The sequence below is a fragment of the Streptomyces sp. NPDC005648 genome (assembly GCF_040605395.1).
Lineage (GTDB): Bacteria > Actinomycetota > Actinomycetes > Streptomycetales > Streptomycetaceae > Streptomyces.
On record NZ_JBEXCS010000018.1, the window covers coordinates 1 to 113,419 of the forward strand.

Below are 113,419 nucleotides of genomic sequence, written 5' to 3' on the forward strand. Positions count from 1 at the left end.
GGTGCACGGCGACCCCCTGCCCGTGCCCGGCGGGCAGCGTCCGCCCCCACTCCCCCGCCGACCGTCGTCGGCGGGGGCGTCGGCGCCGGTCGAGGGGGGCTCTGACCGGCCGCTGCTGACCGAGGGGGGCTCAGGTCAGCAGGTCCAAGCAGTCGAACGACGTGCCCGCGCTGAGGAAGGCACTGCCGCCCGATCCGCTCACTGTCTCGATCTTCAGGACGTTGTACTGCGAGGGGTCCGTCCTCCACGCACTACTAGGGACGCTGAAAGTGAAGGTGTGGTTGTTTCCACGGTAGGACCCTGTGGTGAGGGAACGTGTCGTGGGCTGTGCGGGTGCGGTGGGAACGCCCGAGACCCAGTCGTTCACGGTGACCCGGGGCCGCCCGCCCGCGAACGCGTCGGTCACCCCGACCCGCAGGGTGTGCGCTGCCGCCGCCTGCGCCCTGGTCAGCCTGAAGTACACCAGGACGCCGTTGTTGACGTCCTTCCAGATGTACGCCGGGAACGACGCGGCCTCCCCGCCGCTGCCGATCGTGACGTTCCCGGTCCACCTGGCCGCGCGGCCGTCGGAGGGGTGCGCGTAGGTCATCAGCTTGGCGTTCTTGAACCCGCCAGGAGTGCCGTCCCAGTCGCCGAGCCGCCAGACGGTGGCCGCGGCGGAGGGGTCACCGGTCAGGGCGAGGGTGTGCAGGGACGTCGTGGCGCCCGCCGTGACCTTCACCGACTCGGTGTGGACGGCCAGTTCGTTCTTGAAGACGGTCAGCGTGTACGTCCCCGGGAGCATCCCCTTGCAGGAGAACGCGCCGGTTCCGGCCGCCGCCTTCGCCCAGTACTGGGCGTCCTTGTTGGCGAAGCCCACCGTGTACGGGTACTTGGCGTCCATGCCCTTCAGACCGACGCCCGCCACCTTGCCGCGGCCCGCCCTGCCGACCCATCCGGTGATGCCGAGACCGTCGGCCCAGGAGCTGTCGAGGTCCTCCTGGGACAGCGACGAGGGGGGCGCGGCGCCGTCCGTGAAGGCGATGATGTACGGGCCCTGCAAGCCGAAACGTTCCGGCTCGGTCTGGGCCTCGTTGTAGTGGAGGATCTCGTACAGGCCCGCGCCGCCCTCGTTGGAGTGCCGGAGGAGGGAGCGGTAGAAGGGGCCGCCGGACGCCTTCTCATGGTTGGAGCGCACCAGCCAGAGGCCGGCCGAGCCGGTCGTGAAGCCGATGTGGTCGTAGTCGATGGTCCGCTTGCCCGAGTAGTGCTTGGAGTGGGTCGTGCCGTCCGGGCTCTTCCAGACGTCACCCGCCTCGATGATCTTGTCCCGGGTCGAGTCCCAGGCGTCCGAGCCGGTGTTGGGGAACATCCCGGGCCTGATACGGACGATGTAACGGGTGGCGGTGAAGGAGGCGTCCGCCTTGTTCGTCCACAGATAGACGTTGTTCTGGCCGCTGCGGGCCGCGTACCACTGGGTGATCGGGCCGTGGACCACCTTGATCAGGATCACTGACCCCGAGTGCCGGACCGTGACCGTGGAGGCGCCGAGGCCCGACTCGACGTGCGAGTGCTTGCCGCCGTAGCCCTCGTACTCCTTGCCCTTGTAGACGAGTGAGGTGAGATCGCCGTTCGTCTTGGAGACCTTGAAGACGAGGGAGGCGCCGGTGTCGACCACGTAGTTCCTGCCGTCGTCCCGGTAGCCGAAGCCGGCGGCGGACGCGGTGGCGAGGAGGCCGGTGCCGCCCGCGACGGCGGCGCCGGTGGCGGCGACTCCGATCGCGGAGGCCCCGAGCACCCGTCGGCGCGTGAGGTGTCTCTTGTGCGTGCTCAAGGGCGGGATCCCGTCGTACTTGAATGTTCACTCAGCTGCCGCAGGGGAAGAGTGGGCCTTCCGCTTCCTGGTTGCCGCTGGTGGGGGATGGGTTGCCGCCCCGGCCGAGATTTTTCTACGAGTCGCCCTCGCCGGAGGTGCGCGCGGCGAAGTCGCCGCCCACCGCGCGCTGTTTGCCGTCCGCCGTGGCCGTGATCGTGTAGCGGTCGGCCCTGGCGTCCCGGCCGCCGCGCTGGTGGTTGTACTGCCCGGCGAAGACCCACTCACCCTTGGCGACGCTCCGGCCCGCCTTGAGCGTCCAGGTGTAGACCAGGAAGCCGTTCTGCTCGCCGACGGTGAGGTCGAAGTCCTGCTCCGGCAGTGAGCGCCAGGCGCCCGCGTCGCTGACCCCGCCGGTCTGGGCGATCCGCAGCTGCACGGTGAGGGCGGTGAGCGGGGCGCTGTTCTTCAGGGTGAGGTTGCTCTGCGCCCAGAAGTCGTTGCTGTGCGGGTCGACCGAGCCGTCGGACCACACCGGGCCGTCCGTCTCACCGTCCGCGGACGGCAGTACGGAGGCGGGGGGCCGGGTCGGGGACGGTGTGCCGGTCGGCCTGTGGGCCTCCGGCGCCCGGCTCGGGGTCGGGTCCGCCGACGGCCTGGGCCGGCTGGTCGCGTCCGGCGACGGTGTGGGCGTCGGCGAGACCGCGACGGTCTGCTGCTGGGGCGTGTCGTCCTTCTTGACCGCGGACGCCACCGCGTAACCGCCCACCGCGAGCATGCCGGCGACCGCGGCGGTGGCACCCACCACCCGTGCCCAGCCCCACACCACGGGCCGCCTGGAACGGTGGCCGGCGCGCCCCGGCTCGGGGTGCATGCCCCGCTCGATCCGCGCCAGGATGCGGGCCCGGTCCGGCTCGTGCGCCTCGGCCGCCTGGTGCAGCCGGGCGCGCAGCTCGTCGTGCACGTCCTGCTGCCTCATCGCGCCCTTCCTCCGGTCTCGCCGCCGCGCGCCATCGCCGCGTGCACCCTCTGTGGGACACCCTGGGAGCCGAGGATCTTCTGCAACTCGGCCATCCCCTTGGACGTCTGGGACTTAACCGTACCCACGGAAACACCCAGGGCGAGAGCGGTGTCCTTCTCGGAGAGGTCGAAGGCGTGCCGCAGCACGACACACGCCCGTTTCCGGAACGGCAGTCTGCGCAACGCCTCCTGGACATCCACGACGCCCGCTATGTCGGGGTTCTCCGTCTTCTCCTCGCGCTGCGACCAGAACAGCGAGATCCGCCGGCGTTCGCGTACGGCGCTGCGGATACGGGTGCGGGCGAGGTTGGCGACGACGCCACGGGCGTAGGCGACGGGGTGGTCGGCGGCGCGCACCCGGTCCCAGCGGTGCCACAGCGCGAGCAGCGCGTCCGCCGCCAGATCGTCGGCGGCGTCCGCCTCGCCGGTCAGCAGGTGGGCGAGACGGGACAGTTCCGTGTAGTGCTGTTCGAAGAAGGCATGGAACTCCGCGGAGGCTGCGTCGTCGACGACCGTGCCCACGGGCGACCTCTCTGTGAGCGTCATGTAGATGACATGTGATCATCCGGAGGTGACCCGGACGAGATCCGGAAGCGTAGCAGTGATCAATGTCTTGTTCTCGTACGGGTCTTCGAACATGGTGTGACGGGCCGGTCGATTCCGTCACACGAAGAAGACCTGAAACGCGCTCAACGCGGGAACGATCCAGCCGACATCCGCACCCGAACGATCAGGCACCTAGGAGCACCCGCATGTCCGACACCCAGAAGGTCGCCGACCGGCCAAGTGCCGTACCACCGGCGGCGGGCAGCGTCGACCGGTTCTTCAGGATCTCCGAGCGGGGATCCAGCTTCGGCCGGGAGATACGCGGCGGCTTCGCCACGTTCTTCACCATGGCCTACATCCTTGTCCTGAATCCCATCATCCTCGGCAGCGCGAAGGACAAGTTCGGGCACACCCTCGACACGGGTCAACTCGTCACCGCCACCGCCCTGGTGGCCTGTGTGATGACGATCATCATGGGCGTCGGCGGCAACCTCCCGCTCGCCATCGCCGCCGGCCTCGGCCTCAACGCCGTCGTCGCCTTCCAGCTCGCACCGCTGATGAGCTGGGACGACGCCATGGGTCTTGTCGTCCTGGAAGGCCTGCTGATCTGCGTCCTGGTCGTCACCGGGCTGCGGAAAGCGATCATGGACGCGATTCCGCAGCAGCTCAAGCAGGCGATCGGCGTCGGCATCGGCCTGTTCATCGCGTTCATCGGCTTCGTGGACGCCGGCTTCGTCAGCCGTATCCCGGACGCGGCCGACACCACCGTGCCGGTGCAGCTGGGCGCGGTCGGGCGGCTGACCGGATGGCCGGTGCTGGTGTTCTGTCTCGGCGTGCTGCTCACCATCGCGCTGATCGCGCGGAAGGTGAAGGGCGCGATCCTGGTCAGCATCGTCACCATGACGATCGTCGCGATCGTCATCGACTCGGTCGCCGACATCAAGAGCTGGGGCCTGACGACTCCCCGGGTGCCGGACAAGATCGTCGCCGCGCCGGACTTCGGGCTGATCGGTCACTTCAGCCTGTTCGGCGGCTTCGCCAAGGCCGGCGTCCTCACCGCCGTCCTGCTGGTGTTCACCCTGATCCTCTCGGACTTCTTCGACGCCATGGGCACGATCGTGGGCATCAGCGCCGAGGCCGGGCTGCTGGACGAACAGGGGCAGGTGCCCGGGATCGGGCGGGTGCTGTTCATCGACGGGGCGGCGGCGGTGGCCGGCGGTCTGGGGTCCGCCTCCTCCAACACCGCCTACATCGAGTCGGCGGCGGGCGTGGGAGAGGGGGCGCGCACCGGGTTCGCCAACCTGGTCACCGGTGGCCTCTTCGGGCTCGCGCTCTTCCTGACCCCGATCCTGACGATCGTCCCGCTCCAGGCCGCCGCGCCGGCCCTCATCGCGGTGGGCTTCCTGATGATGACCCATGTCAAGCACATCGACTGGGACAAGTACGAGATCGCGATCCCGGCGTTCCTGACCATCGCCGCGATGCCGTTCACCTACTCGATCACGGACGGCATCGGGGCGGGGTTCGTGGCCTACGTCGTCATCAAGGCGGTCCTCGGCAAGGCCAAGGAGGTGCACTGGCTGCTCTGGGGTGTCTCGGCGCTCTTCCTGGTGTACTTCGCGATCGATCCGGTGGAGCAGATCCTGGGCGTGAAGTAGCAGACGACCGGGCTCAGTTCCTGAGCGCCGCCTCCATCATGGCCCTGGCCACGGGGGCGGCCAGCCCGTTTCCACTGACCTCCGAACGCGCCGCGTCGGACTGTTCGACCACCACCGCCACCGCGACCTCCTTGCCGTCCGCCTTTCCGTAGGACGTGAACCAGGCGTATGGGGTCTGGCTGTTGTTCTCGCCGTGCTGGGCGGTGCCGGTCTTGCCGCCGACGGTCACCCCGGAGATCTTCGCGTTGGTGCCCGTGCCCTTCTCCACGACCGTCTGCATCGCCGACTGGAGCTGCCGCGCCGTGCCGGAGCTGATGACCTGCTTCGTGCTGGTGCTGTCGTCGTAGTTCTGGAGGACGTCGCCGCCGCTGTCGGTGGTCTGCGAGACCATATGCGGGGAGACCAGCTTGCCGCCGTTGGCTATGGCGGCGGAGACCATGGCCATCTGGAGCGGGGTGGCCGTGACATCGAACTGGCCGATGCCCGTCAGGGCCGTGGACGACTTGTTCATGTCGGACGGGTAGACGCTGGTGTAGGCGCGGACCGGCACATCCTGCTCGGTGTCGTCGAAGCCGAACTTCTCGGCCATCGCCTTCACCTTGTCCTGGCCCAGGTCGACGGCCATCTTCGCGAAGACGTTGTTGCAGGAGTACTCGAGCGCCGCGCGGATCGGGGCGTTCGCGCAGGGGGCGTTCGGGTTCTCGTTGGACAGCTCACGGGTGGTGCCCGGCAGGGTGTACGGGTCGGGGCTGTCGGTCCTGACGTCCACCGACGAGTACAGGCCGTCCTCCAGCGCGGCCGCCGCCACGACCAGCTTGAACGTCGACCCCGGCGGCAGCGGCTGGCGCAGCGCGCGGTTGGTGAGCGGTTTGTCCGGGTCGGCGTTGAGCTTCTTCCAGGCGGTCCCGGCGGTGTTGGCGTCCGTCAGCGACGTGGGGTCGTACGACGGTGTCGAGACGACCGCCAGGATCTTGCCGCTCGCCGGGTCGATCGCGACCGCCGCGCCCTTCTTGTCGCCGAGCGCGTCGTACGCCGCCTTCTGTACGTCCGGGTCGATCGTGGTGACCACGTTGCCCGGGTCGGCGCGCTGGTCGGTGACCGTGTCCATCACGGTCTTCAGCTTGCTGTCCGTGCCGTTGAGGAGGTCCTGGTAGATGCCCTCCAGCTGGGTGGGCGCGTACGCCTGCGAGGCGTAGCCCGTCACCGCCGCGTACAGCTTGCCGTCCTTGTACGTGCGCTTGTACTTGAGGTCGCCGCCGCTGGTGCGCGCCGAACCGGTGATCGACTCGCCGGCCACGATGATGTTCCCGAGCGGCTCCGCGTACGTCTCGATCGCGTTGCGCCGGTTGTCCTTGTCGTCCGCTAGGGCTTTGCCGTCGTAGAACTGCACCCATGTCGCCCTGATCAGCAGGGCGAGCACGAGCAGCAGCACGAAGACGGAGGTCCGCCTGATCGTCTTGTTCATCCCGTGAGAAAGACGATCAGGAACGGGCGATCGTTCCCTGGCGCCCGTTCTCTCATCGAGGTCTCAGGAACTCCGAGGCTCCTCCAGCGTCATCACGACCTCGTCGATCTCCTCACCCCGCGCGTTGGCGAACCCCCTCGCGTGGGCCGTCAGCCGGAAGCCGCACTTCTCCAGCACCCGCCGTGACGCGGCGTTGTCGGCGGCCGCGCGGGCGTACAGCGGGCGCTCCGGGACCTCGGCCAGCAGCGCCCGCAGGGCAGCCGTGGCGATGCCCCGGCCCCAGTACGCGCGGTCGATCCAGTACGTCACCTCGCGCTCGCCCGGATCGCCGTAGACCCCCGCGCTGCCCACCACGTCCCCGTCCGCCAGGACCGTGAGGATCACGTCCCGGGAGGCCCGGATCCGTTTCCAGTGGGCTTCGAAGGCGTCCCGGTCCGCCGGGTCCTTCGCCGTGAACGCGGCCATGCGCAGGGCCTCGGGATCGTTCATCTGACGGAAGAAGACCGGCAGATCACTGTCGTGCACTTCGCGCAGTACGACATCCATGGGGCCCGAGCCTAGGAGTCAGAGCCTTCTGGTCGCCAGCGTCAGGCGGTCCCGCGCGTCGAACAGGGCGTCCTTCACCATCTGTTCATGTGCGGGGGTCAGCCGCGCCACCGGCACCGAGCAGCTGATCGCGTCGCGGGCCGGCGTCCGGTACGGGATCGCCACGCCGAAGCAGCGCAGGCCGAGCGTGTTCTCCTCGCGGTCGACCGCGAAGCCCTGCTCCCGCACCTGGCGCAGCTCCTCGATCAGCCTCTCCCGGTCGGTGATCGTGTGCTCGGTCAGGGCGGGCAGCGTCTCGGGCAGCATCTTGCGGACCTGCTCGTCCGAGTACGTGCTCAGCAGCGCCTTGCCGAGGGAGGTCGAGTGGGCCGGGAGACGGCGGCCGACGCGGGTGAAGGGCCGCAGATAGTGCTGGGACTGGCGGGTGGCCAGATAGACCACGTTGGTGCCGTCGAGGCGGGCCAGGTGGATGGTCTCGGTGGTGTCGTCCGACAGCCGGTCCAGGGTGGGCCGTGCCGCCGCGACCACCTCGTCGCCGTCGATGTAGGAGGTGCCGACCAGCAGCGCCCGTACGCCGATGCCGTACCGCGTGCCCGTCGCGTCCGTCTCCACCCAGCCCAGCTCGACCAGTGTGCGCAGCAGCATGTAGAGGCTGGACTTGGGATACCCGACGGCCTCCTGGACCGATGCGAGGGAGTGCATACCGGGCCGGCCGGCGAAGTATTCGAGCAGTTCAACCGTCCGCACCGCGGACTTGACCTGTGCCCCGCCGCCTGTCTCGCCTGCCGACATCGCCCTTGACCCCTTCGTTGGACGAGAAACCGAAGTTATAGTCTCCAACAGCATATTCATCATCAGAGACAGCGTTCAGTATATCGAACGACCCTGGTGAATGACCCAGTCATACCTGGAGGGACCCGCGGTGGCAGCAGCACCAGTCTGGAGTGTCGACCCCCGAACCGGGAAGCAGCGTGAACAGGTTGCGGTGGAGGCCACAGCCCAGGAGGTGGACGCCGCCGTCCGCGCCGCGCACGCCGCGCGTGGCTCCCTCGCCGACCGCGCGGTCCGCGCGGCCTTCCTGCGCACCGCCGCCGAGCAGCTGGAGGCGGCCAAGGACGGGCTCGTCGAGACCGCCGACGCCGAGACCGCGCTCGGCCCGGTCCGCCTCACCGGCGAACTCGCCCGCACCTGCTACCAGCTGCGGGCCTTCGCGGACATCGTCGACGAGGGCGCCTTCCTCGACGTGATCATCAACCACCCCGACGACACCGCGACCCCGCCCATCCCGGACCTGCGCCGCTACAAGGTGCCCCTCGGCGTCGTCGCCGTCTACTCGGCCTCCAACTTCCCCTTCGCCTTCTCGGTCGCCGGCGGCGACACCGCGAGCGCGCTCGGCGCCGGCTGCCCGGTCGTCGTCAAGGCACACCCCGACCACCCGGCCCTGTCCGAGCTGGTCGCCAAGGTGCTGCGCAGGGCGGCCGTCGCCCACGGCGTCCCCGAGGGCGTCGTCGGCCTGGTGCACGGCTTCGAGGCGGGCGTCGAGCTGGTCAAGCACCCGCTGGTCGCCGCGGCCGGCTTCACCGGTTCGGTACGGGGCGGTCGTGCCCTCTTCGACGCCGCCGCCGCCCGTCCGACCCCGATCCCCTTCCACGGCGAGCTGGGCTCCCTGAACCCCGTCGTCGTCACCGAGGCGGCGGCCGCGGAGCGGGCGGAGGCCATCGGCACCGGTCTCGCCGGGTCCATGACGCTGGGTGTCGGCCAGTTCTGTGTGAAGCCGGGGCTGGTCCTCGCGCCGTCCGGCGCGGCCGGCGACCGCTTCCTGAAGTCCCTGACCGACGCCGTGAGCGACACCGACGCCGGCGTGCTGCTCGACCGCCGGATGCGGGACAACTTCATCGCCGGGGTCGCTGAGCGCGGCGAGCTGCCGGACGTGGAGACGCCGGTGACGCCCGGGGCGGGCGGTGAGCACACCGTCAGCGCCGGATTCCTCACCGTGGCGGCGGAGAAGCTGGCCGAGGAGGGGGCGTACGACCTGCTCCTGGAGGAGTGCTTCGGTCCGGTGACGGTCGTGGCGCGCTACGACGACGACACCCAGGTCCAGTCCGTGCTGTCCCGGCTGCCGGGCAACCTCACGGCGACGGTCCATCTCTCGGCGGAGGAGGCGGCCGGCGAGGGCCGCGGCGCGGAGCTGCTCGCCGAGCTCACGCCGCTGGCCGGCCGGGTGCTGGTGAACGGCTGGCCGACCGGGGTCGCGGTGGCGCCCGCCCAGCATCACGGGGGCCCGTACCCGGCGACGACCTCGACGTCGACCTCCGTCGGCGGCACGGCCATCGAGCGGTGGATGCGGCCGGTGGTGTACCAGGGTGCGCCCGAGGCGCTGCTGCCGCCGGAGCTGCGGGACGACAACCCCTTGGGGCTGCCCCGGCGGTTCGACGGGCGCCTCGAACGCTGAACGGCCCCGGGCCCGCGCCGAGCACCCACGACTGACACACTCACTGGATGGACGTGGAACTTCCCGAACTGCCCTTCCCGCTCCGCACCTATGGGCCCGAGGGCAACTGGTCGTACGAAGATGGTGTGCTCACGGGGTGGGCCGGACCCCGGCAGGATCGTTTCGTGCCGCCCACCGGGGAGGCGTTGGAGCCCGCATCCGACGCTCCCCGGCTGCTGGGGTCGCCCGAGGGGGACTTCCAGTTGATAGCGCGGGTCACCGTCGGGTTCGCCGGGGCCTTCGACGCGGGGGTGCTCTATCTGCATGTCGGTGAGCGGGCCTGGGCCAAGCTCTGCCTGGAGTACTCCCCGGATGTGCCCACCGTCTGCACGGTGGTCACCCGGGGACACTCCGACGACGCCAACTCCTTCACCGTGGACGGCAGTTCGGTCTGGCTCCGGATCAGCCGCACCGGCCGCGCCTTCGCCTTCCACGCCTCCCGGGACGGCAGGCGCTGGATCTTCGTCCGGCTGTTCACCCTGGGCGACGAGAAGGAGGCGGACGCGGCCCTGGTCGGGTTCATGACCCAGTCGCCGATGGGAGAGGGCTGTGTGGTCACCTACGACCACATCGAGTTCCGGCCCAACTGGCCCAAGGATCTGCGGGACGGCAGCTGATCCCGTGGGGCGCCGGGGGCTCGGCCCCCGGCGCTCACCGCAGCCGGGACGTGGCCGCGCCCGTCACCACGAGCAGCCCCGCGCTGATCACCAGCGCCGCCCGCATCCCCCCGGCGAACCCGCCGGAGACCAGCGCCCCGAAGACGGCGATGCCGAGGCCTCCGGCCACCTGCCGCGCGGCGTTCAGCATCCCCGCCGCCACCCCCGCCCGCTCCACCGGCACCGCGTCCATCATCGCCGCCGTCAGCGGCGGCACCGTCAGCGCGCACCCCAGCGCCAACGGCACCAGCAGCACCGCCACCAGCACGGACGACGTTCCGGTGCCGACGTACAGCAGGACCAGCAGTCCCGCCACGGCCACGCCCTGTCCCACCAGCATCGGCACCTTCGCGCCGTACCGCCCCGCGAGCTTGCCGGCGACGACGTTCGTCACCGCGATCAGCCCCGTCATCGGCAGGAAGGCCAGCCCGGCCCGCAGCGCCGACAGCCCCTGGACCTGCTGGAAGAAGAGCGAGAAGACGAACACCACGCTGTAGAAGGCCACGCTGACCGCGGCCCCCGCGGCGACCGCCACGGCCACCGTCCGGTCGCGGAACAACCCGAGCGGGACGACCGGATGGGGACTGCGGCCCTCGATCCGGACGAACACGACGGCCGCGACGACGGCGACGCCCGCCGCCGTCCATCCCGCCGTCCCGCCCTCGATCACCGCGAAGGTCAGGGCGGTCAGCGCCAGCACGGCCGTCACCTGCCCCGGCACATCCAGCGGCGCGGGCCGGCGGACCGAGCGGGGCGCCCGTACCAGCAGCGTCAGGATCACTGCCCCCACCGGCAGATTGACGAAGAAGATCCCCCGCCAGTCCCAGGCCGTCGTCAGCAGACCGCCCGCCACCGGGCCGAGCGCCACCGCCGCGGAGCCGCCGGCGGCCCAGGTGGCCACCGCCCGTGCCCGCCGCGCCGGTTGCGGGAACGCCTGCCGCACCAGTGACAGCGAGGCCGGCAGGACGACGGCCGCGGCCATCCCCTGCACCACCCGTGCGCCGATCAGCAGCGACAGGTCCGGTGCCAGTCCGCAGGCGACCGAGGCGAGGGTGAAGACCGTCGTGCCGAGGGCGAACGCCCGGCTCGCGCCCGCCCGGTCCGCGAAGGCGCCGGTGGAGAGCATCAGCGCGGCGAAGGGCAGGGTGTAGGCGTCCACCACCCACTGCAGACCTGCCATCCCCGCCCCCAGGGAGTGACCCATCGCGGGCAGGGCCACGTTCACCACGGACGCGTCGAGGCAGATCAGCGCGAAGCCGAGGAGCGCGGCGGTGAGGGTGAGCGCCGGGGAGGACCGGTCGGTCTCCAACTCACGCCCCCGGAGGGCGAGTTCGCCGCCCCTGGCCATCTGGTTCGTCGTCATGCGTCCATGCTGCGGAACCGTGCCGTCGTACAGTAGTGGCCTGAATGCCATACGTCCGGAGGTTCTGGCCATGCCGAGGAAGCGGACACCGCACCGTGTCGCCGTCGTCGCGCCGTCGCCCGTCTCGATGTTCAACCTCGCCATCCCCGAGCTGATGTTCGGCAAGGTCGAGGTGGACGGCCGGCCGGGCTACGAGGTGGTCATCTGCGCCGCCGAACCGGGACCGGTGCCCACGTCCGGCGGGCTCGACCTCTACGTCCGCCACGGCCTCGAGGCGATCGAGGGGGCCGACACGGTGGTGGTCGCCGGCACCGGGGAGCCGTATCTGCCGGACCCGCGGATCGTGGCCGCCGTCAAGGAGGCCGCCGCCGGCGGCAAGCGCATCTCCTCCCTGTGCACCGGCGCCTTCCAGCTCGCCGAGGCCGGACTGCTGGAGGGGCGCAGGGCGACGACGTACTGGGCGCACGCCGAGGAGATGCGGCGGCGCTACCCGCGGGTCGACCTCCAGGGAGACGTGCTCTACGTCCAGGACGGCCCGTACGTCACCGCGTCCGGCTACGCGGCAGGCATCGACCTCTGTCTGCACATCATCCGCACCGACTACGGCGCCGCCGTCGCCAACGAGGTCGCCCGCCGCGCCCTCGTCGCGCCCGTGCGGCCCGGCGGCCAGACCCAGTTCACCCACACCCCGCTGCCGCCCGAGCGGGGCCATGCCTGCGCCGACACCCGGGGCTGGGCCATGCGCAACCTCGACAAGCCCCTCACCCTCACCGACCTGGCCCGCCACGCGGGCGTCTCCGTGCGCACCCTCACCCGCCGCTTCCACGCCGAGAGCGGTGTCAGCCCGCTGCAGTGGCTGCTCCACCAGCGCGTCGAGCGGGCGAAGGAGCTGCTGGAGACCACCACCCTGCCCATGGACCAGGTGGCCCGCGCCTGCGGCCTCGGTACCGCCGACTCGCTGCGTGCCCATGTGGTCCGCCGGACGGGGCTGACGCCGAGCGCCTACCGGGCACAGTTCAGCCGTCTGGGAACCGAGGACGCCGTCGGCTCGTCCAACGCTGCATGATCAGTGACCGAGTACGGGGCGCCCGGGTGATCCGTACGGTGCTGCCCGTCGAGGCCGAGGCCGTCACCGCTCTGCACGCGCGGGCCCGGGCGACGTACTACCCGGACGGAGTACCGCAGGACGGCACCGACTGGCTCGCCGCCTGGCGGGCCGCCGTGCGGAGGCCGGACGGACAGGTGCTGTGCCTGGTGGAGGACGGCCGCATGGTCGCCATCGCCTCTTTCCGGACCCCGCCGGACGCCTCCGCTGAAACGGTCAAGCTGTATCAGTTCCACGTCGACCCCGGCGCCTGGCGTTCCGGCGTCGGTACGGCCCTGCACGCTGCCTGCGTCGAGCAGTGGCGGGCCGACGGCAGGCGCACGGCCGTCCTCGACGTGCACATCGACAACGAGCGCGCCCAGGCCTTCTACGCCCGCCAGGGCTGGGTCCCCGACCCGGACAGCCCGCCGGCCGAGGGCGACCACCACCTCTTCCTGCGCTACTCGGTCTCCGGGGAATGAGCGTCTCCGCGGAGGGAACCTCTCCGGGGAATGAACCCCGCTGCTTGAACGTTCATCCACTCGGCGGAGGCGGCCTCCGCACCCCTGCGAGCTGGAGAGAACATGAAGGTCGAGATCTGGTCGGACATCGCGTGCCCCTGGTGCTACGTCGGCAAGGCCCGCTTCGAGAAGGCCCTCGACGCCTTCCCGCACCGCGACCAGGTCGAGGTGGTGCACCGCTCCTTCGAGCTGGACCCGGGGCGTGCCAAGGACGACATCCAGCCGGTGATCCGGATGCTGACCAAGAAGTACGGCATGAGCGAGGCGCAGGCGCAGGCCGGCGAGGAGAACCTGGGCGCGCAGGCCGCCGCCGAGGGCCTCGACTACCGCACCCGCGACCGCGACCACGGCAACACCTTCGACATGCACCGGCTGCTGCACCACGCCAAGGAGCGGGGCCGCCAGAACGAGCTGATCCAGGTCCTCTACAAGGCCAACTTCGCCGAGGAGCGGTCCCTGTTCAGCGAGGGTGACGAACGGCTGGTCGAGCTCGCCGTCGCCGCCGGTCTGGACGCGGACGACGCCCGCCAGGTCCTCGCCGACCCGAACGCCTACGCCGACGACGTCCGCGCCGACGAGCGCGAGGCCGCCGAGCTCGGGGCGAACGGCGTCCCGTTCTTCGTGCTCGACCGCAAGTACGGCGTCTCCGGCGCCCAGCCCGCCGAGGTCTTCGCCCAGGCGCTGACCCAGGCCTGGGGCGAGCGTCCGCCGCTGAAGCTCCTCGACGAGGGCGACGCCGAGGCGTGCGGCCCCGACGGGTGCGCTGTGCCGCAGCGGTAGAACCGCAGATGGGAGCGGGTCCATCGCCGATCCATAAGCGCTGCTTGGGGAAACCACGCAGAAATCGGCGATGGACCACGACCCCTCCCGGGCCCACAGTGGACCCATGGAGACGACCTTCGAGAGCCTCGTCCGTGCCGAGTTCGCCCCGAAGAACACCTATCTGAACACCGCGAGCAGCGGGCTGCTGCCGGCCCGCTCCGTGACCGCCCTGCACGAAGCCGTGCGGCTCCGGGCCGAGGGTCTGCCGCTCGACCCCCTGTTCGCGGACGTGGAGGCCGCCCGCGCCTCCTTCGCGCGGCTGGCCGGCGTCCCGGTGACCCGGGTGGCGGCGGGCGCGTCCGTCTCCTCGCAGAGCGGGCTGGTCGCCGCGTCGCTGCCGGCCGGCGCCGAAGTCCTCACCGTCGAGGGCGACTTCAGCGCCGTCGTCAACCCCTTCCACACCCGCGGCGACCTCAAGGTGCGCGCCGTGCCGCTGGAGCGGCTGGCCGAGTCCGTCGGCCCCGGCACCGCGCTCGCCGCCGTCAGCGCCGCGCAGTCCGCGGACGGACGGATCGCCGACCTGACCGCGCTGCGGGAGGCGGCCTTGGCGCACGGTACACGCACCTACGTGGACTACTCACAGGCCTCCGGCTGGCTCCCCGTGCGGGCCGACCTGTTCGACTACACCGTCTCCACCACCTTCAAGTGGCTGCTCGGCCCGCACGGAGCGGCCTTCCTGGTGGTGCCCGAGGACTTCGGCGCGCTGACGCCGATCCTGGCCGGCTGGGTGTCCGGCGAGATCCCCTGGGACAGCTGCTACGGCCCCGTCCAGGAACTCGCCCACTCCGCCCGGCGGTTCGACGTCAGTCCCGCACTGTTCACCTACACCGGCACACGACACTCCCTCGCCCTCATGGAGGAACTCGGGGTGGACGCCGTGCGTGCTCACGACCTGGCGCTCGCCGAGCGCTTCCGCGCGGGACTCGCCGGACTGGGGCACCAGCCCCTGCCCGCAGCCGGCTCGCCGATCGTCTCCGTGCCCGGACTCGGGCACCGGCAGCCCGAGTTGGGCCGCGCCGGCATTCAGGTCTCCGACCGCGCGGGCAACCTGCGCGCCTCCTTCCACCTCTACAACACGGCCACCGACGTCGACCGACTGCTGGACGCGCTCTCCGCCTAGGGCCTGTTGGGAGAGTCCCGTCGTCCGCCCGGAGGGCGGGCGCCGCGGCGTCATGGGGGTGGTCCGTGTCCTTCCGCGGTACCGCTCCCGCCTCGGTCAGGCCGGCGGGGTGCCGCCGTCGGCTTCGGACACCGCCGCGCCGGTGTGCAGCTTGTGCGCCCGGGCCTTCTGCTCGATGCGCTCCGCCGGGGCACCGGCGGCGATGAGGTCGAGCAGTTCGGCGTGCTCCGCGACCGAGGAGATGGACCGGCCGGGGACGTAGAGGAACACCGAGCGACGGATGGTGTCCAGCCGGGCCCACTGGGCTTCCAGCAGCCCCCGCACATGGTGGTTCGGGCAGCGCTCGTAGATGGTGAAGTGGAAATCGCGGTTCAGCGCGGAGAACAGGATCGGGTCGAGGTCGTCGAGTGACGTCCGCATCCGGCCGTTGATCTTCCGGGCCCGGGCGAGATCGGTGCGCCGCATGCGGGGGGCGGCCAGCGCGGTGGCGTACCCCTCCAGCAGCGCGACCACATGGAGGGTCTGCACGAACTCCTGCTCGTCGAACGTGGCGACCCGGGCACCGACGTTGCGCTGGAAGTCGACGTATCCCTCGGCCTCCAGCCGCCGTACCGCTTCGCGGACGGGGACCGGGCTGACCCCCAGCTCGCGCGCCAGCTCGTCGAGAACGAGCCGGTAGCCGGGGCCGTAGACGCCAGTGGTGATGCGTTCCCGGATGGTGGTGTAGGCCAACTCGACCCGGGAGGCGGACTTCGGAGGCGGTGAGCCGGCGTCCGGCTGACGGGCGGTCATGGGGTAAATCATATATGAATTACACCGTGTGACGAGAGCCGGCCGGTCAGCTCATCGCCGCGCGGACCAGGTGGGTGTCGGTGAACTGCTCGAACCGGACCACTCGACCGTCCCGTACTGTCCAGTGGTGCACGAACCGGGCCCGCATCGCCTTTCCGGTCGCCCGGTAGGTGCCCGAGTAGGTGCCGAACGCGACCACGCTCTCGCCGCCGTCCACCAACTGCTCCGGCACCGCCTCGTAGCCCGCCCAGTCCACGCCCAGCCGCTCGAACACCGCCTCCCGCACGGCGGCGGGACCGTGGTAGGTGCCCGCGTACGGAAAGCCGGCCATCTCCGTCCACTCCACGTCCGGGGCGAAGGGAGCGACCATGCCGTCCAGATCGCCCCGCGCCGACGCGGCGTAGTGGTCTTCGATGATCTGCAGGGGAGTCATGTCGGTCACGTCGCCGTCCTCGTCCGGTGTGCGGGCACCTCGTGCTCCGAGTGTCGGGCCGCCCGCGTCCGTCGGCTTGTGCCACCGGCGCCGGTGCTTGTCGTCGGGTGAACTGCTTCAGGGGTGTTAATCCTAGGTGATATCGCATACGATCCTCTGAGCCGACTCCGGCCTCATGGGACGTGAGGTAGCCATGACTGTGCTGGTGAGAACCGCTGATGTCTCTGCCCGAGAGCGTGAGGAGGCCTGGCGCGCGGCCGTCGCCGAGGCTTTCGTCCCACTCGATTTCACCTTCTCCGATCCCGCCACCTTCTGCGGCGAGATCTCCGCCGACCTGCTGGGCAGCGTGGCGGTCTGCCGGGTGACCGCCGGCCCGCACCGCGCGCTGCGCACCGAGCAGCAGATCGCCCGGACCGAGACGCCGTACTACAAGCTGAGCATGCCGTTGCGCGGCTACGTGCTGATCTCCCAGGAGGGCCGACAGGCCTCGCTCCTCCCCGGTGACCTGGCGCTCTACGACACCAGCCGACCGTACGAGGTGTCCTTCGACGACAACTGCCGACTGCTCGTGCTGATGTTCCCGCACCGCGACCTCCGCCTGGGCTACGACGCGGTCAGCCGGCTCACCGCCCGCCAGGTGTCCGGCCGCACCGGGATCGGCGCACTGGTGGCCCCGCTGCTGGTGAATCTGGCCGAGCGGCTGGACGAGATCGGCGGGGCCCAGTCGGCGCGGCTGGCCGACAACGTCATCGACCTGCTCGGCACCCTCTACGCCGACCTGCTCACCGTCCTCGGGCATCGGCCGACCGACCCCCGGCGCACGCTCATGGCCAAGATGCACTGCTTCATCGAGGACCGGCTGGACGACCCGGACCTTGATCCGGAGACGGTCGCGGCGGCCTGTCACATCTCCGTCGGCTATCTGCACAAGCTGTTCCGGGCCGAGGGCACCTCGGTCTCCCGGGTGATCCGGGAGAGGCGGCTGGAGCAGTGCCGCCGCGACCTGGTCGCACCGGCCAGCCGCGACCAGGCGGTGAGTGCCATCGGCGCGCACTGGGGCTTCCTCGACGCGGCCCACTTCAGTCGGATCTTCAAGGCCGCGTACGGGGTGTCGCCCCGCGAATACCGGCTGAGCCGGGACCCGTTCGCGACCGCGGAGGTCACGGCGGCCGCCGCGGCCTTCGGGGGGTGAGCCCGGGGGCGACGGCGTCGTTCAGTCGGCCGTGTTCATCTCGGTGAGCAGCCGGTGCCGGGTCAGTTCAGGGCCGGACAGCTCGGCGGCCACCCGGCCGTGCCGGAACACCAGGACCCGGTGGCAGAGCGAGACCAGCTCGTCGAGATCGGTCGAGCACAGCAGCACCACGGCGTCCTGGCAGGCGCTCCGGATCAGCTCGTGCATCTCGGCCTTGGCGCCGACGTCGACGCCGCGGGTCGGGTCGTCGAGCAGCAGGGTGGACGGTGACGCCTCCAGCCACTTCGCCAGGACCACCTTCTGCTGGTTCCCGCCGGAGAGCAGCCCGGCGGCCTGTTCGACACCGGAGGTGCGGACCGCCAGCCGGGCGACCCGGTCGGCCGCCCGCCGGCGCAGCTCCGACCGGCGCACCACGGCGCCGTCGCGGGCCAGGGCGACCGAGCGCACCTGCGCGATGTTCTGCCAGATCGGCTTGTCCGGCATCAGCCCGAGCCGGCGGTCGCCCGAGACCACGGCCACGCCCCGGCGTACCGCCTGCCGCAGACCGTGCGGCGGAGCCCCGGCCACGGCCTGGCCCGGCAGTCGCAGCGTGGCGGCGGACGGTGAGCGGACCCCGGAGACGACTTCCAGCAGCGTCTGGTGGCCCGCCCCGGCGACCCCGGCCAGCCCCACGATCTCGCCGGCCCGGGCGGTGAGACCGACGCCGTCGAGCACGCCGGGCACCGTGACACCGTGCACCTCCAGGCTTGCGGCTGGATCCGGATCCGGAGCGGAGACGGATACCGCCGCCGGTGCTGGTCCCGGGCCGGGGTCCTGCCGGGCGGCAGCCTCCTCCGCGAGGAGCCGGTCGCCCAGCATGGCCCGGACGATGCCGTCGATGGTGAGGCCGGCCCGGTCGGCTCCGGCCAGCACCACCTCTCCGTCCCGCAGGACGGTGACCCGGTCGCTGAGGTGCATGACCTCTTCGAGGAGGTGCGAGACGAAGACGACCGCCACCTGCCGTCGGCGCAGTACGTCGAGTACGTCGAGCAGGCGCCGGCTGCCGTGGTCGTCGAGGGCGGAGGTCGGCTCGTCGAGGATGAGCACGCGCGGCTCGGTCAGCAGGGCCTTGGCGATCTCGACCAACTGCCGCTGTGCGAGGGTCAGTTCGCCGACGGGGGCGCGCAGCGGGACATCGAGACCGAGCTCGGCGAGGACCGGCCCGGCCTGGGCGGCCATCGCGCGCCGGTCGAACAGCACACCTCGGCGCAACCGCTCCCGCTTGGTGAACAGGTTCGCCAGGACGTCCAGGTCGGGGAACAGGTTCAGTTCCTGGGACACCACGGCGACACCGTGCCGGGCCGCGTCGGAGGTGTCGCGGAACCGCACCTCGTCACCGTCGAGCAGGATCCGGCCGCCGTCCGGCTCGACCGCTCCGGCGAGGATCTTCACCAGCGTGGACTTGCCGGCGCCGTTCTCACCGAGCAGCGCGTGCACGGTGCCCGGCGCCACCGCGAAGTCCGTGGGGCGCAGCGCCACCACCCCGCCGTACGACCGGTGCACGCCGGACGTTTCGAGCACGTTCATGTCGGCGGTCCTCCTGTGAGCTGCGATGTGAGCTGTGAGCTGTGCGTGAGGCCGTGCGGGGCCGGCGCACCGGACCCGCACGGGTGATGTCAGTCGGCCTTGCCCAGCGGGGCCAGCGGCGGGTTGGCCAGCTGCTTGTCGATCTCCTTCTTGAACCAGGCCCTGCGCGACGCAGGGCTCTTCTGACGGGCCAGGATGCTGTCGACGTTGGACTTGTCGACCAGCAGGTTGCCGGAGTTCCACCAGCCCTCGGGCACCGGCTTGCAGGTGCGCTTGGCCTGGATCAGCAGATGCATGGCGATGTAGCCCTTCATCCAGTGCTCCGGTGAGGACAGCGCGAAGATCTTGCCGTCCTTGACCGCCTGCACGGCCTCCGGCGGCAGGTCCGCGGAGCCGGCCAGGTAGCTGCGGCCGGTCTGCTTGCCGATCAGCGGCAGCGACACCCCGTCCTGGCCGCCCACCCCGATGAACGCGGTCGCGTCGGGGTGCGCCTGCACGATGCTCTTCCACGCGTTGAAGTTGTCGGTGGGCGAGGACTTGGAGTCCAGCGGCCCGACGATTTTCGCGTTCGGCAGTTTGGCCTTCAGCACCGACCGGAGCCCGTCGAGCCGCTGCACGAGCAACTGCAGCGACGGGATGTCGTTGCCCAGCACGATCTGGCCGTCGGCCTTCGGGTGCTGCGCCACGTACGCGTCCCCGAGCAGTTCGCCGAGCTTGGTGTTGCTGTTCGCGACGAACGTCTTGACCTTGGTCCCGGGCGGCGGCGCGGCGTCCACGGCGATGACGGGCACGTTGGCGTCCGTGGCCGAGTTGAGCGGCCGGACGAACAGGTCGGGTGTGACCGTCTCGTAGGCCACCCCGTCGGTCGCGGTACGCGCGACGGCCTGGAACAGCGACACCTCCTTGGGTCCGTCGATGCCGGTGGGCGCGGACAGCTGGAGCTTGACGTTGCCGTCGTCGTCGGCGGCCGCCTTGGCGCCCAGCGCCATCTCCTGGAACGGGTTCTGCGTGGTGTCGGCGTAGACGAAGGCCATGTTCAGCTTCTTGGTGGCGGTGCCGCAGCTGCCGCCCGCGGCACCGCTCTGGGACGACCCCGAGTCGCTGCTGCTACAGGCGCTCAGCACCAGCAGCGACGCCATGGACAGCGCGCCGGCGGCCACCGTGCGCCGGCGACGGGTGCCCGCGGCTCTGCTCAACGGTTTCATAGTGACTCCTTCGGAGGGTGGGCAGCGGGCGGAAGACTGCCGCTGGGCTCAGCTGGTGGCCGACTCGGTGGACCGGGGTTCGGCCGACCGGGGTTCGGCGGACCGGGGCTTGGCGGTCCGGCGGGCCGCGCGGCGGCGACGCACGAGGCTGTCGATGCCGACCGCGAGCAGGATCACCAGGCCGGTCGCGAAGGCACTCCAGTTGGCCGGCACGCTGAAGTAGGACAGGCCGGTCGCCACCACGTTGAGGAGGATGGCGCCGACCACCGCGCCGAGCACGGTCGCGCTGCCGCCGCGCAGCGGGGTACCGCCGATGACCGCCGCCGCGATCGCCTGCAACTCGAAGCCGCTGCCGATGTTCGGGTCGCCGGAGGTGAAGAACGCCAGGCCCAGCACCGCCGCGACGCCGACGAGCAGACCGACGAGAACGAGCACCTGCGTGCGGACCCGGGCGATCGAGATGCCGGAGAACTCGGCCGCCTCGGGGTTGGACCCGATGGCCAGCACCCGGTACCCGAACGGGGTGTGGTGCAGCGCCACGCCGACCACCACCGCGACCACCAGCAGCACCAGCACGCTGAACGGGATGCCGAGGACCTTGCCGCCGACGACGGAGAAGAACGAGTTGCCGATGGGGAGGTTGACCACCTGGTTGCCGTCCGTCAGACCGATCGCCAGGCCGCGGAAGACCGACAGGGTGGCCAGCGTGGCGACGATCGTGGGGATCCGCATGGTCGCCACGATCACCGCGTTGACGGCGCCGAGCACACCGCCCAGGGCGATCCCGACGGCCGCCGCGAGCCAGCTGTTGAAACCGGACTGGATGAGCATGGCGACCGAGATCAGGCACAGCCCGAACATCGAACCGACGGACAGGTCGATCTCGCGCATGGACACGAGGTAGGACATGCCGCCCGCGATCAGGCCGACGTACACGGAGGCCTGAAGGGTGTCGAGCAGCTGGTTGCTCTGGAGATACGTCGGGTGCAGCGCGCCGATGGCGAACACGAGCACGAGCGTCGCTCCGATGACGCTGATGGACGGCGCGCGGGCCAGCCGCTGCAGTGTGCGCAGAGGGGAGCCGCTCGGCCGCCGGCTCTGCTCCGGCAGTCGTCGCCCCGGCTCGACGCCGGGCTCCGCCGTACCGCGCTGGGCCATGTCGTCGGTGGTCACGTCCGTCCTCATCTCTCATCCGGCCGGGCAGCCCGAACCGGACGAAAATCCGATGCCAGGTACGACCTGATCCAGTGGCCGGGCCGCTGGGGACCATCAGCCGGGCTGGACCGGCCTCGGTGCTACGAGGCTGCGCCAGGCCGGCCCCCGCCGACTTGTCTGTGGGGCGCCAGGCCTTGTCGGCCAATGCACGAACCGCGGCACCGATCACCGTCCCCGCCACGGCGTACCTAGCGTGGGGCCGTCTCCCCGTGCCCCGCCGGGCCGTTCGCCCCACCAGGAGGACCCATGTCCGCAGTCCCCCCTCACCCGGGCCGCGCCGCTCGTTTCACCGACGCCGTCGCGCTGGTGACCGGCGCGGGTACCGGGATCGGCGCGGCCGTCTGCCGGCGCCTTGCCGCCGAGGGCGCCCGTGTCGTGCTCAGCGGACGGCGCGAAGGGCCGCTGCGGAAGGTCGCCGAGCAACTCGGGGACAGAGCCCTGGTGGTGGCGGGCGACGCGGCCGTCAAGGAGGACATGCGCCGGGTGATCGACTCCGCGCTGGAGGCGTACGGCCGGCTCGACGTGGTGGTGGCCTCCGCGGGCGGTCACCGGCCGGGAGCCGTCGCCGACACCGACGACGACGCGTGGCGTTACAGCATGAGCGCCAACCTGGACAGCGCCTTCGTCACCCTCCGCGAGACGCTGCCGCACCTGATGGCGAGCGGGGGCAACGCGGTGGTGCTGTCCTCGATCGCGGGCCTGTTCGCCGGCCCCGGCGTGGTCGGGTACGTGACGACGAAGCACGCCCTGATCGGACTGGTCCGGTCGATCGCCCGCGACTACGGCCGCCAGGGGGTACGGGTCAACGCGGTGTGCCCCGGCTGGGTGCGCACACCGATGGCCGACGAGCAGATGGACGACCTGGGCGCCCGGTACGGCATCGACCGCGAGGACGCCTATCGGCTGGTGACCAAGGACGTGCCGCTGCGCCGCCCGGCCGAACCCGAGGAGATCGCCGACCTGGTGGCGTTCCTGGCCTCGCGCGAGGCCTCTGTGATGACGGGCGCCGTGGTCGTGGCCGACGGCGGCGCCACCTGTGTGGACCTGCCCACGCTGGCCTTCGCGGACTGAGGAGCTCTCATGCTCAGGGGACGACCCGCCCTCGACCACGACCGCTGAAGAAGGTGCCTGATGACGCATCCACTGGGCAGCACCCCATCGAAGATCATCGCGGTCCATCTGAACTATCCCGGCCGCGCGAAGGAGCGCGGCCGGACACCGGACCATCCCTCCTACTTCCTCAAGCCGCCGTCCTCGCTGGCCGGCACCGGAGAGGCGGTCGTCCGCCCGGACGGCTGCGAACTCATGGGCTTCGAGGGCGAGATAGCCCTCGTCATCGGCACCCGGGCCGCCCGGGTACGCCCCGAGGACGGCTGGTCGTACGTCCGGTGGGTGACGGCGGCGAACGACGCGGGCGTGTACGACCTGCGGTACGCGGACCGCGGCTCCAACCTCCGCTCGAAAGGGGCGGACGGCTTCACCCCGATCGGGCCGCGTCTGCTGGACGCCGCCGAACTCGACCCCGCCGCCCTGCGGTTGCGGACCTGGGTCAACGGCGAGCTCGTGCAGGACGACACCACGGACACACTGCTGTTCCCCTTCGGGCACCTGATCGCGGACCTCTCCCGGCTGGTCACCCTGGAGCCGGGCGATGTGATCCTCACCGGCACCCCCGCGGGGGCGTCGGTCGTCTCGCCGGGTGATGTGGTGGAAGTCGAGGTCACCGGCGGAGAGTCGACGACCGGACGGCTGCGCACTCCGATCACCGACGGCCCCCCGCTCGCCCCCTGGGGGGCGATGCCCAGGGCCGACCGGGCCGAGCGGGAGGCGGCGTACGGGAGCGCGTACGTGCCCGGACCCGTGCTCGACGAAGACCTCGCGGCGGGATTGCGGTCGGTGGCGGTGGCAACGCTGAGCGCGCGGTTGCGGGGGCGCGGTCTGCCGCACATGTCGATCGACGGTGTGCGCCCGGCCGTACCCGGCACCCGCATGGCGGGGGTCGCGCACACGTTGCGCTATCTGCCGCTGCGTGAGGATCTGTTCGAGCGGTACGGCACCGGTATGAACGCCCAGAAGCGGGCGATCGAGGAGCTGCGCCCGGGGCATGTCCTGGTGATGGACGCCCGCAGGGACGCCTCCGCCGGAACTCTGGGCGACATTCTGGCCCTGCGTGCCCAGCGGCGGGGCGCGGCCGGGGTGGTGACCGACGGCGCCGTCCGGGACAGCGCCGCCGTCGCCGGCCTGGGCCTGCCGGTCTACGCCGCGGGCAGTCACCCCTCCGTCCTCGGCCGCCGGCATGTGCCCTGGGACACGGGTGTGCCGGTCGCCTGCGGCGGGGCTCTCGTCCAGCCCGGTGACCTGATCGTGGGCGACGACGACGGTGTGGTCGTCGTACCGCCGGAGCTGGCCGCCGAGTTGGTCGCGGACTGCCGGGAGCAGGAGCGGCAGGAGCGGTTCATCGCCGGGCAGGTCGCCGCGGGCGAGAGCGTCGACGGTCTGTATCCGCTGGGTCCGGCCTGGCGGCAGGCCTATGAGAACTGGTGCAAGGGAGAGGCGAAGTGAAGTTCCGCAGTGATCCGTCGCTCATCCGCGGCTCGATCGCCCCGGTCGTGACCCCGTTCACGGCGGACGGGGCCGTCGACCACGAGAGTCTGGCCGGTCTGATCCGCTTTCAGCTGGAGTCCGGTTCGCATGGTGTCTCGCTCGGCGGATCCACGGGTGAGCCGAGCGCGCAGAGCGTCGCGGAGCGGATCGCGGGGATGCGTACGGCGGTGGAGGTGATCGGGGACCGGGTACCGTTCCTGCCCGGCACGGGTTCGCACAAACTCGACGAGACCCTGGAACTCACCGCCGCCGCGCAGGAGTTGGGGGCGGACGCGGCGTTGGTGATCACGCCGTACTACGCGCGGCCCACACAGGAGGCGCTGTACCGGTGGTACGCGACCGTGGCCCGGGAGTTCCCGGACCTGCCGATCGTCGCCTACAACGTGCCCTCGCGCACGGCCGTGGACATCGCGCCGGAGACGGTCAGGCGACTGTTCACCGACTTCGAGAACTTCGTCGGGGTGAAGGAGACCACGAAGGACTTCGAGCATTTCTCGCGGGTGCTGCACGCCTGCGGACGCTCTCTTCTGGTGTGGTCCGGGATCGAGTTGCTGTGTCTGCCGCTGCTGGCGCTGGGCGGTGCGGGGTTCGTCTCGGCGGTGGCGAATCTGGCGCCGGGCGCGGTGGCGCGGATGTACGAACTGTGGGAGGCGGGAGACGCCGAGAGCATGGACGCGGCCCGTGATCTGCACTACCGGCTGCACCCGCTGGTGGACCTGCTGTTCGTGGAGACCAACCCGGCACCGGTCAAGTGGGTGTTGGCGCAGCAGGGCCGTATCGCCTCCCCGTATGTGCGCCCGCCGCTGATCGTCCAGACGGAGGCGGGACTGCCCCGTGTCCGCGGGCTGCTCGCCGAGGGCGGCGACCTCACCCAGCAGATCGGAGCCTGACCATGACCGTCGAGAACCTGCCCTCGGCCATCCCGCACTGGATCGGCGGCGAGCTGGCCGACGCGGCGGACGGCCGTACGTTCGACGTCGCCGACCCGGTGTCCAATACCGTATACGCGCAGGCCGCGCGTGGTTCGGCGGCCGACGTCGAGAGGGCCGTGACCGCCGCACGGGCCGCTTTCCCGGCCTGGTCGGGTATCTCGAACCGCGAGCGCGCGAGCGTGCTGTACCGGATCGCGGACGCGGTCGAGGCCCGCCACGACCGCCTGGCCGCCTTCGAGACCTACGACACCGGCCTGCCCATCACCCAGGCGAAGGGCCAGGCCCGCCGGGCGGCGGAGAACTTCCGCTACTTCGCGGACGTGATCGTCGCGCTCGGCGAGGAGGCCTTCCGGCAGGGCGAGGAGCAGTTCTCCTACGTCGTGCGCACTCCGGTCGGGGTCGCCGGGCTGATCACGCCGTGGAACACCCCGTTCATGCTGGAGAGCTGGAAGCTGGCCCCGGCCCTCGCCTCCGGCTGCACGCTGGTCCTCAAGCCCGCCGAGTGGACCCCGCTGTCCGCCTCCCTGTGGCCGGAGATCTTCGCGGAGGCAGGCGTGCCCGCGGGCGTGGTCAACATCGTCCACGGCATCGGCGAGGAGGCCGGCCAGGCCCTGGTCGACCACCCTGACGTACCGCTGATCTCCTTCACCGGGTCCACCGACACCGGCCGGCACATCATCCGCTCCTCCGCGCAGCACCTCAAGACGGTGTCGATGGAGCTGGGCGGCAAGTCCCCGGCCGTCGTCTTCGCCGACGCCGACCTGGAAGCCGCCCTGGACTCCGTCGTGTTCGGGGTGTTCTCCCTCAACGGCGAGCGCTGCACCGCCGGTTCACGGGTCCTGGTCGAACGCCCGCTGTACGAGGAGTTCACCCGCCGACTGGCCGAGCGGGCCGCGAACGTCCGTGTCGGGCTGCCCGCGGACCCGGCCACCGAGGTCGGCGCACTCGTCCACCCCGAGCACTACCGACGCGTCCTGAACTACGTCGAGACCGGGCGCAAGGAGGCACGTCTCGTCGCCGGCGGTACCCGCCCCGGCCACCTGAGCGAGGGCAACTACCTCCAGCCGACCGTCTTCGCCGACGTCGAACGCGACGCCCGCATCTTCCAGGAGGAGATCTTCGGCCCCGTCGTCGCCGTCGCCCCCTTCGACACCGAGGCCGAGGCGATCGAGCTGGCCAACGCCACCCAGTTCGGGCTGGCCGCCTACATCTGGACCTCCGACCTCAAACGCGGCCACCGCATCGCCCACGCCGTCGAGTCCGGCATGATCTGGCTCAACTCCCACAACGTCCGCGACCTGCGCACCCCCTTCGGCGGGGTCAAGGCGTCCGGCGTCGGCCGCGAGGGCGGCGCCCACTCCATCGACTTCTACACCGAGTCGAAGATCGTCCACGTCGCGCTCGGCGACGTCCACACGCCCCGCTTCGGAGCCGCTTCATGAGCACCGCGCACCCCGGCGCCCCCGATGTCATCCGCTCCGCCTACGCCCAGCTGGCCGTCACCGATCTCGGCGCGGCCCGCTGGTTCTGGGCCGACATGCTCGGCTTCCACGTCCAGTACGAGGACGAGAGCGCGGGCGTCCTGTGCCTGCGCGGAAGCGACGAACTCACCCACCACTCCCTGGTGTTGAGGCACGGCGCGCAGCCCGCCCTCGACCACATCGCGTACCGCGTCCGCACTCCGGAGGACGTCGACAAGGCGGAGAAGTTCTTCAGCGAGCTGGGGCGGCCGGTCAAGAGGCTGCGCAAGGGCGAGGGCACCCCGGGCGTCGGCGACGCGGTGCGGGTGATCGACCCGCTCGGCTTCCCCGTCGAGTTCTTCCACGACATCGCCCGCGCCGAACGCCTCATCCAGCGCTACGACCTGCGTCACGGCGCCGAGGTCGCCCGCCTGGACCACTTCAACATCTGCACCCCCGACATCCCCGCCGCCTACGCCCACTACACATCCCTCGGCTTCGGCTGCTCGGAGACCATCGAGGGCGACGAGCACGAGCTGTACGCGGCCTGGATGTACCGCAAACAGACCGTCCACGACGTCGCCTTCACCTGCGGCCCCGGACCCCGCCTGCACCACCTCGGCATCGCCACCCACGAGTCCCACCAGATCCTGCGCGCCGCGGACCTGTTCGGCGCGGTGCGCAAAGAGCACCACATCGAACGCGGACCGGGCCGGCACGGCGTCTCCAACGCCTTCTACCTCTATCTCCGCGACCCCGACGGCCACCGCGTCGAGATCTACACCTCCGACTACTACACCGGCGACCCCGACCACGAGACCTACCGCTGGAACGTCTACGACGACCGCCGCCGCGACTTCTGGGGCAACGCCGTCATCGAGTCCTGGTACAAGGAAGCCACCCCCGTCCTCGGCCTCGACGGCGCCCTCCAGCCCGTCACCGACGGCCTGCTCGACGAATCCGCCGTACAGGTCGGCGCCGACGGACTGGGCTGAACCGTCGTATGCCACCCATCACCACGCCCCCCGACGGCACGGCCGGCCGACGGCTCGACTTCTGGCGTGACGTGGTCAGCCGGAGCTTCGTCCCGCTGGAAGCGCTGCCGGGCGACTGCTCCGACTTCCGGGCCGAACTGCGCACCGCCAGGATCGGCGCGGTGCAGGTCTCGGTCGTGACGGCCGAGGCGCACCGGGTGGCCCGGACCCGGCGCCTCATCGGCTCGGACGCCCCCGACGTGGTCAAGGTCAGCCTGCTGCTCGCCGGGCACTGCGTGCTCACCCAGGCGGGCCGTCAGGCCGAGCTGACACCGGGGGAGCTGGCGGTCTACGACACCCGGTACCCGTACGCCCTCGACACCGACCGGCGCTCCCGCAACCTCGTGCTGATGTTCCCGCGGGCCATGCTGCGGCTGCCCGAGCGCGACCTGCGGCGCATGACGGCCACCACCGTGTCCTGCCGGGAGGGAGTGGGCACGCTGGTGCGTCCGTTCCTGAGCGGGCTGGCCCGGCAGGTGGACGAACTGGAGAGCGTCGGCACGTCCCGGCTGGCCGAGAACGTGGTGGACGTCGTCGGCACCCTCCTCGCGGAGCACGCCGGCGCCGTCCCGGACCCGGGCGACGAGGGTCCGGCGCTCCTCACGGACCGCATCCTCGCGTACATGGAACAGCACCTCGCCGACCCGACGTTGGACCCCGACCGGATCGCGGCCGCCCACCACATCTCACGCCGCTACCTGTACAAACTCCTGGCGGAACAGGGACAGACGGTCTCCGGACGACTCCGGGAGCGCCGGCTCGCCCGCTGCCACGGGGACCTCACCGACCCGGCGCTGGCCCATGTGCCCATCAGCGCCATCGGCGGCCGGTGGGGCTTCCCGGACCCGGCCCACTTCAGTCATGTGTTCAAGACGGCGTACGGCATCAGCCCGCGCGAGGCACGCGCGCTCCTGTCCGCGTAGCCGACACCGTCACCGCCCGCCCACGGCACCGCACCGTCCCGTGCACGGCATCGCAACTTCTCCGTGCACCGCGCCACAAGCGGAACCCGCCGCCGCGCCGCACGCTTCCCGCATGGAAGCCGCACGCGATACCTACGACCACATCGTGGTCGGTGCCGGATCCGCCGGCTGCGTCGTCGCACGCAGACTCGTGGACGCCGGCCGCGCAGTCCTGCTGATCGAGGCCGGCGGCCGCGACGTCAACCCGGCCATCCACGATCCCGGCCGCATGTGGGAGTTGTGGAACACCTCCGAGGACTACGCCTACGTCACCGAACCCCAGCAGCACGCCGACGGTACCCGGGTGTTCTGGCCGCGCGGCAGAGTGCTCGGCGGCTCCAGCGCCCTCAACGGCATGATCTACGTCCGCGGCCACCGCTCCGACTACGACGACTGGGCCAAGGTCCACGGGGCCACGGGCTGGTCGTACGACGAGGTCCTCCCGTACTTCAGGCGTTCGGAGGACTTCGAGGACGGGCCCTCCCGCTTCCACGGCACCGGCGGCCCACTGCCGGTCACCCGCAACCACGCGCCCAACCCGGTCTCCGTCGCCTTCGTGACGGCGTGCGAGCAGTACGGCATCCCGCGCAACGACGACTGCAACGCCGAGGACAGCCTCGGCGCGGGCCTGCTGCACCGCACCATCCGCGACGGCAGACGGGTCAGCGCCTGGACGGCCTTCGTCCGGCCGGTGCTCGACAGCCCGCTGCTGACGGTGCTGACCGGCTCCCCGGCCGCCCGAGTGCTCGTCGAGGACGGCCGGGCCCGTGGGGTGGAGGTGCTGTCGGCCGGCCGGGTCACCCCGATGCTCTGTAGCGGCGACGTGATCCTGTCCGGCGGCACCATCGGCTCGGCCCAGCTCCTCCTCCTCAGCGGGATCGGCCCGGCGGACGAACTGCGCGCCCTGGGCGTCGACGTGCTCGCCGACCTTCCCGGGGTGGGCGCCAACCTGCACGACCACGCGCTGACCCCGGTGGTGTGGGAGTCGTCCCGACCGGTGCCGCCGGGCACCGCCAACAAGCTGGAGGCGCAGTACTTCGCGAAGACCGACCCCGCGCTGCCCGCCCCCGACCTCCAGCCGCTGATGTCCCACACACCGCTGCCCGTGGCCGGTGAGGACGTGCCGGAGGAGGGGGGCGGCTACACCGTCCTCGCCGGCACCATCCGCCCGCTGAGCCGCGGCCGCCTCCGCCTGCGCTCCACCGACCCCACCGAGCCCCCCGTCCTCGACCCGCGCTACTACGCGGATCCGTACGACCTGAGGGCCATGGTCACCGCGGTCGAACAGGTCCGGGAGATCGGTGCCCAGCGGGCCCTGGACCGCTGGCGGGGGCGCGAGATCGGCCCCGGTCCCGGGGTCGTCACCCGGGCCGGGATCACGGCCTACATCAAGCGCAACCTGCTCACCTACCACCATCAGGTCGGCACCTGTCGCATGGGCACCGGCCCCGACGCGGTGGTCGACCCGCACCTGCGCGTGCACGGCATGCCGGGGCTGCGGGTCGCCGACGCCTCGGTCATGCCGGCCGTCACCTCCGGCAACACCCACGCACCCACCGTCATGATCGGTGAGCGGTGCGCCGCCTTCGTCCTGGGAGAACCGGCTTGAGCACCCTGAGCACCACCAGCCCCGCGCGCACCCTGTTCATCGCCGGCCAGTGGCGGCCCGCCGCCTCCGGCGCGGAGTTCGACACCCTCGACCCCGCGACGGGCGAGCCGCACGCGCGCTGTTCCGAGGCCGACGGCACCGACGCCGACGCGGCGGTGGCCGCGGCCCGCGCCGCCCTCCACGACCCGCGGTGGGCGGGCCTCACCCCCGCCGGGCGGGCCCGCATCCTCTGGCGGATCGGCGACCTGATCGAGGAACACGCCGAGGAACTCGCCGCCCTGGAGACCCGCGACCAGGGCCAGCCGATCGGTATCGCGAGGGCCGTCAGCGTCGCCGGCGCCGCCGAGCACTTCCGCTACTTCGCCGGATGGGTCACCAAGATCTCCGGCGAGACGGAGCCCGTCTCCGTCCCGGGCGTCTTCCACTACACGCGCCGCGAACCGGTCGGCGTCTGCGCCCTGATCACCCCGTGGAACTTCCCCCTCATGATCGCCTCGTGGAAGCTCGCCCCCGCCCTGGCCTGCGGCAACACCGTAGTCCTCAAGCCGGCCGAACAGACGCCCATGACCACGGTCCGGCTGGCGGAACTCTGCCAGGAGGCCGGCGTCCCCTCCGGAGTCGTCAACCTGCTCACCGGCGGCCCCTCCGCCGGCCGCGCCCTGATCGAGCACCCCGGCGTGGACAAGGTCTCCTTCACCGGCTCCACCGAGGTGGGCCGCGAGATCGTCCGGGCCGGCGCGGACAACTTCAAGCGGGTCTCCCTGGAACTCGGCGGAAAGACCCCCGTCCTGGTCCTGCCCGACGCCGACCTCGACGCGGCCGTCACCGGCGCCCTGCTGGGCGGCCTGCTCAACAGTGGCCAGGTGTGCGCCGCGTACTCCCGCTTCTACGTCCACCGCTCGATCGCCGACGCCTTCGCCGAACGCCTCGCGAAGGCCGTCGAGACCCTCCCCATCGGCGCGGGCAGCGATCCGGCCACCCAACTCGGCCCCCTGGTGACCGCGGAACACCGGAACACCGTCGACACCCTGGTACGCACCGGCATCAAAGAAGGAGCGACGCTCCTCACCGGCGGCGCCCCGGTCCCCGACCGCCCAGGCTTCTTCTACCGCCCGACGGTCTTCACCGACGTCCACGACGACATGCGGATCGCCCGTCAGGAGATCTTCGGCCCGGTCCTCGCGGTCCTCCCCTTCGACGACGAGGCAGACGCCGTCGCCCGCGCCAACGACAGCGAGTACGGCCTCGCCGCGTCCCTCTGGACCCGCGACGTCGCCCGCGCCCACCGCCTGGCCCACGCCATCCGCTCCGGCACCGTCTTCATCAACATGCCCAACCCCCTCGACGCCGCGGCCCCCTGGGGCGGCTTCCGCTCCAGCGGCTGGGGCCGAGAGATGGGCCGGGGCGCGATCGACCTCTACACAGAGGTCAAGAGCGTCTGGACATCCCTCGACTGAACCAGCACGCCGCCGCGAACGCCCGACGCCCACAGGCGCGGGCGGGTCCGGACGGACCCACACTCAACGGACGGGTTCGAAGTCCCGTGCCCCGATGAACTCCGGTCGCCGTACGGGCGCCGCGAACGGCTCGACCGCCTTGTTCTCCACGCTGTTGAACACGATGAAGACGTTGCTGCGCGGGAACGGCGTGATGTTGTCGCCGGAGCCGTGCATGCAGTTGCAGTCGAACCAGGTCGCCGAACCGGCCTTGCCCGTGAAGAGCTTGATGCCGTACTCGTCCGCCATCTTGGTCAGCGCCTCGTCCGACGGCGTGCCCGCGTCCTGCATCTGCAGCGACTTCTTGTAGTTGTCCTCGGGTGTGGCGCCGGCGCAGCCCAGGAACGTCCGGTGCGAGCCCGGCATGATCATGAGCCCGCCGTTGGTGTCGTGGTTCTCGGTCAGCGCGATCGAGACGGACACCGTGCGCATGTTCGGCAGTCCGTCCTCGGCGTGCCAGGTCTCGAAGTCCGAGTGCCAGTAGAAGCCGCTCGCGCCGAAACCGGGCTTGACGTTGATCCGCGACTGGTGGACGTACACGTCCGAGCCGAGGATCTGCCGGGCCCGCCCGACGACCCGCTCGTCGCGCACCAGGTTGGCGAACACCTCGCTGATCCGGTGCACTTCGAAGACGGAGCGGATCTCCTTGGACTTCGGCTCGATGATGGAGCGCTCGTCGGCCCGGATCGCCGGGTCGGTGGTGAGTCGCTCCAACTCCTGTGCGTAGACGGTCACTTCCTCGGGCGCGATGAGCTGGTCGACGGCCAGGAAGCCGTCGCGCTCGAACGACTGGAGGTCGGCGGCCGGGATCGGCCCCGGGGTGTCCGGGGCGCCCCAGACGACGGGGTCCTGGCGGGGGACGGACACCTCGGTGGCGCCGCGGCTGGGATAGAGATCAGTGATGGTGGTCATGTGATGTCACACCTCCTCGGGCTCGGGTTCGGTGAGCAGCGGGTACACACCGTTCTCGTCGTGGTCCTCCCGGCCGGTCACGGGCGGGTTGAACACACAGACGCAGTGGAAATCCTCCTTGACCTTGAGCGTGTGCCGCTCATGGCCGTCGAGGAGGTACATGGTGCCGGGCGTGATGCGGTACGTCCGCCCGGTCTCGCGGTCGGTCAGCTCCGCCTCGCCCTTGGTGCAGACGACGGCCTCGATGTGGTTGGCGTACCACATGTGCGTCTCCGTGCCCGCGTACAGGATCGTCTCGTGCACCGAGAACCCGACCCTCTCCCTGGCCAGGACGATGCGCTTGCTCTCCCAGGTGCCGGACGCGGACTTCACATGCCGGTCGGTGCCTTCGATCTCCTTGAACGAACGGACGATCACAGCGCTGCACTGCTCCTTTGTCTCAGTGGGTTCTCAGGGGGGGGCTGAGCGGGCGTTCTCAGTGGGTTTCGCGGACGGCCCGGGCGACGACGCTGAGGCCCTCGTCCAGCTCGTCGGCGGTGACGGTGAGCGCGGGGAGGAGTTTGACGACCTCGCTCTCCGGGCCCGACGTCTCGATGAGCAGCCCGAGTTCGAAGGCGCGGCGCGCGATCCGCCCCGCCCGCTCCTTGTCGTGGAACTCCATGCCCCACACCAGTCCGCGGCCGCGGTACTCCTTGACGTCGGCGCGGTTCTCCTCGGCGACGGCGGCGAATGCCCGCTCGACCTGCTCGCCGCGCGCCCGGGTCTGCTTCTCCATCACGGACCCGTCCGTCCAGTACGCCTCCAGCGCGGCGGTGGCCGTGACGAAGGCGGGGTTGTTCCCGCGGAAGGTGCCGTTGTGCTCACCCGGCTCCCAGATGTCCAGCTCGGGCTTGAACAGGCAGAGGGACATGGGGAGTCCGTAGCCGCTGATCGACTTGGACACGGTGACGATGTCCGGGGTGATGCCCGCCTCCTCGAAGGAGAAGAAGGCACCGGTCCGCCCGCATCCCATCTGGATGTCGTCGACGATCAGCAGCATGTCCTGCCGCTCGCACAACTCGGCGAGCGCGCGCAGCCATTCGGGCCGGGCGACGTTGATGCCGCCCTCGCCCTGCACGGTCTCCACGATCACGGCGGCCGGCTTGTTGAGCCCCGACCCCTGGTCCTCCAGGAGCCGCTCGAACCACAGGAAGTCGGGGACCGTGCCCTCGAAGTAGTTGTCGAACGGCATCGGCGTGCCGTGCACCAGCGGGATCCCGGCACCGGCCCGCTTGAAGGCGTTGCCGGTGACGGCGAGCGAGCCCAGCGACATGCCGTGGAAGGCGTTGGTGAACGACACGATGGCCTCGCGCCCCTTCACCTTCCGCGCGAGCTTGAGAGCCGACTCCACGGCGTTGGTCCCCGTCGGCCCCGGGAACATGACCTTGTACGGCAGATCCCGCGGCCGTAGCACCAGGTCCTGGAAGGTCTGCAGGAAGGCGCGCTTGGCGGTGGTCGACATGTCGAGCCCGTGCGTGACACCGTCACGCTCCAGGTAGTCGATCAACGCCCGTTTCAGGACGGGGTTGTTGTGGCCGTAGTTGAGCGAGCCGGCACCGGCGAAGAAGTCCAGGTACTCGTGGCCGTCCTCGTCGTACATGCGGCTGCCCTGCGCACGGTCGAAGACGGTGGGCCAGCCGCGGCAGTAGCTGCGCACCTCGGACTCGAGGGTCTCGAAGACGCTGAGGTCGGGCTGGGTGATGGTCACGACGAATCGCTCCTCGTTGCGTGGGGGAGTGCGTGGGGGTCGTCAGAGGGAGGGGGACTCAGGGGGAGGGGGACTCAGAGGGAGAGGGGGCCGATGCGGTACAGGACCTCGGGGTCGTGCGGTCCGTCCGGGAACAGGTCCGCGTCGAAGAGCACCTCGCGCTCCACGTCGGCGCCGTGCCGCTCGGCGAACGATGTGAACAGGCGCTCCGACGCGGTGTTGCCCGGCGTGATGGTGGTCTCCAGGGCGGTGATCCGATGCTCGGCCGAAGACCGGACGACCACATCGTCGAGCAGTGCGGCCGCCAGTCCGCGCCCCCGGTGGGCGTCGTCCACGGCGACCTGCCAGACCAGCAGGGTGCGCGGGCGCTCGGGCCGTACGTAACCGGTGACGAAACCGACGGCCTCCCCGCGCCCGTCCCGGGCCACGACCGAGGTGGTGGCGAAGTCACGACACCACAGCAGATAGCTGTACGACGAGTTCAGGTCGAGCACCTTCGAGTCCCGCGCGATCCGCCACAGCGCGGCGCCGTCCGTCACGGACGGGCGGTCGATGCGCAGTTCTGCTTTCGGTGCTGCTGGGTCTGCTTGTGCGGCAGTCATGCAAATTGAACTTACCGATGGAAATTCAAAAATGCATGGCCGGATGGGGTTACGTACGGGTCGGCCTTGTGTTATCGCGCGGGCGTGAGCAAAGGGGTGAAGGGGCGGCGAAAGGGCCCGTTTTGTGTGGGAATTACCGCGCAAAACGGGCTCGATGTGTAACGCGTCACAGCCGTGTAACCCTCACGAGATCTGCTCGAATTACCCCCGACGGCGTTCGCGAAATCTTTGCGTTTAGGTTCTGATGAAGCGGGCAGAAGACAACGGGAAGCTGCTTCGAATGGAAATTGATGAATTACGCCGTATTCAGGATCCGGTAACCCCGTCGATACGCTCGCGCAGGATATCCGCGTGGCCGTTGTGCCGGGCGTACTCCTCGATCATGTGAATCAGCACCCAGCGCAGACTCACATCGATCCCGGCCATGAATCCGTCACTGATCCGGCCGATGTAGTCCAGCGACCGCCCTGCGCACAGCTCCCGCCCCCGGGCGACCTCCCGCCGCCACACGTCCAGCGCCTCGTCGAGCCCGCGCGCCGGATCGAGGACGTACCCGTTGCCCTCCCCGTACACCGGTGGCACGTCCAGCCCCGCCACCACCCGCTGGAACCAGTTCCGCTCGACCTCGGCGAGATGCTGCACCAGGCCGAGCAGGGTCAGGGCCGACGGCTCCGCCGAGGCCAACCGCACCTGGGCGTCGTCCAGTTCCCTGCACTTCAGCTCCAGCGTGGCCCGATGGAAGTCGAGCCAGCTGTCGAGCATGGGCCGCTCCTCGCCGGTGAGGTGGGGGACGGTGCGGCCGTCGGGCAGGGTGTGGGGTGTGTTGGTGGTCATGCGGGGAGCATGGCACGCCCCTCCGACACCGACGCTGTCAGTGGCTCCGAACCTCCGCCAGCGCGGTGCCGAGCGCCGTCAGACACGCCTCCACCACGTCCACCCGCGCGTCGGCCCCGTAGTGGTTCACCCGGATCATCTCCTTGGCCAGCGCGCCCCCACCCGCCGCCAACGGCAGCCCGGGACCGGCCGCCAGCGCCCGCTCCACCACCTCCGACGCCACCACCCCCGCCGGCACCCGCAGGGTCGTGGCGACCGGCGCCGCCTCCCGCTCCTCGTACACGTACGGCTCAAGGCCTCCGCCCAGAGCCACCGCCCCCGCCCGAGCCGCCGCCGCGGCCGCCGCGTGCCGGGCCGTCACCGTGTCCAGTCCCACGGCCTCGATCCGCTCCAGGCATGCCTCCAGTGCCAGCATCTCCAGCTGCGCGGGCGCGTGCGGCAGCGTCTTCCGGCCGCCGTCGACCCACCGCTCCTTCCAGTCCAGAAGGGAGAGGTACGACCGCCTCGGCGCGCCCGGATTGGCTGCCATCCGCGCCCACGCCCGCTCGCTCACCGACACCGCCGACACACCCGCCGGCCCGCCCATCGCCTTCTGCGCCCCGATGACGCACAGGTCCACACCCCACGCGTCCGGCACCACCGGCTCGGCCCCGACGGAGGCGACGGCGTCCAGATGGAACAGCGCGCCGTGCCGCCGTACCACCTCCCCGATCTCCGCGACCGGATTGGTGTTCCCGGTCGCCGCCTCCGCGTGCACGAGGGAGACGAAGTCGATCGCCGGGTGCTCGTCGAAGGCCTCCTGGATCTGCTCGGCGCTCACCGCCGTGTGGAACGGCACCGCGAGGTCGACCACCGTCGCCCCGCAGTCGCGCAGCCAGTTCCCGAAGGTCTGCCCGTACGGCCCGGTGATGACGTTCAGCGCGACGGTGCCAGGACCGGCCGCTCCCCGGATCGCCCCCTCCAGCGGCAGCAGCGCCTCACCCTGCATGATCACGACGTCCTGCCGGGTGTCCAGCAAACGGGCGACCCGGTCCTCGATCTCGGCGAAGCGGGCGGCGCTCAGCGGGGCCAGGTCCAGGAACGGGTGTGTCACGGCGGTGCCTTCTTCTCGGTCATGGGGTAGAGGTGACGAGAGTAACCGGCACCCCACCCCCACCCCCGGCCGGCGACTTCGCCCCCCACAGGAGGTTCCCGTGCACACCGTCCCCGGCCGCCGCTCCGGCGCCCCACGCCGTGCCCTGGCCGTCCCCACCGCGATCACCGGCCTGCTGCTCGTGGCCCTCACCGCCTCCGGCTGTACCTCGACCGACAACGGCGGCAGCAAGACCGCCGCCGGCGGGGTCACCCTCGTCAAGGGCGGACAGCTCACCACCTGCACCCACCTTCCGTACCCGCCCTTCCAGTCGGAGATCGACGGCACGGTGCAGGGCTTCGACGTGTCGCTCATCGACCTCGTCGCCAAGGACCTCGGGGTGAAGCAGAAGATCCTCGACACCCCCTTCGAGAACTTCAAGACGGGCGCCTTCCTCAACTCCGGCGAGTGCGACCTGGCCGCGGCCGGTATGACCATCACCGCCGAACGCAAGAAGAACGTCGACTTCTCCGACCCGTACTTCGACGCCACCCAGGCGCTCCTGGTCGACAAGAACAGCGGCATCACCTCGCTGGCCGACGCGAAGGCCAAGAAGGTCAAGCTGGGCGCGCAGGCGCAGACCACCGGTGAGGACTACGCCAAGAAGCAGGGCTTCGACCCGGTGTCCTTCGAGTCCTCCGACGCCGTGCTCAACGGTCTGCGCACCGGACAGGTCAAGGCCGTGATCATCGACTATCCCGTGGTCCAGGGCTGGCTGAAGGACAAGGCCAACGCCGCCGCCTTCCAGCTCGCCGACAACATCAACACCGGTGAGCAGTACGGCTTCACGGTGAAGAAGGGCAACACCAAGCTCCTGGCCGCCATCAACAAGGCGATCAAGAACGCCAAGGCCGACGGCACCTACAAGAAGCTGTACGAGAAGTGGATCGGCCCCTACGACCAGTCCGCCGCGTCCCCCTCCGCCTCATGACCGCGCCGGCGGACACCCGGCTCCAGCCCCGCAAGAAGGGCCTGACGCGCAGTCAGAAGCGCAGTCTGTCGCGCGGTGTCCAGTACGTCGTCTTCGTCGCCGCCGTGATCGCCTTCGCGGTCGCGGCGGACTGGGGGCGGCTGAAGAACCAGTTCGCGCAGGGAAGCATCGCCCGGCAGATGTTCCCGGACGTCATCACGCTCGCCCTGAAGAACACCGTGCTGTACACCCTCTCCGGCTTCGTCGTCGGACTGGCCCTCGGCATGGTGATCGCGCTGATGCGGCTGTCGTCCGTCGGCCCCTACCGCTGGCTGGCCGGCGTCTACATCGAGATCTTCCGCGGACTGCCCGCCCTGCTGATCTTCATCTTCATCGGGGTCGCCGTCCCGCTGGCCTTCCCCGGCACGGAGATCGTCGGCGGCACCTACGGCAAGGTCGCCCTCGCCCTCGGTCTGGTCGCCGCCGCCTACATGGCGGAGACGATCCGCGCCGGCATCCAGGCGGTGCCCAAGGGGCAGATGGAGGCCGCCCGTTCGCTGGGCTTCTCGCCCGCCCGCGCCATGGTCTCCATCATCATCCCGCAGGCCTTCCGCATCATCCTCCCGCCGCTGACCAACGAGTTGGTCCTGCTGTTCAAGGACTCCTCCCTCGTCCTGTTCCTCGGCGTGACGCTGGAGGAGCGTGAACTGTCCAAGTACGGCCGCGACCTGGCCAGCCAGACCGCCAACTCCACGCCGATCCTCGTCGCCGGCCTGTGCTACCTGCTGGTGACCATCCCGCTCGGCTTCGTCGTACGCCGTATGGAGGCGAAGGCCCAGGAGGCCGTGAAATGAGCGAGCAGCCGCATGCCGTGCGTCCGGAGATCCAGGTGCGCGGTCTGCACAAGTCGTTCGGCGACAACGAGGTCCTGCGCGGCATCGACCTGGAGATCGGCCAGGGCGAGGTGGTGTGCGTCATCGGCCCCTCGGGCTCCGGCAAGTCGACGCTGCTGCGGTGCGTGAACCTCCTGGAGGAGCCGACCAAGGGCCAGATCTTCGTCGGCGGCACCGAACTCACCGATCCCGACGTCGACATCGACGCCGTACGCCGCCGTATCGGCATGGTCTTCCAGCAGTTCAACCTCTTCCCGCACCTCACGGTGACCGAGAACCTCACCCTGCCCCAGCGCCGGGTCCTCGGGCGGGACAAGGCGCAGGCCGCCCGGGTGGCCGCCGAGAACCTGGAGCGGGTCGGTCTGTCGGAGAAGGCGGACGCCTACCCCGCCTCCCTCTCCGGCGGCCAGCAGCAGCGCGTGGCGATCGCGCGGTCGTTGTCGATGGGGCCCGAGGTGATGCTCTTCGACGAGCCGACCTCCGCGCTCGACCCCGAACTGGTCGGAGACGTGCTGGCCGTCATGCGGATGCTCGCGCGCGAGGGCATGACCATGATGGTCGTCACCCATGAGATGACCTTCGCCCGCGAGGTCGCCGACCGGGTCGTCTTCATGGACGGCGGAGTCGTCGTCGAGGACGGCCACCCGGACCAGGTCATCAGCCGTCCCGCCCACGCCCGTACCCGCCACTTCCTCTCCCGGCTCCTCGACCCGGCGATGGCCGAGGTGGAGGAGGAGACCTCGGACCAGGTCGGCGACGGCGACTGAGCCCGGCACCCGGAAAAGGAGACATACATTCCGCTGTCGCCCACTCGACCCGAACCGGCATCATTCGGTGCATGACGACTCACGACGACCCGGCCGGCCCCGGAGCCGCCACCCCGCTCACGCCCCTCCCGGAGGACTGGGAGCGATGTCTGGCCGTGGCGGCCCACCCCGACGACATCGAGTACGGCACCGCCTCCGCCGTGGCCCGCTGGACCGCCCAGGGCAAGCGGGTCACGTATCTGCTGGTCACGCGGGGCGAGGCGGGCATCGACGGGGTGCACCCGGACACGGCCGGCCCGCTGCGCGAGACCGAGGAGCGGGCCGGGGCCCGTGAAGTGGGCGTGGACACGGTCGAGTTCCTCGACCACCGGGACGGAGTCGTCGAGTACGGGCCCGCGCTGCGCCGCGACATCGTGCGGTCCATCCGCCGCCACCGCCCGGAGGTTCTGGTGACCGGCGCGTACACCGTGACGATGGTCGCCGGGCTGGTCAACCAGGCCGACCACCGGGTCGTGGGCCTCGCCGCGCTGGACGCGGCGCGTGACGCGGGCAACCGGTGGATCTTCCCGGAACTCGCCGACGAGGGCCTCGAACCCTGGGGCGGGGTCCGCTTCGTCTGCGTCGCCGGCGCCGAGCGGCCCACCCATGGCGTGGACGTCACGGGCGAACCGCTCGAGCGGGGCATCGCCTCCCTGACCGCCCACGCCGAGTACACCAAGGGCCTCGGTGCGCAGGGCTTCGAGCCGCGCCCCTTCCTGACCTGGTCGGCACGCCGTGGCGGCCCCGCTCTCGGCGTCGAGGCCGCCGTCCTCTTCGACGTGCACATGCTGTCCTTCGAAGGCCCGCCGCCCTGGGAGCAGTGACCCGCACGGCGGCTGGTTAAGGTGCAGTCCATGAGCGATCGCACGGTGCTGCACGTGAAGGGCCGCGTCCTGGCCGGCCCCGAGGACGTCCGGGACGAGCTGTGGGTGGTCGACGGCCGGATCTCCTACGACCGTCCCGGCGGCGCCCGTGACGTCCGTACCGTCGAGGGCTGGGCCCTGCCCGGCCTCGTCGACGCCCACTGCCATGTCGGGCTCGGCCCGCACGGGCCGGTCGAGCGGGACGTGGCCGAGAAGCAGGCGCTGACCGACCGGGACGCGGGCACCCTCCTCATCCGCGACGCCGGTTCGCCCTCGGACACCCGCTGGGTCGACGACCGTGAGGACCTCCCGAAGATCATCCGGGCCGGCCGGCACATCGCCCGCACCCGCCGCTACATGCGCGGCTACGCCTGGGAGATCGAGCCGGAGGACCTGGTCGCGTATGTCGCCCAGGAGGCCCGGCGGGGCGACGGCTGGGTCAAGCTGGTCGGCGACTGGATCGACCGCGAGGTGGGCGACCTGACTCCCAGCTGGCCGCGCGAGGCGGTCGGGGCGGCCATCGCCGAGGCCCACCGCCTCGGCGCCCGCGTCACCGCGCACTGCTTCGCCGAGAACTCCCTGGAGGACCTGGTCGAGGCCGGCATCGACTGCGTCGAGCACGCGACCGGTCTGACCGACGACCTGATCCCGCTCTTCGCCGAGCGCGGAGTCGCGATCGTCCCGACCCTCGTCAACATCGCCACCTTCCCGCAGCTCGCGGCGGGCGGCCAGGAGAAGTTCCCCCGGTGGGCGGCCCATATGCGACGCCTCCACGAACGCCGCTACGACACCGTGCGGGGCGCCTACGACGCCGGTGTCCCGGTGTTCGTCGGTACCGACGCCGGCGGCCATCTCGCCCATGGACTGGTGGCCACGGAGGTCGCCGAACTGGTGACCGCGGGAATCCCGCCCGTGGTGGCCCTCTCGGCGACGACCTGGGCCGCACGCACATGGCTCGGGCGGCCGGGCCTGGAGGAGGGGGCGCCGGCCGACCTGATCGTGTACGCGGAGGATCCACGGGCGGACGTACGGGTGTTGGCGGCCCCGCGGCGGGTGGTGCTGAACGGGAGGGTGATCGGCTAGTTGACGCGCCGTGCGCCGTCCTGTGCGCCGTCCTGTGCGCGGTTCGTCAACCGCCGTATTCGGACAGAAGGCGGTCCGGCGGCGAAAGAGTGGAACGCCTGTGCCGACCGATTCGAAAACGTTCACGCGGAACGCACGATGGGGTGAACTGGCGCTGGAATCCCCTCCGTTCACTCGTCGTGCGTAATTCTTGGCGGGTCCCGAGCAAGTCTCCTTGACGGGTCCCCACCTTGAACGGCAAGAACTTCCGTATGCCCGCACGCCGTCTCGCCACCGTCGCGGCGGCCACGGCGCTCGCCGCGGGTCCCGCGGCCCTGGCCGGCGCGGGCGCCGCGCACGCGAGCGGTGAGCAGGGTCGCGCGAGCGCCGTCGTCCTGCGCACCGGGCTCGATGTGTCCCTGCTCAACAAGACCGTGAACGTCCCGCTCGCGGTCTCGCTCAACCAGGTCCAGGCGCCCCGGAGCGCCGAGAAGAGCGCGCTCACCGCCCGGCTGGACGGTGTGGACGGCGGAAAGCCCTTCAGCGTCCTGGACGCCGAGGTCGCCACTGCGAAGGCCACCGTCACCTCCACCGGGGCCGAGGGCTACACCCGCCTCGCCCACGCCAAGCTCCATGTCCCCGGCCTGCCCCTGCTGTCTCTGATCGAGATCGGCCAGGTCACCTCCAGGGCGACCTGCGCTGCGGGCAGAGCACCGGTCGCCGAGTCAGACCTCCTCGGCGCGGTCGACGTCCTCGGCAAGAAGGTCACCGTCACGGCCGGTGGCCCCACCGACGTCGAGGTCCCCGGCATCGGAGAGGTCCGTCTCGACCTCTCCAAGCGGTCGACCACGTCTCGCACGGCCGCCGCCACCGCGCTCGAACTCAGGGTCTCCGTCAACCCGTTGAAGCTCAACGTCGCCGAGGTCGAGGGCACCCTGACCCTGGCCGAGGCGACCTGCGAGGCACCGGCCTCGACACAGGGCGGCCCGAGCAGCGACCCGTCACGTGACTCCGGCGGCGTGAAGGCCCAGGGCGGGCCCGGCAAGGAGGCCGGCCTCGCCGAGACCGGCGCCAGTTCGCTCACGCCGTACCTGGCGGGCGGCGCGATCGCCCTGCTCGCGGCGGGCGGTGGAGCACTGACACTGACCCGCCGCAGCCAACCCTGAAACCACCCCCGACCGCCCCCACACCGGCACGACAACACCAGGGCCCGGCACACACGCGGCCCCGCGCGACCACCGCTCGGCGCATGCGCCGTCTCGCGTGGTTGCGGCTTCGTACCTCGCCGGGCCCCGGGGGCGTCACCGTCTCGCGGCTTCCGGGCTCCGCGCCTGGGCGGTCCGGCGGCGTGACGGCGCGTGTGGAGTCGTCGCCGGGCGCCTTCACGGCTCCGTGCCTTGGCGGTCCGTCGGCGGCACCTCCCGCGCTTCGGCGGTCTGTCGACGTCACGGCCCGGCGCGGTTCCCGCTCCGCGCCTCAGCGAGCCCCCGGCGTCACCGTCTCGCGGCTTCAGGGCTCCGTGCCTTGGCGGTTCGTTGGCGTCGTCGGTCCCCGCGGTCACAGCCCCGTGCCTCGGCGTCATGGCGCGTGTGGAGTCGTCGCCTGGCGCATTTGCCGTCTCGCGTGGTCACTGATCCGTGTCTCAGTGGTCGGTCAGTGTTATCGCCTGGTCGAGGGCCTGGAGGAAGGAGTTGACCGTGGGGCGGTCGCGTACCGCGAGGCGCAGCCAGTCCTGGCCGAGGCCCGGGAAGGTGTCGCCCCGGCGTACCGCGAAGCCCAGGTCCCGGAGATGGCGGCGGACGGCTGTCGCCCTCGGCAGGCGTACGAGGACGAAGGGGGCCTGGGCCGGTTCCACGATGCGGAGTCCGTCCGGGCCGAACTCGCCCAGGCCCGCGACCAGATGGGCCCGGTCGGCCGCGACGCGGTGGGCCGCGTGGGCCGCCTCCGCGAGGGCCTGGGAGCCGACACAGGCCTCGGCGGCGGCGAGCGCCGGGGTGGAGACCGGCCAGAGGGGCTGGGCGCGCTCCAGCTCGGCGATGGTCTCCGGGGAGGCCAGGACATAGCCGATGCGCAGACCGGCGAGTCCCCAGGTCTTGGTCAGACTGCGCAGGACGACCAGGCCGGGCACGTCCGTGCGGCCGGCCAGCGCCTCCCGCTCGCCCGGCACCGCGTCCATGAACGCCTCGTCCACCACCAACGTCCGCCCCGGCCGGGCGAGTCGGACGATGGACTCGGCCGGGTGGAGGACGGACGTCGGGTTCGTCGGGTTGCCGATCACGACGAGGTCGGCGTCCCCGGGAACGGCCGCCGGATCGAGACGGAAACCGTCCTCCTCGCGCAGCAGCACGCGGTCCACCGTGTGACCGGCGTCCCGCAGCGCCGCCTCCGGTTCCGTGAACTGCGGGTGCACCACGACCGGCTGACGGACCTTCAGGGCCCTGGCGAGCAACACGAAGGCCTCCGCCGCACCCGCCGTCAGCAGCACCCGTTCCGCCGGGAGACCGTGCCGGGCGGCCACCGCCGCCCGGGCGGCCCGGCCGTCGGGGTAGGCGGCGAGGCCCGTCAGCGACTCGGCGATGCGGGCCCGCAGCCAGGCCGGCGGTGTGTCCGCGCGGACGTTGACGGCCAGGTCGACCAGCTTCGCGCCGTCGTCACGCACCTCGGCGTCGCCGTGGTGCCGCAGGTCATGGGCGCTTCTGTCAGTGTGCATGGGCGTGTCCGCCGTGGTGGTGGTGCCCGTGGTGGTGATGGTGGCCGTCGTCGTCCGGGTGGAAGTGCGGCTGCTGCGGCAGACCGACCTTGTCCTCGAACCCGGGCAGCGCGATCCGGTACACACACGAGTCGCAGTTCATCCGCAGATCACCCTTCACGGCCTCCTCGTACCGCTCCATCACCAGATCGAGCAGCTCCGGCTCGGGGCCGATGACCTCGGCCGACCGTACCTCGACCTCCGGATGCGCGGCCGCCCAGCCCTCGGTCTGCTGCCTCACCCGGTCCGGCAGGATGCCGGTGAACAGGAAGTAGGGGAGTACGACGATCCGCCGGGCACCCAGCCGCACGCAACGGTCGAGCCCGCTCGGCACGTCCGGCGCCGCGAGCGAGACGAACGCCGTCTCCACACCGGCGTAACCGCGCCCCTCCCACAGCAGCCGCGCCGCCTTGTGCACCTCGGCGTTGGCGTCCGGGTCGGTCGAGCCGCGCCCGACCAGCAGCACGGTCACATCGGCCCGGTCCTCCGGCGTGCGCGGGCCACCACCGAGCGCCTCGTCCAGACGCCGCTCCAGGACGGCGAGCAGGGACGGGTGCGGGCCCAGCGGGCGGCCGTAGGTGTACGAGATCCCGGCGTGCCGTTCCTTCTCGCGGACGAGGGCCGCCGGGATGTCACCCTTGGCGTGCCCGGCGGACACCAGCATCAGCGGTACGGCGGCGAAGCGGCGTACGCCCCGCTCCACCAGCTCCGCGACCGCCTCGCCCAGCGGCGGCGGGGACAGTTCGATGAAGCCGCCCGCGACGGGCAGTTCGGGGTGGCGGCGACCGAGCTCCCGGACGAAGTCGCGGAACGCCTCGGCTCCGGCGTCGTCCCGGGTGCCATGACCGGCGATGAGCAGGGCGGGCGGCGGGGTGGTCACGAGGTCTCCTCAGACGGTGAAGTGGGGTGGTACAGCAGGGCGTTGAGCGCGGCGGAGGCGACCGCCGAACCGCCCTTCTCGGACACGTTGCTCACGGCGGGCAGACCGCTCCCGCGCAGCGCGGCCTTGGACTCGACCGCGCCGACGAAGCCGACGGGCAGGCCGATGACCAGCGCGGGGGAGGCGTCCAGGGTCAGCAACTCCTCAAGGGCGGTGGGCGCGTTGCCGATCACCCAGAGGGCGCCGGGCCCGACCTGCTCGTAGGCGAGACGTATCGCGTGCGCCGAACGGGTCAGCCCCGCCTCGGCCCTGGCGTCCCTGAGACGGCAGACGGTCCTGCGGCGGGTGATCCCGGCCGCGACCATCTCGACGTCCACGACGACGGGCGCCCCGGCGTGCAGCGCGGCGTGCGCCTTCGCCAACTCGCCCTCGTCCATGACGAGATCGTCGGCGTAGCCGAGGTCGGCGGCGGAGTGGATCACCCGCTCCACCACGGCCCGGGTCAGCGGCGGGAAGTGCGAGGTGTCCAGCCGGGCGCGCAGGCGCCGGTAGGACTCCGCTTCGATGGGGTGCACGACCCTGGCCACACCGGTCTCCTGCCCCGCGGCGGATCCGCTCATGACGCGGCCTCCTGCCAGCGGTAGCCGCGCGGCGTCACCATACGCCCCGCGATGTCGCGGGTCGCCGTGTTGCCCACGGTCACGACCGTCATCATGTCGACCGTCGCCGGATCGAGGCCGGCCAGTGTCGTCAGCCGGCTGGACTCGTCCGGCCGGGACGCGTTGCGTACGACTCCGACCGGTGTCGTCGGCTCCCGGTGCCCGGCGAGGATCGCCAGCGCCTTGGGAAGCTGCCAGTCCCGGCCCCGGGAACGGGGGTTGTAGAAGGTGACCACGAGATCCGCCTCGGCCGCGGCCCGCACCCGCCGCTCGATGACCTCCCACGGCGTGTGCAGATCGGAGAGGCTGATGGAGACATGGTCGTGGCCGAGCGGCGCGCCCAGGACGGCGCCCGCGGCGAGCGCCGCCGTCACCCCGGGTACGCCGATCACGTCGATGTCGTCCGAGGCCTCCGCGAGCGCGGGCGAGGCCATGGCGTAGACCCCGGCGTCCCCGCTGCCGATCAGTGCGACGGCCTGTCCGCGCCGCGCCTCGGCGACCGCGGTGCGGGCCCGCTCCTCCTCGGCGCCGAGACCCGACTCCAGGACGCGGGTGCCGGGGCGCAGCAGATCGCGGATCTGGTCGACGTACTGGTCGAGCCCCACGAGCACGGAGGCGCGCCGCAGTTCGGCGGCGGCGCGCGGGGTGAGCAGGTCGCGGGCGCCGGGTCCGAGCCCGACGACCGCGAGCCGGCCGCGCGCGGGACGCCGTACGACGGCGCAGGTCACCATCGCCGGCCGCCCGTCGGCACGCTCCGACTTCCGTTTGGGTACGAGGAGTTCACCGCCGCGGGCGAGGGCGGCGGCCTCGGCGACGGACGGGGTGCCGACCGCGGCGAGGGGCGCGTCGGAGGGGTGGGGCACCTCGACCGACGCCAGTTCCTCGGCGGGGTGGGTGACCAGTGGCACCCCCAGCCGCTCGGCCGCCCCCACGATCCCGGGCTCGTCGGACTTGGCGTCGACGGTGGCGAGTTCGGCGAGGGAGGCGGGGGAGAGGCCGGCGTCACGCAGGGCGGTCCCGACCAGGCCGAGGACCTCCTCGACGGGGGCGCCCCTGGACGCTCCCACGCCGACGACCAGGGACGGCGGCCGGAGCACGACCTCGTGCTCGGCGGGCTCCACGGCACGATCCGACACACGGATGGTGTACGTGCCTTCGGCGGTGACCGGCAGCGGGGGCAGCGGCCAGGCCAACTCGCCCTTCAGCGCGACCGGTTCGCCGTCCAGCAGCGCACGGGAGACCCCCGCGACATCCCCCTCCACGGGGAAGCCGAGCATGTCGAGACCCGGCACCCCCACCGCGTCCGTCGCCGTGGTCACCACCGGCCGCGCCCCCAGCAACTCCCCGACCTCTTCGGCGAGTTCATTGGCGCCGCCCCCGTGTCCGCCGACCAGCGACACGGCGAACCGCCCGCCCTCGTCGACGCACACCACACCCGGGTCGGTCCTCTTGTCCCCCAGCAGCGGCGCCACCAGCCGCACCACCGCCCCCGTGGCCAGGAAGCACACCAGCTGCTCGCACTCCGCGAACGCGGCCCGTACGGCGTCCCCCACAGGACCCTCGTACACCCGCGTACGGTCCGGCCACGCGGCCGCCAGCCGGTCGCGCGCCGCCGCCCCCGCCGAGGTGGCGGAAATCAGGCCGATCACTGAGCAACTCCTTCGTCAGAGGCGGGAGTCCGGACTCCCCACAACAGAAAGACGGGGTTGGTGGCCGCGAGCCGGCTCACATCCCCGGGCAGCGGCGCGAGCCGCGACGACTGCAGCAGCACCCCGTCGCAGCCGAACCCGGCACCCGTCAGCGCCGCGCGCACCGCCGGGACCCGGTCCAGCGCCGCCATGGCGACCACGACCGTCCGCCGGGCGCGATGCGCGCACGCGGTGACGATGCCGGGCAGCTCACGTCCGCCGCCGCCGACGAACACGGCGTCGGGGTCGTCGAGTTCGTCCAGTGCGGCGGGTGCCGAGCCGTGCACGACCTGGACGTCCACGCCGTGGGCGAGGGCGTTGGCACGGATCCGCTCGACGCCGTCGGCCGTCTTCTCCACGGCGGTGACGGCGGCTCCGAAGCGCGCGCACTCCACGGCCACGGATCCGGAGCCCGCCCCGATGTCCCACACCAGCTCACCGAGGCGCGGTCCTAGCCGGGCGAGCGCCAGGGCCCGCACCTCGGACTTGGTGATCATCGAGTCGCGATGGCTGAACTCGGCCTCGTCCAGGGCCCATCGGGCGGGGCCGGCCGACCCACCGGCGACCGTACGCACCCCACCGAGGGCGTGCCGCTCGTCGAGACACAGCACCACGCTGACGTCCGCTCCCCAGTCCCGTTCCGCGGCCTCGGCCGGCGTGACCCGCTCCACACGCTCGTCCTCGGAGTCGAGAGCGGAGGCGACGACGAGCACACGCGCGCCGGGTTCGTCAACCCGTGCGGCCGAGAGCTCCGTGAAGCCCGACGCGGCCCCGCCCTCCGTCCCCCGTGCGGCAAGGTTCCCCGTTCCCCGTGCGGCAAGGTCTTCCGTCCCCCGCGTGGCCAGGTCCGCCGCCCCCCGCGCGGTTCGCAGCAGTGCGGCTCCCAGTTCTGCCGGACCCGCCCCCGGGCCCGTCAGTACCGCCACCTTCGGGCGGGCCCGGCACACGTTCACCGCGGTCCGCAGTTCCCGGCCGTGGGCGCTGACGACCACCGCGTCGTCCCACGGCAGCCCGACCCGGGCGAACGCGGCGGCGACGGACGACACCCCCGCCCGCACCTCCAGCCGCTCCGCCCCGAACCGCTCCGCCAGCGCCCGGACGATCCCGAAGAACCCGGGGTCGCCGGAGGCCAGCACGACCACCCGGCCCTCCTTCTCCAGGTGCCGCTCGACGACGTCCAGCGCCGGGACGAGCGGGCCCAGGACGACCTGCTCGGCGTCCGCCGGTACCGGAGCCGCGGCCAGGTGCCGGCGCCCGCCGACGACCAGCCGCGCCTGCGCCAGGACGTCCCGTACGTCGGCCGGGAGCGGCGCCCCCGTCCCCGTACCGACGACCGTGATCAGGTGATCGCTCATGTGGTCGCCCCTCGCTCGCGCAGCGCCCTGCGGGCCTCGGGGTCGGCCTTGCGGAACCCGTGGAAGTGGCCGGGGTGGTAGAGGTGCGAGCGCGTGCCCTCGGCGTCCAGCGCCGGTCCGACCAGGAAGAGCGTGTGCTTCCAGAGCTTGTGCTCCTTGACCGTCTCCTCCAGCGTGCCGATCGTGCAGCGCACCAGCAGCTCCTCGGGCCAGGTCGCCTGGTAGGCGACGACGACCGGGGTGGAGGTCGGATAGCCGCCCTCCAGCAGCTCCCGGACCAGCTGTCCGCTGCGCGCCGCCGACAGGAAGATCGCCATGGTGGTGCCGTGCCGCGCGAACTCCCGCACCTCCTCCCCGGGCGGCATCGGCGTCTTGCCGCCACCGAGCCGCGTGAGGACGACGGACTGCGCGACCTCGGGAATCGTCAGCTCGCGCCGCGCGAGCGCGGCGACGGCGGAGAAGGCGGAGACGCCCGGGACGACCTCGGTCGGGATCCCGATCCGGGCACAGCGGTCGAGCTGCTCCTGGGTGCCGCCCCACAGGGCGGGGTCCCCGGAGTGGATCCGGGCCACCCTCAGCCCCTCCTCCCGCGCCCGCTCGTAGACGGCGACCACGTCCTCCAGCGACATCGTCGCCGAGTCGAGGATCTCCGCACCCTCGCGCGCGTGGTCGAGGACCTCCGCCTGCACCAGGCTCGCGGCCCAGATGACCACGTCGGCCTCGGCGATGGCCCGCGCGGCACGGAACGTCAGCAGATCGGCGGCGCCGGGGCCGGCACCGACGAAGGTCACCTTGCCGGTGGGGGCATCGGCCATGGAAATCGGTCCTCTCCTGTACAACTCGGGCAAAACGTCTTACGGTCGGGGCCTCAGAGGCCGCACGATGTGCGCGAACGGCCGTTGATCGGATAACAAGTCCCCATGGCGGTCTTCGTCGCGCTCGGCGCGTTCCTGATGACGCTGGCCGGCGGCTGGACGGCACAGCGCGTGACCGACCGTCGCCATCTCGTCCTGGGACTGGCCGGCGGACTGATGCTCGGTGTGGTCGGCCTGGATCTGCTGCCGGAGGCGCTGCAGGCGGCCGGCGACGAGGTCTTCGGCGTACCCGCGGCCCTGCTCCTCTTCGTGGCCGGTTTCCTCCTCGCTCATCTGGTCGAACGGCTGCTCGCCGCCCGTCAGGCCGCGCACGGCGGCGAGGAGACCGACGCCCATGGCCGGGCGCCCGAGGTGGGCATGACGGCGGCGGCCGCGATGGTCGGCCACAGCGCCATGGACGGTGTGGCGATCGGCGCGGCCTTCCAGGTCGGCGGCGGCATGGGCGCGGCGGTCGCGCTGGCCGTCGTGGCGCACGACTTCGCCGACGGCTTCAACACGTACACGATCACCAGCCTGTACGGAAACGCCCGCCGCAAAGCCCTGACCATGCTGTTCGCGGACGCGCTGGCCCCGGTGATCGGCGCCGCGTCGACGGCCTTCGTCACCATCCCGGAGGGCCTGCTCGGCGGCTATCTCGGCCTCTTCGGCGGTGTGCTCCTCTATCTGGCCGCCGCCGAGATCCTCCCCGAGGCCCACCACGAACACCCCGCCCGCTCGACCCTGTTGTGCACGGTCGCGGGCGTGCTGTTCATCTGGCTGGTCGTCGGCCTGGCCGGCTGATCCGCCGCCGCTCACAACTTCCCGCCCCGCCGGCCGTCCCGCCGCGCGGGCGCGATGAGCGTCGAGAGATACGGCAGCGGGCCGCCGTCGAGCTCGTCGGCCGGCCGAATGAACTCGCTCTCCAGCCCGAGCGCCGACCCCCACACCGCGTCACCGATCCGCCCGGTCTCCCGCAGCGCCTCGGCGACCTCGGCGGCCTGCCGTCCGAACTTGTAGGCGACGACGGTACCGGGCCCGTTGAGCGCGTCCTTGAGCACGGCGGCCCCCGCGGTGACGGGGACGAGGGTGAGCGGCTCGGTCCCCTCCGTCAGCACGGCACCCGAGCGCGCGGCGAGGTCCTGCATGGCCGTGATGCCCGGCACCGTCTCCACGACGGTCCCCGGCACCAGCTCGGCGATGGTCTGCGCGAGATAGGTGAACGTCGAGTACACGTTCGGATCACCGATGGTCGCGAAGGCGACGCTCCCGTGCTCGCCCAGCAGCCGGGCCACCCGCTCCCCGGCCGCGTCCCAGGCGGCCTCCCGCCGCCCCCGGTCACTGCGCTCGTTGAGCGCGAACACGACCCGGACGACCTTGTCCTCGGGCACGTAGTGCAGCACGGTCGCCTCGGCCCGCCCCGGCTCACCGCCGTCCTTTCCGTCGGACGCGGCCATCACCGGCACCACGACGACATCGGCGGCCCGCAGGGCGTTGACGCCCTTGACGGTCACCAGCTCCGGATCGCCGGGCCCGACGCCCACCCCGATCAGCCTGCTGCTGTTGCTCATGACGTCCGGCACCTCTCCACGAACCGACGGGCCGCACCGGGCTCGGACGCCCAGTGCGTGTGCAGATAACTCGCGTGCACACCCTGTTGTACGAAACCCTCGACCCGCCGGTCAGGGGCGCGCACGCCCCAGGCGGGAGCCGCCCCCGCCCCCGGCTCGACGACGGTCCGGTGAAACTCGTGCCCCCGCATCCGCGTCCCCGCGACGCCCAGCACACTGTCACTCACGGCGACGGCGTCCCGGTACCCGAGCGTGAGCCGCTCCGACATCCGCGCGCTCGCGTCCAGCACCCCGCACATGGGCCGCCCGTCCAACTCCCGGCACAGATACAGCAGTCCGGCACACTCGGCGGCGACGGGCGCCCCGCCGAGGGCGAGTTCACCGACGGCCTTGCGCAGAGCCTCGTTGGCGGACAGCTCGGCGGCGTACACCTCGGGAAACCCACCCCCGATGACCAACCCGCGTGTCCCGTCGGGCAGTTGCTCGTCCCTGAGCGGGTCGAAGGGCACGACCTCCGCACCGGCGGCGGTGAGCAGCTCGGCATGCTCGGCGTAGGAGAACGTGAATGCCTGCCCACCGGCAACGGCAATTTTCAGCCCGTCCGGCGTTTGAGGACGAGGCCCGGAGGGCCGATGGGGGTCTGGGGGCCGATGGGGGTCTGGGGGCGCAGCCCCCAGGGCCTCAGCCGCGTCCCACGCCGCACAGGACAACGCTCCCGCACTCCGCGCCAAGCCCATCAGCGCCTCGAGATCACACCCGGCGGCCACCTGCGCCGCCATCGCCCCCACGGCCTCCACGGCGGCGGCATGCCGCTCGGCGACCGGCACCAGCCCCAGGTGCCGGGACGGCGTGTCCACCTGCGGAGCCCGCCGCAGCACCCCCAGCACCGGCACCCCGGCCGCCTCCAACGCCTCCCGCAGCAGCTCCTCGTGCCGGTCCGACGCCACCTTGTTCAGGATCACGCCCCCGACCCGCACCCGCGGATCCCAGGACGCGAACCCGTGCACCAGCGCCGCCACCGACCGGGACTGCGACGAGGCGTCCACCACCAGCACCACCGGCGCCCGCAGCAGCTTCGCCACCTGCGCCGTGGACGCCAGTTCACCCTCGCCCGCGGCACCGTCGTACATCCCCATCACGCCCTCGACGACCGCGACATCGCAGCCCCGCGCGCCGTGCAGGAACAACGGAGCCACCAACTCCGGTCCGCACAGATACGCGTCGAGGTTCCGTCCCACCCGCCCGCTCGCGAGCGCGTGATACCCGGGATCGATGTAGTCCGGCCCCACCTTGTGCGGGGACACGGCAAGCCCCCGCGCGGCGAACGCGGCCATCAACCCCGTGGCGACGGTGGTCTTGCCGCTGCCCGAGGAGGGCGCGGCGATGACCAGCCGGGGGACGGAACCGGACGAGGACATCACCACTCGATGCCCCTCTGCCCCTTCTGCCCGGCGTCCATCGGATGCTTCACCTTGGACATGTCGGTCACCAGGTCCGCGAAGTCGACCAGCTTCTCGGGCGCGTTGCGTCCGGTGATCACGACATGCTGGGTGCCGGGCCGGTCACGCAGCACGGAGACGACCTCGTCGGTGTCCACCCACCCCCAGTGCATCGGGTAGGCGAACTCGTCGAGCACGTACAGCCTGTAGGTCTCGGCGGCCAGGTCACGCTTGACCTGCGCCCAGCCCTCCCGGGCCTTCTCCTCGTTGTCCAGCTGCTCGTCCCGCTGGACCCAGGACCACCCCTCGCCCATCTTGTGCCAGTCGACGCTCCCGCCCTCCCCGGATGCCCCGAGGACCCGCAGCGCGTTCTCCTCGCCGACCTTCCACTTCGCGGACTTGACGAACTGGAACACTCCGATCGGCCACCCCTGGTTCCAGGCCCGCAGGGCCAGCCCGAAGGCGGCGGTCGACTTGCCCTTCCCGATCCCGGTGTGCACGACGACCAGCGGACGGTTGCGCCGCTGACGAGTCGTCAGTCCATCGTCCGGTACGACACTCGGCTGCCCCTGCGGCATTACGCGGCCCTCCTCGAAGTCCCCTGCACATCCCTGACCAGTCCGGCGATCGAGTCCGCCCGCAGCTCGTCGAGCGTCACCGCCGTACCGGACAGCTCACCCGCGAGCTGTCCGGCGAGCCCCAGCCGCACCGGCCCCGACTCACAGTCCACGACCACCGACGCGACCCCCTCGGCGGCGAACAACCGGGCCGCCCGTCCCGCGAGCGCCACGGGCTCGGGCCCACCGGTGGCCCGTCCGTCGGTCACCACGACGACCAGCGCCCGCCGCGCGGGATCCCGCAACCGCTCGATCCGAAGCACCTCATGAGCCTTGAGCAGCCCGGCCGCCAGCGGAGTCCGCCCACCCGTGGGCAACGACTCCAGCCGGGCCGCCGCCGCGTCCACGGACGAGGTCGGCGGCAGCACCACCTCGCCGGCCGCCCCCCGGAACGTCACCAGCCCCACCTTGTCCCGCCGCTGATACGCGTCCAGCAGCAGCGACAGCACGGCACCCTTCACCGCGCTCATCCGCTGCCGGGCCGCCATCGACCCGGAGGCGTCGACCACGAACAGCACCAGGTTTCCCTCGCGCCCCTCCCGGGTCGCCTGCCGCAGATCGTCCCGCCGTACCACCAGCCCACGGCCCGACCGCCCGCGCGCCCGCTGATGCGGCGCCGCCGCCAGCACGGTGGCCGCCAGGTGCAGTTTGGTGAGCGCCCCTCGCGGCCTGCGCGCCCCCGTGGTCCGCCCGTGCTCCGTCCGCGCCCGGGAACGCCGCCCCGCGGCTCCCTCACCGATCCCGGGCACGCTCAGCGCCTTGGTCCGGAACGGCTCGGCAGCCCGTACGGCGGACTGCTCGCCAGAGCCCGCACCGGAGGCCTGCGGTTCTCCGCCCTCTCCGGCCTCGGGCCGAGCGCCCGTGTCATCGCCCTGCGGACCACTGTCAGGGTTCGGCTGCCCGCCGCCTCCACCGGGCCCCCTGTCGGGACCCGGATCGTCGTCCTCGGGCCCGCCGAACTCCTCCAGCGTCTCGTCCAGCTTGTCCTCGTCGAGTCCCGGCGCGTCGAAGGGATTGCGCCGGCGCCGATGCGGCAGCGCGAGCAGCGCCGCCTGCCGCACGTCCTCCGCGAGCACCTCGGTCCGCCCGGCCCAGGCGGCCAGCGCGGTGGCCGTCCGCGCCATCACGATGTCGGCCCGCATACCGTCCACCTCGAAGGCGGCGCAGGTCGCCGCGATCTGCCGGAGCGCCCCGTCGCCCAGCCGCACCGACGGCAACAACTCCCGTGCGGCCACGATCCGTTGCCGTACGGAGGCCTCCTCGTCCGCCCAACGGGCCGCGAAGGCGGCCGGATCGTCGTCGTACGCCAGCCTGCGCCGGACCACCTCCACCCGCTGGTCCGGCTCCCGTGAGGCCGCGACCTCCACGGTCAGTCCGAACCGGTCGAGCAACTGCGGCCGCAGCTCGCCCTCTTCGGGGTTCATGGTCCCCACCAGGAGGAAGCGGGCGGCGTGCCGCACGGACACGCCCTCGCGCTCCACATAGGAGGCGCCCATCGCGGCCGCGTCCAGCAGCAGGTCGACGAGGTGGTCGTGGAGGAGGTTCACCTCGTCCACGTACAGGATCCCGCGGTGCGCGTCGGCGAGGAGCCCGGGCTCGAAGGCCTTCACGCCCTCCGCCAGGGCCCGCTCGATGTCCAGGGCGCCCACCAGCCGGTCCTCGGAGGCGCCGACCGGCAGCTCGACCATACGGGCGGGACGCCGGCCACCGGTCCCCGCCTCGTGCGGTCCGTCCGGGCAGGACGGGTCCGGCGCGGCCGGGTCGCAGGAGAAACGGCAGCCGGGCACGACGGCCACCTCGGGCAGCAGCGCCGAAAGGGCCCGTACCGCCGTCGACTTGGCGGTGCCCTTCTCACCGCGTACCAGCACACCGCCGACCGCCGGGGAGACGGCGTTCAGCAGCAGCGCGAGCCGCAGGTCGTCCTGGCCGACCACGGCCGTGAAGGGAAAGGGGGTGGTCACTGGTCGTCGCCCTCCAGGTCGCCTTCGAGCTCCAGGTAGGTGGCCCGCAGCCGTTCCAGGGTGTCCGCGTCCGGCTCGGCCCACAGGCCGCGCTCGGCCGCCTCCAGGAGCCGTTCGGTGATCCCCCGCAGCGCCCAGGGGTTGGACTGCTTCATGAACTCCCGGTTCTCCGGGGCGAAGACGTACTCGGCGCTGAGCTTCTCGTACATCCAGTCGTCTACGACCCCGGCCGTGGCGTCGTACCCGAACAGGTAGTCCACGGTCGCCGCCATCTCGAAGGCGCCCTTGTAGCCGTGCCGGCGCATGGCCGCCATCCAGCGGGGGTTCACGACCCGCGCGCGGAACACGCGGTGCGTCTCCTCGCCCAGGGTCCGGGTCCTGATCTGGTCGGGCACGGCCGAGTCGCCGACGTACGCCTCCGGGCTGGCGCCGGTCAGATGGCGGACCATGGCGACCATGCCGCCGTGGTACTGGAAGTAGTCGTCCGCGTCGACGAGGTCGTGCTCGCGGGTGTCGACGTTCTTGGCGGCCACGGCGATCCGCTTGAACGCCGTCTCCATGTCCCCGCGTGCCGCCCGCCCGTCGAGCCCGCGCCCGTAGGCGTAGCCGCCCCACACCGCGTACACCTCGGCGAGGTCGGCGTCGGAGCGCCAGTTGCGGGCGTCGATCAGCGGCAGCAGTCCGGCGCCGTAGGCCCCTGGCTTGGAGCCGAAGACACGGGCCGTCGCGCGCCGCCGGTCGCCGTGCTCGGCGGTGTCCTCGTCGGCGTGGGCGCGGACGAAGTTGCGGTCGGCGGGCTCGTCCAGCTCGGCGACCTCGCGGACGGCGTCGTCGATGAGGCCGACGACGTGCGGGAACGCGTCCCGGAAGAAGCCGGAGATCCGGACGGTGACGTCGATGCGCGGACGCCCCAGCTCCGCCAGGGGGACCACCTCGAAACCGGTCACCCGCCGCGAGGCGTCGTCCCACACCGGGCGGCAGCCCAGCAGCGCCAGGATCTCGGCGATGTCGTCGCCCTGGGTGCGCATCGCGGAGGTGCCCCAGACCGTCAGGCCGACCGACCTCGGGTACTCGCCGGTGTCCTGCAGATACCGCTGCACCAGCGAGTCGGCCAGCGACTGGCCGACCTCCCAACTCAGCCTGGACGGAATGGCCTTGGGGTCCACGGAGTAGAAGTTCCGGCCGGTCGGCAGGACGTTGACCAGCCCGCGCGTCGGCGAGCCGGACGGGCCCGCCGGGACGTAACCGCCGTTCAGCGCCTTGAGGATGTGGTCGATCTCGTCGGTGGTACGGGCGAGCCGCGGGACGACCTCGGTGCAGGCGAACTCCAGCACCGCGACCGCGTCCGGGAGTTCGGCGCCCATCACCTCACGGACGAGAGCACCGCTCTCACCGGCGGCCCAGCCGCGCTCCTCCATGCCCTCCGCGAACCGCCGGCACAGCTGCTCCAGCAGATCGATCGCGTCGGCGGCCGACCGCGACGGCCCCTCGACCAGATCCGTCAGCTCCACCGGCAGCTTCACCGGGGCACCCGGCTCGGCGAGCAACTCCTTCTCCACCAGCCCGAAATGAGCGGCCAGCGCGGCCCTGAGCCCCGGCAGCGCGTTCGCCTGCCCGCCCCACACCTGCGAGGCGCGCAGCACCGCGAGCACCAGGTTGACGCGCGGCTCACCGACCGGACCGCCACCCAGAATGTGCAGGCCGTCCCGGATCTGCACGTCCTTGATCTCGCACAGATAGCCGTCGATGTGCATGACGAACTCGTCGAAGTCACCGTCGTCCGGCTGCTCGTCGACATGCAGGTCGTGGTGCAGCTCCGCCGCCTTGACCAGCGTCCAGATCTGCGCGCGCACGGCAGGCGCCTTGGTCGGGTCCAGGTCGGAGACGAGCGCGTACTCGTCGAGCAGCTGCTCCAGCTTCGCCAGGTCGCCGTAGGTGTCCGCGCGGGCCATGGGCGGCACGAGGTGGTCGACGACCGTGGCGTGCCCACGCCGCTTGGCCTGGGTGCCCTCGCCGGGGTCGTTGACGATGAACGGGTAGATCAGCGGCAGTTCACCGAGAACGGCGTCCGGAGCGCAACCCCCACTCAGCCCGAGTCCCTTGCCCGGCAGCCATTCCATCGTGCCGTGCTTGCCCATGTGGACGATCGCGTCGGCGCCGAAGCCCCCCTCCGATGTCGCAGCCTCCAGCCAGCGGTACGCGGCCATGTAGTGGTGGGACGGCGGCATGTCGGGGTCGTGGTAGATCGCGATCGGGTTCTCCCCGAAGCCGCGCGGCGGCTGGATCATCACGACGACGTTCCCGAACTGGAGGGAGGCCAGCACGATGTCGTCCCCGTCGACGTAGAGCGAGCCCGGCGGCTCACCCCATGCCTCCAGCATCCCCTCCCGCAGCCCGGGGTCGAGTGTGTCGAACCAGGCCCGGTAGTCAGCCAGCGGCACCCGCGCGGGCGCGGCGGCCAGCTGCTCCTCGGTGAGCCACTCCACGTCGTGCCCACCGGCGTTGATGAGCCGGTGGATCAGCTCGTCACCGTTGTCGGGATGCCCTTCGACGACGTACCCGGCGTCCCGCAGCGCGTCCAGCACCCGCACCGCCGAAGCCGGTGTGTCCAGGCCCACCGCGTTGCCGACCCGGGAGTGCTTGGTCGGGTACGCGGTGAAGACCAGCGCCAGCCTCTTCTCGGCGTTCGCCTTGTACCCGAGCCGCGCGTGCCGTACGGCGATGCCGGCGACCCGCGCGGCCCGCTCCGGGTCGGCGACGTACACCGGCACATCGTCCGGTCCCTGCTCCTTGAAGCTGAACGGCACGGTGATCAGCCGCCCGTCGAACTCCGGGATCGCGACCTGCATCGCCGCGTCCATGGGGGACAGCGCGGCGTCCGACCCGTCCCAGGCGGCGTACGAGGAGGTGAGGCAGAGGCCTTGCAGCACAGGGATGTCGAGGTCGGCCAGCGCCCCGATGTCCCACGCCTCCTCGTCACCGCCGGCCGAGGCCTGCGAGGCGTGGGTGCCGCCGGCGGCGAGGACGGTGGCGACCAGGGCGTCGGCCCGGCCGAGGATCTCGTACAGCCCGGCGTCCGCACCGCGCAGAGAACCGCAGTACACGGGCAGGGCGTTGGCGCCCCGTGCCTCGATCGCGTCGCACAGGGTGTCCACGAAGGCGGTGTTGCCGCTCAGTTCATGGGCCCGGTAGAAGAGCACCCCGACGGTCGGCCGTCCCTCGACGAACTCCCGCTCACCGCGCACCCCGTACTCGGGCATCTTCTGCGGTTCGACGAACCCCTCACCGGTCAGCAGCACGGTGTCGGACAGGAACCGCGCGAGCTCCACGAGGTTCGCGGACCCGCCCTCGACGAGATACCTGAGCGCCTCCGCCACCACACCCGCCGGCACGGACGACTCCGCCATCAACTCCGCGTCCGGCACGGCCTCGCCGCCCAGCAGCACGGTCGGCACACCCGACGCCTTCAGCGCGGCCAGCCCGCCCTCCCAGGCGCGCTTGCCGCCGAGCAGCCGTACGACGGCGATGTCCGCGCCGTCGAGGAGACCGGGCAGCTCCCGCTCCACGTCCACCCGCATCGGGTTGCCGATCCGGTAGTCGGCGCCGGACGCGGCCCGGGCGGCCAGCAGATCCGTGTCGGCGGTCGACAACAACAACACTGTGCTCATGCGGGCGCTCCCGGTGGAATGAAAGGCAGTCCTTGCGGCGCGCCCGACTCGATGAGCCGCCACAGCGCGTCCGTGTCCGCGTGCTGTTCGATCAGATCGCCGAGCCGGTCGAGCTGCTCCTCGCGCAGCGCGGCGAACGACGTGTCCTCGGCCGGCACGAACCGGCGGCCCGCGGCGGCCGCCACCTCGCGCAGAAACGCCCGCCGGAAGCCGTCCGACTCCAGCGAACCGTGCCAGTGGGTGCCCCAGGTCTGACCGACGCGGCACCCGTCGAGGAAGGCCTCCCCGTCGGATACCGAGGCGACGCCGTGATGGATCTCGTACCCCTCGACCCGCTCGCCGAGGGCCTCGCCCACCGGCCGGGTGAGGGTCTTCTCCCGGGCGAACCGCACCCGGACGGGGAGCACGCCGAGGGCCTCGACCTGCCCCGCGCGCGACTCGACGTCGTCCTCGATGCGCTCACCGAGGACCTGGAAGCCACCGCAGATGCCCAGCACGGGCCGCCCCTCGGCCGCCCGGCGCACCAGCGCCTGCGCGAGCCCCCGCTCCCGCAGCCACTCCAGCGCCCGGACGGTCCCCCGGGTCCCGGGAATCACCACCAGGTCCGCGTCGGCCAGTTCCTCCGGCCGGTCCACGAACCGCACGACGACGCCCGGTTCGGCGGCGAGGGCGTCCACGTCCGTGAAGTTGGACATCAGCGGGATCGCGCACACGGCGACCCGCAGCACGTCCTCGCCGACGGGCGGGGCGGTGTTCGACTCGCGGACGGTGCCCCGAAGCGAGACCCGCAGCCCGTCCTCCTCGTCGATGCCCAGCCCGTGTTGGAACGGCAGAACGCCGTACGTCCGCCGCCCGGTGAGCCCGTGCAGCATGTCGAGCCCGGGCTCCAGAAGGCCGACGTCCCCCCGGAACTTGTTGACGAGGAACCCGGCGACCAGCTCCTGGTCCTCGGACGAGAGCAGGGCGACGGTCCCGAAGAAGGAGGCGAAGACCCCGCCGCGGTCGATGTCACCGACGACGAGCACGGGAAGCCGCGCGTTTCGGGCGATCCCCATGTTCACGATGTCGGTCCGCCGCAGGTTGATCTCGGCGGGGGAACCCGCCCCTTCACAGATCACTGCGTCATACGTGCCCCGCAACTCGGCGAGACAGTCGAGCACGGTCCCGAGCAACTTCCGCTGCCGCCCGCCGTGATACCCCCGCGCGCTGAGCTCGCCGACCGGCCTGCCCATCAGCACGACCTGGCTGCTCTGCTCGCTGCCGGGCTTGAGCAGCACGGGATTCATCAGCGCGGTCGGCTCGATCCGGCACGCCTGGGCCTGCATGGCCTGCGCCCGCCCGATCTCGGCGCCCTCGCGCGTCACGAACGAGTTGAGGGACATGTTCTGCGCCTTGAAGGGCGCCACCTTGACGCCCTGCCGCACCAGCCACCGGCAGATCCCGGCGGTGACGACACTCTTGCCGGCGTCGGAGGTGGTACCGGCGACGAGAAGACCACCACCGCTCATGACCTGCGTCCCTTCACTGCGAGCCGCGCGGCGGCGCTGACGCCGAGCGCCAGCAGACCGACGCGCCCGGAGAGCCGTACGGCTCGTTCGATGTCGGGTACGGCGACGGCGCGTCCCTCGGTGTTCAGCACGGGCCGGTGCTCGACCCGCCCCCCGTACGACAGGGTTCCGCCCAGCCGTACGCCCAACGCGCCCGCGAACGACGCCTCCACGGGCCCGGCGTTGGGGCTCGGGTGTTTGCCGGCGTCCACGCGCCAGGCCCGTACCGCCCCTCGGGGGTCACCGCCCGCGACCGTGGCGAGGACGGCGGTCAACCGGGCCCCCGGCCACCCGGCGACGTCGTCCAGCCGCGCCGAGGCCCATCCGTAGCGCCGGTACCGGGCCGACTTGTGCCCGACCATCGCGTCCAGCGTGTTCACCGCCCGGAAGCCGAGCAGCCCCGGCACACCACCCACGGCGCCCCACACCAGCGCTCCCACGACCGCGTCGGAGGTGTTCTCGGCGACGGACTCCACGACGGCCCGTGCGATCCCGTCCGCGTCCAGTGCCTGCGGATCGCGTCCGCACAGGTGCGGCAGCCGCGCCCGTGCCCCCTCGACGTCCCCCGCCTCCAGGGCACGCCCGATGGCGCGGGCCTCGCGCGCGAGCGAGGTGCCGCCGACAACGGCCCAGGTGGCGGCGGCGGTCAGCGCGACGGAGGCGGTACGGGAGGGTCGTACGACCGAAGCCGCGACGGCGCCGAGGCCCGCGGCGGCGCCCACGCACACGGCGGTGTGCAGCGCGCCCCATCCGCGGTGGTCCCGCCACAGCGCTCGCTCCACGGCGCCCGCGGCCCGCCCGAACACGGCGACCGGATGTCCGCGGCGCGGATCGCCGAGGAGACGGTCACCGAGGAGGCCGGCGGCGGCGCCGTACGCGAAGACGCGATCGGCACGCATCGGCTCAGCCTGCCGTGGGGTCGGTCAACGGTCCGGTGCTGTGCCTCAAGTGGCAGGCTGGCATGGCGACATGTCCTCACTCAGGGTGTCCGCGCCCTGGTTCGACGAGACCGGCGGTGGGAGTTCCTGGCTCCCGGGGATGGCTACCCCGGTGACAGTGGCGGGACCGCGCCGGACTCGCACCGGCTTCCTCCCTTGCCGCCGTAAATGGCTCCGGCAGTCCACCACGGTGTTGGAAGACCCGTCAACTTGCCGTTGACCTGCGACGGGAGAGTGTGCTGAGGCCCACACACAGGTGGTCGCCGTGGTCACGTAAACGCGTGGTGCCGGGACGGATCACCGTCCCGGCACCAGGTGCGGATGAGGTTCAGGCCTTGTTCATGATCAGGGAGATTCCGTACGCCACCGCCGCCGCGCATCCCGCGAACGCCACGTAGGCGCCCGCCACCGCGAGGGGCGCCGAGTCGCCCTCGGCCACCGCCCGTTCGCGGCGGGACAGGCCCATGATGCCCAGGGTGAACAGGGCGACGAGGCCCACGGTGACCACGAGGCTGACGCCGAAGACGGAGCCCAGAGCTGCCCAGTCGATCTTCATGCTGCTTCTCTTCCTTCGTACCGGGGCTCAGACGGTGGCCGGCGGGGCGGCCGACTCCGTGCCGGTGGTGGGGGCGACGGGAGCGGGGGCGGGGATCGTGGCCGTCAGGTCCTCGGTGACCGTGCCCGCGGGGGGCGGGGTCACGGCGGCGATCGCCGTGGTGACGACCCCGGGCGGCTCCTCGGTGTCGTTGACGTTGGACGCGTCTACGACCTCGCGGCGGGAGACCTTCCAGATCGCGGCGCTGGAGGCGATCAGGAAGACCGCGACCACACCCGTGCCCCAGTCGCCGAGGTCGGTGACCGACTCGGCGCCCGCACCGACCAGGGCGGCGGCGGGGAGGGTGAGGACCCAGGCGACCAGCATCCGGGTCGCCGTCGACCAGCGGACCACCCCGCCCTTGCGGCCCAGGCCCGCGCCCATCACCGAACCGGAGACCGAGTGGGTGGTGGAGAGGGAGAAGCCGAGGTGCGAGGAGGCGAGGATGACCGTGGCCGCGCTGGTCTGGGCGGCGAAGCCCTGCTGCGGCTGGAGTTCGGTCAGGCCCTTGCCCATCGTGCGGATGATGCGCCAGCCGCCGAGCCAGGTGCCGAGCGCGATGGCGAGACCGGCGGAGAGGATGACCCAGGTGGGCGGGTCCGAGTCGGGGGCGACGGCGCCGCCGGCGACCAGGGCGAGGGTGATGATGCCCATGGTCTTCTGCGCGTCGTTCGTGCCGTGGGCCAGCGAGACCAGGCCGGCCGAGGCGATCTGGCCGACGCGGAAGCCCTTGTCGGCCGCCTTGCCGTGGGCCTTCCTGCCGAGGACGTAGGACAGGCGGGTCGCCAGCATCGCGGCGAGGCCCGCCACGACCGGGGCGGCCAGCGCCGGGATGAGCACCTTGGTGACGAGGACGTCGCCGTGGACGGCACCCGTGCCGGCCGAGGCGATGGTGGCGCCGATCAGACCGCCCATCAGGGCGTGCGAGGAGCTGGAGGGCAGGCCCACCAGCCAGGTCAGCAGGTTCCAGAGGATCGCGCCCACCAACGCGGCGAAGATGACCTCGGGACGGATGCCGGTCTCGTCGACGAGACCCTTGGAGATCGTGTTGGCGACCTCCACGGAGAGAAAGGCGCCCAGCAGGTTCAGCGCGGCGGACATGGCCACCGCGACCTTGGGCTTGAGTGCGCCGGTCGAGATGGTCGTGGCCATCGCGTTGGCGGTGTCGTGGAAACCGTTCGTGAAATCGAACGCGAGAGCGGTTATTACCACTATCGCGAGGATCAGCGAGAAGTTTTCCATTTACCCAGGCAATCGTTCGAAGTCATCGGTCGGTTGACCGTAGGCAACCTGGGTAAACGGAAGATGAACTGAGAGGGGCTTCAGGGTGTCCAGACTCGTCAGTAGCCTCGCGCGAACTTCCGCAGCCGGGCCTGCGAGCCGTTGAAGAGATTCTGATCACCCGGCAGGCTGCCGCTGTTGCCGTACTGCCAGAAAGTCCAGAACGACCAGCCGCTCGGCAGCGCCCCCGCGTCCGCCGAGCCGTGCCGGGCGATCCACAGCGCGTGGTCGGCGGCGAAGGCGCGGCTGCCGCCGGTGCAGGTGTTCCACCAGTGGGCGGTCGTGTAGATCACCGGACGGCGGCCGGTGAGCCGCCTCACCTCGTCGCTGAACGAACGGATCCAGCCGACCATGCTCGCCTTGCGGATGCCGTAGCAGCCGTGCTTCTTGTCGTACGGGTTGTATTCGATGTCGAGGGCCGGCGGCAGCGTCCAGCCGTCCGCCTTCCAGCCTCCGCCGTGGCTCACGAAGTACGCCGCCTGCGCCCGGCCCGACGACTTGTCCGGCAGGGCGAAGTGGTACGCCCCGCGGATGATGCCGGCGTGGCGGGCGCCGTCGTACTGCTGGGTGAAGTACGGGCTGGCGTAGTCGACGGACTCGGTCGCCTTGACGTAGACGAACCTGGCGCCCTTCGCCTTCGCGTCCGGCCAGTCGACGTTCTTCTGGTGCGAGGAGACGTCGTGTCCTTTCGGCAGGCTCGCGGCGGACGCCGGCAGTTCGGTGGCCGCGGTGCCTCCGACGGTCATCGCCGCCACGAGGACCGCGACGGCGCGGGTGCGGCGGCGGAACGGTTTGCGATCACGGGCCATGTTTCCCCCCGGAATGGCGACGTGCACGACAAAACACGGGGAGATTACTGGAAGATCTACGAATGCCGACCGATCTCCGGCCAATCACGATGACAAGGCGATATATCCATGTTCGTAACCTTTCGGAGGTGCGGCTTCCGCTCTAAAGTGCCCCGGCCCGCAGGCGACTTGGGGGCGCGTTTGGCAGGATCGCGGCATGGCTGAGCTGCGGCGCGAACAGGGTGACGAGCGGGGTGCCCGGGAGGGCGTGCGGGATGTGCCCGAAGGGAGGGGGAGGCGTGCGCTCCCCGAGGAGGAGCGGGCCTGGGCGGAGCTGGTGGAAACCGCCCGCCGCACCGTCTCGGACGGTCTGGTCGTCGGCACCTCCGGCAATGTCTCCGTACGCGTCGGCGACACCGTCCTGGTCACGCCGTCGGGAGTGCCCTACGACCGCCTCGCCCCGGGCGACATCACGGGCGTCGGCCTCGACGGCCGGCAGGTCCTGGGCACCCTGATCCCGACCAGTGAGCTCCCGATGCACCTCGCCGTCTACCGCTCGACCGACGCGGGCGCCGTGGTCCACACCCACGCCGTGCACGCGACGGCCGTCTCGACCCTCGTCGCCGAGCTCCCGGCGATCCACTACATGGCCGGTGCCCTCGGCGGCCCCGTCCGAGTCGCCCCTTATGCGACCTACGGCACCGACGAGTTGGCCGAGAACATGCTCCGCGCCCTCACCGGCCGCACGGCCTGTCTCCTCCAGAACCACGGCACGATGTCCTACGGCACCACCCTGCCCCAGGCCTACGACCGCACGGCCCAACTGGAGTGGATGTGCCACCTGTGGCTGACGGCATCCTCGGTACCGGGCCTGACCCCGGCCCTGCTCTCCTCCCACCAGCTCACAGAGGCGGCGGACAAACTGAGGGGCTACGGGCAGCGGGGTTGAGGCGGGGGTCCGTCCCGGCCCTCCGCTGGCCCCGAGCGGGGTCGGACAGGACACTGGACGGGTGCGCACCGTCAAAGCAACGGCCGCGGCCGTCACCGTAGCCCTCGCCGCCGGCGCGGCCTCCGTGGCCGCCGGCCGCTTCGCCAGCGGCGCCGCGCTGAAGGCGCCACCGGGCAGCCCGCTGCCCACCGAACCCCGTCTCACCGTGCACGCCACGGCGGCCGGCCAGATCGCCCTCACCCGCGACCTCGCCGCCCTGCGCCCCGGCACCTACGGCCTCGCCGGCGACGCGAGCCACGCGGTCGTCGGGCCCGTCCTGCCCGGCGCGACCCACTCCGCAGACACCGTCGTACGCCGTCTGGAACGCGTCACACACGGCACCCTGGATCCCGGCGACAAGGTCTGGCTCACCCCGAACGTGCACGTGGGCAACCCGAGCACCGCCCTCGGCCTCGACCACGCCGACATCGACATCCCCGGCGAACTGGGCTCCCTGCCCGCCTGGTTCGTCCCCGGCGTGCGGCCCACCTGGGTGATCACGGCGCACGGCATCGGCGCCACCCGCGAACACCCCATGAACGTCATGGAGTTCCTGCACCGCCAGCGCTTCCCGGTGCTCGACCTCGCCTACCGCGGCGACCTCGGCGCCCCCCGCCCCTCGGACGGCCTGAACCACCTGGGCGAGACCGAGTGGCGCGACCTGGACGCCGCGATCCGCTACGCGGTGCGCTACGGCGCCGAGCGCGTCGTGCTGTACGGCTGGTCCACCGGCGCCACCATGGCGCTGCGCGCCGCCGCGCACTCCGGCGTCCGCGACCGGGTCCGCGGTCTGATCCTGGACTCGCCCGTCCTCGACTGGCCGACCACCCTGCGCGCCCTCGCCGCCGCCCGCCGCACCCCGGGCGCCCTCCTCCCGCTCGCGGTACGGGCGGTGCAGGGCCGCACGGGCCTGGACACCGGCCACACCGCCGGGACGGCGAGCCTCACCGTCCCGACCCTGATCCTCCACGGCCCCGACGACACCCTGGCCCCCTGGGCCCACTCCCGCCGCCTGGCCGCCGCCCACCCCCACCTGGTCGCCCTCCACACCGTCCGCCAGGCCCCCCACGCGGCCATGTGGAACGCCGACCCGGACTCCTACGAGGAGGCACTGCGCCGCTTCCTCACCCCCCTGATGTGAGCACCCCCTGACGCGACCCCTCCGGTCCCGGTCCCCACGGTTCCGTTTCACGTTGAACCGCTGGCCTGATCCCGGCGCTCGGCCCCCGGCGGGGCCCCGGCGTTGGCCATCCCCGTCGCCCGCCGTGACCTTCCGTTTGGGTTTTCGGACCGTCAACCGGAAGACTGCACCCGTGACGTCCCGTATCCCGCGCGACTCCAGGCTTCGACTCGTCCGCCCGCGACCCCTGGCCGCCGCCCCCTCAGCTGTGAACCAGCGGCGCCCACGCCGCCCCGCGCCCCGCCCTCCGGAGGGCACACCCGCACCCGCGGAACTGGCCAGAATGGCTCGCTCCGGTCTGGCCGCCGCGGCCCGCGTCGCCCACTGGGCGGACACGGCCCTCGGCCCGGGCGGTGACGCGGCGACAGCCGACGGCAAGGCCACCCTCTCCGACGCGACCGCCGAACGCGCGGCAGGCGACCTCGGTCTGACCGCCGCTCAGGTCCGCTCCGACTGGGACACCGCCCGCCTGGCCGGCCTCGTCGAGGTGCACGGCGACAGCGCCCGCCCCGGCTGGCGGCTGCGCGCCTGGGACCGCGACGACAGCGCCGTACTGCGCGGCTGGGTCGCCCTCTTCGACGCCTGGTCGCTCGCCCACCCCGAGCCCGCGGACCACGAGCCCGCCGCCGTCGCCGAGGTCGTCTCGGCCATGCCGCAGGTGCTCTCCTTCCTCCAGCTGTCCGCCGGCCCGGTCCCGGTGGAACAGCTCCTGGACCTCCTGGAGCAGCGCGTCACCGAACTGCGCACCGAACGCTGCGAGATCCCCTACGGCCCGCAGCCCGAGCCGGTGCCGCAGCCCGCCGCCGACACCCCGCTCGCCCCCCTCGCGCCGCTCCTGGAATGGGCCCTGCACGCCCTCGCCTCCGTCGGCGCCCTCACCTACGACGCCGCGCAGGCCACGCTCACCCCGCTCGGCAGCTGGGCGGTGTGGGTCAAGCTGGAGCAGATCTGCGTGGCCGCCCAGAGCCCCGCCGGCAACATCGAGGCCGTCGCCGAGGAGATGCTCCGCGGCTGCGCCCAGCTGCGCCCGAACGCGGCCCGCGCCGAGTACCGCGCCTGGCTCGCCGCCCGCACGGTCGGCAGCGCCGTCACCGAGCTGATCGACGCGGCCCGGGGCGACGACGCCCTGCTGCGCGGCCTCGCCTTCGAGGCGCTGCGCGTGGTCGGCGCCCCCGCCGAGCCCGACGTACGCGCCGTGGCCGACGAGCCCACCCTGCGGCCGTACGCGCTGCTCTGGCTGGCCGAGCACGACGGCATCGACCCCGAGGACGCCCACGAGGTCCTCACCCGCGAGGAGGCCACCTGGCTCTGGGTCGACACCGCGGCCGCCGTCGCCGACCACGGCGAGTCCCCGATGCTCGTACGCCACCTGGAGTCGGCCGTGCAGCCCACGGTCCCGATGCTTCTCGACGAGGTCCGCGCCGTCGGCCACCCCCGTACCGTGCAGGTCCTGGTCGCCCTCGCCGCCGCCCACCCCGACCCGGCCCTCGCCAAGGCCGTGCGCCGTGCCGCCTTCCAGGTGCACACCGGAGGGAACTGAGAAGTGCCGTAACGAACACCCGGACGTAGAAAATGCGCTTGCACGGCCCCGTTAGACTTGGCCCATGGCCATTCTCCTCGCGCATTAGACGGCGGGAACGTCCTCAGCCGCCCATCCGTCAACCCCCCGTCCGCCCTGGAGTCTGTCCGTGATCTCCGCCTCCGGTATCGAGCTGCGCGCCGGCGCCCGAGTCCTCATCGAGTCCGCCAACTTCCGGGTCGCCAAGGGCGACCGCATCGGTCTGGTCGGGCGCAACGGCGCCGGCAAGACCACCCTCACCAAGTGCCTGGCCGGCGAGGGCATCCCCGCGGCCGGCACCATCACCCGTTCCGGCGAGGTCGGCTACCTCCCGCAGGACCCCCGCACCGGCGACCTGGACGTCCTCGCCCGCGACCGCGTCCTCTCCGCGCGCGGCCTCGACGTACTGATCCGCAAGATGCGCGAGAACGAGCAGCGCATCGCGAACGGCCAGGGCGCCACCCGCGAGAAGGCCCTCAAGCAGTACGAGCGCCAGGAGACCGAGTTCCTCACCAAGGGCGGGTACGCCGCCGAGGCCGAGGCCGCCACCATCGCCGCCGCGCTCAATCTGCCCGACCGGGTGCTCGGCCAGCCGCTGCACACGCTCTCCGGCGGTCAGCGCCGCCGTATCGAACTGGCCCGCATCCTGTTCTCGGACGCCGACACGCTGCTGCTCGACGAGCCGACGAACCACCTCGACGCGGACTCGATCATCTGGCTGCGGGACTACCTGAAGACCTACCGCGGTGGCTTCATCGTGATCTCCCACGACGTCGACCTCGTCGAGACGGTCGTCAACAAGGTGTTCTACCTGGACGCCAACCGCGCCCAGATCGACATCTACAACATGGGCTGGAAGCTCTACCAGCAGCAGCGCGAGGCCGACGAGAAGCGCCGCAGGCGCGAGCGGCAGAACGCCGAGAAGAAGGCCGCGGCCCTGCACTCGCAGGCCGACAAGATGCGCGCCAAGGCCACCAAGACGGTCGCCGCGCAGAACATGGCCAAGCGGGCCGACAAGCTCCTCGCCGGCCTGGACGCGGTGCGGATGCAGGACAAGGTCGCCAAGCTCCGCTTCCCGGAGCCCGCGCCCTGCGGCAAGACCCCGCTGACGGCGGAGGGCCTGTCGAAGTCGTACGGCTCGCTGGAGATCTTCACCGACGTCGACCTGGCCATCGACAAGGGCTCCCGGGTCGTCATCCTCGGCCTCAACGGCGCCGGCAAGACCACCCTGCTCCGGCTTCTCGCGGGCGTCGAGCAGCCGGACACCGGCGGTGTCGTGCCCGGCCACGGCCTCAAGCTCGGCTACTACGCCCAGGAGCACGAGACCCTCGACGCCGACCGCACGGTCCTGGAGAACATGCGGTCCGCGGCCCCCGACATGGACCTGGTCGAGGTCCGCAAGGTGCTCGGCTCGTTCCTGTTCTCCGGCGACGACGTCGACAAGCCCGCCGGAGTTCTCTCCGGCGGAGAGAAGACCCGCCTCGCCCTCGCCACCCTGGTCGTCTCCTCGGCGAACGTCCTGCTGCTCGACGAGCCCACCAACAACCTCGACCCGGCCAGCCGTGAGGAGATCCTCGGCGCCCTGCGCACCTACAAGGGCGCCGTCGTCCTGGTCACCCACGACGAGGGCGCCGTCGAGGCGCTCCAGCCCGAGCGGATCATCCTGCTGCCCGACGGCGTCGAGGACCTGTGGGGCTCCGACTACGCGGATCTCGTCGCCCTCGCTTGATCGAATGCGTGATCAACGGCGTATGGATCATTCGGCCGATCGGTGATCCACCATCTGTGTGAGATCTCCTCGTACCGTCGTGTGTCCTACATCCATTTCACGGCCGAGTCCTTTATCGACAAGGGCTCGGCCGTCGTACGTCGCTGACCTGCCACTTCACAAAGGAACCCGTTCGGCGGTACGAACAGCGCATGGTGGAATTACAGATTCCGCTTGTGGGGATGCGCTCCTGTCGTCAAAACCCTGTCTCACGGACCTTGCCGAATGGGTGGCCATGAAGGCCTGGAGGGGTGATCATGAGGGGACCAGAGCGCACTTCCCATGAGGAGGCACGGGTGGCCGAGACTCTGAAGAAGGGCAGCCGGGTGACCGGCGCCGCGCGCGACAAGCTCGCGGCAGACCTGAAGAAGAAGTACGACTCCGGTGCGAGCATTCGGGCACTGGCCGAGGAAACCGGCCGCTCGTATGGCTTCGTGCACCGGATGCTCAGCGAGTCGGGCGTCACGCTCCGTGGGCGTGGCGGTGCGACACGGGGCAAGAAGGCCGCCTCGTCCTGACCGGGCGGCCCATCGGCTTCGATGGTGGCCACCCGGTCGGTCAGCCGACCGGCCGGGTGGTTACTGTGCAGTCACATAGCTGGTTCCGAACCGCTCTGCTGACCGCACTCATCGGAGGCGCCCCATGGCCACGCCCGACAAGGACCTCGGTCCCGTACTCGACAAGGACGGCGTACGGCTCACCGTCGACGACGCGATCGCCACGGTGACCCTGACCAACCCGGCCAAGCGCAACGCGCAGAGCCCCGCCATGTGGCGTGCGCTCGCCGAGGCCGGGCGGGTCCTGCCGGGCTCCGTCCGGGTTGTCGTGCTGCGTGCCGAGGGGCAGTCCTTCTCCGCCGGCCTCGACCGGCAGATGTTCACGCCCGAGGGAATCGAGGGCGAGCCGACGTTCATCGATCTCGCGCGCAGCAGCGACGGTGAACTCGACGCGAGCATCGCCGGATTCCAGGACGGCTTCACCTGGTGGCGACGGAGCGACCTGGTGTCCATCGCCGCCGTCCAGGGCCATGCCATCGGAGCCGGTTTCCAGCTGGCCCTCGCCTGTGACCTGCGCGTCGTCGCCGACGACGTGCAGTTCGCCATGCGCGAGACCAGCCTGGGCCTGGTCCCGGACCTGACCGGCACGCACCCGCTGGTCGGCCTGGTCGGCTACGCCCGCGCGCTCGAGATCTGCCTCACCGGCCGCGCGGTCCTCGCCGAGGAGGCCGTCAGCACCGGCCTCGCCAACCTCGCCGTCCCCGCCGACCAGCTCGACGGTGCCGTGAAGGACCTGGCGAGCGCGATCCTGGCCGCGCCCCGGGACGCCGTCATCGAGACCAAGGCACTGATCCGTGGCGCCCAGGGCCGTTCCTACGACGATCAGCGCGCCGCCGAACGCGCCGCCCAGGCGAGGCGGCTGCGGGACCTGGCCGGCCTCGGCGAGTGAGCCCCGGGCGGTCGGGCGGTCAGCAGGCCCCGGTCACCACTACCGCCACCGTCGGGTGACCCGGCAGGGTCCCGGCGACCACCGCCCGGACCTCGCGGGCCACTTCCACGGGGCGGTGGTCCGCCAGCACCGCGATCTCCACCCGGGCGTGGCGGTGCGGCAGGGCGCCGTCCTGTTCGCGCTCCTCGATGTGCACCGGACGTCCGAGGCCGCGGGTGAGACGGGCGACCCCCGGCACGAGCAGCGCGGCGGACGCGGCGCGCGCCTCGTCCCCGTCGGCGGGCTCGGCGGCCGGCGGCGGTTCGGGCGGGCGTACCTCGAGGGGGTCCGGGTCCTCGTCCAGCAGTGCCGTCACCCGCAGGTCGACCTCGTCCACCGCCAGCCCGATCCGCTCCGTCGCCGTGGCCGCCAGCGTCGTGCGCAGCAGCGCGGCCGTCACCGGCAGCGGCTGAGCCGCCGTGGCCGCGAACTCGGCCGTCACCCGCAGCGGCCCCGGCGGTACGGCGCCCGGCGGTGGCGGTACCGCGGGACCGGGCGCGTCCTCGGGGTCGGCGAGGGCGATCCGGAGCGCGTCCAGCCGGAGCAGCGGGCCGAGTTCCCCGACCGCCCGCCGCAGCACCGCCTCCGCCGCCTCCTCGGTGATCCACGCGCCGTCGCCCGGACCGCCCAGGGGCAGAAGCCTGCCCAGTCCCAGCCGGTGCCGTACGCCCTGCGCCCATCCGTCCGCCGTCATTCCTCCAGCCTGCCGCATCCCCGGCGCGCCACGGCGCAACCCCACTTACCTTGGTCACAGGACGACGAACCGAAAGGGACGTACGGCGATGACCGACAACACGACGGAACAGAACCGGACGAGGGCCCCGGGAGTCGAGAGGGAGATGCCCGAGACCCCCGGGACACGCAAGGCGCAGGTGACCCGGCGGGGTGGGGGAGACCCGGGGACCCGGGGCCGTACGACGATCGCCGACGGGGTCGTGGAGAAGATCGCCGGGCTGGCCGCACGGGACGTGCTCGGTGTGCACGCCCTGGGCAGCGGGCTCAGCCGCACCTTCGGGGCGGTGCGCGACCGGGTGCCCGGCGGCTCCAAGTCGGTGACCCGCGGGGTGAAGGCCGAGGTCGGCGAGGTCCAGACGGCACTGGACCTGGAGATCGTCGTCGACTACGGCGTCTCGATCGCCGACGTGGCCCGCGCCGTGCGGGAGAACGTGATCGCGGCGGTGGAGCGGATGACCGGTCTCGAGGTCGTCGAGGTCAACATCGCCGTGAGCGATGTGAAGCTGCCGGAGGAGGAGGACGAGGAGCCGGAGCCCAGGATCCAGTGACCGGCAGCCGAGACCGCACCGCTGAGGGGAGCGCACGATGAGCATGGCCGTGGTCGGCATGATCGCCGGGATGGCCCTGGGTTTCGCCGGCTATTTCGGCGGGTTCCCGGCCTTCCTGCTGGTGGCCGCCCTGGGCGCCATCGGATTCGTCGTCGGCCGGTTCCTGGAGGGGGACCTGGACCTCGGCGACTTCTTCCGCTCGCGTGACGACCGTCGGCGGTGACCTCGATGACCTCGGTGGACGAAGGCGTGGGTGAGCTCGGCAGACCCCGGACCGCCGTGGTCCCGGCCGAGCGCGGGGCGACCAGGATCGCCGACCGGGTCGTGGCGAAGATCGCCGGCCAGGCGGCCCGCGAACGCCTCACCGACCAGTCTCCAGAGACGGCGGCCCCACGCGCCACGGTCGTGGTCCGCCCCCACTCCCCACCCGGCGCGCCCGGGGGGACCCCCGTCCACGCGGCCCATGTCCGCCTCCACCTCGAACTCGACTACCCCACCGACATCGGCGCCCGCTGCGCGGATGTGCGTCGACATGTCGCTTCGCGGGTAGGCGCGTTGGTGGGCATGGAGGTGCCGGAGGTCGCCGTCCACGTGGAGCGGCTGCATCTGACTCCGGCGCACGGCGCGGCACAGGGGAGGACGCGATGAGCGAGCCCCAGGGCTCAGAGGGCACCACACAACGACTGCCGGTCATGGAGAAGGCGGAGTACGAGCCGCCACCGGCGCCGGAGCACGAGGCCGGCCGAGAGGGCCGCTTCTGGTCCCCGCGCCGCGTCCCCGCGGCCGTGGTGGCGCTGCTGCTCCTGGCCGTCACCGCCCTGTTCCTCTACGACATCGCGGCGGTACGGGCCCACCGTCCCGCGATGGCCTGGCGCCGCGGCCTCGCCCACCAGCTCGCCACCCGCCCTCTGGACGACACCTGGGTCCTGGTGGGCGCGGCGGTCGCGGCCGTCCTCGGCCTCTGGCTCCTGCTCCTGGCCGCCACGCCCGGCCTCCGTGCCGTCCTGCCGATGCGCCGCCCGTACGACGACGTCCGCGCCGGTCTGCACCGCGACGCCGCCGCCCTGATCCTGCGCGACCGCGCCATGGAGGTGGCCGGCGTCCAGTCGGTGCGGGTCCGGGTGCGCCGCGCCCACGCCGACGTCCGGGCCGTCAGCCACTTCCGCGAACTGGGCGACGTACGGGCCGATCTGAACGCGACGCTGGACGAGGCGATCAGGGGCCTGGGCCTGTCCCACCCACCCGCGCTGTCGGTCCATGTCCGCCGGCCCGGCCGAAAGGGGTGACGGCATGCTCCGCATCGTCAACCGCGTACTGATCGGCCTGGTGGGCCTCGTCCTGCTGGCGCTCGGCGGCTCGGTCCTCGCCGTCGGCCTGGGGGCCCCGGCCCCGTCCTGGTGGATCCACCAGGGGCGCCCCGACGTCCTGCTGACCGACGCCGAGCGCACCAAGTGGCAGGACCACACCTGGTGGTGGCCGGCGGTCATCGCGGCCCTGGCCGTCCTGGTCCTGCTCACCCTGTGGTGGCTGACCACGGTCCTGCGCCGTCGCCGCCTCACCGAGGTGCTGGTGGACACGGGGGACGGCGAGGGCGCACTGCTGCGGGGCAGGGCCCTGGAGACGGTACTGGCCGACGAGGCGAGCGGGTTGCACGGCGTGGCCCAGGCCCAGGCCCATCTGACCGGCACCCGCACGGCTCCTGGGGCGAGGGTCCAGCTGCTCCTGGAACCCCATGTGGACCCCGCGACAGCCCTGCACCACCTGGCGGTTCAGGCCCTGACCCACGCCCGCAATTCGGCGGGCCTGGAGAAAATGCCGGCCGAGGTCCGCATGAGGGCGGTCAAGCACCGCCAGGAAAGGGTGAGTTGAGGTTTTTCGGGGGTGCGCGGAACTGCGTGAGACACCCACTCATCCGCACTCAGAACCCATGCCGCATCCCCCCGTCGACCGGCACCATGATCCCGCTCAGATAGGACGCGGCCGGCGACAGCAAGAACGCCCCCACCCGCCCGAACTCCTCCGGCCTCCCATACCTCCGCAACGGAATCCGGGACTCGTGCGCGGCACGCGTGGCTTCCGGATCCGCGGACATCCGGTCCAGCTCGCGCACGCGATCCGTGTCGATCCGGGCCGGCAGCAGCCCCACCACCCGGATTCCCCGCGGCCCGAGTTCGTCCGCGATCGACTTGGCGAACCCGGCGAGCCCTGGCCGCAGCCCGTTGGAGATCGTCAGCCCGGGAATCGGCTCATGCACCGACCCCGACAGCACGAACCCGATGACACCCCCCGCCTCCAGCTCCTCCGCGGCGGCCCGGGCCAACCGGACCGCCCCCAGGAACACCGACTCGAACGCGGCCTGCCACTGCTCGTCCGTGTTGTCCGCGACGAACCCCGCCGGCGGCCCCCCGACGCTCACGAGAATGCCGTCGAACCCTCCGAACCGCTCCCGGGCCGCAGCGATCAACCGCGCCGGCGCCTGCGGATCCGCGTTCTCGACGGCGACGCCGACGGCGTTCGGCCCCAACTCGCCCGCCGCGTCGGCGACCCGCTGCTCGTCGCGCCCGGTCACGACCACCTTCGCGCCGTCGGCCACCAGCTCCCGCGCCACCGCGTTGCCGAGCCCGCGCGTGGCCCCCGTGACGACGTACACCCGGTCCTTCAGTCCAAGATCCATGGCCCTATCCTGCCTCCCCGTCCCCGAACAGAGCGAGGGCGGTGTTCACCAGGCCGACATGGCTGAAGGCCTGGGGCACGTTGCCGAGCTGACGTTCCTCTACGGGGTCGTACTCCTCGGACAGCAGGCCCACGTCGTTGGCGAGGCCCACCAGCCGTTCGAACAGCTCCCGTGCCTCCTTGGTCCGGCCGGTCATGTGCAGCGCGTCCGCGAGCCAGAACGAGCACACCAGGAAGGTGCCCTCGTCGCCCGGCAGTCCGTCGACGGTCGTCTCGTCGGTGCCGTACCGCCGCAGGAAACCGCCGTGCCCCAGGTCCTCGCGGATCGCGTCGATGGTGCCGATGACACGCGGGTCGTCCGGCGGCAGGAAGCCGACCCGCGGGATCAGCAGCAGCGCGGCGTCCAGTTCGCGCGAACCGTACGCCTGGGTGAAGGTGTTGCGCCCGGCGTCGTACCCCTTCTCGCACACCTCCCGGTGCACCTCGTCCCGCAGCGCCCGCCAGCCCTCGAGGTCGCCCTTCAGCTTCGGATCGGCCTCCAGGGTGCGTACCGCGCGGTCGGCGGCCACCCACACCATGACCTTGGAGTGCACGAAGTGACGCCGGCCGCCGCGCACCTCCCACAGGCCCTCGTCGGGCTGGCGCCACTGCGAGCGCAGCCACTCCATCAGGGCGGCCTGGATGCCCCACATATGGGGTTTGGTGGACATGCCCGAACGCCGGGCCAGGAACAAGGAGTCGAGGACCTCGCCGTACACGTCCAGCTGGAGCTGGTCGACGGCTCCGTTGCCGATCCGTACGGGCGTCGACTCCGCGAACCCGGACAGCCACGGCAGTTCGACCTCGGGCAGCCGTCGTTCGCCCGCCAGGCCGTACATGATCTGCAGGTCGGCCGGGTCGCCCGCGACCGCGCGCAGCAGCCAGTTCCGCCAGGCCTCGGCCTCCTTGTGGTAGCCGCAGGCGAGCAGGGCGCCGAGGGTGAGGGTGGAGTCGCGCAGCCAGCAGTAGCGGTAGTCCCAGTTGCGCACCCCGCCGAGCTCCTCGGGCAGCGAGGTGGTCGCGGCGGCGACGATACCGCCGGTCGGCCGGTAGGTGAGGGCCTTCAGGGTGATCAGGGAGCGCACCACGGCGTCCCGGTGGGGGCCGTCGTAGCGGCACTTGGACGCCCACTTCTGCCAGCCCTTGACGCTGTTGCGCAGCGCCTTGTGGGGGTCGGTGAGCGGCGGGCGCGACTCGTGCGAGGGGTGCCAGGTCAGCACGAACGCGACCTTCTCGCCCTCCTCGACGGTGAACTCCGAGTGCGTGCCGAGGTCCTCGCCCCAGGTGTGCACGGAGGGCTCGCTGCGCAGCCACACCGAGTCCGGGCCCGCCACACCGACGCGATGGCCGTCGGACTTGCGCAGCCACGGCACGATCGAGCCGTAGTCGAAACGCAGGCGCAGGGTGCTGTGGACGGTCACGCTGCCGCTCAGCCCCTCGACGATCCGGACGACGTCGGGCGCCCGGTCGCGCTGCGGCATCAGGTCGGTGACCCGGATCGCCCCCTCGTCGGTCTCCCACTCGGTGTCCAGGACAAGGGTGTCGGGGCGGTAGGCGCGCCGGGTGCAGGGGCCGTCGACGCCTTTGGGGGCGATGCGCCAGTAGCCGTTGTCCTCGTCGCCGAGCAGCCGGGCGAAGCACGCGCCGGAGTCGAAGCGGGGCAGGCACAGCCAGTCCACGGAGCCGTCCCGGCCGACCAGGGCCGCGGTCTGTTCATCGCCGATGAGCGCGTAGTCCTCGATACGGGGGTGCACGAGATTCCGGGTTCCCGGCGGGCCCGGGGGACAATCAGGTGGTGCGCCGGGTGAGTGACGGGCCCGGGCCGGAGAAGATCACCCCCTGGTGCTCGGGGGTCCGGTTCAGCGCCCACAAGCCGATCAGCGTGGCCGGCGCGAAGGCGACCGTGACCAGTACGGCGAGCACCAGCCGACGTCTGCGTTCGCGCCGCGGCCACTCGCCCCGTGCCGTGCGACAGGCGTCGGGGGGCGGGCCGCACTCCGTCGGCGAGGGCGGCGAGTGCCTCGCTCGACTCGCGCTCGGTGTCGTTCATCGCCGGGCCGCCATCGCCAGGGTCGGCGCGGCCGGGCCGCGGGAGGTGTGGGTCCTCACCGAGCCGCCGGAAATGCCCATCGCGGCGGCGATCTCGCTCACACGGGGACGTGAAGGTCAGACAGCGGCCGGTTCCGACTCCTGCGCCGACTCCTTCGCCGCCGCCTCCGCGCGGTCCCGCTTCTCACGGCGGACCAGGACCCACCAGCCGTACGGCACGCCCGCCGCGAAGAGCCACCACTGGATCATGTACGCGTAGTTCAGCGGCGCGTCTTCCTTGCCCGGGTCGGAGATCTGCTCCGGGGTGTCGCCCTTCGGCTCGGGCGCCGTCTGCTGGAGATAGCCGCCGAGCACCTCGGCGTGCAGCCGCCGGGCCTGCTCCTCGCTGTTGATCAGCATGATCTGCCGGTCGGGCAGGCCCTTGAGGTCCTTGATACCGCTGGCCGCGGTCGTCTCGTCCGGCATCAGCCGGCCCTGGATGGTCACCTGACCGCTCGGCGGCGCGGGCACCTTCGGGAACGTCGTCTGGCTCGGACCGTCGGACGGGATCCAGCCCCGGTTGACCAGCACCACCTTGCCGTCCGTCAGGACGAAGGGGGTCAGCACGTGGTAGCCGACCTCGTCGTCGGAGTTGGTGCGGCGGCGGACGACGACCTCGTCCTCGGTGTCGAAGTGCCCTGTCGCCGTCGCCGTGCGGTACCGGTCGTGCGTGGTGACGGTGTGCCCGGGCGAGGTCAGCCGCTCCACGGGCACCGCCTTGGCGCCCAGCGCGTCCGAGACCAGCTGGTTGCGGGCGCTGCGCTCCTCGTAGCGATGCATCTGCCAGATGCCCAGCCTGATCATCGTGGGGATGAGGAGCAGGGCGACCAGCGTGAGGATCACCCACTGCCGGGTCAACAGGAAGCGGTACACCCCACGACCGTACAACTCGGGCCGCGGGGTGCTGTCGTCAGGGGGGTGGTCCGAGGGGGTGCTCAGACCCGGTCGACGATGCCGGCCTTGCCCTCCTCGCGGGCGCAGTGACCCCCGCAGAACCACTGGCCCTCGACCTCGACGCCCTGGCCGATGATCGGCACCCGGCAGTGCTCGCAGATCGGGGCCATGCGATGAATCGCACAGGAGAAGCAGTCGAAGACATGCACCGCGCCCTGCGCGTGCACCTCGAAGCTCATTCCGTAGTCATTTCCGCATACTTCGCATTTCGCCATGCGCCACAGGGTGAGCCGTTGGCGCCGCCCGGGCGAGCGGACTCCGGGCGAGTCGCCCGGCAATCACCCGTCCGTACGGGTCACGAGCGGCCGCCTCCGCTCTCGCCCGTCCTCGCCGCGGCCACTCACTCGTCCGCCGGTTCGACATCCCTGAGCAGCTGTCCGAAGGCCGCCTCGTCCACCACCGGCGTTCCGTACTGCCGGGCCTTGACCACCTTCGACGTGCCCGAGTCCGGGTCGTTGGTGACGAGCAGACTGGTCACCCGGGACAGGCTCGTCGCGACGTGCAGCCCGGCCTCGACCGCCCGGTCCTCCAGCAGCTCCCGCTCGATCGACGTGTCCCCGGAGAAGGCGACCCGCATGCCCTGCTTGAGCGGTTTGCCGTCTTCGTACCGCCCCGGGTTGGGGTAGGGGCAGGCGGGCCTCTTGCGGGACGGCCGCCAACCGGTCGGCCGATAGCCGCCGTACCCGCTCGACTGACGCGGCACAGGGCTGTCGTTCCACTCCGTCAGCGGCCGGCACTCGAGGAGCGGCAGCCGTACGCCGCCCGCCGCCGCGGCCCTGAGGCTGGGCCGGAACGCCTCGGCCAGTACGCGCGCGTCGTCCAGTGCGTGGTGCGCCCGCCGCTGTACGACGCCGAAATGCGCGGCCAGCGACTCCAGCTTGTGGTTGGGCAGCGGCAGGCCCAGCTCCTTGGAGAGCGCGATGGTGCACAGCCGCTGCCGGACCGGAGCCTCGATCCGCGCACGCGCGTACTCACGCGCGATCATCTGCCAGTCGAAGACCGCGTTGTGCGCGACGAGCACCCGGCCCTCCAGGCGGGTCGCGAACTCCTCGGCGATGTCCGTGAAGAGGGGCGCGCCCTCCAGCATCTCGCTCGTCAGACCGTGGATCCACACCGGGCCCGGGTCCCGCTCCGGGTTGACCATCGTGTACCAGTGGTCCTCGACCTCGCCGCGCTCGTCCAGCCGGTAGACGGCCGCCGAGATTATCCGGTCGTCCCGGGCCAGGCCCGTGGTCTCCACGTCAACGACCGCGTACCCGTGGGGATACGCGGTCGGCCACTCGGTGCGGGAGGACGCTGCGGTCGGAAGGTCTTCGAGCATGGTCCCTGAGGATACGGGCCGCCACTGACAGTCCCGGCCAACAGGGGCCGCGCGTACGGAATGTCCGGACCGTGGAATGTCCGGCCCGCGGCTATGGACCTTTCACGCCCCTGGTGCAAGCGTGCACCCCGCCCGGCGGTTGACGGTCTGTGAAGGGCGGTACGACGGATGGCACGCATACGGTACGGCGCTCGCACCGAGGCGGAGTTGGCCGCAGCCCGCACGGCCAGCACACGGCTCCCCGACATCTGGTCCACCGGAGTGGTGGCCGTCTGGGAGACCGACCCGGACGCGCTCGCCGCGGTCCTGCCACCACCGCTGAAACCGGCCGACCGGCCCCTGGCCCGGGTCAACATCAGCAAGGTCGACCTGCCCGGATACCCGCTGGGCGCGGGCTCGTTCGCGGTCGCCGCCCGGCACGACGACATCGACGGCTGGTACCCGCTCGTCATGCCGATGACCCATGAGCGGGCCCTCACGGGAGGCCGCGAGGTCTTCGGCGAGCCGAAGAAGCTGGGCGAGGTGACGGTGGAACGGGACGGGCTCCTGGTCCGCGCCGCGCTGGCCCGGCACGGCATCGCCTTCGTGGAGGTGCGCGGCGCGGTGAGCGGTGAACTGCCGCTGCCGGAGCCGAGCCGGAAGACCGACTTCTACTTCAAGTTCCTTCCCGCGGTGGACGGTTCGGGCTTCGACATCGACCCCGTGCTGGTGCACTGCGTGCGCAACGAGAAGGTGCGCCGGCTGGAGCGGATCACCGGGGACGTCGTCCTGCGCGAGTCCGTGTACGACCCGGTGGCCGACCTCCCGGTGCTGCGGCTCGTCGACATCACCATCGGTGAGAAGACCAGCGACCAGCGCGGCAAGGTGGTCGAGCGGGTCGCGGCCGAGGCCCTGCTGCCGTACGTCCACCAGCGCTACGACGACCCGCAGCAGGTCCATGACGGCCCTCCCGAGTCCTCAGGGCCGCCCGAGTCGCCTGAGTCGCCCGAGGGTCGGTGAGCGGCCGTGGAGCTGAGGGCCGGACAGGTCGCCGTCGTCACGGGCGCCGCGAGCGGGGTCGGGCTGGCGATGGCCCGGAGGTTCGCTGCGGAGGGGCTGAAGGTGGTGCTCGCCGACGTCGAGGAGAGCGCGCTGGACAAGGCCGCCGCCGACCTGCGCGCCGGGGGAGCCGAGGTGCACGCGCGCGTGGTCGACGTCGGGGAGCGCCAACAGGTCCTGGATCTCGCCGAGTCGGCGTACGAGACCTACGGCGCGGTCCATGTGCTGTGCAACAACGCCGGGGTCGGCTCGGGCGCCGAGGGCCGTATGTGGGAGCACGAACCGAACGACTGGAAGTGGGCGTTCTCCGTCAATGTGTGGGGCGTCTTCCATGGCGTCCAGGCGTTCCTGCCACGGATGATCAAGTCGGGTCAACCCGGTCATGTGGTCAATACGTCATCCGGTGACGGCGGTATCGCCCCGCTGCCCACCGCCTCCGTGTACGCCGTCACCAAGGCGGCCGTCGTCACCATGACCGAGTCCCTGTACGCCCATCTGAGGGCCGAGCACGCGCGCGTGGGCGCGTCGGTCCTCTTCCCCGGCCCGCACATGCTGCGCACCGGCCTGTGGGAGTCGCACCGCAACCGGCCCGACCGGTACGCGAAACAACGGCCGCGCAGGACCCCGTACCGCAGCCTCGACCAGTGGGAGACCGCGATGCGCGAGGCGGGCCGGGAGGTGCGCTTCACGCCCGCCGAGGAGGTCGCGGAACTCGTCGTGGAGGGCATCCGCGCGGACCGCTTCTGGCTGCTGCCGCCGAGCGAGCACAGCGACGCGCAGATCCGCGCGCGGGCCAGGTCGATGCTGGACCGCACCAACCCGTCGTACCTGGAGAGCTTCATCCTGGACTGAGGAGGCCGGTGTGACCGACCAGGAGCCGTATCTGATCATCTCCTCCGACTGCCACGCCGGACTGCCCACCGAGGAGTACCGGCCCTATCTGGACAGCCGCTTCCACCGGGACTTCGACGAGTTCCTCGCCGGGCGCGAGCGCCGGCGCGAGGAGATGACCCGGCTCGGCATCCGCAACGAGTCCTTCGCCTCCAAGTGGTTCCAGGACAACGAGGAGGGGCTGCGCGGAGGTTGGGAGACCGCGCGGCGGCTCAAGGAGCTCGACGGCGACGGCGTCGCCGCCGAGGTCGTGTTCCCGGACGCGGACGCCGTGGACAGCCGGACCGCGGCGCCCTTCGGGGTCGGCCTCGGACTCTCCGGCGACCACGACCCGGAGCTGGGCATGGCGGGCGCCCGGGCGCACAACCGCTGGCTGGCCGAGTTCGTGTCGGAGAACCCCGAACGGCACTGCGGTGTGGCCCTGCTGCCCATCACGGCCGAGGTGCCGAAGGTGGTCGAGGAGATCCACCGGGCCAAGGAGTCGGGGCTCGGCGCACTGATGATCCCCGCCCTGTGGGGCGACAAGGAGCCGTACCACGACCGCCGTTACGACCCGGTGTGGGCGGCCGCCGCCGAGTGCGGGATGCCGGTGACCACCCACTCCGGATCGTCGCCGCGCCACGAGTACGGCGACCATCTGGGCATCTTCGTCAGCGAGGTCACCTGGTGGCCGGCCCGCCCCCTCTGGTTCCTCCTCTGGTCCGGGGTCTTCGAACGCCACCCGGGCCTCAGGTTCGGTGTGGCGGAGTCGGGGTGCTGGTGGCTGCCGAACCTCCTCTGGTTCATGGACCGCCTCTACCTGGGTGCGCACGGCGGCAAGAAGCTCTCCCCGTTCGAGGAGCTGAAACGCCCCCCGAGCGAGTACCTCGACCGCCAGGTCTTCATCTGCGCGACCAACACCAAGCGCCGTGAGCTGGCCCAGCGGTACGAGATCGGCGTCGACAACATCCTCTGGGGCAGCGACTTCCCGCACCCCGAGGGCACCTGGCCCGACACACGCGCGTGGCTGCGCCGCACCTTCCACGACATCCCCGTCACCGAGACCCGCCGCATGCTGGGCCTCGCGGCGGCGGAGGTCTTCGGCTTCGACGCCGGGAAGCTGGCGCCGCTGGCCCGGCGCATCGGTCCGACCCCGGCGGACCTCGGCCAGCCGGCCGACCAGGAGGCCGTCGAAGCCTCCTGGGCGCGCTCGCGCGAGGTGGGCCGGCACTGGCTGACCGACCACGACTTCCCGACCCTGGGGGTGACGCGGTGAGCGACGACCGGTCCGACCGGTACACGGTCATCTCGGCCGACTGCCACGCGGGAGCCGACCTCCTCGACTACAGGCCGTATCTGGAGAAGCGCCACCACGACGAGTTCGACGCCTGGGCGGCCACCTACGTCAACCCCTACGAGGACCTGCTCGCCGACACCGCCGACCAGAACTGGAACTCCGAGCGCCGCCTCGCGGACCTGGAGCGAGACGGCATCGTCGCCGAGGTCCTCTTCCCGAACACCATCCCGCCGTTCCACCCGTCCGGCTCCCTGATGGCGCCCGCCCCGACCGCCGGGGAGTTCGAACGCCGCTGGGCCGGACTGCGCGCCCACAACCGCTGGCTCGCCGACTTCTGCGCCGCCGCACCGGGCCGGCGCGCGGGTGTCTTCCAGATCCTCCTGAACGACGTCGACGAGGCGGTCAAGGAGATCCGCCGGGCCTCCGCGGCGGGTCTCAAGGGCGGTCTGCTGCTGCCCGGCACACCTCCGGGTTCGGGTCTGCCGGAGCTCTACTCGCAGACGTACGACCCCATTTGGGCCGTCTGTGAGGAGCTGGGCGTCCCGGTGAACCACCACGCGGGCTCCGCGTCCCCGCCGCTCGGCGACGAACCGGCGGCCCGCGCGGTCTTCATGGTCGAGACGACCTGGTTCTCCCACCGGGCCCTCTGGCACCTGGTGTTCGGCGGCGCCTTCCGCCGTCATCCCGGCCTGAAACTCGTCCTGACCGAGCAGGGCTCGGGCTGGATCCCCGGTGTCCTCGACATGCTGGACTACTACCACGGCCGGCTGGTCGCCGCCGCGACCAAGGCGTCCACGGCCGAGTCCAAGTTCGGCGCGGGCCTCGCCGCCGGCATGGGCAAGCCGCCGTCCGAGGTCTGGCACGACAACTGCTATGTCGGAGCCAGCTTCATGCGCCCCCACGAGGTGCCGCTGCGCGACCGCATCGGCGTCGACAAGATCATGTGGGGCAGCGACTACCCGCACGACGAGGGCACCTACCCGTACTCCCGTGAGGGCCTGCGCTTCGCCTACGCGGGCGTGCCCCGCGACGAACTGGCCGCGATGCTGGGCGGCAACGCGGCCCGCGTCTACGGCTTCGACCTCGACCTCCTGGACCCGATCGCGGCGAAGGCGGGCCCGACGGTGGAGGAGCTCGCCGAACCACTGGAGCGGCCACCGGCCGACGCGACGAGCCCGGTGTTCGCGAGGGGGGCGCGGGTGCGGGTCTGGTGACGTCCACCGTCGAGGTGCGGCGGGCCGCGAGCGTCGGTACGGGGATGACCGCGGCCGGGGTGGCATCCTCCCGGTGTGACGGAACCCACGCATGGCGGCGAGGCCCACGGCGGCACCCTGGCCGGGCGCCTGAACTGGCTGCGGGCCGCCGTTCTCGGCGCCAACGACGGCATCGTGTCCACCGCCGGGCTCGTCGTCGGTGTGGCGGGCGCGACGGACAGCCGCTCGGCCCTGCTCACCGCCGGACTGGCCGGACTGCTGGCCGGGTCGATGTCGATGGCCGCGGGCGAGTACGTCTCCGTCTCCACCCAGCGCGACTCGGAGATGGCCGCCCTGGCCCTGGAACGGCGGGAGCTGCGCGAACAGCCGGAGGCCGAACTGGAGGAGCTGACAGCGCTCTTGGAGGACCGCGGCCTGACGCGCGAGGTGGCCAGGGAGGCGGCGGAGCAGCTCACCGAACGGGACGCGCTGAGGGCACACGCGCGCGTGGAGCTCGGCATCGACCCGGACGAGCTGACGAACCCGTGGCACGCCGCGTGGGCGAGCTTCCTGGCGTTCACGGTGGGCGCGCTGCTACCCCTGCTGGCGATCGTGCTCCCACCCGCGGGTTGGCGTCTCGCCGTCACCGTCGTCTCCGTGCTGGCCGCCCTGGTCGTCACCGGCTGGACCAGCGCCCGCCTGGGCGCCGCGGAACCCGGCCGGGCCGTGCTGCGCAACGTGGTCGGCGGGGCGCTGGCCATGGGGATCACCTATGCCGCCGGGGCGCTGCTGGGCGCGGCCGGGGCCTGACCGACCGGCCGGTTGGTGGAGATCGCCAAGAAGCAAGCGCGTACCCCGGGAAATACTTGTGGGTAACAACGTCTAGCCGCGGCCGACCAGCGGTTCTACGGTGCCCACATGCCGAACCTGCCCGATGTCGTGCTGTGGTCGATACCCGCCTTCGTGCTGCTCACCGTGGTCGAGGTGATCAGCGTCCGCGTCCATCCCGACGAGGACGCCGCGGGATACGAGACGAAGGACGCCGCCACCAGCGTCGGCATGGGGCTCGGCAGCCTCGTCTTCGACTTCCTCTGGAAGATCCCCATCGTCGCCGTCTACACGGCGATCTACGAACTCACCCCGCTGCGCGTCCCCGTCCTGTGGTGGACCGTCCCCCTGATGCTCCTCGCCCAGGACTTCTTCTACTACTGGTCGCACCGCGGCCACCACGTCATCCGCATCCTGTGGGCCTGCCACGTCGTCCACCACTCCAGCCGGAAGTTCAACCTCACCACCGCGCTGCGCCAGCCCTGGACGACCTGGACGGTCTGGCCGTTCTACGTCCCCCTCGTCGCCGTCGGCGTCCACCCGGCCGCCCTCGCGTTCTGCTCCTCCGCCAACCTCGTCTACCAGTTCTGGATCCACACCGAACGCATCGACAAGATGCCCCGCTGGTTCGAGTACGTCTTCAACACCCCCTCCCACCACCGCGTCCACCACGCCTCCCAGGGCGGCTACCTGGACCGCAACTTCGGCGGCATCCTCATCGTCTGGGACCGCCTGTTCGGCTCGTTCGTGCCGGAGACCGAGCGGCCGGTCTACGGGTTGACCAAGAACATCAACACGTTCAACCCGATCAAGGTGGCCACTCATGAGTACGTGGCGATCGTCAAGGACGTGAGGGCGGCGGAGAGCTGGGGCGAGCGGGCGGGGCGGGTCTTCCGCGGGCCCGGTTGGCGCCCGGCACGGCTGTCGGCACCGGCACCCATGAACGAACACGCCACCGCCGAACCGACGCCGGCCGAGGGAACCGCCGCAGCGTGACGGCACCGAACGAGCGCCGGGCACGCGGGCGTGCGTCCCGCCCGGAGACCGCTCGCCCCCGCCCGCGCATGCCCCGGCCCGGCGGCGGCCCCTTGCCGACCCTCTTCCTGGCGGCGTTCGTCCTGGCCACCCTCGTCGATCTCAGCTCCCTCGCCGCCGGCTTCACGCCCGGTCACACCGTCGCCAAGCCTCTCCTCATGCCGCTCCTCGCGGCCTACGCCGGCACCCGCGGCGCATCTCGACTCCTGCTCGCCGCCCTCCTGTTCGGCTGGGGCGGCGACGTCCTGCTCCTGTCCGACGCGGACCGGGCGTTCCTGGCCGGGATGGCCTCCTTCGCGTGCGGCCACGTCTGCTACATCGCGTTCTTCCGCCGCCACGGCGCCCCACGCGCGCGTGCCCGTCTCCTCGCCCCCGTCTACGCCGTCGCCCTCGTCACCACGGTCGCCCTGCTGTGGCCGGGCCTCCCGGCGGACCTGCGCGTCCCCGTCGCCGGCTACAGCACCCTGCTCACCGCGACGGCGTACACCGCCGCCACCCGGCTCGGCCCGGTCGCCGGTCTCGGCGGCGCCCTCTTCATGCTCTCCGACACCCTCATCGCGACCGGCGTCGCCGACTGGCCCCAGCCGCCCGGGCCCGACCTGTGGATCATGCTCACCTACACCGCCGCCCAGTTCCTGCTGGTCCGGGGAGCCCTCGACAAGCGGCCCGCGCCGGCGACGGCGTACCGTGAAGTGCGCTCGACCACCCCCTGAGCGCACTTCACGACACCGCACGAGAAGGATCCTCGCCATGCGCGCCACCACCATCCACGCCCCCTACGACATGCGCGTGGAGGACGTGCCCGAGCCCGTGGTGCAGCTGCCCACCGACGCCGTGGTGCGGGTGCTGCGCGCCTGTGTCTGCGGCAGCGACCTGTGGGCGTACCGCGGCGAGGCGGCCCGGCAGCCGGGACAGCGGATCGGTCACGAGTTCCTGGGTGTCGTCGAGGAGACCGGCTCCGAGGTGGGCACGGTGCGCCGCGGCGATCTGGTCGTCGCGCCCTTCATGTGGTCCGACGGCGTCTGCGACTACTGCCGCGAGGGCCTCACCACCTCCTGCGAACACGGCGGCTTCTGGGGCTCGGTGGGGCACGACGGCGGCCAGGGCGAGGCGGTGCGCGTGCCCTTCGCCGACGGCACCCTCGTCCAGCTGCCCAAGGAGGCCGCGTCCGACGACCGTCTGCTGGCCGCCCTGCTGACCCTCTCCGACGTGCTCGGCACCGGCCACCACGCGGCCCTCGGCGCGGGCGCCCGTCCGGGTGCCACGGTGGCCGTCGTCGGCGACGGAGCCGTCGGCCTGTGCGCGGTGCTCGCCGCCAGGCGCCTCGGCGCCGAGCGGATCATCGCGCTCGGCCGCCACGAGGTCCGCACGGACATCGCCCGCCGCTTCGGCGCCACCGAAGTCGTCGCCGAGCGCGGGGACGCGGCCGTCGAGGCAGTACGCGAACTCACCCGCGGCCAGGGCGCGCACGCCGTCGTCGAGGCCGTCGGCACCGAGCAGTCCATGCGTACGGCGGTCGACATCACCCGGGACGGCGGCGCGATCGGCTTCGTGGGCGTGCCGCACGGCAGCGGCACCGGTGTCGACCTGGGCGTCATGTTCGACCGGAACATCGCGCTGCGCGGCGGTGTCGCACCCGTCCGCGCGTACATCCCCCAGCTGCTGCCCGATGTGCTCGACGGCACCGTCGACCCCTCACCCGTCTTCGACCTGACGGTCGACATCGAGGGCGTCCCCGAGGGGTACAAGGCGATGGACGAGCGCACGGCACTCAAGGTGCTCGTCACCAACGGGTGATCGTCACCAACTGCTGATCCTCACCACCACCGGATCGGCAGCGGCAAGGCCGTCAACAACCCCGACATCACGACCACCATCCCCAGGGCGACGATCTCCGCGCGCGCGGGGGAGCAGGCGGTCAGCGGGTCGGCGGCGCGGCGCAGCCGGATCCGCGCCCACAGCGCGAGCACGGCGACGACGGCCACGAGGAGCACCTTGGCGATCAAGGTCCGTCCGTAGGCCGTCGTCGTCAACTGGTCCAGGATCGCGGCCGGCGGCATCCGGCGCAGCGAACTCCACACTCCGGTCGCGGTGATGACGGCGAGCAGCACGGCCGCCACGCGCGCGTAGAGCCCGAGCAGGGCCGCGCCCGCCTCGGCGGGACCCCACCTGCGCAGCGTCCGCAGGGCGTGCAGCAGACCGCCGGCCCAGAGCGTCGCGCAGGTCAGGTGGATCAGCGTCAGGACGGACCCGAGGAGCGGGCCGTGCTCTGCGGGAGGGTGCGCGCGCAGGGCCTCCGCCGCGATCACCGCGGCCGCCGGCCACAGTTGGAGCGCGGGGCGCCGCGAGCGGGCGCACAGGGCCGCCGCGAGGAAGGCGTTGACCTCGAGCAGGGCGAGCTTGCCGTCCCGCGACTCGTAGAGGCCGCCGACATCGACCTGGGCCAGGCTGTGCGGCACCAGGTTGCCCGTCGACACGACCGACGCGAGTCCCAGGGCGGCCACGAAGCCGGCGACGGCCGTGTACGGGGACCAGCTGCGGGGTGTGTCCACGGGGGCCCCGGGCAGCGAACGGGCCAGCCGGTTCACGAACAGCTCGCCCACCGGGACGCACAGCGCGGCGAACAGCACCGCCCGAAGCAGCGCGATGCCACCGACACCGGGGGCGGCGGCCTCACCGGTGCCGTGCAGCACGGCGGACGGGCCCAGCAGGGGTATCAGCGCGGCCAGCGCCACCAGGACGAGTACGGCGACGGCCCGGCCGGCCCCGGGACGCCGTACGGGCCCGCGTGCGTCCGGCACCCCGGCAGTGGGTCTTGTCAACGTCACCTCAAGGTCTTCACCAGCCGTCGCAGAACCGGGCAACTGCAGTAAAACAACTGGCGGTACGTCATTCCGCACTTAGGTACGTTTTTGGCCGCCCCATGACTCAGAACCAACGCGCGGGGTCCGACCCCCAGGGCACCGGTGGACGCCCCCAGTCGCCCGGCCCGCCCGCGAAGGACACCGGCGACAGCGCGTACCGCAGCTGTCCGAGCCCGCTGCCGGTCTCGGCCAGCCACGGTTCGGGTCCGTCGTACGGGGCCTCCCCGGGGGCGTGTTTGCCCATGTGCTCCGTCCCGCTCGCCTTCACGCCGTTCACCAGCCACGCGGCCGTCCTCGCCAGTGCCAGGCGCACGAACCTGCTGCCGCCCTCGCGGGACTGCTCGGTCACCGCCCGCAGTACCGCGGCGGCGAGCAGATAGCCCGTCCCGTGGTCGAGGGCCTGCGCGGGCAGCGCGCCGGGCCGCCGGGCCGACCCTTCGAGCGCCGCGATCCCGGAGGCGACCTGCACCAGGCTGTCGAAGCCCCGCCGCCCGCCCCACGGCCCGTACGCGCCCCACGCCGACACCTGCGCCACCACCACCCCGGGCCGACGCTCGGCCAGTGCCTCGGGCGCCAGCCCGAACCGGTCCAGGGCGCCCGGCCGGTAGCCGGTCACGACGACGTCCGCCTCCGCGAGCAGCTCCTCGAACCTCCGCCGGTCGATGGTCAGGTCCAGCAGCGCCGACCGCTTCCCGAAGCCCGTGTCGGCGTGCTGGTCGGTCAGTTCCGGCAGGCCCGGGGCGTCCACGCGCAGCACGTCCGCACCGAGCAGGGCGAGCGTGCGCGTGGCGACCGGGCCCGCGAGCACCCGGGTCAGGTCCAGGACCCGCAGCCCCGCGGCCGGCCGCAGGGGAGTGGTATCGATCGGCGCGAGCACGCGCGCGTGTGCGGAGTCGAGGCGCTCGCGCTCGACCAGGGGCCGCCGGGCCACCTCGGCGGCCTGCCGGTGCGCGGCCCACTCCTTGGGCGTCCGCAGCGCCACGGCCAGACCGCCGGCCTCGTACACGGCCTCCTCGACCTCCAGCGAGGACCGCTCGGCCATCGCCGCCCCGACGGCGCCCACGTCGTCCGCCGCTCCCAACACCGCCAGCAGCCGCTTCCTGTGGTGGGGGTAGTTGGCGTGCGTGCGCACCCAGCCGTCGCTCGTGCGCCAGAACCGTGACAACGGCGCGAACGTGACCGGAGGCCGCCCGTCGACCCGCAGCCACCGCTCACTGTGGAACGCCGCGGCGACCGCCCCGTCGTCGACCCGCACCTCGGGCACCTCCGCGAGCCCCGCCCGCCGCGCGGCCAGCTCCGCGGCGGCCAGCGCGCACCCTCCGACGCAGGCCCGTGCCAGCTCCCGTACGGGAAGGCGCGCTTCGAGCGCGCCTTCCCGCACCACGGTCGACACACGGGGGAGCAGGGACAGGTCGCCGCCCAGCGCGGACCAGGCGGAGCCGACTCCCGGCTTGATGCTCGACTTGATTGCAGTCATTACTTCACTATGCAGTATTGACTGAATCAACTATTGATTGAATCAATGTTGCGGTTCTTCGCCCCCTCGCACACCGCGTCGACCTTGCCGGGGCGGCGCGGCCATGATCGCGCCCGCGCCGCCCCTGCCGCTCGAACGGAGCTACTTCACCGCGCGCAACGCGTTGACGATGCCGAAGCCGTAGAAGCCGTTGACCCGCTTCCCGCCCACGCAGGTCGCGTCCACGACGCCGTCGCCGTTCCCGTCGTACGGGCCGGTCGGGCAGCCCGGGTTGTCCGCCTCGGCCTTGAGCAGCCACTGCAGCTGGTCCGGGCTCGCCCACGGGTGCGTCGACTTCAGCAGCGCGGCCACGGCCGCGACGTGCGGAGTCGCCATCGACGTGCCCTGGAGGTAGCCGTACTGGTTGTTCGGCAGTGTGGACAGGATGCGGCCGTTCTTCGACGGCGTGTCCGGGATCTGGTACTTGTCGCCGCCCGGCGCCGCGACGTCGATCACACCGTCGCCGTAGCTGGAGTAGTAGGACTTCGCGCCCTTGACGCCGGTCGCGCTCACCGTGACAACACCCGGCAGCTGGGTCGGGACGTCGAAGCACTCGTGCGGGTCCACCGTACGGGTGACTGCGGTCGAGTCGTCGGGGCTGGAGGCGTCGGTCAGGGCCTGGGAGTCGAGGTCGTCGTTGGAGTTGCCCGCCGCCGCGACATTGAGCGTGCCCTTGCGCTGGGCGTACAGCTGGGCCCTGTTGACCGCATCGACGATGGCCCGCTGGTCGGGGTCGTCCATGCAGTTGTACAGCCATGGATCAACGTAGTAGCTGTTGTTGGTGATCTCGACGCCGTGGTCGGCGGCGAACACGAAGGCGCAGACGACGCTCTCCGGGAAGAACAGCTGGTTCGCGTCCGGCTGGGCGACCGTGATGCCGGCGACCTTCACCCCGGGTGCGACCCCCGCGACCCCGATGCCGTTGCGGGCCGCGGCGATCTCGCCCGCCACATGCGTGCCGTGGTAGTGGTCGGCGTCCACGGGCCGCCAGGAGCCGTACGTGGTGTCCGCCTTGCCGCTGACGCAGTTCGCGGACTGCGAGGGCGAGAAGTTCGGCGCGATGTCCGGGTGGGTGTCGTCGACGCCCACGTCGATGACCGCCACGGTCACGCTCTTGCTGCCCGGGTCGATCCTGGCCGCCTTGTCGGCGCCGATCGCCCTGAGGTCCCATTGGTCGGCTTCGAGCGGCTCCTCCCCGGCCGTCGAACCGCCCGCGACCTTCGCCGCCTCGGCCTTGGAGAGGTACTGCACCGCGCCCTCGTCCGTCGTCCCCGCCGCCTGCACCGGCGAGGTCCGCGAGGCGCCCGCGGACTGCACACCGCGCGCCTTGCGTATCTCCTTGGCGAAGTCGGGGTTCGCCGAGTGCACGACGATCACACCGATCCTGTCGTACGACACCACGACGGAACCGCCGGCCGCATTGATCGCCTTCTTGACCGAGTTGATCGTGTGCGCGTCCGTCTTCGTGTTGACGAGATACGCGAAGGAGTCCGCGTCGGCCGCCTGTGCGGCGGCGGACTCCACGCGTGGGGCGGCCTGGGCGGCCCCCGGCAGGAAGCCGAGCGAGGCGGTCAGGGACAGCACGACCGGCACCGCGAGGGCGAGCCGGTGTCTGGAACGCAGATGAGCCATGGGGTCTCCACATCATCCGGAAAGAGAACGGCCCGAGACACAGGTGGTGCTCGGGCAGGTACATGACGGGCGGTCCAGGCGGCAAACTATCTCCCGAAGTCGCTGGTCAGCAATGAGTTGCCCAAGGAGAGTTCGGAAACTGGTCAAGGGAGTTGAACCCGCCCTCGCGTGGCGCCGTGACCTTGGACAGGGAGCACGAGGACACTCGCCCCCGATCCCCGTCACAACCGCATCCGCAACGCGAGGAGACTCCGTGGCCACCGAGACACCGCCCCCCTCGAAAACCCCCACCAAACTCCCCAGTACCGAGGAGTTCGTCGCGGAGCAGGAGAGCGCGGAATTCGGTGAACTGCGCCGTGCTCACCGCTCCTTCGCCTTCCCGCTCACCCTCGGCTTCATCACCTGGTACCTGCTGTACGTCCTGCTGTCGAACTACGCGGACGATTTCATGGGCACCCAGGTGGTCGGCAACATCAACGTGGCCCTGGTCCTGGGCCTCGCGCAGTTCCTGACCACCTTCCTCATCGCCTGGTGGTACTCGCGGCACGCCGCAGCCAAGCTCGACCCCAAGGCCGACGCGATCAAGTCCCGACTGGAGGGCGGCGAATGAACCCCGCGCAGCACACCCTGATCGCGGCCGGCGAGGCGAGCCAGCACCGGCCGCTGATCATCACCCTGTTCGCGGTGTTCGTCGCCGCGACCCTCGTCATCACCGTCTGGGCGGGCCGCCAGACCAAGGACGCCGCCGACTTCTACGCGGGCGGCCGTCAGTTCACCGCCTTCCAGAACGGCCTCGCCGTCTCCGGCGACTACATGTCCGCGGCCTCGTTCCTCGGCATCGCCGGCGCCATCGCCCTCTTCGGCTACGACGGCTTCCTGTACTCCATCGGCTTCCTGGTCGCCTGGCTCGTCGCCCTGCTCCTGGTCGCCGAGCCGCTGCGCAACTCCGGCCGCTACACCATGGGCGACGTGCTCGCCTACCGGATGCGCCAGCGCCCGGTCCGTACGGCGGCCGGCACCTCCACCATCGTCGTCTCGATCTTCTATCTGCTGGCCCAGATGGCGGGCGCGGGCGTGCTGGTCTCGCTGCTGCTCGGCATCACCAGCGACGCCGGCAAGATCGGCATCGTCGCCCTGGTCGGCGTACTGATGATCGTGTACGTCACCATCGGCGGCATGAAGGGCACCACCTGGGTCCAGATGGTCAAGGCCGTGCTGCTGATCGCGGGCGCCCTGCTGCTGACCTTCATGGTCCTGCTGAAGTTCGACTTCAACGTCTCCGACCTGCTCGGCACGGCCGCCGACAACAGCGGCAAGGGCTCGGCCTTCCTGGAGCCCGGTCTGAAGTACGGCGCCACCGGCACCACCAAGCTGGACTTCATCTCCCTCGGTATCGCCCTGGTGCTGGGCACCGCGGGCCTGCCGCACATCCTGATCCGCTTCTACACGGTGCCGACCGCCAAGGCCGCCCGTAAGTCCGTGATCTGGGCCATCGGTCTCATCGGCGCCTTCTACCTGATGACCCTCGCCCTCGGCTTCGGCGCCGCCGCCCTGATCAAGCCCGACGAGATCATCGCCTCCAACAAGGCGGGCAACACGGCCGCACCCCTCCTCGCCCTGCACCTCGGCGGCGTCGACTCCAACTGGGGCGCGATCCTGCTCGCCACCATCTCCGCCGTCGCCTTCGCCACGATCCTCGCGGTCGTCGCCGGCCTCACCCTGGCCTCGTCCTCCTCCTTCGCGCACGACATCTACGCGAACGTCATCAAGCGGGGGCAGGCCACCGAGAAGCAGGAGATCGGCGCGGCCCGCTGGGCGACCGTCGGCATCGGCGCCGTCTCGATCGTCCTGGGCGCCCTCGCCCGCGACCTGAACGTCGCCGGCCTGGTCGCGCTCGCCTTCGCGGTCGCCGCCTCCGCCAACCTCCCGACGATCCTCTACAGCCTCTTCTGGAAGCGGTTCACCACCTCCGGAGCCCTGTGGTCGATCTACGGCGGCCTGGTCACCGCGGTCGGCCTGGTGCTGTTCTCGCCGGTGGTCTCCGGAAAGCCCACCTCGATGTTCCCGGACGTCGACTTCCACTGGTTCCCGCTGGAGAACCCCGGCATCATCTCGATCCCGGTCGGTTTCCTCCTCGGCGTCCTCGGCACGTACCTGTCCAAGGAGGAGCCCGACAAGGGCAAGTACGCGGAACTGGAGGTCCGGTCCCTGACCGGCACCGGCGCGCACTGACAACCCGCGGCGGACCCGCGGACAACCCGCGAAAACGCCCCCCGGCCGGCCGCGTCGTGGTTCCCTACGACGCGGCCGTGCCGTACCTCGTGGGATCGGCCGCTGTCGTTGTCGGTGGTGTCACGTAGGCTCGCAGGTGACGGGTGGAAGTTCATCCGTACCGATCCGCTATGAGGGAGGGGGCCCACGTGCTCATCGACACCTATGGCCGAGTGGCCACCGACCTGAGGGTCTCGCTGACCGACCGGTGCAACCTGCGCTGTACGTACTGCATGCCCGAGGAGGGCCTGCAGTGGCTCGCCAAGCCCGACCTGCTCACGGACGACGAGATCGTCCGCCTGATCGACATCGCCGTCACCTCACTGGGCATCGAGGAAATCCGCTTCACCGGCGGAGAACCCCTGCTGCGCCCGGGCCTGGTGGGCATCGTGGAGCGCGTGGCCGCCCTGACGCCCCGCCCCCAGATGTCCCTCACCACCAACGGCATCGGCCTCGGGCGCACCGCCAAGGCCCTCAAGGCGGCCGGCCTGGACCGGGTGAACGTCTCCCTGGACACCCTGCGCCCCGACGTGTTCAAGACCCTCACCCGCAGAGACCGGCACGGGGACGTCCTCGGCGGCCTCACGGCGGCCCGTGACGCCGGCCTGACCCCGGTCAAGGTCAACGCGGTCCTGATGCCGGGGCTGAACGCCGACGAGGCCCCCGACCTCCTCGCCTGGGCCGTCGAGCACGACTACGAGCTGCGCTTCATCGAGCAGATGCCCCTGGACGCCCAGCACGGCTGGAAGCGCGAGGGCATGGTCACGGCCGGCGACATCCTGACCTCCCTGCGCACCCGCTTCGACCTCACCCCCGAAGGCAGCGACGAGCGGGGCTCGGCCCCGGCGGAGCGCTGGCTGGTCGACGGCGGACCTCACCGGGTGGGGGTCATCGCCTCGGTCACCCGCCCCTTCTGCGCGGCCTGCGACCGCACCCGCCTCACGGCCGACGGCCAGATACGCACCTGTCTGTTCGCCCGCGAGGAGACGGACCTCCGAGCCGCTCTGCGCGACGGCGCCCCCGACGAGGAGATCGCCCGCATCTGGCGCCTGGCGATGTGGGGCAAGAAGGCGGGCGCCGGCCTCGACGACCCGTCCTTCGTCCAGCCGGACAGGCCCATGTCGGCGATCGGCGGCTAGCTCCCTTCGGGCGCTTCCCAGTCCTGGAACTTCACCACGTCCTTCAGGAAGCCCCGCACCCCGAGAAACTGCGAGAGACTCTCCCGGTGCTCCTCGCAAGCGAGCCACGTCTTGCGCCGCTCCGGTGTGTGGATCTTCGGGTTGTTCCACGCCAGCACCCAGACGGCGTCGGCACGGCAGCCCTTCGCGGAGCAGATGGGGGTCTCGTCACTCACGGATTTCGTCTCACCAGTACGCCGTAAAAGGCGACGCCGAGCAGCCACGGGGGGAGCTGCCCGGCGTCGGTCCGTCGCTCCGACGGGGGATGCGGAGCGCCTACGAAGTATGTCACGGGTAACCCGCCACCCGGCACCGGAACAACATGATTGATCTGAGCTTTTCTTGAGCTTGGTGCGCGGGAGCCTTCCGTTTGCAGGGCATTCTGCATCGCTCACGCCGGGTCGTGAGGCTCGCTTCGTGCGCCCGGCGCAGGCTCGGCCGCGACATCTTCCGGGGCCGGCTCCGAGAAGCCGTCATTCGTTCGCGGCTGCGCAATCATCGGACGCATCGGCACGGTCACGAAGGTCGACGGAAGCGACGGCGCGTTCTCCCGACCCGCGTTCGCGACCACCACGGCGATGTACGGAAGCACCGCCCCGAGCACCAACGCCACGATCGCGACGTGCCGTTCGACGTTCCACAGCGAGACCGCGAGGATCACCGACACCGTACGGATGGACATGGAGATGACATACCGGCGCTGCCGGGCGCGCACATCCTCCTGCAGACCAGTCCGGGCTCCGGTGATCCGGAACACCTGGCCGTTGCCGTCGCCGCGCTGCTTCAGCATCACATTCCACCATCCGCCCGCATCGGCCCCATCCCACCCCGTACCCGGCCCGCCCCCGGCCGGGGACGCGTCCGGACCCTTGCCACGTTACGCCGCGCCTCCGTCGCCTACGAGACCGGGTCACCTCCAACCTGGCCGAACGTCCTCCGCCGTCGCGCGTACGGCGGTACCCGACATGCGCCGTACGGCGTATGGCCCGAGGCTGGGCGTAGTGCTCACGTCGAGCCGTACAAGGAGGCAGCCATGGGCTGGTTGTGGGCGATCATCGTGGGATTCGTGCTGGGCCTGATCGCGAAGGCGATCATCCCGGGCAAGCAGCACAGTCCGCTGTGGCTGACCACCATCTGCGGCATGCTCGGCGCGATCGCCGGCAACGCGATCGCACGGGCCTTCGGGGTCGAGTCGACACGGGGCATCGACTGGAGCCGCCATGCCTTCCAGCTGGTGGCCGCGATCATCATCGTCTTCGCGGTCGACATGCTCTACATGGCGACGCTGGGCAAGCGGAAGCAGACCGTCTAGAGCGGGCGGGTACGGCGAGGGGGCGGCCTCCCGCACGGGAAACCGCCCCTCTCGGTGTACTCAGGCGGAGGCGACCTCGACGGCCGCCAGGTTCCTCTTGCCCCGGCGCAGCACCAGCCAGCGCCCGTGGATCAGGTCCTCCTCGGCGGGGACGGCGTCCTCGCCGGCGACCTTGACGTTGTTCACGTAGGCGCCGCCCTCCTTCACCGTCCGCCGGGCAGCCGACTTGCTGGCCACCAGCCCGACCTCGGCGAACAGGTCCACCACGGGCCCGAGCTCGGCTACCCGGACATGCGGCACCTCGGACAGGGCCGCCGACAGCGTCCGCTCGTCCAGCTCCGCCAGCTCACCCTGACCGAACAGCGCCTTCGACGCGGCGACCACGGCGGCCGTCTGGTCCGCCCCGTGCACCAGCGTCGTCAGCTCCTCCGCCAGCGCCCGCTGAGCCGCCCGCGCCTGCGGACGCTCCTCGGTCTGCCGCTCCAGCTCCTCGATCTCCTCCCGGGACCTGAAGCTGAAGATGCGCAGGAACTTGGAGACGTCCCGGTCGTCCGCGTTCAGCCAGAACTGGTAGAAGGCGTACGGCGTGGTCATCTCGGGGTCGAGCCAGACCGTGCCGGACTCCGTCTTGCCGAACTTCGTACCGTCGGCCTTGGTGATCAGCGGTGTCCCCAGCGCGTGCACCACCGCGCCGGGCTCGACCTTGTGGATCAGGTCGGTGCCCGAGGTGAGGTTTCCCCACTGGTCGCTGCCACCGGTCTGCAGCGTGCAGCCGTACCGCCGGTACAGCTCCAGGAAGTCCATGCCCTGGAGGATCTGGTAGCTGAACTCGGTGTAGCTGATGCCCTCCTGGGACTCCAGCCGCCGGGCGACGGCCTCCTTCGCGATCATCTTGTTCACGCGGAAGTGCTTGCCGACGTCCCGCAGGAACTCGATGGCGGACAGCCCCGAGGTCCAGTCGAGGTTGTTGACCATGACCGCGGCGTTCGGCCCCTCGAAGTCCAGCAGGGGAGCGATCTGCGCGCGCAGCCGCTCGACCCACTGGGCGACGGTCTCCGGCGCGTTGAGCGTGCGCTCGGAGTTCGGCTTCGGGTCACCGATGAGACCGGTGGCACCCCCGACCAGGCCCAGCGGACGGTTGCCCGCGTCCTGGATCCGGCGCATCGTCAGGATCTGCACGAGGTTGCCGAGGTGCAGGCTGGGCGCGGTCGGGTCGAAGCCGCAATAGAACGTGACGGGGCCGTCCGCGAACGCCTTGCGCAATGCGTCCTCGTCAGTGGAGAGGGCGATCAGCCCCCGCCACTTCAGCTCGTCGACGATGTCCGTCACGGTTCTCGTATCTCCTTGGATGATCCTCGGGCGGTCGGGTGACAGCCGCCTACGAGGTTATACGCCCTGACTGACAGAGCTCATATTGAAGTCGGGCACCCGCACCGCGGGCATCGCAGCCCTAGTGAACCAGTCGCCCCACTCACGCGGCAGCGTCTTTTCGGTGCGCCCGGCCTCGGTGGCCCGCCCCAGCAGGTCGACCGGGGACTCGTTGAACCGGAAGTTGTTCACCTCACCGCTCACCTCACCGTTCTCGACGAGGTAGACGCCGTCCCGGGTCAGGCCGGTGAGCAGCAGCGTGGCCGGGTCGACCTCGCGGATGTACCAGAGGCAGGTCAGCAGCAGCCCCCGTTCGGTGTTCGCGACCATCTCGTCCAGGGAGCGGTCCTCCCCACCGGTCAGGATGAGGTTGTCGATCGCCGGAGCCACCGGCAGCCCGGTCAGGCCCGCGCTGTGCCGGGTGGTGGTGAGATGACTCAGCTCGCCCTCGCGCACCCAGTCGGTGGCCGCGAGCGGCAGCCCGTTGTCGAACACCGACTGGTCGCCGCCGGAGGAGTGCGCGAGGACGAAGGGCGCCGCTTCGAGGCCCGGCTCGTTCGGGTCGCTGCGCAGCGTCAGCGGCAGCTCGGTGAGCCGGTCGCCCACGCGGGTGCCGCCACCCGGCTTGGAGAACACCGTGCGCCCCTCGACCGCGTCCCGGCCCGACGCCGACCACATCTGGTAGATCAGCAGGTCCGCGACGGCGGTCGGCGGCAGCAGGGTCTCGTACCGCCCGGCCGGAAGCGGGATCCGCCGCTGTGCCCAGCCGAGGCGTACGGCGAGCTCCGCGTCCAGCGCCGCCGGGTCGACGTCCTTGAAGTCCCGCGTCGACCGGCCCGCCCACGCCGAACGGGTCCGGTCGGGCGACTTGGCGTTCAGCTCCAGGGTGCCGTTGGGCTGGTCGTGACGCAGACGCAGCCCCGTCGACGTGCCGACATAGCTCGACACCAGCTCATGGTTGGCGAAGCCGTACAGCTCACGGCCGCCCGCCCGCGCGCGTGCGAACGCCTCGCCGAGCGCGGGCGCGAAGTCCGCGAACACGGCGGACGTCGTCTCCGCCGGCGCGTCCGTGAAGTCGGGGGACCGGGACACGCCCGTCACCAGGGGCTGCGCGTCCTCGGCCGGCCCGGCGCCGCGCGCGGCGGCCTCCGCGGCCCGCACCAGCGGCTCCAGCTCGTCCACGGTCACGGCTGAGCGGGAGACGACACCGGAGGCCGTGCCCTCCTTGCCGTCGACGGTCGCGACGACCGTGAGGGTACGCCCGCGGGTGACGCCGTTCGTGGTGAGCGCGTTGCCCGCCCAGCGCAGGTTGGCGGTGGAGTGCTCGTCGGCGATGACGACACACCCGTCGGCGGTGGACAGCTCCAGCGCCCGCTCGACGATCTCGTGCGGCTTGCTGCTGCGGGCGCTCATCGACCGGCCTCCTGCGTCGTGTTGAGACTGTGCTTGCCCGGGGGGCAACCCCCGGACCCCCGGCCGAGCCCTGCGGTGACGCTCATCGACCGGCCTCCTGGGTGGTGTTGAGGATGTTGACGCCCTTGAAGAGGGCCGACGGGCAGCCGTGCGAGACGGCGGCGACCTGGCCCGGCTGGGCCTTGCCGCAGTTGAAGGCACCGCCCAGGACATAGGTCTGCGGGCCGCCGACGGCCGCCATGGAGCCCCAGAAGTCGGTGGTCGTCGCCTGGTACGCGACGTCCCGCAGCTGCCCCGTGATCCGGCCGTTCTCGATCCTGAAGAACCGCTGGCCGGTGAACTGGAAGTTGTAGCGCTGCATGTCGATGGACCAGGAGCGGTCCCCGACGACGTAGATCCCGCGGTCGACCCCGCCGATCAGGTCCTCCGTGGACAGCCCGGCCGGGTCCGGCTGGAGCGACACGTTGGCCATGCGCTGCACCGGCACATGTCCGGGGGAGTCGGCGAAGGCGCAGCCGTTGGAGCGCTCGAAGCCGGTGAGCCTGGCGATGCGCCGGTCCAGCTGGTATCCGACCAGGGTGCCGTCCTTCACCAGGTCCCAGGACTGGCCCTCGACGCCCTCGTCGTCGTAGCCGATGGTCGCCAGGCCGTGTTCGGCGGTGCGGTCGCCGGTGACGTTCATCAGCTCGGAGCCGTACCTGAGCTTGCCGAGCTGGTCGAAGGTGGCGAAGGAGGTGCCGGCGTAGGCCGCCTCGTAGCCGAGCGCGCGGTCCAGCTCGGTGGCGTGGCCGATGGACTCGTGGATGGTCAGCCACAGGTTGGACGGGTCGACCACGAGGTCGTACAGGCCCGACTCGACGCTCGGGGCCCGCATCTTCTCGGCGAGCAGCTCGGGGATCTGTTCCAGCTCGGAGTCCCAGTCCCATCCCGTCCCGGTCAGATACTCCCAGCCGCGCCCGACCGGCGGCGCGATCGTCCGCATCGAGTCGAACTCTCCGCTCGACTCGTCCACCGACACCGCCGTCAGCTGCGGATGCAGCCGGACGCGCTGCTGGGTGGTCACGGTCCCGGCCGTGTCGGCGTAGAACTTGTTCTCGTGCACGGTGAGCAGCGAGGCGTCGACATGGTTGACGCCGTTCGCGGCGAGCAGCCGGGCGCTCCAGTCCGCGAGCAGAGCCGACTTCTCCTCGTCCGGCACGGAGAACGGATCGATCTCGTACGACGAGATCCACGTCCGGTCGGTGTGCACGGGCTCGTCGGCGAGTTCCACCCGCTCGTCGGAGCCGGCGGCCTTGATGACCTGGGCCGACAGCTTCGCCATGGCCACCGCCTGGGAGGCGACCCGAGCCGCCGCGTCCATGGTCAGATCCACGCCCGAGGCGAAGCCCCAGGTGCCGCCGTGCACCACACGCACCGCGTATCCGAGGTCGGTGGTGTCCGACGACCCGGCGAGCCGGGCGTCCCGCAGCCGCCAGGACGCGCTGCGCACCCGCTCGAACCGGAAGTCCGCATGCTCGGCCCCCAGCGCACGCGCGCGTGCGAGCGCGGCGTCGGCGAGGGCGCGTAGGGGGAGTGCCGTGAAGGCTTGGTCGATGGTATGAGGCACCTGCGTCTCTTCCTGTTGCGATGACAGTTGCGATGACAGCGACCGGCGGTTGCCCCGATCATGTCGCGGCGACCGGGTGGCGGACCACACGTTTGGGGCGCGCCGGACAAGATGTGAAAGCCCTGGCGACTGTAGAAACCCGACAGCGAGTCCCGTAAGCCACTGTCGGTGCCCGATTGTCCGCGGACGGGCCCGGCCCGATAGGTTTTCGAGGAAGCCGCCTGTCCTCCACGTGGTTCGGGCGGATGTGTCAGACCCCTATCGAAAGGGTGATCCGTTGAGCCGCTCGGTTCTCGTCACCGGAGGCAACCGGGGCATCGGCCTCGCCATTGCCCGCGCGTTCGCCGACGCCGGCGACAAGGTCGCGATCACGTACCGCTCGGGCGAGCCGCCGGCCGGCTTCCTCGCGGTCAAGTGCGACATCACCGACACCGAGCAGGTGGAGCAGGCCTACAAGGAGATCGAGGCCCAGCACGGCCCGGTCGAGGTCCTGATCGCCAACGCCGGCATCACCAAGGACCAGCTCCTGATGCGCATGTCCGAGGAGGACTTCACGTCCGTCCTCGACACCAACCTGACCGGCACCTTCCGCGTGGTCAAGCGCGCCAACCGCGGCATGCTGCGCGCCAAGAAGGGCCGCGTCGTCCTGATCTCCTCGGTCGTCGGCCTCTACGGCGGCCCCGGCCAGGCCAACTACGCGGCCTCCAAGGCCGCCCTGGTCGGCTTCGCGCGCTCCCTCGCCCGTGAGCTGGGCTCGCGCAACATCACCTTCAACGTCGTCGCGCCCGGCTTCGTCGACACCGACATGACCAAGGTGCTCACCGACGAGCAGCGCGAGGCCATCGTGAAGCAGGTGCCGCTCGGCCGGTACGCGCAGCCCGAGGAGGTCGCCGCGACGGTGCGGTTCCTCGCCTCGGACGACGCCTCGTACATCACTGGAGCCGTCATCCCCGTTGACGGCGGACTGGGAATGGGTCACTGACAACCATGAGCGGAATTCTCGAGGGCAAGCGCGTCCTGATCACCGGTGTGCTGATGGAGTCCTCCATCGCCTTCCACGCCGCCAAGCAGGCCCAGGAGCAGGGCGCCGAGATCATCCTGACCGCGTTCCCGCGGCCCACGCTGACCGAGCGCATCGCCAAGAAGCTCCCCAAGCCCACCAAGGTCATCGAGCTCGACGTCACCAACGACGAGCACCTGGGCCGCCTCGCCGACCTGGTCGGTGAGGAGCTCGGCGGCCTCGACGGTGTCGTGCACTCCATCGGCTTCGCGCCGCAGGACGCGCTCGGCGGCAACTTCCTCAACACGCCGTTCGAGTCCGTGGCCACCGCCATGCATGTCTCGGCGTACTCCCTGAAGTCGCTGACCACGGCCTGTCTGCCGCTGATGCAGAACGGCGGCTCGGTCGTCGGCCTCACCTTCGACGCGCAGTACGCCTGGCCGCAGTACGACTGGATGGGCCCCGCGAAGGCCGCCCTGGAGGCCACCAGCCGTTACCTCGCCCGTGACCTGGGCAAGCAGAACATCCGCTGCAACCTGATCTCCGCGGGCCCGATCGGTTCCATGGCCGCCAAGTCCATCCCGGGCTTCAGCGAGCTCGCCTCCGTCTGGGACAACCGCTCCCCGCTGGAGTGGGACCTGAAGGACCCCGAGCCGGCGGGCAAGGGCATCGTCGCCCTGCTGAGCGACTGGTTCCCGAAGACCACCGGCGAGATCATCCACGTGGACGGCGGTCTGCACGCCATCGGGGCCTGACCTTCGGTATCTCGTGGACGCCTCGTTCCCCAGGGGGAGCGGGGCGTCCCCCGTTCGGCCCAACCGACCAGGCGACCCGGGCCCCCGACCGCGCACTCTGGACTAAGCGCTCACCATGCGCTTCCCCTCCCCAGCTCGGCCGAGGAGGTCCCCTTGTGCGCCTGTCCAGCAGCCTGGCCTCACTGACCGTGGCCCTCGCCCTCGTGCTGTCCCTGCCCTACGAAGCGGTGCCGCACGCGCGCGTGAAGAGACCCCTCTCGGCGCAGCCCTTCGGCGCCGAGTGCCGTACCAGGACCACCGGCTCCCATGTGACCGCGTACTGCCACAACCCCTATCCGGGGACCGACCGTGTCAGCCTGCACATCGAGTGCGACCAGTGGTGGGACATCGACACCGACGGCGCCCCGGTCGACACCGGGCCGGCGATGACCGTACGGCTCACCGGGCGCTGCTGGGAGAACGTCCGCTCGGTGTGGATCAGCCACCAGCAGCGGTGAACCGTCCCGGACGGCACAGGAACGGATAGCTCGCCGCCTCCCGGCCCGCCGCCTCGGCGTCGCCCGCGCGGACCGCGTCGACCAGGAGCGTGTGGTCCATGTACGTCTCCGGCGTGAGCTCGTCGCCGACGTCCTCGCGCAGCCAGTCCCGCAGCACCTCGCCCAGGTCGGCGTGCATCGCGGTCATCACGTCGTTGTGGGACGCGGAGACGACCGCGAGATGGAAGGTGGCGTCGGCCGCCACGAAGGCCTCCTTGTCGCCGGACCGCCAGGCCTCCTCGCGCCGCACGAGGAGCGCGTCGAGCTGCTTGAGGTCCTTCTCCGTGCGCCGCTCGGCGGCCAGCCTGGCGGCCGCGGACTCCAGCGTGGAGCGCAGCTCGGCGATGTGCCGGGGGTCCGCGTCGGCGAAGCGCCGGTGCATCACCCCCGCCAGCTCGCTGGTCGCCACGACATAGGTGCCCGAGCCCTGGCGGATGTCCAAGAGGCCGTTGTGCGCGAGGGCGCGGACCGCCTCGCGGACCGTGTTGCGGGCGACACCGAGCTGTTCGACGAGTTCGGGCTCCGTCGGAATGCGCGAGCCGACCGGCCACTCGCCGGAGGTGATCTCGTTCCGCAGCGCAGCGATGACCTGCTCGGACAGCGCCGAACGACGGGGATGGCTCAGGGGCATGGCACACCTTCGCACGAGGTGGCCGGGTGCGGCCGACCAAAGGGTGGACAACCAATCATCCTATGATTCTATGATAGGTCTCATGGCGTATGAGGAAACCCGGACGACGAGGTCCACGGCGGTGCGCGGTTCGGCCGTGGACGAGCCCCAGCGACCCGCCACGCGCGCGTGGACGACACGGCTGCTCGTGCTCGGCATCGTGCTGAGCGCGCTCAACCTCCGTCCCGCCATCACCAGCCTCGGCGCGCTCCTCAAGGAGGTCCGCGACGGGCTCGGCATGAGCGGCAGCGTCGCCGGTCTGCTCACCTCCGTGCCCCCGCTCTGCTTCGCCGTGTTCGGCGTCATGGCCCCGCGTCTGGCCCGCCGCTTCGGCCCCGGAGCGGTGGTGTGCGCGGGCATGGTCGCCATCACCGGCGGTCTTCTCCTACGGCCGTACGCGGGCGGCACGGCCGGCTTCCTGGCCGGTACCGCACTCGCCCTGATGGGCATCGCCGTCAGCAACGTCCTGATGCCGGTCATCGTCAAGCGCTGGTTCCCGGACCGGGTCGGCTCCATGACCGGCCTGTACTCGATGGCCCTGGCCCTGGGCACGGCGGCCGCGGCCGCCGTCACGGTGCCCCTGACCGACGCGCTCGGCGACCGCTGGCAGACCGGTCTTGCCGTGTGGGCGGGGCTCGCGGGGGCCGCCGTACTGCCCTGGATTCCGTTCGTACGGGGCCCGGGCGCGTCCTCGGGCCGGGCGGCGGCCCGGGCTGCGGAGCACGCGCGTGTGGCGCAGGCGCCGGCCCGGGAGGCGGCACCGGCCCTGCGGATCACGCGGAGCCGCACCGCCTGGGCCCTGGCCGTCTTCTTCGGGCTCCAGGCCACCGCCGCCTACATCACCATGGGCTGGATGGCGCAGATCTTCCGGGACGCGGGCGTGCCCGCGAGCACGGCCGGGCTGCTGCTCGCCGTCACCATGGTGATGGGCGTGCCGCTGGCCTTCGTCATCCCGCGCGTCGCCACCAGGCTGCCGCACCAGGGCCCGATCGTCCTCGTGCTCGGCGTCTGCGGGCTCGCCGGATACGCCGGCCTCTACCTCGCACCGGCCGGCGGCGCCTGGGCCTGGGCGCTGCTGCTGGGCGTCTCCAACTGCGCCTTCCCGCTCGCCCTGACCATGGTCGGCATGCGGGCCCGCACCGGTGCCGGCGTCGCCCAGCTGTCGGCCTTCGCGCAGAGCACCGGCTATCTGATCTCCATCCCCGGCCCGCTCCTGGTCGGTGTCCTCTACCAGCACAGCGGCGGCTGGGGGCTGCCGATCGCGCTCATGGCCGCGCTGATGCTCCCGCAGATGGTGGTCGGCGTCCTGGCGGGCCGTAACCGCACGGTCGAGGACGAGGCGGCCCGCTGACCCCGGCGGAACCGCCCCGGGCGGGGGGTGCGAGACTTGCCGTATGCCAGTGCTCGATCCGAACCCCCAGAACGGCCAGAAGAAGATGCTGCTCGTCTTCGGCTCGTTCTTCGCCATCTTCGTGATCATCGCCATCGTCGCGACGATCGCCTCGCCGTGACGATCGCCTCGCCGTGACGATCAGCTCTCCGCGACGATCGCCCGCCCGGTGGTGGGGCTAGCCCCCCATCCCCTAGGGGGTGAGTGTCAGGGTCAACTGGGTGGATCTCCGGATGGGTTGAGGGCTTCCGACTCCGTACCTTCGAAGTGTGGCCGCGAGCGGCGGACCACCACCACTCGAAGAGCCATCGGAGGCACCCATGTCCGCCCAGTCGCACACCCGGCCCCACCCGGCGACCACGGGCGGCGTCGGCATCAGGCTGCCCTGGTGGGCCCTCGCCCTGCCCACCCTCGCCTTCGTCGTGCTCCTCGCCCTGATGCTGAACCCGACGGACGCCCAGGCGGCGGCGGGCGACCCGCTGATCACCCACCTCTTCGAGCGAGTCCAGCAGCTCATAGCCCACTGAGCACGGGTTCGGGGCCCGTCTCGGCCCCTGGCCAACTCCCTGCGCCCCGTGGCCTGTTTCATGCGAAGCTGGGTGCCATGAGCGTCGCAGAACCCCGCAGGATCGTCCTCTTCCGGCATGCGAAAGCCGACTGGCCACAGGTGACCGACCATGAGCGCCCCCTCGCCGAGCGGGGCCGAATGGACGCCGCCGTCGCCGGACGCAAGCTGGCCGACAGCGCAGTCCCCCTCGATCTGGCCCTGTGCTCCACCGCGGTCCGGACCCGCGAGACCTGGAAGCTCGCCGTCCACGAGTTGCCCCATCGGCCGAAAACCGTCTATGAGGAGCGGATCTACGAGGCCTCGCCCGGTGAGCTGATCGCGCTGCTCAACGAGACGCCCGACGACGTCCAGAGCCTCATCCTGATCGGCCACAACCCCGGCGTGCAGGGTCTCGCGGACATCCTGGCCGGCACGACGGAGGGTGACGCCCGCGACCGGATGAGCCGCCGGGGCTTCCCGGCCGCCGCCTTCGCCGTGCTCTCCTTCGAGGGCTCCTGGAAGGCCCTGGAGCCGGCCGTGGCCACGCTGGTCGACTACTGGGCGCCGACCGAGTAGACCCCACGACGGACGAGGGGCCCGGCACGCCGTGACAGCGGCGCCGGGCCCCTGTCCTCGCCGGGAGCACTCACTCCTCGTCGTGGGTGTCCGCCGCCTCGACCTCTTCGCGGGTGACGCCCAGCAGATACAGGACCGTGTCCAGGAAGGGCACGTTCACCGCGGTGTGCGCAGCCTCCTGGACGACCGGCTTGGCGTTGAAGGCGACACCGAGGCCGGCCGCGTTGAGCATGTCCAGGTCGTTGGCGCCGTCACCGATGGCCACGGTCTGGGCGAGCGGTACACCCGCCTCGGCGGCGAAGCGGCGCAGCAGCCGCGCCTTGCCCGCTCGGTCCACGATCTCCCCGGTGACCCTGCCCGTGAGCCTGCCGTCGACGATCTCCAGGGTGTTGGCCTGGGCGAAGTCCAGCCCGAGCCGCTCCTTGAGGTCGTCGGTGACCTGGGTGAACCCGCCGGAGACGACGCCCACTTGGTAGCCGAGCCGCTTCAGCGTACGGATCAGCGTGCGCGCGCCGGGCGTCAGCCGCACCTCGCTGCGCACCTTGTCCACCACCGAGGCGTCCAGCCCCTCCAGCAGCGCCACGCGCGCGTGCAGCGACTGCTCGAAGTCCAGCTCCCCGCGCATCGCGGCCGCGGTCACCTCGGCGACCTTGTCCTCGCAGCCGGCGTGCGCTGCGAACATCTCGATGACCTCGTCCTGGATGAGCGTCGAGTCGACGTCCATGACGACGAGCCGCTGCGCCCGCCGGTGCAGCCCCGCGGCGACGACCGCGACATCGACACCCAGTGCCGCGGCGTCCGTCACCAGCGCGGTGCGCAGGGGCTCGGTCTCGACACCGGAGACCGCGAACTCGACGGCCGTGACCGGGTACTTGGCGAGCCGGAAGATACGGTCGATGTTGCCGCCCGCGCCGGCGATCTTCGCGGCGATGCGGGCGGTCGCCTCCGCCGTGAGGGGATGGCCGAGGACGGTGACCAGGGAGCGCCCGAGACCGCGCGGACGGTTGTCGCCGCGGCCGGAGATGATCTCCGCCTGCATCTTCATGGACTCCGCCCAGCTGTGGACGGTGGCGCGCAGGTCGCCCTCGAGCCCGGCCACCGGCGGGGTCACCAGCGCGCACAGGGTGAGGCGGCCACGGGTGACGACCTGCTCGATGTCGACCACGTCGACGGAGTAGGCGGCGAGGGTGTCGAAGAGGCCGGCCGTGATGCCCGGGCGGTCCTTGCCGAAGATCTTGACGAGGAGGGTCGGGGCGTCGGGCGTGACGTCAGAAGTCGGGATCTGCGAAGCGCTCATGGTGTACCCACCGTATCCGGCACCCAGTGCCTACCGCCGCTGCGGTCCGCCTAGCGGACACGGAACAGTGGGTGTCCACCGGATGGCGAGCACCTTACGCACCGGCCACGATTACCCCGGCGGCACCGGCTCACACCATCTCCGTGCCCTCAGCGTCCTCCCTTGGGCCGTCCCGGTGGCGGAGGGGGTGGCGGAGGCGGAGGCGGCTGCCGACGGGGAGGCGGACCCCCGTAGGGCCGCGCCTGGGTGGGGGCGCCGTACATGTCGGTTTTACCGGGGCCGAAGCGGCCGTCGCGGCCGGAACCGGAATCGGAGTCGGGGCCGGAGTCGGCGCCTGGACCGAAGCCGGCGCCCGGGCCGGAGCCCGCGCCCGGACTGGCGCCCCTGTCCGCGTCCCAACCCGGGCGCGGCCCCCTGTCCGTGTCCCAACCCGGGCGCGGCCCCCTGTCCGTGTCCCAACCCGGGCGCGGCCCCCCGTCCCCACCCGTCCCGCCACCCGTGTCCGCGCCGCCCCCACCGCTCGCTCCCCGGGGCCATTCCCGGTCCGGGGGCCGTGCGTCCTCCGGTTGCCTCAGTTCGTCCGGTAGCTGCAGATAGGGATTGGTGGCCGGGTTCGGCGCTCGATACGACGTACTGGGCACGTACGGCCCGGACGCCCCGCCCCCGTAGGCCCCCGGCGCCCCCGTGGGAACGGGTCCCGGATACCCGGCGCCTCCGCCGCCCGCCCCCGCCGACGCCAACGGTGCCGCCCGCCGCCCGGCCGCCCCGGTCGCCCAGGCCACCAGCGCACCCACGGCTCCCGCCCCCGCCCCCCACAGGGCACCGAGCAGCAGAGCCATGCCCAGGTCGCCGTGCAGCTTGATCCCCGCCCCGAACGCGTCGAACCCCAGCACGGACAGCGAGGCGTCCACCGACACCTCGGTCAGCCAGGCCAGCAGCGGCAGGGTCAGCGCCGTGACGACCGCCAGCCGCACGGCACACCGCCCCGCGAAGCCGAGGGCACCGCCCTCTCGTACCCCCGCCGCCCGAGCCGCCACCGGCGTCCGTACCGCCGTCAGCACCCCCGCCAGCAGCATCATCAGTGCCGCCGCCACCCCCAGCAGCCACACCCGTCCGTCCAGGTCGGCCAGGCGCGCCAGCGTCACCGACTGGTCGGTCTTCGCGGTGAGGAGGTCGTCCAGGGGGTTCGGGAGGAGCTTGGTCAGGGCGCCGGTCGCCTTGCCGTCGAAGGGGACGAAGAGGCCGATGGGGATGCCGAGCCAGGTGCCGTTGGGGGCGCCCAGCAGCGCCGCGCCGAAGATGCGCCGGGGATGGGCGTCACTGATCGCCGCGTACGCGCCCGCCGCGAACCCCGCCGCCACGGCCACCAGCAGTACCGTGACGACGGCGGACACCGCGGGCCGGACCACGCGATGGACCGCCTCCCAGCCTCGCGGCAGCGGTGTACGGCGCGAGGCCAGCAGGGCGATGAGGATGATCCCGGCCGACCAGCCGAGGCCCCCGAGCAGGGTCGGCGCCGTGTCGACGCTGAAGCCGACGCCCGCCTTCGCGTTGATCAGATTGCCGAGGTTGTCCGGAAGCAGCCCGCCGATGTCGCCCAGGTCGCCGAGGCCCGGGATCTTGACGCCACCTCCGCCGGGCAGCTTGTCGAGGCCCAGCGAGCCGCCGTCGATGGTGATGACGTCGTGCCCCGCCCACGCCAGCCCGCCCAGCGTCGCCACGAAGACGGCGACCACGGTGCCTGCGCGCGCGAGGAGTTCGGCCGGGGCGATCGCAACTCCGGCCGCGCGCAGGGATCGTAGAAAGAACCAGGAGAGGAGGAGCGCGCCCACCAGGCTCACCCCGAGTGGCGTGATCGTGACCGCCGTATGGGCCTCGGCGCCCTTCAGGCCGAACGCGGAGACATCACCGGAGGGTGTCACCGAACCACCCGCCCCAAGGGCCACCACAGCCGCTGTCATCGGGCCGAGCGAGCCCGCCGAGTCGGCCTCCAGCAGATGCAGACCCAGCGCCGCGACGCCTGCCATCCCTATCAACGCCCAGCTCACGGTGGCGATCGCGGACAGCAGGACGTCGCCCCACGGGACCCTCGCACCGTTCCTCGTGGACTCGACAGCCGACGACGCGCTCATGGCAGACCCCCCGATCCGCGGCGCGGCACATCGCCGCGCATGTCCCCCTCGCGTGGATTACCACTCTCCGGGTCGTTATCAACCCCGTCAACGGAACCGGACGAACCGCCCGTGCGTGGTGTTCACAAGGCCCGACTTTCGGTCAGAGGGGCGGGCCTGAAATAGTTCCCGACGATGTTCGACATCCCTAGACTCCCTGTGTTGGGGGTAACTCGGGGGACTACTCAGTGGGGCATGGAGTGCCGGAACTCGTACTGGAATTGAATGGACGCACCTGGACGCTCGATCCGTCCAGGCCATACACCCTCGGACGTGATCCGCAGGGCGACATCGTGCTCGACGACGCCAGGGTCTCCTGGCGCCACGCCACGATCAGCTGGAGCGGCCGCAGTTGGGTCATCGAGGACAAGGGCTCCACGAACGGCACGTTCGTTCAGGGGCAGCGTGTCCACCAGATGGAGATCGGCCCCGGCTCGGCGGTCCACCTCGGCAACGCGACCGACGGTCCGCGCGTGACCGTCTCCGGCACCGCCGCCGTCGCGGCCCCACAGGCCCAGCCGCAGCAACAGCCGTACGCCGCCCAGGGCGCGGCCCCCGGCTGGGCGCAGCAGGCCCCGCCGCAGCAGCAGGCCACCCCGGCCCAGCAGCAGGCACCGCAGCCCGGCTGGCAGCAGCCGCAGCAGGCCGCCGCGCCGATTCCGCAGCAGCAGGGCCCCGGCGTCGGCGCGGGGGCGCCGCCGGTCTACGGCGACCGCAGCCCGACCACGTTCCACCAGTTCTCCATCGGCCGTGTGATGCGCATCGGCCGTGCCCTGGAGAACGAGCTGGTCGTCTCCGACCTGCAGGTCTCCCGCCACCACGCCGAGTTCCACTCGACGCCCGACGGCCGCATGGAGATCCGTGACCTGGGCTCGCACAACGGCACGTACGTCAACGGCCAGCCGATCGCGAAGGGCGGCTCGGCCCTCCTCGGCCCGACCGACATCGTCGGTGTCGGCCACTCCACGTTCCGGATCGTCGGGGACCATCTGGAGGAGTTCGTCGACACCGGTGAGGTGTCCTTCTCGGCCCGCCATCTGACCGTCACGGTCGACGGCGGCAAGCAGATCCTCAAGGACGTCTCCTTCGGTGTGCCGGAGAAGTCGCTCATCGCGGTCATCGGCCCGTCCGGCTCCGGCAAGTCCACGCTGCTCAAGGCGCTCACCGGCTACCGCCCCGCCAACCAGGGCGACGTCCTCTACGACAACCGCAACCTGTACAAGCAGTTCGCCGAGCTGCGCCAGCGCATCGGTCTGGTCCCGCAGGACGACATCCTGCACAAGGAACTGACGGTCAAGAAGGCCCTCAAGTACGCGGCCAAGCTGCGTTTCCCGGCCGACACCACGGGCGCCGAGCGTGAGGCCCGCATAGACGAGGTGCTGCGCGAGCTGAAGCTCGACGTGCACAAGGAGAAGAAGGTCACCTCCCTCTCCGGCGGACAGCGCAAGCGCGTCTCGGTGGCCCTGGAGCTGCTCACCAAGCCGTCCCTGATCTTCCTGGACGAGCCGACCTCGGGCCTCGACCCGGGCATGGACCGCGATGTCATGCAGCTGCTGCGCGGCCTCGCCGACGACGGCCGTACGGTCCTCGTCGTCACCCACTCCGTCGCCGAGCTGGCGCTGTGCGACAAGCTGCTCGTGATGGCACCGGGCGGCGCGGTCGCCTACTTCGGCCCGCCCGACGAGGCGCTGAACTTCTTCGGCTACGAAACCTGGGCCGATGTCTTCTCCGCCTTCGAGAACTACCGCGACTACGACTGGGCCGGACGCTGGAAGGGCTCGCAGCACTACCAGATCTACGCCGCGGACATCGACGCCGTAGCGCCGCAGAGCGTACAGATGCCTCCGATGCAGGCGATGAAGCCGCCGAAGCCGCAGGGCTGGATGGGCCAGTTCGGCACTCTGGTGCGGCGCTACATCTCCGTGATCGCCTCCGACAAGGGCTTCCTCGCCCTGACGGTGATCCTGCCGCTGGTCCTCGGCTCGGTGAGCCTGCTCATCGACTCGGGCAAGGATCTGCTGGTCAACACGGAGATCAACCCGACTACCCGGCAGCCCGTCCCGAACGGCACGGCCACCACGGTCCTGCTGATCCTCGCGGTCGGCGCCTGCTTCGCCGGCGCCGCGAACTCCGTCCGTGAGCTGATCAAGGAACGGGTCATCTACGAGCGGGAGCGCGCCACCGGCCTCTCCCGCTCCGCCTACCTGATGTCCAAGGTCTTCGTGCTCGGCTTCGTCACGGTGCTGCAGGGCCTGATGGTCGGCCTCATCGGCTTCGCCAGCCGGACGATCCCGAAGGAGGGCCTGATCTTCACCAACCTGCCCCTCATCGAGCTCTGCCTGCCGATCATGGCCCTGGGCTTCACCTCGATGATGTTCGGGCTGATCATCTCCGCGCTGGTGAAGACCTCCGAGAAGACCATGCCGCTGCTGGTGATGTTCGCGATCGTCCAGGTCGTCTTCACCGGCTGCCTCTTCGCCCTGAACGGCGCGATCGGCGTCAACCAGGTCTCGTATCTGATGCCCTCGCGCTGGGCGGTCGCCGCGGCCGGCGCCACGCTGGACTTCAACCGGATCAGCCCGCCCGGCAAGGGCAAGCCCAACGACCCCCTGTGGGAGCACACCGTCGGCGCCTGGAGCCTCGACATGGTCGCCCTGCTGGTCCTCGGTGTGGTCTGCGCCTTCCTCGTGGCCCGCTTCCTGCGCCGCCACGAGCCGGAGGTCATGCGCAAGTAGGTCCGGAACCGGACGGCTCCTGAACAGGACGGCTCCGGAACAGGACGGCTCCTGAAACAGCACGAAGAGCGGCGCCCGGTCAGGGGCGCCGCTCTTCGTCGTTCGCGTGCCGAGGTCCGCGCCGACCTCAGTACGCGCTGTTGACGTTGTCGATCGAGCCGTACCGGTGGGCCGCGTAGTTGGCGGCGGCGGTGATGTTGGCGATCGGGTCGTAGATGTTCCAGGACGTGCCGGCGACGTGGTACGCGGTGAAGGTCGGCTGGATGACCTGCAGCAGGCCCTTCGACGGGACACCGTTGACGGCGTTGATGTCCCAGCCGTTGATCGCGTTCGGGTTGCCCGAGGACTCGCGCATGATGTTGCGGTACAGCCCGTTGTAGGAGCCCGGGATGCCCTTGTTCCTCATGATGTCGAGGGAGTGCTTGATCCAGCCGTCGAGGTTGTTGCCGTAGGTCTTGGTGACGGCCTTCTTGAGGGCGGCGCGCTTCGCGGACCGGCTCGCGGCCTCCTTGGCCTTGCGCGCTGCCTCGGCCCTCTTCTTGGCCGCGGCGGCGGCCTTCCTCTTCGCGGCGGCCTCGGCGGCCGCCTTCGCCTTCGCCTTCGCCTTGGCCCTCGCCGCGGCCGCGGCCTTGGCCTGGGCCTTCGCCTCCGCCGCCTCCGTCTTCAGGCTGTCGGCGGCGAGCCGGTCGGTGACGCTGGCCCTGACGTCCTTGATCTGCTCGGTGCTGTAGGCCACCTGCGCCTTGGAGGCCGCCTCGCTCGTGGTCGTCTCGGCGTTGCTGGGGACCGCGGAGAACGCGAGGGCGGCGGCGCCGAGGGTGGCGACACCCGCGATCCCGATCCTGTGGTGGCGGGTCAACGAGCGACTGAGACGGCGGGCGTTGGTGTTCTTGGGCATGGCAGACGGACCTCTTCGAATAGCGCGGAGGTCGCTCTCTGTCCGGCGGGGGACTCGGGTCCTTCCCGCGCAAACGCCGCGGACCGGAATCCGCGGCGCTGAGCGACGGCAGCCATTCTTAGCGGCCGCAAAATGCGGTGGCAAAGGTGTGACG

General features: G+C 71.5%; 107 protein-coding genes, 1 pseudogene and 1 riboswitch. Of the genes and pseudogenes, 54 read left to right on the forward strand and 54 right to left on the reverse strand.

Annotation, left to right across the window (positions count from 1 at the left end):
- Window positions 1-130: 130 nt before the first annotated feature.
- The 3 genes from ABZT17_RS13225 to ABZT17_RS13235 form a co-directional block, all read right to left on the reverse strand.
- Complete coding sequence (locus ABZT17_RS13225) at window positions 131-1,813, reverse strand: rhamnogalacturonan lyase B N-terminal domain-containing protein (protein WP_356347608.1); 1,683 nt, start codon at window positions 1,811-1,813, stop codon at window positions 131-133.
- A 115-nt stretch (window positions 1,814-1,928) separates the two neighbouring features.
- Window positions 1,929-2,771, reverse strand: coding sequence for a hypothetical protein (locus ABZT17_RS13230; RefSeq protein WP_356347611.1), 843 nt, complete (start codon window positions 2,769-2,771; stop codon window positions 1,929-1,931).
- The gene (locus tag ABZT17_RS13235) at window positions 2,768-3,334 is read right to left on the reverse strand and encodes a SigE family RNA polymerase sigma factor (RefSeq protein WP_356347867.1); all 567 of its coding nucleotides are present in this window, start codon (window positions 3,332-3,334) and stop codon (window positions 2,768-2,770) included. Before ABZT17_RS13235 ends, ABZT17_RS13230 begins: the two co-directional genes overlap by 4 nt.
- 230 nt (window positions 3,335-3,564) lie before the next feature.
- Here ABZT17_RS13235 and ABZT17_RS13240 point away from each other — a divergent pair, with 230 nt between their 5' ends.
- Entirely contained in the window at window positions 3,565-5,016 is a 1,452-nt protein-coding gene (locus tag ABZT17_RS13240) for an NCS2 family permease (RefSeq protein ID WP_356347613.1), read from the forward strand.
- A gap of 13 nt (window positions 5,017-5,029) precedes the next feature.
- Here ABZT17_RS13240 and ABZT17_RS13245 read toward each other — a convergent pair whose 3' ends face one another.
- From ABZT17_RS13245 to ABZT17_RS13255, 3 genes are all read right to left on the reverse strand, one after another.
- Complete coding sequence (locus ABZT17_RS13245) at window positions 5,030-6,481, reverse strand: penicillin-binding transpeptidase domain-containing protein (RefSeq protein ID WP_356347616.1); 1,452 nt, start codon at window positions 6,479-6,481, stop codon at window positions 5,030-5,032.
- Between the two features lie 63 nt (window positions 6,482-6,544).
- Window positions 6,545-7,027 (reverse strand): GNAT family N-acetyltransferase, encoded by a 483-nt coding sequence (locus tag ABZT17_RS13250; protein WP_356347618.1) that lies wholly within the window; start codon window positions 7,025-7,027, stop codon window positions 6,545-6,547.
- Between the two features lie 18 nt (window positions 7,028-7,045).
- Window positions 7,046-7,819 (reverse strand): IclR family transcriptional regulator, encoded by a 774-nt coding sequence (locus ABZT17_RS13255; protein WP_356347620.1) that lies wholly within the window; start codon window positions 7,817-7,819, stop codon window positions 7,046-7,048.
- A 130-nt stretch (window positions 7,820-7,949) separates the two neighbouring features.
- Between ABZT17_RS13255 and ABZT17_RS13260 the strand changes: the two genes are divergently transcribed.
- Together ABZT17_RS13260 and ABZT17_RS13265 are read left to right on the forward strand one after the other, a co-directional pair.
- Entirely contained in the window at window positions 7,950-9,479 is a 1,530-nt protein-coding gene (locus ABZT17_RS13260) for an aldehyde dehydrogenase (NADP(+)) (protein WP_356347623.1), read from the forward strand.
- Between the two features lie 47 nt (window positions 9,480-9,526).
- Window positions 9,527-10,135, forward strand: coding sequence for a DUF1349 domain-containing protein (locus ABZT17_RS13265; protein WP_356347626.1), 609 nt, complete (start codon window positions 9,527-9,529; stop codon window positions 10,133-10,135).
- Window positions 10,136-10,169: 34 nt separating this feature from the next.
- Here the strand turns inward: ABZT17_RS13265 and ABZT17_RS13270 are convergent, their stop codons facing one another.
- Window positions 10,170-11,537, reverse strand: a complete 1,368-nt coding sequence (locus ABZT17_RS13270; RefSeq protein WP_356347628.1) for an MFS transporter — start codon at window positions 11,535-11,537, stop codon at window positions 10,170-10,172.
- Window positions 11,538-11,607: 70 nt separating this feature from the next.
- Between ABZT17_RS13270 and ABZT17_RS13275 the strand changes: the two genes are divergently transcribed.
- The 4 genes from ABZT17_RS13275 (at window position 11,608) to ABZT17_RS13290 (ending at window position 15,084) form a co-directional block, all read left to right on the forward strand.
- The gene (locus ABZT17_RS13275) at window positions 11,608-12,603 is read left to right on the forward strand and encodes a helix-turn-helix domain-containing protein (protein WP_356347631.1); all 996 of its coding nucleotides are present in this window, start codon (window positions 11,608-11,610) and stop codon (window positions 12,601-12,603) included.
- Window positions 12,600-13,103 (forward strand): GNAT family N-acetyltransferase, encoded by a 504-nt coding sequence (locus tag ABZT17_RS13280; RefSeq protein WP_356347633.1) that lies wholly within the window; start codon window positions 12,600-12,602, stop codon window positions 13,101-13,103. Before ABZT17_RS13275 ends, ABZT17_RS13280 begins: the two co-directional genes overlap by 4 nt.
- Window positions 13,104-13,205: 102 nt before the next feature.
- Complete coding sequence (locus tag ABZT17_RS13285) at window positions 13,206-13,922, forward strand: DsbA family oxidoreductase (protein ID WP_356347635.1); 717 nt, start codon at window positions 13,206-13,208, stop codon at window positions 13,920-13,922.
- Between the two features lie 106 nt (window positions 13,923-14,028).
- Window positions 14,029-15,084: an aminotransferase class V-fold PLP-dependent enzyme gene (locus ABZT17_RS13290; protein WP_356347637.1), complete on the forward strand. Its 1,056-nt coding sequence runs from the start codon at window positions 14,029-14,031 to the stop codon at window positions 15,082-15,084.
- Between the two features lie 96 nt (window positions 15,085-15,180).
- On the opposite strand, the gene ABZT17_RS13295 is transcribed toward ABZT17_RS13290, so the two are convergent.
- Window positions 15,181-15,876, reverse strand: a complete 696-nt coding sequence (locus ABZT17_RS13295; RefSeq protein WP_356347639.1) for a GntR family transcriptional regulator — start codon at window positions 15,874-15,876, stop codon at window positions 15,181-15,183.
- Between the two features lie 46 nt (window positions 15,877-15,922).
- Window positions 15,923-16,309, reverse strand: coding sequence for a nuclear transport factor 2 family protein (locus tag ABZT17_RS13300; RefSeq protein ID WP_356347869.1), 387 nt, complete (start codon window positions 16,307-16,309; stop codon window positions 15,923-15,925).
- 193 nt (window positions 16,310-16,502) lie between these two features.
- Between ABZT17_RS13300 and ABZT17_RS13305 the strand changes: the two genes are divergently transcribed.
- Complete coding sequence (locus tag ABZT17_RS13305; protein ID WP_356347642.1) at window positions 16,503-17,501, forward strand: helix-turn-helix domain-containing protein; 999 nt, start codon at window positions 16,503-16,505, stop codon at window positions 17,499-17,501.
- A gap of 21 nt (window positions 17,502-17,522) precedes the next feature.
- Here ABZT17_RS13305 and ABZT17_RS13310 read toward each other — a convergent pair whose 3' ends face one another.
- The 3 genes from ABZT17_RS13310 to ABZT17_RS13320 form a co-directional block, all read right to left on the reverse strand.
- A complete protein-coding gene (locus ABZT17_RS13310) occupies window positions 17,523-19,067 on the reverse strand; it encodes a sugar ABC transporter ATP-binding protein (RefSeq protein ID WP_356347645.1) in 1,545 nt (514 codons plus the stop codon).
- Window positions 19,068-19,156: 89 nt separating this feature from the next.
- On the reverse strand, window positions 19,157-20,263 hold the full coding sequence (locus ABZT17_RS13315; protein ID WP_356347648.1) for a sugar ABC transporter substrate-binding protein: 1,107 nt from the start codon (window positions 20,261-20,263) through the stop codon (window positions 19,157-19,159).
- Between the two features lie 57 nt (window positions 20,264-20,320).
- Window positions 20,321-21,445: an ABC transporter permease gene (locus ABZT17_RS13320; RefSeq protein WP_356347650.1), complete on the reverse strand. Its 1,125-nt coding sequence runs from the start codon at window positions 21,443-21,445 to the stop codon at window positions 20,321-20,323.
- Window positions 21,446-21,733: 288 nt separating this feature from the next.
- Between ABZT17_RS13320 and ABZT17_RS13325 the strand changes: the two genes are divergently transcribed.
- The 8 genes from ABZT17_RS13325 to ABZT17_RS13360 all read left to right on the forward strand — a co-directional run bounded on the left by ABZT17_RS13325 (window position 21,734) and on the right by ABZT17_RS13360 (window position 31,545).
- Window positions 21,734-22,558: an SDR family NAD(P)-dependent oxidoreductase gene (locus tag ABZT17_RS13325; protein WP_356347652.1), complete on the forward strand. Its 825-nt coding sequence runs from the start codon at window positions 21,734-21,736 to the stop codon at window positions 22,556-22,558.
- Between the two features lie 60 nt (window positions 22,559-22,618).
- The gene (locus ABZT17_RS13330; protein ID WP_356347654.1) at window positions 22,619-24,049 is read left to right on the forward strand and encodes a fumarylacetoacetate hydrolase family protein; all 1,431 of its coding nucleotides are present in this window, start codon (window positions 22,619-22,621) and stop codon (window positions 24,047-24,049) included.
- On the forward strand, window positions 24,046-24,981 hold the full coding sequence (dapA, locus tag ABZT17_RS13335) for a 4-hydroxy-tetrahydrodipicolinate synthase (RefSeq protein ID WP_356347656.1): 936 nt from the start codon (window positions 24,046-24,048) through the stop codon (window positions 24,979-24,981). The genes ABZT17_RS13330 and dapA overlap by 4 nt, the downstream gene beginning before the upstream one ends.
- A gap of 2 nt (window positions 24,982-24,983) precedes the next feature.
- A complete protein-coding gene (gene hpaE / locus ABZT17_RS13340; RefSeq protein WP_356347659.1) occupies window positions 24,984-26,465 on the forward strand; it encodes a 5-carboxymethyl-2-hydroxymuconate semialdehyde dehydrogenase in 1,482 nt (493 codons plus the stop codon).
- Window positions 26,462-27,478, forward strand: a complete 1,017-nt coding sequence (gene hpaD, locus ABZT17_RS13345) for a 3,4-dihydroxyphenylacetate 2,3-dioxygenase (protein ID WP_356347662.1) — start codon at window positions 26,462-26,464, stop codon at window positions 27,476-27,478. The genes hpaE and hpaD overlap by 4 nt, the downstream gene beginning before the upstream one ends.
- 8 nt (window positions 27,479-27,486) lie before the next feature.
- The gene (locus ABZT17_RS13350; protein WP_356347664.1) at window positions 27,487-28,440 is read left to right on the forward strand and encodes a helix-turn-helix domain-containing protein; all 954 of its coding nucleotides are present in this window, start codon (window positions 27,487-27,489) and stop codon (window positions 28,438-28,440) included.
- Between the two features lie 112 nt (window positions 28,441-28,552).
- Complete coding sequence (locus tag ABZT17_RS13355) at window positions 28,553-30,088, forward strand: GMC family oxidoreductase N-terminal domain-containing protein (protein WP_356347667.1); 1,536 nt, start codon at window positions 28,553-28,555, stop codon at window positions 30,086-30,088.
- Window positions 30,085-31,545, forward strand: a complete 1,461-nt coding sequence (locus ABZT17_RS13360; RefSeq protein ID WP_356347671.1) for an aldehyde dehydrogenase family protein — start codon at window positions 30,085-30,087, stop codon at window positions 31,543-31,545. Before ABZT17_RS13355 ends, ABZT17_RS13360 begins: the two co-directional genes overlap by 4 nt.
- Window positions 31,546-31,608: 63 nt before the next feature.
- Here the strand turns inward: ABZT17_RS13360 and thpD are convergent, their stop codons facing one another.
- From thpD to ABZT17_RS13390, 6 genes are all read right to left on the reverse strand, one after another.
- Window positions 31,609-32,496, reverse strand: a complete 888-nt coding sequence (gene thpD / locus ABZT17_RS13365; protein ID WP_356347673.1) for an ectoine hydroxylase — start codon at window positions 32,494-32,496, stop codon at window positions 31,609-31,611.
- 6 nt (window positions 32,497-32,502) lie between these two features.
- Window positions 32,503-32,913, reverse strand: a complete 411-nt coding sequence (locus ABZT17_RS13370) for an ectoine synthase (RefSeq protein ID WP_356347675.1) — start codon at window positions 32,911-32,913, stop codon at window positions 32,503-32,505.
- A gap of 58 nt (window positions 32,914-32,971) precedes the next feature.
- Entirely contained in the window at window positions 32,972-34,243 is a 1,272-nt protein-coding gene (gene ectB, locus ABZT17_RS13375) for a diaminobutyrate--2-oxoglutarate transaminase (protein WP_356347678.1), read from the reverse strand.
- 74 nt (window positions 34,244-34,317) lie between these two features.
- Window positions 34,318-34,845, reverse strand: coding sequence for a diaminobutyrate acetyltransferase (ectA, locus tag ABZT17_RS13380; RefSeq protein WP_356347680.1), 528 nt, complete (start codon window positions 34,843-34,845; stop codon window positions 34,318-34,320).
- Window positions 34,846-35,151: 306 nt separating this feature from the next.
- Window positions 35,152-35,679 (reverse strand): DinB family protein, encoded by a 528-nt coding sequence (locus ABZT17_RS13385; protein ID WP_356347683.1) that lies wholly within the window; start codon window positions 35,677-35,679, stop codon window positions 35,152-35,154.
- Window positions 35,680-35,716: 37 nt separating this feature from the next.
- Complete coding sequence (locus ABZT17_RS13390; RefSeq protein WP_356347686.1) at window positions 35,717-36,772, reverse strand: aminotransferase class V-fold PLP-dependent enzyme; 1,056 nt, start codon at window positions 36,770-36,772, stop codon at window positions 35,717-35,719.
- A 100-nt stretch (window positions 36,773-36,872) separates the two neighbouring features.
- Between ABZT17_RS13390 and ABZT17_RS13395 the strand changes: the two genes are divergently transcribed.
- The 6 genes from ABZT17_RS13395 to ABZT17_RS13420 all read left to right on the forward strand — a co-directional run bounded on the left by ABZT17_RS13395 (window position 36,873) and on the right by ABZT17_RS13420 (window position 42,511).
- The gene (locus ABZT17_RS13395; RefSeq protein ID WP_356347690.1) at window positions 36,873-37,742 is read left to right on the forward strand and encodes an ABC transporter substrate-binding protein; all 870 of its coding nucleotides are present in this window, start codon (window positions 36,873-36,875) and stop codon (window positions 37,740-37,742) included.
- Complete coding sequence (locus ABZT17_RS13400; protein ID WP_356347693.1) at window positions 37,739-38,575, forward strand: amino acid ABC transporter permease; 837 nt, start codon at window positions 37,739-37,741, stop codon at window positions 38,573-38,575. Before ABZT17_RS13395 ends, ABZT17_RS13400 begins: the two co-directional genes overlap by 4 nt.
- On the forward strand, window positions 38,572-39,381 hold the full coding sequence (locus ABZT17_RS13405) for an amino acid ABC transporter ATP-binding protein (RefSeq protein ID WP_356347695.1): 810 nt from the start codon (window positions 38,572-38,574) through the stop codon (window positions 39,379-39,381). Before ABZT17_RS13400 ends, ABZT17_RS13405 begins: the two co-directional genes overlap by 4 nt.
- Window positions 39,382-39,452: 71 nt before the next feature.
- Window positions 39,453-40,244 carry a PIG-L deacetylase family protein gene (locus ABZT17_RS13410; RefSeq protein ID WP_356347697.1) on the forward strand — a complete coding sequence of 264 codons (792 nt, stop codon included), beginning with the start codon at window positions 39,453-39,455 and terminating at the stop codon, window positions 40,242-40,244.
- A gap of 30 nt (window positions 40,245-40,274) precedes the next feature.
- Window positions 40,275-41,366 (forward strand): amidohydrolase family protein, encoded by a 1,092-nt coding sequence (locus ABZT17_RS13415; RefSeq protein WP_356347699.1) that lies wholly within the window; start codon window positions 40,275-40,277, stop codon window positions 41,364-41,366.
- A 230-nt stretch (window positions 41,367-41,596) separates the two neighbouring features.
- Entirely contained in the window at window positions 41,597-42,511 is a 915-nt protein-coding gene (locus ABZT17_RS13420) for an SCO1860 family LAETG-anchored protein (RefSeq protein WP_356347701.1), read from the forward strand.
- A gap of 476 nt (window positions 42,512-42,987) precedes the next feature.
- On the opposite strand, the gene cobC is transcribed toward ABZT17_RS13420, so the two are convergent.
- The 6 genes from cobC to cobM are packed head-to-tail and all read right to left on the reverse strand — an operon-like array spanning window position 42,988 to window position 49,491.
- Window positions 42,988-44,055 carry an Rv2231c family pyridoxal phosphate-dependent protein CobC gene (gene cobC, locus ABZT17_RS13425; RefSeq protein WP_356347704.1) on the reverse strand — a complete coding sequence of 356 codons (1,068 nt, stop codon included), beginning with the start codon at window positions 44,053-44,055 and terminating at the stop codon, window positions 42,988-42,990.
- A complete protein-coding gene (locus ABZT17_RS13430) occupies window positions 44,045-44,974 on the reverse strand; it encodes a sirohydrochlorin chelatase (RefSeq protein WP_356347706.1) in 930 nt (309 codons plus the stop codon). The genes cobC and ABZT17_RS13430 overlap by 11 nt, the downstream gene beginning before the upstream one ends.
- Window positions 44,971-45,561, reverse strand: coding sequence for a precorrin-8X methylmutase (locus ABZT17_RS13435; RefSeq protein WP_356347871.1), 591 nt, complete (start codon window positions 45,559-45,561; stop codon window positions 44,971-44,973). Before ABZT17_RS13435 ends, ABZT17_RS13430 begins: the two co-directional genes overlap by 4 nt.
- 29 nt (window positions 45,562-45,590) lie before the next feature.
- Window positions 45,591-47,282, reverse strand: coding sequence for a precorrin-3B C(17)-methyltransferase (gene cobJ / locus ABZT17_RS13440; protein ID WP_356347708.1), 1,692 nt, complete (start codon window positions 47,280-47,282; stop codon window positions 45,591-45,593).
- Window positions 47,279-48,664, reverse strand: coding sequence for a precorrin-6y C5,15-methyltransferase (decarboxylating) subunit CbiE (cbiE, locus tag ABZT17_RS13445; RefSeq protein WP_356347873.1), 1,386 nt, complete (start codon window positions 48,662-48,664; stop codon window positions 47,279-47,281). Before cbiE ends, cobJ begins: the two co-directional genes overlap by 4 nt.
- A gap of 8 nt (window positions 48,665-48,672) precedes the next feature.
- Entirely contained in the window at window positions 48,673-49,491 is an 819-nt protein-coding gene (gene cobM, locus ABZT17_RS13450; RefSeq protein WP_356347712.1) for a precorrin-4 C(11)-methyltransferase, read from the reverse strand.
- Between the two features lie 105 nt (window positions 49,492-49,596).
- Between cobM and ABZT17_RS13455 the strand changes: the two genes are divergently transcribed.
- Window positions 49,597-50,331, forward strand: coding sequence for a ZIP family metal transporter (locus ABZT17_RS13455; protein ID WP_356347715.1), 735 nt, complete (start codon window positions 49,597-49,599; stop codon window positions 50,329-50,331).
- 11 nt (window positions 50,332-50,342) lie between these two features.
- On the opposite strand, the gene cobI is transcribed toward ABZT17_RS13455, so the two are convergent.
- The 10 genes from cobI to ABZT17_RS13505 all read right to left on the reverse strand — a co-directional run bounded on the left by cobI (window position 50,343) and on the right by ABZT17_RS13505 (window position 63,953).
- Window positions 50,343-51,098 (reverse strand): precorrin-2 C(20)-methyltransferase, encoded by a 756-nt coding sequence (gene cobI, locus ABZT17_RS13460; protein ID WP_356347718.1) that lies wholly within the window; start codon window positions 51,096-51,098, stop codon window positions 50,343-50,345.
- Entirely contained in the window at window positions 51,095-52,522 is a 1,428-nt protein-coding gene (locus tag ABZT17_RS13465; RefSeq protein WP_356347720.1) for a cobyrinate a,c-diamide synthase, read from the reverse strand. The genes cobI and ABZT17_RS13465 overlap by 4 nt, the downstream gene beginning before the upstream one ends.
- Complete coding sequence (gene cobO, locus ABZT17_RS13470) at window positions 52,516-53,115, reverse strand: cob(I)yrinic acid a,c-diamide adenosyltransferase (RefSeq protein WP_356347722.1); 600 nt, start codon at window positions 53,113-53,115, stop codon at window positions 52,516-52,518. Before cobO ends, ABZT17_RS13465 begins: the two co-directional genes overlap by 7 nt.
- The gene (locus tag ABZT17_RS13475; protein WP_356347724.1) at window positions 53,115-55,115 is read right to left on the reverse strand and encodes a putative cobaltochelatase; all 2,001 of its coding nucleotides are present in this window, start codon (window positions 55,113-55,115) and stop codon (window positions 53,115-53,117) included. The genes cobO and ABZT17_RS13475 overlap by 1 nt, the downstream gene beginning before the upstream one ends.
- Entirely contained in the window at window positions 55,112-58,783 is a 3,672-nt protein-coding gene (gene cobN / locus ABZT17_RS13480; protein WP_356347726.1) for a cobaltochelatase subunit CobN, read from the reverse strand. The genes ABZT17_RS13475 and cobN overlap by 4 nt, the downstream gene beginning before the upstream one ends.
- Complete coding sequence (locus ABZT17_RS13485) at window positions 58,780-60,291, reverse strand: cobyric acid synthase (protein WP_356347729.1); 1,512 nt, start codon at window positions 60,289-60,291, stop codon at window positions 58,780-58,782. Before ABZT17_RS13485 ends, cobN begins: the two co-directional genes overlap by 4 nt.
- Complete coding sequence (locus tag ABZT17_RS13490; RefSeq protein WP_356347731.1) at window positions 60,288-61,229, reverse strand: cobalamin biosynthesis protein; 942 nt, start codon at window positions 61,227-61,229, stop codon at window positions 60,288-60,290. The genes ABZT17_RS13485 and ABZT17_RS13490 overlap by 4 nt, the downstream gene beginning before the upstream one ends.
- Window positions 61,230-61,329: 100 nt before the next feature.
- A riboswitch (cobalamin riboswitch) is annotated at window positions 61,330-61,470 on the reverse strand.
- A 126-nt stretch (window positions 61,471-61,596) separates the two neighbouring features.
- The gene (locus tag ABZT17_RS13495) at window positions 61,597-61,824 is read right to left on the reverse strand and encodes a hypothetical protein (RefSeq protein ID WP_356347734.1); all 228 of its coding nucleotides are present in this window, start codon (window positions 61,822-61,824) and stop codon (window positions 61,597-61,599) included.
- Between the two features lie 27 nt (window positions 61,825-61,851).
- Window positions 61,852-63,105 (reverse strand): inorganic phosphate transporter, encoded by a 1,254-nt coding sequence (locus tag ABZT17_RS13500; RefSeq protein ID WP_356347736.1) that lies wholly within the window; start codon window positions 63,103-63,105, stop codon window positions 61,852-61,854.
- 98 nt (window positions 63,106-63,203) lie between these two features.
- On the reverse strand, window positions 63,204-63,953 hold the full coding sequence (locus ABZT17_RS13505) for a lysozyme (protein ID WP_356347738.1): 750 nt from the start codon (window positions 63,951-63,953) through the stop codon (window positions 63,204-63,206).
- Between the two features lie 196 nt (window positions 63,954-64,149).
- Here ABZT17_RS13505 and ABZT17_RS13510 point away from each other — a divergent pair, with 196 nt between their 5' ends.
- The 6 genes from ABZT17_RS13510 to ABZT17_RS13535 all read left to right on the forward strand — a co-directional run bounded on the left by ABZT17_RS13510 (window position 64,150) and on the right by ABZT17_RS13535 (window position 70,872).
- Window positions 64,150-64,881: a class II aldolase/adducin family protein gene (locus ABZT17_RS13510; protein WP_356347741.1), complete on the forward strand. Its 732-nt coding sequence runs from the start codon at window positions 64,150-64,152 to the stop codon at window positions 64,879-64,881.
- Between the two features lie 61 nt (window positions 64,882-64,942).
- Window positions 64,943-66,061, forward strand: a complete 1,119-nt coding sequence (locus ABZT17_RS13515) for an alpha/beta fold hydrolase (protein WP_356347743.1) — start codon at window positions 64,943-64,945, stop codon at window positions 66,059-66,061.
- Between the two features lie 172 nt (window positions 66,062-66,233).
- Entirely contained in the window at window positions 66,234-67,640 is a 1,407-nt protein-coding gene (locus ABZT17_RS13520) for a hypothetical protein (RefSeq protein ID WP_356347746.1), read from the forward strand.
- 148 nt (window positions 67,641-67,788) lie between these two features.
- Window positions 67,789-69,387, forward strand: a complete 1,599-nt coding sequence (locus tag ABZT17_RS13525) for an ABC-F family ATP-binding cassette domain-containing protein (protein ID WP_356347748.1) — start codon at window positions 67,789-67,791, stop codon at window positions 69,385-69,387.
- 335 nt (window positions 69,388-69,722) lie between these two features.
- Window positions 69,723-69,944, forward strand: coding sequence for a helix-turn-helix domain-containing protein (locus ABZT17_RS13530; RefSeq protein WP_004002281.1), 222 nt, complete (start codon window positions 69,723-69,725; stop codon window positions 69,942-69,944).
- Window positions 69,945-70,068: 124 nt separating this feature from the next.
- The gene (locus tag ABZT17_RS13535; RefSeq protein WP_356347751.1) at window positions 70,069-70,872 is read left to right on the forward strand and encodes an enoyl-CoA hydratase/isomerase family protein; all 804 of its coding nucleotides are present in this window, start codon (window positions 70,069-70,071) and stop codon (window positions 70,870-70,872) included.
- A 19-nt stretch (window positions 70,873-70,891) separates the two neighbouring features.
- On the opposite strand, the gene ABZT17_RS13540 is transcribed toward ABZT17_RS13535, so the two are convergent.
- A complete protein-coding gene (locus ABZT17_RS13540) occupies window positions 70,892-71,605 on the reverse strand; it encodes a nucleopolyhedrovirus P10 family protein (protein ID WP_356347753.1) in 714 nt (237 codons plus the stop codon).
- 88 nt (window positions 71,606-71,693) lie between these two features.
- Between ABZT17_RS13540 and ABZT17_RS13545 the strand changes: the two genes are divergently transcribed.
- From ABZT17_RS13545 to amaP, 5 genes are read left to right on the forward strand one after another with little or no spacing between them, the layout of a single operon-like run.
- Window positions 71,694-72,194, forward strand: a complete 501-nt coding sequence (locus ABZT17_RS13545) for an Asp23/Gls24 family envelope stress response protein (protein ID WP_356347756.1) — start codon at window positions 71,694-71,696, stop codon at window positions 72,192-72,194.
- 37 nt (window positions 72,195-72,231) lie between these two features.
- Entirely contained in the window at window positions 72,232-72,417 is a 186-nt protein-coding gene (locus tag ABZT17_RS13550; protein WP_356347758.1) for a hypothetical protein, read from the forward strand.
- A 5-nt stretch (window positions 72,418-72,422) separates the two neighbouring features.
- Window positions 72,423-72,842 carry a hypothetical protein gene (locus ABZT17_RS13555; protein ID WP_356347760.1) on the forward strand — a complete coding sequence of 140 codons (420 nt, stop codon included), beginning with the start codon at window positions 72,423-72,425 and terminating at the stop codon, window positions 72,840-72,842.
- Window positions 72,839-73,480, forward strand: a complete 642-nt coding sequence (locus ABZT17_RS13560) for a DUF6286 domain-containing protein (RefSeq protein WP_356347762.1) — start codon at window positions 72,839-72,841, stop codon at window positions 73,478-73,480. Before ABZT17_RS13555 ends, ABZT17_RS13560 begins: the two co-directional genes overlap by 4 nt.
- Window positions 73,481-73,484: 4 nt before the next feature.
- Window positions 73,485-74,063 (forward strand): alkaline shock response membrane anchor protein AmaP, encoded by a 579-nt coding sequence (amaP, locus tag ABZT17_RS13565; RefSeq protein ID WP_356347764.1) that lies wholly within the window; start codon window positions 73,485-73,487, stop codon window positions 74,061-74,063.
- A 49-nt stretch (window positions 74,064-74,112) separates the two neighbouring features.
- On the opposite strand, the gene ABZT17_RS13570 is transcribed toward amaP, so the two are convergent.
- The 7 genes and pseudogenes from ABZT17_RS13570 to ABZT17_RS13600 all read right to left on the reverse strand — a co-directional run bounded on the left by ABZT17_RS13570 (window position 74,113) and on the right by ABZT17_RS13600 (window position 79,269).
- Window positions 74,113-74,868, reverse strand: coding sequence for an SDR family oxidoreductase (locus ABZT17_RS13570; RefSeq protein WP_356347767.1), 756 nt, complete (start codon window positions 74,866-74,868; stop codon window positions 74,113-74,115).
- Between the two features lie 4 nt (window positions 74,869-74,872).
- Window positions 74,873-76,660, reverse strand: coding sequence for a glycoside hydrolase family 15 protein (locus tag ABZT17_RS13575; protein WP_356347769.1), 1,788 nt, complete (start codon window positions 76,658-76,660; stop codon window positions 74,873-74,875).
- Between the two features lie 34 nt (window positions 76,661-76,694).
- Window positions 76,695-76,829 (reverse strand): hypothetical protein, encoded by a 135-nt coding sequence (locus tag ABZT17_RS13580; RefSeq protein ID WP_356347771.1) that lies wholly within the window; start codon window positions 76,827-76,829, stop codon window positions 76,695-76,697.
- 123 nt (window positions 76,830-76,952) lie between these two features.
- Window positions 76,953-77,060, reverse strand: a pseudogene (locus ABZT17_RS13585) (SigE family RNA polymerase sigma factor); the annotation flags it as partial.
- A 12-nt stretch (window positions 77,061-77,072) separates the two neighbouring features.
- Window positions 77,073-77,867: an SURF1 family protein gene (locus tag ABZT17_RS13590; RefSeq protein WP_356347774.1), complete on the reverse strand. Its 795-nt coding sequence runs from the start codon at window positions 77,865-77,867 to the stop codon at window positions 77,073-77,075.
- A 62-nt stretch (window positions 77,868-77,929) separates the two neighbouring features.
- Window positions 77,930-78,163: a hypothetical protein gene (locus ABZT17_RS13595; RefSeq protein WP_356347776.1), complete on the reverse strand. Its 234-nt coding sequence runs from the start codon at window positions 78,161-78,163 to the stop codon at window positions 77,930-77,932.
- A 125-nt stretch (window positions 78,164-78,288) separates the two neighbouring features.
- Window positions 78,289-79,269: a DEDDh family exonuclease gene (locus tag ABZT17_RS13600; RefSeq protein ID WP_356347779.1), complete on the reverse strand. Its 981-nt coding sequence runs from the start codon at window positions 79,267-79,269 to the stop codon at window positions 78,289-78,291.
- A gap of 168 nt (window positions 79,270-79,437) precedes the next feature.
- Between ABZT17_RS13600 and ABZT17_RS13605 the strand changes: the two genes are divergently transcribed.
- The 8 genes from ABZT17_RS13605 to ABZT17_RS13640 all read left to right on the forward strand — a co-directional run bounded on the left by ABZT17_RS13605 (window position 79,438) and on the right by ABZT17_RS13640 (window position 87,327).
- Window positions 79,438-80,268 carry an acetoacetate decarboxylase family protein gene (locus ABZT17_RS13605; protein WP_356347781.1) on the forward strand — a complete coding sequence of 277 codons (831 nt, stop codon included), beginning with the start codon at window positions 79,438-79,440 and terminating at the stop codon, window positions 80,266-80,268.
- 6 nt (window positions 80,269-80,274) lie between these two features.
- Window positions 80,275-81,159: an SDR family NAD(P)-dependent oxidoreductase gene (locus tag ABZT17_RS13610; RefSeq protein ID WP_356347784.1), complete on the forward strand. Its 885-nt coding sequence runs from the start codon at window positions 80,275-80,277 to the stop codon at window positions 81,157-81,159.
- Window positions 81,160-81,169: 10 nt separating this feature from the next.
- On the forward strand, window positions 81,170-82,453 hold the full coding sequence (locus ABZT17_RS13615) for an amidohydrolase family protein (protein WP_356347786.1): 1,284 nt from the start codon (window positions 81,170-81,172) through the stop codon (window positions 82,451-82,453).
- Window positions 82,450-83,688 (forward strand): amidohydrolase family protein, encoded by a 1,239-nt coding sequence (locus ABZT17_RS13620; RefSeq protein WP_356347788.1) that lies wholly within the window; start codon window positions 82,450-82,452, stop codon window positions 83,686-83,688. Before ABZT17_RS13615 ends, ABZT17_RS13620 begins: the two co-directional genes overlap by 4 nt.
- Window positions 83,689-83,763: 75 nt before the next feature.
- Window positions 83,764-84,477 (forward strand): VIT family protein, encoded by a 714-nt coding sequence (locus ABZT17_RS13625; protein WP_356347790.1) that lies wholly within the window; start codon window positions 83,764-83,766, stop codon window positions 84,475-84,477.
- Window positions 84,478-84,585: 108 nt separating this feature from the next.
- Entirely contained in the window at window positions 84,586-85,491 is a 906-nt protein-coding gene (locus ABZT17_RS13630) for a sterol desaturase family protein (protein ID WP_356347792.1), read from the forward strand.
- A 68-nt stretch (window positions 85,492-85,559) separates the two neighbouring features.
- On the forward strand, window positions 85,560-86,243 hold the full coding sequence (locus ABZT17_RS13635; protein WP_356347876.1) for a lysoplasmalogenase: 684 nt from the start codon (window positions 85,560-85,562) through the stop codon (window positions 86,241-86,243).
- A 37-nt stretch (window positions 86,244-86,280) separates the two neighbouring features.
- The gene (locus ABZT17_RS13640; RefSeq protein ID WP_356347795.1) at window positions 86,281-87,327 is read left to right on the forward strand and encodes a zinc-dependent alcohol dehydrogenase family protein; all 1,047 of its coding nucleotides are present in this window, start codon (window positions 86,281-86,283) and stop codon (window positions 87,325-87,327) included.
- 20 nt (window positions 87,328-87,347) lie between these two features.
- Here ABZT17_RS13640 and ABZT17_RS13645 read toward each other — a convergent pair whose 3' ends face one another.
- From ABZT17_RS13645 to ABZT17_RS13655, 3 genes are all read right to left on the reverse strand, one after another.
- Window positions 87,348-88,358, reverse strand: coding sequence for a CopD family protein (locus ABZT17_RS13645; RefSeq protein ID WP_356347797.1), 1,011 nt, complete (start codon window positions 88,356-88,358; stop codon window positions 87,348-87,350).
- A gap of 100 nt (window positions 88,359-88,458) precedes the next feature.
- Window positions 88,459-89,871 carry a CoA transferase gene (locus ABZT17_RS13650; protein ID WP_356347799.1) on the reverse strand — a complete coding sequence of 471 codons (1,413 nt, stop codon included), beginning with the start codon at window positions 89,869-89,871 and terminating at the stop codon, window positions 88,459-88,461.
- A gap of 141 nt (window positions 89,872-90,012) precedes the next feature.
- Window positions 90,013-91,542: a S8 family serine peptidase gene (locus ABZT17_RS13655; protein WP_356347802.1), complete on the reverse strand. Its 1,530-nt coding sequence runs from the start codon at window positions 91,540-91,542 to the stop codon at window positions 90,013-90,015.
- Window positions 91,543-91,795: 253 nt separating this feature from the next.
- On the opposite strand from ABZT17_RS13655, the gene ABZT17_RS13660 reads away from it, so the two are divergent.
- The 3 genes from ABZT17_RS13660 to moaA all read left to right on the forward strand — a co-directional run bounded on the left by ABZT17_RS13660 (window position 91,796) and on the right by moaA (window position 94,952).
- Window positions 91,796-92,152, forward strand: a complete 357-nt coding sequence (locus ABZT17_RS13660; protein ID WP_356347804.1) for a DUF485 domain-containing protein — start codon at window positions 91,796-91,798, stop codon at window positions 92,150-92,152.
- Window positions 92,149-93,774: a cation acetate symporter gene (locus ABZT17_RS13665; RefSeq protein WP_356347806.1), complete on the forward strand. Its 1,626-nt coding sequence runs from the start codon at window positions 92,149-92,151 to the stop codon at window positions 93,772-93,774. The genes ABZT17_RS13660 and ABZT17_RS13665 overlap by 4 nt, the downstream gene beginning before the upstream one ends.
- A gap of 188 nt (window positions 93,775-93,962) precedes the next feature.
- Window positions 93,963-94,952 (forward strand): GTP 3',8-cyclase MoaA, encoded by a 990-nt coding sequence (gene moaA / locus ABZT17_RS13670; protein ID WP_356347878.1) that lies wholly within the window; start codon window positions 93,963-93,965, stop codon window positions 94,950-94,952.
- On the opposite strand, the gene ABZT17_RS13675 is transcribed toward moaA, so the two are convergent.
- On the reverse strand, window positions 94,949-95,167 hold the full coding sequence (locus ABZT17_RS13675; protein ID WP_356347808.1) for a hypothetical protein: 219 nt from the start codon (window positions 95,165-95,167) through the stop codon (window positions 94,949-94,951). The genes moaA and ABZT17_RS13675 overlap by 4 nt on opposite strands.
- 215 nt (window positions 95,168-95,382) lie before the next feature.
- Entirely contained in the window at window positions 95,383-95,781 is a 399-nt protein-coding gene (locus tag ABZT17_RS13680) for a DUF3099 domain-containing protein (RefSeq protein ID WP_356347810.1), read from the reverse strand.
- Window positions 95,782-96,024: 243 nt separating this feature from the next.
- Here ABZT17_RS13680 and ABZT17_RS13685 point away from each other — a divergent pair, with 243 nt between their 5' ends.
- Complete coding sequence (locus ABZT17_RS13685; RefSeq protein ID WP_356347812.1) at window positions 96,025-96,303, forward strand: GlsB/YeaQ/YmgE family stress response membrane protein; 279 nt, start codon at window positions 96,025-96,027, stop codon at window positions 96,301-96,303.
- A gap of 60 nt (window positions 96,304-96,363) precedes the next feature.
- On the opposite strand, the gene tyrS is transcribed toward ABZT17_RS13685, so the two are convergent.
- The 3 genes from tyrS to ABZT17_RS13700 all read right to left on the reverse strand — a co-directional run bounded on the left by tyrS (window position 96,364) and on the right by ABZT17_RS13700 (window position 100,690).
- The gene (tyrS, locus tag ABZT17_RS13690; RefSeq protein WP_356347814.1) at window positions 96,364-97,632 is read right to left on the reverse strand and encodes a tyrosine--tRNA ligase; all 1,269 of its coding nucleotides are present in this window, start codon (window positions 97,630-97,632) and stop codon (window positions 96,364-96,366) included.
- A gap of 57 nt (window positions 97,633-97,689) precedes the next feature.
- Complete coding sequence (locus ABZT17_RS13695) at window positions 97,690-99,084, reverse strand: metallopeptidase TldD-related protein (protein ID WP_356347816.1); 1,395 nt, start codon at window positions 99,082-99,084, stop codon at window positions 97,690-97,692.
- An 82-nt stretch (window positions 99,085-99,166) separates the two neighbouring features.
- The gene (locus tag ABZT17_RS13700) at window positions 99,167-100,690 is read right to left on the reverse strand and encodes a TldD/PmbA family protein (RefSeq protein WP_356347818.1); all 1,524 of its coding nucleotides are present in this window, start codon (window positions 100,688-100,690) and stop codon (window positions 99,167-99,169) included.
- A 277-nt stretch (window positions 100,691-100,967) separates the two neighbouring features.
- On the opposite strand from ABZT17_RS13700, the gene fabG reads away from it, so the two are divergent.
- The 3 genes from fabG to ABZT17_RS13715 all read left to right on the forward strand — a co-directional run bounded on the left by fabG (window position 100,968) and on the right by ABZT17_RS13715 (window position 102,942).
- Window positions 100,968-101,672: a 3-oxoacyl-[acyl-carrier-protein] reductase gene (fabG, locus tag ABZT17_RS13705; protein WP_356347820.1), complete on the forward strand. Its 705-nt coding sequence runs from the start codon at window positions 100,968-100,970 to the stop codon at window positions 101,670-101,672.
- A 5-nt stretch (window positions 101,673-101,677) separates the two neighbouring features.
- On the forward strand, window positions 101,678-102,445 hold the full coding sequence (fabI, locus tag ABZT17_RS13710) for an enoyl-ACP reductase FabI (RefSeq protein ID WP_356347822.1): 768 nt from the start codon (window positions 101,678-101,680) through the stop codon (window positions 102,443-102,445).
- Between the two features lie 155 nt (window positions 102,446-102,600).
- Window positions 102,601-102,942 (forward strand): hypothetical protein, encoded by a 342-nt coding sequence (locus ABZT17_RS13715; protein WP_356347824.1) that lies wholly within the window; start codon window positions 102,601-102,603, stop codon window positions 102,940-102,942.
- Here ABZT17_RS13715 and ABZT17_RS13720 read toward each other — a convergent pair.
- Entirely contained in the window at window positions 102,923-103,612 is a 690-nt protein-coding gene (locus tag ABZT17_RS13720; protein WP_356347826.1) for a FadR/GntR family transcriptional regulator, read from the reverse strand. The genes ABZT17_RS13715 and ABZT17_RS13720 overlap by 20 nt on opposite strands.
- Before the next feature lie 82 nt (window positions 103,613-103,694).
- Between ABZT17_RS13720 and ABZT17_RS13725 the strand changes: the two genes are divergently transcribed.
- The 4 genes from ABZT17_RS13725 to ABZT17_RS13740 all read left to right on the forward strand — a co-directional run bounded on the left by ABZT17_RS13725 (window position 103,695) and on the right by ABZT17_RS13740 (window position 106,164).
- Window positions 103,695-105,002: a CynX/NimT family MFS transporter gene (locus ABZT17_RS13725; protein WP_356347828.1), complete on the forward strand. Its 1,308-nt coding sequence runs from the start codon at window positions 103,695-103,697 to the stop codon at window positions 105,000-105,002.
- Window positions 105,003-105,045: 43 nt separating this feature from the next.
- Window positions 105,046-105,162, forward strand: coding sequence for an SGM_5486 family transporter-associated protein (locus ABZT17_RS13730; RefSeq protein ID WP_006380681.1), 117 nt, complete (start codon window positions 105,046-105,048; stop codon window positions 105,160-105,162).
- Between the two features lie 199 nt (window positions 105,163-105,361).
- Window positions 105,362-105,568, forward strand: coding sequence for a hypothetical protein (locus ABZT17_RS13735; protein ID WP_356347831.1), 207 nt, complete (start codon window positions 105,362-105,364; stop codon window positions 105,566-105,568).
- A gap of 77 nt (window positions 105,569-105,645) precedes the next feature.
- Window positions 105,646-106,164: a histidine phosphatase family protein gene (locus ABZT17_RS13740; RefSeq protein ID WP_356347833.1), complete on the forward strand. Its 519-nt coding sequence runs from the start codon at window positions 105,646-105,648 to the stop codon at window positions 106,162-106,164.
- A gap of 70 nt (window positions 106,165-106,234) precedes the next feature.
- On the opposite strand, the gene serB is transcribed toward ABZT17_RS13740, so the two are convergent.
- Complete coding sequence (gene serB / locus ABZT17_RS13745; protein WP_356347835.1) at window positions 106,235-107,461, reverse strand: phosphoserine phosphatase SerB; 1,227 nt, start codon at window positions 107,459-107,461, stop codon at window positions 106,235-106,237.
- 149 nt (window positions 107,462-107,610) lie between these two features.
- Entirely contained in the window at window positions 107,611-109,593 is a 1,983-nt protein-coding gene (locus ABZT17_RS13750) for a streptophobe family protein (RefSeq protein WP_356347837.1), read from the reverse strand.
- 239 nt (window positions 109,594-109,832) lie between these two features.
- On the opposite strand from ABZT17_RS13750, the gene ABZT17_RS13755 reads away from it, so the two are divergent.
- Window positions 109,833-112,367: an FHA domain-containing protein gene (locus tag ABZT17_RS13755; RefSeq protein ID WP_356347839.1), complete on the forward strand. Its 2,535-nt coding sequence runs from the start codon at window positions 109,833-109,835 to the stop codon at window positions 112,365-112,367.
- 127 nt (window positions 112,368-112,494) lie between these two features.
- Here ABZT17_RS13755 and ABZT17_RS13760 read toward each other — a convergent pair whose 3' ends face one another.
- Entirely contained in the window at window positions 112,495-113,265 is a 771-nt protein-coding gene (locus ABZT17_RS13760) for a transglycosylase SLT domain-containing protein (RefSeq protein ID WP_356347841.1), read from the reverse strand.
- Between the last annotated feature and the right edge of the window lie 154 nt (window positions 113,266-113,419).

Excerpts from the sequence above, each read along its gene's own strand:
- ABZT17_RS13230 (WP_356347611.1), bottom strand. The coding sequence starts at position 2,771 with ATGAGGCAGCAGGACGTGCACGACGAGCTGCGCGCCCGGCTGCACCAG.
- ABZT17_RS13240 (WP_356347613.1), top strand. The coding sequence starts at position 3,565 with ATGTCCGACACCCAGAAGGTCGCCGACCGGCCAAGTGCCGTACCACCG.
- ABZT17_RS13245 (WP_356347616.1), bottom strand. The coding sequence starts at position 6,481 with ATGAACAAGACGATCAGGCGGACCTCCGTCTTCGTGCTGCTGCTCGTG.
- ABZT17_RS13250 (WP_356347618.1), bottom strand. The coding sequence starts at position 7,027 with ATGGATGTCGTACTGCGCGAAGTGCACGACAGTGATCTGCCGGTCTTC.
- ABZT17_RS13255 (WP_356347620.1), bottom strand. The coding sequence starts at position 7,819 with ATGTCGGCAGGCGAGACAGGCGGCGGGGCACAGGTCAAGTCCGCGGTG.
- ABZT17_RS13265 (WP_356347626.1), top strand. The coding sequence starts at position 9,527 with ATGGACGTGGAACTTCCCGAACTGCCCTTCCCGCTCCGCACCTATGGG.
- ABZT17_RS13270 (WP_356347628.1), bottom strand. The coding sequence starts at position 11,537 with ATGACGACGAACCAGATGGCCAGGGGCGGCGAACTCGCCCTCCGGGGG.
- ABZT17_RS13275 (WP_356347631.1), top strand. The coding sequence starts at position 11,608 with ATGCCGAGGAAGCGGACACCGCACCGTGTCGCCGTCGTCGCGCCGTCG.
- ABZT17_RS13280 (WP_356347633.1), top strand. The coding sequence starts at position 12,600 with ATGATCAGTGACCGAGTACGGGGCGCCCGGGTGATCCGTACGGTGCTG.
- ABZT17_RS13285 (WP_356347635.1), top strand. The coding sequence starts at position 13,206 with ATGAAGGTCGAGATCTGGTCGGACATCGCGTGCCCCTGGTGCTACGTC.
- ABZT17_RS13290 (WP_356347637.1), top strand. The coding sequence starts at position 14,029 with ATGGAGACGACCTTCGAGAGCCTCGTCCGTGCCGAGTTCGCCCCGAAG.
- ABZT17_RS13295 (WP_356347639.1), bottom strand. The coding sequence starts at position 15,876 with ATGACCGCCCGTCAGCCGGACGCCGGCTCACCGCCTCCGAAGTCCGCC.
- ABZT17_RS13300 (WP_356347869.1), bottom strand. The coding sequence starts at position 16,309 with ATGACTCCCCTGCAGATCATCGAAGACCACTACGCCGCGTCGGCGCGG.
- ABZT17_RS13305 (WP_356347642.1), top strand. The coding sequence starts at position 16,503 with ATGACTGTGCTGGTGAGAACCGCTGATGTCTCTGCCCGAGAGCGTGAG.
- ABZT17_RS13310 (WP_356347645.1), bottom strand. The coding sequence starts at position 19,067 with ATGAACGTGCTCGAAACGTCCGGCGTGCACCGGTCGTACGGCGGGGTG.
- ABZT17_RS13325 (WP_356347652.1), top strand. The coding sequence starts at position 21,734 with ATGTCCGCAGTCCCCCCTCACCCGGGCCGCGCCGCTCGTTTCACCGAC.
- ABZT17_RS13330 (WP_356347654.1), top strand. The coding sequence starts at position 22,619 with ATGACGCATCCACTGGGCAGCACCCCATCGAAGATCATCGCGGTCCAT.
- hpaE (WP_356347659.1), top strand. The coding sequence starts at position 24,984 with ATGACCGTCGAGAACCTGCCCTCGGCCATCCCGCACTGGATCGGCGGC.
- hpaD (WP_356347662.1), top strand. The coding sequence starts at position 26,462 with ATGAGCACCGCGCACCCCGGCGCCCCCGATGTCATCCGCTCCGCCTAC.
- ABZT17_RS13350 (WP_356347664.1), top strand. The coding sequence starts at position 27,487 with ATGCCACCCATCACCACGCCCCCCGACGGCACGGCCGGCCGACGGCTC.
- ABZT17_RS13355 (WP_356347667.1), top strand. The coding sequence starts at position 28,553 with ATGGAAGCCGCACGCGATACCTACGACCACATCGTGGTCGGTGCCGGA.
- thpD (WP_356347673.1), bottom strand. The coding sequence starts at position 32,496 with ATGACCACCATCACTGATCTCTATCCCAGCCGCGGCGCCACCGAGGTG.
- ectA (WP_356347680.1), bottom strand. The coding sequence starts at position 34,845 with ATGACTGCCGCACAAGCAGACCCAGCAGCACCGAAAGCAGAACTGCGC.
- ABZT17_RS13385 (WP_356347683.1), bottom strand. The coding sequence starts at position 35,679 with ATGACCACCAACACACCCCACACCCTGCCCGACGGCCGCACCGTCCCC.
- ABZT17_RS13400 (WP_356347693.1), top strand. The coding sequence starts at position 37,739 with ATGACCGCGCCGGCGGACACCCGGCTCCAGCCCCGCAAGAAGGGCCTG.
- ABZT17_RS13405 (WP_356347695.1), top strand. The coding sequence starts at position 38,572 with ATGAGCGAGCAGCCGCATGCCGTGCGTCCGGAGATCCAGGTGCGCGGT.
- ABZT17_RS13410 (WP_356347697.1), top strand. The coding sequence starts at position 39,453 with ATGACGACTCACGACGACCCGGCCGGCCCCGGAGCCGCCACCCCGCTC.
- ABZT17_RS13415 (WP_356347699.1), top strand. The coding sequence starts at position 40,275 with ATGAGCGATCGCACGGTGCTGCACGTGAAGGGCCGCGTCCTGGCCGGC.
- cobC (WP_356347704.1), bottom strand. The coding sequence starts at position 44,055 with ATGCACACTGACAGAAGCGCCCATGACCTGCGGCACCACGGCGACGCC.
- cobM (WP_356347712.1), bottom strand. The coding sequence starts at position 49,491 with ATGGCCGATGCCCCCACCGGCAAGGTGACCTTCGTCGGTGCCGGCCCC.
- ABZT17_RS13455 (WP_356347715.1), top strand. The coding sequence starts at position 49,597 with ATGGCGGTCTTCGTCGCGCTCGGCGCGTTCCTGATGACGCTGGCCGGC.
- cobI (WP_356347718.1), bottom strand. The coding sequence starts at position 51,098 with ATGAGCAACAGCAGCAGGCTGATCGGGGTGGGCGTCGGGCCCGGCGAT.
- cobO (WP_356347722.1), bottom strand. The coding sequence starts at position 53,115 with ATGCCGCAGGGGCAGCCGAGTGTCGTACCGGACGATGGACTGACGACT.
- cobN (WP_356347726.1), bottom strand. The coding sequence starts at position 58,783 with ATGAGCACAGTGTTGTTGTTGTCGACCGCCGACACGGATCTGCTGGCC.
- ABZT17_RS13485 (WP_356347729.1), bottom strand. The coding sequence starts at position 60,291 with ATGAGCGGTGGTGGTCTTCTCGTCGCCGGTACCACCTCCGACGCCGGC.
- ABZT17_RS13490 (WP_356347731.1), bottom strand. The coding sequence starts at position 61,229 with ATGCGTGCCGATCGCGTCTTCGCGTACGGCGCCGCCGCCGGCCTCCTC.
- ABZT17_RS13495 (WP_356347734.1), bottom strand. The coding sequence starts at position 61,824 with ATGAAGATCGACTGGGCAGCTCTGGGCTCCGTCTTCGGCGTCAGCCTC.
- ABZT17_RS13500 (WP_356347736.1), bottom strand. The coding sequence starts at position 63,105 with ATGGAAAACTTCTCGCTGATCCTCGCGATAGTGGTAATAACCGCTCTC.
- ABZT17_RS13505 (WP_356347738.1), bottom strand. The coding sequence starts at position 63,953 with ATGGCCCGTGATCGCAAACCGTTCCGCCGCCGCACCCGCGCCGTCGCG.
- ABZT17_RS13510 (WP_356347741.1), top strand. The coding sequence starts at position 64,150 with ATGGCTGAGCTGCGGCGCGAACAGGGTGACGAGCGGGGTGCCCGGGAG.
- ABZT17_RS13535 (WP_356347751.1), top strand. The coding sequence starts at position 70,069 with ATGGCCACGCCCGACAAGGACCTCGGTCCCGTACTCGACAAGGACGGC.
- ABZT17_RS13540 (WP_356347753.1), bottom strand. The coding sequence starts at position 71,605 with ATGACGGCGGACGGATGGGCGCAGGGCGTACGGCACCGGCTGGGACTG.
- ABZT17_RS13545 (WP_356347756.1), top strand. The coding sequence starts at position 71,694 with ATGACCGACAACACGACGGAACAGAACCGGACGAGGGCCCCGGGAGTC.
- ABZT17_RS13550 (WP_356347758.1), top strand. The coding sequence starts at position 72,232 with ATGAGCATGGCCGTGGTCGGCATGATCGCCGGGATGGCCCTGGGTTTC.
- ABZT17_RS13555 (WP_356347760.1), top strand. The coding sequence starts at position 72,423 with ATGACCTCGGTGGACGAAGGCGTGGGTGAGCTCGGCAGACCCCGGACC.
- ABZT17_RS13560 (WP_356347762.1), top strand. The coding sequence starts at position 72,839 with ATGAGCGAGCCCCAGGGCTCAGAGGGCACCACACAACGACTGCCGGTC.
- amaP (WP_356347764.1), top strand. The coding sequence starts at position 73,485 with ATGCTCCGCATCGTCAACCGCGTACTGATCGGCCTGGTGGGCCTCGTC.
- ABZT17_RS13570 (WP_356347767.1), bottom strand. The coding sequence starts at position 74,868 with ATGGATCTTGGACTGAAGGACCGGGTGTACGTCGTCACGGGGGCCACG.
- ABZT17_RS13595 (WP_356347776.1), bottom strand. The coding sequence starts at position 78,163 with ATGGCGAAATGCGAAGTATGCGGAAATGACTACGGAATGAGCTTCGAG.
- ABZT17_RS13600 (WP_356347779.1), bottom strand. The coding sequence starts at position 79,269 with ATGCTCGAAGACCTTCCGACCGCAGCGTCCTCCCGCACCGAGTGGCCG.
- ABZT17_RS13605 (WP_356347781.1), top strand. The coding sequence starts at position 79,438 with ATGGCACGCATACGGTACGGCGCTCGCACCGAGGCGGAGTTGGCCGCA.
- ABZT17_RS13630 (WP_356347792.1), top strand. The coding sequence starts at position 84,586 with ATGCCGAACCTGCCCGATGTCGTGCTGTGGTCGATACCCGCCTTCGTG.
- ABZT17_RS13635 (WP_356347876.1), top strand. The coding sequence starts at position 85,560 with ATGCCCCGGCCCGGCGGCGGCCCCTTGCCGACCCTCTTCCTGGCGGCG.
- ABZT17_RS13640 (WP_356347795.1), top strand. The coding sequence starts at position 86,281 with ATGCGCGCCACCACCATCCACGCCCCCTACGACATGCGCGTGGAGGAC.
- ABZT17_RS13650 (WP_356347799.1), bottom strand. The coding sequence starts at position 89,871 with ATGACTGCAATCAAGTCGAGCATCAAGCCGGGAGTCGGCTCCGCCTGG.
- ABZT17_RS13655 (WP_356347802.1), bottom strand. The coding sequence starts at position 91,542 with ATGGCTCATCTGCGTTCCAGACACCGGCTCGCCCTCGCGGTGCCGGTC.
- ABZT17_RS13665 (WP_356347806.1), top strand. The coding sequence starts at position 92,149 with ATGAACCCCGCGCAGCACACCCTGATCGCGGCCGGCGAGGCGAGCCAG.
- ABZT17_RS13680 (WP_356347810.1), bottom strand. The coding sequence starts at position 95,781 with ATGCTGAAGCAGCGCGGCGACGGCAACGGCCAGGTGTTCCGGATCACC.
- ABZT17_RS13685 (WP_356347812.1), top strand. The coding sequence starts at position 96,025 with ATGGGCTGGTTGTGGGCGATCATCGTGGGATTCGTGCTGGGCCTGATC.
- ABZT17_RS13695 (WP_356347816.1), bottom strand. The coding sequence starts at position 99,084 with ATGAGCGCCCGCAGCAGCAAGCCGCACGAGATCGTCGAGCGGGCGCTG.
- fabI (WP_356347822.1), top strand. The coding sequence starts at position 101,678 with ATGAGCGGAATTCTCGAGGGCAAGCGCGTCCTGATCACCGGTGTGCTG.
- ABZT17_RS13720 (WP_356347826.1), bottom strand. The coding sequence starts at position 103,612 with ATGCCCCTGAGCCATCCCCGTCGTTCGGCGCTGTCCGAGCAGGTCATC.
- ABZT17_RS13725 (WP_356347828.1), top strand. The coding sequence starts at position 103,695 with ATGGCGTATGAGGAAACCCGGACGACGAGGTCCACGGCGGTGCGCGGT.
- ABZT17_RS13730 (WP_006380681.1), top strand. The coding sequence starts at position 105,046 with ATGCCAGTGCTCGATCCGAACCCCCAGAACGGCCAGAAGAAGATGCTG.
- ABZT17_RS13735 (WP_356347831.1), top strand. The coding sequence starts at position 105,362 with ATGTCCGCCCAGTCGCACACCCGGCCCCACCCGGCGACCACGGGCGGC.
- ABZT17_RS13740 (WP_356347833.1), top strand. The coding sequence starts at position 105,646 with ATGAGCGTCGCAGAACCCCGCAGGATCGTCCTCTTCCGGCATGCGAAA.
- serB (WP_356347835.1), bottom strand. The coding sequence starts at position 107,461 with ATGAGCGCTTCGCAGATCCCGACTTCTGACGTCACGCCCGACGCCCCG.
- ABZT17_RS13750 (WP_356347837.1), bottom strand. The coding sequence starts at position 109,593 with ATGAGCGCGTCGTCGGCTGTCGAGTCCACGAGGAACGGTGCGAGGGTC.
- ABZT17_RS13760 (WP_356347841.1), bottom strand. The coding sequence starts at position 113,265 with ATGCCCAAGAACACCAACGCCCGCCGTCTCAGTCGCTCGTTGACCCGC.